The following is a 115,343-nucleotide window of genomic DNA, read 5'->3' as shown; positions in this document are numbered from 1 at the left end:
ATGTTGAGACGCTGTCATTGGCCGATATTGATCTGGACTCCGCAGCAACGACCACTACACCTGTGCTCACCACTTCGCAGCGTCCGGCACGCACTGCCGGCAAGAAGATCGTCGACGACGGAACCGCCGCTCAAGAGCTCGCCGAGTTCCTCGCTGACCGCAACCTGCTCTGATCCCAGGAGATGGACATGACAAACGTACTGGCACTAATCGAAACCTCATCCACAGGGGTCATCGCTAACACCGCCCCGGCACTTATTGCAGCGGCCGCCAAGCTCGGCACCCCCGTTGCTGTTGTAGCAACTCAACCAGGTGCCGGTGACAGCCTTGTCGAACAGCTCGGGATGTTGGGCGCCCAACAGGTTTACATCGCTGAGAGCACGCAGGTTGGAAGCCTGCTCGTGGGCCCTCAACTCGGAGCTCTAATATCCGCGACCCAGGCGTTGGAACCGTCAGCTGTCGTTGTCGCGAACTCGATCGAAAGCCGCGCGGCGGCTGGCATGTTTGCTGCCAGAACGCGCAGCGGGCTGCTGGCTGACGTAGTGGACGTCAAAACTGACGACGGAGGTGCAATCATCGGTGTGCACTCGGTTTTTGGCGGCGCCTACACCGTCGAAGCGACCGTGAGCTCCGCTATAGCGGTTATCACTCTGCGTCAGGGTGCCCTGGACGAGCGGGCGGTGGAAGCTACCCCTTCTGTCACAACCGTGTCCCTCGACGTCGAAAGCCGCACCTCCGCCAAGATTGAAAGAGTTCATGCTGCAGGTCCTGATTCCGGCAGGCCTGGGCTGCGAGGCGCAGTCACGGTGGTCTCCGGCGGACGAGGCCTGGGCTCCAAGGAGAACTTTGTGCTTGTGGAGCAGCTGGCTGATGCGCTGGGAGGAGCTGTCGGTGCGTCCCGGGCTGCCGTCGATGCCGGCTATATCGAGCAAGGCTCGCAGGTTGGCCAGACCGGCATCACCGTTTCACCGCAACTGTACGTCGCACTCGGGATCTCGGGAGCCATCCAGCACCGGGCTGGAATGCAGACAGCTAAGACCATCGTGGCAATCAACAAAGACGAAGACGCACCGATCTTTGACGTCGCGGACTTCGGCATTGTTGGCGACGTATTCACAGTCGTTCCCCAGCTGATCGCGGCCATAGGAACACGCTCCAACTAGCCACGGGCCCGCTTGGCTCAGCCATAGGCCTGAACAGCGGTGGGAGATTGCCGATTGCACCTGTGGTGTGACCGGATACTGCTCTCAGGAAAGGACAACTCGTCATGTCGACGAATACCAACAACACAGCAACCAAGCCCAGGAAGAAGTGGGCAAAGCTTGCCGTGGCGATCCTCGTAGCGGTGGGATGTCTGGGTGTGGTTGTGCTATTCGCCCAATGGATGCGGACACTCCCGGCCGTGCAGGATTTCCTGACCACTTACCCCGGGCACGTCGAGCTGCCAGCCACGGCTTCTGTCGGTCTGCCAGCATGGCTGGGGTGGCAGCACTTCCTCAATGCCTTCTTCATCTTGCTGATCATCCGTTCAGGCTGGTTCGTGCGAACAACGGCGAGGCCAAAGGAGCATTGGACCCGGAACAACAGCGGCCTGATTAGGACCCAGGGCAAACCCGCCAAGATCAGCCTGAATCTCTGGTTCCATCTCACCCTGGATGTCCTTTGGGTCCTCAACGGGATGATTTTCGTGATCCTGCTGGGCGTCACCGGACACTGGGTACGTATCGTGCCCACGAGCTGGGAAGTTTTCCCTAATGCCCTATCAACCGCCCTGCAGTATGCCTCAATGAACTGGCCCACGGAGAACGGCTGGGTTAACTACAACAGCCTGCAGGTGCTGGCCTACTTCACTACGGTCTTCATCGCCTCGCCGCTCGCTCTGATCACTGGCTTGCGGATGTCGGGGGCGTGGCCCAAGAACGCAGCGAACCTCAACAAGGCCTATCCGATCGAACTGGCGCGCGCGGTCCACTTCCCGGTGATGCTCTACTTCGTTTTCTTCATCGTCGTCCACGTTGCTCTGGTGTTGACCACAGGCATCCTACGCAACCTAAACCACATGTATGCCAGCAACGATGGCGCTGGCTGGACCGGGTTTTGGATCTTCGCCGCCTCACTGGCCGTTATGGTCGCCGCCTGGTTCTTGGCCAGGCCGCTATTCCTTCGGCCCCTCGCCTCGCTCACGGGCAAAGTCAGCAAGTAGCGCACCTACCTACCCATGTTTGTCGCTGAAAGGAGGAACCCATGAACTTACCGACGATAACCGTCACCGGCCACGCGCAAAAAGAAGCCTGGCAGAACAAGGTGCTGCCGCCTGTAGAGCAGCTCGGTGCGGACGTGTGGTCCATCCCTGTTCCGTTCCCGAATAATCCTATGCGCTACACCCTCAGCTATCTGCTTGTGGGGGACGGCGATGCCGTTCTGATCGATCCGGGCTGGGACAGCGAGGCGGGTCTGGACAAATTGACCGCAGGCATGCGCCTAGCCGGTCTCGGGCTCACAGACCTGACGGGCATTGTGGTCACCCATTTCCACTCGGACCATCTGGGAATGGCTTCCCGTCTGCGAGCGATAGCGGGAGCCTGGGTTGCCTTGGGCGAGCATGAAGTGCGCAAACTCACCGCCTCCGAGGATCTGGACCTGGTCCTGCGGACCCATCGCGAGGAGTTGGCGTTGTGGGGCGTTCCGGCGGACAAATTGACCGAAGTGGCCTTAGACCTCCACACCCTCACCCATCTGCAGAACCTTGCCGATCCGGACTTCCGGCTCACAGACAATAGCCTGGTGCCCGTTAAAGGCATGGACCTGCGAGTATTCACGACCCCTGGTCACTCACCAGGACACATCTGCCTGATCGACGAGCCGCACGGCCTGATATTTAGTGGGGACCACATTCTGCCGCGCATCTCTCCGCACATCGCCCTGGAGCTCCCTGGGCCGGCAAATCCGTTGGCGGACTATTACGAATCGCTGGAGCGCATCGCCTTCGAGGATGCTATGGAGGTATGCCCTGCGCATGAATACCGGTTTATAGGTATGCAGCGGCGGGTGGCGCAGCTAATCGAACACAACCGGGAACGTTCCGCAGAAGTTCTGCGTGTCCTGGACAAGCACCGTCCGGAAACTGTGTGGGACATTGCCCGCCACCTGACATGGTCCCGCGGCTGGGAATCCCTACAGGCCTTCTCGTTGCGCCTTGCCGTTTCCGAGACAGCCAGCCACGTGGTGTATCTGCAGTCACAGGGTCATGACATCGAAGTTCCGATCACAGAATCACAAGAGTCCGCGCGCCGATAGAGGGAACCATCCACGGCACGGACTAGTTGGCCAGACAAGACTGGGCCACCCAAAGGCTTGGCGCCGGAGGGTCGGACGAACACCCCAAGAGAAAGAGGAGCCTGCAATGTCCGACGAACGGCACACCGTAAAAATTGGCGCCTGGGCCAACCTCGGAGAGCCCCGCGCTGCCGTTGCCCTGGAGGAGTCTGGGGCAGATTGGGTCTGCCTTGATGCCCAACACGGCCACTTTGATGACAGATCTGTCCGCGAAACATTGGCTCTAAGGCAATCGGCAAAGGTGCCGATGCTTGTACGTCTGCTTTCCGACGACGGGGCAGGTATCGGCCGGGCATTGGACAGCGGGGCTGATGGAGTGATCGTACCCATGGTCGAATCGGCCCTGCAGGCTGCCAATGTGGTGCGCGCTTCCTTCCACCCGCCGCGCGGGAGCAGGAGCTTCGGGCCCATGACGGGCGTTAGCTACAACACGGCAGGCGGGTACCCGAAGAGAGGGCCACTACTGGCTGTCATGATCGAAACGGCCACGGGGCTGGAAAACCTGGAGGACATAGCTGCAACCACAGGGATTGACATGCTCTTTGTGGGCCCCTATGACCTGGCGCTTAGTTTGGGAACGGATGTGGATACCTTACTGGCCGACGCTGCCCCGAAGTCTCCCCTGAGCCGCGTCATTGACGCTTGTTCGGCAGCTGATCTGATTCCGGGAGCCTTCGGCGGCACGCCCATTCGCGCCCGCAGGCTGCTTGACCGAGGCTTCAGTTGGGTGTCCAATTGCGTCGATACCTCCTTGATGCAGGAAGGTTTCAAGGTTATGAAAGACTCCAGCCTGGGTGAGCGCGTATAGCGCTAGGTACCCCTTTGAGACATCCGAAGGCTTCAAAAAGCGTCCCTCTTCTCCGGCACGTCATATCCGCCCCTTAGCGAGGGTCCCGCGATGCATCTAGAATGGCTGTGAACGGGCGTGTTGTTACCTTCTAGAAGGATCCAATCCGCTTACAGGCCTTGAGGAGTCGAATGACCACCACTGTCGGAGTTGTTGATGCTCCGCTCCGCCCCGGTACGGATGTCGGGACGGTCCATGCGGACCTGCGGAGCATGATCCTGGAAGGCACACTTGAGCCGGGACGGCGGATCTCCCAAGCCGAGCTTTCCCGGCTCACTGGCGCGGGCCGCACACCGTTGCGTGAGGCCCTCCGGATGCTGCAACAAGAAGGCCTGGTGAAGTCCGAACTTAACAAGGGCATCACGATCGCGGCCTTGGACCTTGATGACCTGGACTGCACCTACGCATATCGGGTGTCGATGGAATCTACCGCCATACGCATCACTGTGCCTTTGCTGACCGACCGCGAGTTGCAGGATCTGGACACCACCATGACACAGATGGGTGCCGCGATCGAGCGGGGTGACCGTGACGGATTCAACGACCCGCACCGCCGCTTCCACCAGCTTCTATTGTCACGCGTACAGGAGGGCGCAAAGGCGCGGATGGAGGTCGACGCCGACCGGGCAGAACGAGTCCGGCGACTGTTGATTCAGGGTGACGAACACGCCTTTGCAAAAGCCCACGGCGAACATCGCGACATTCTCGCAGCTGCTCATACGCGTGACGGTGTGGCGGCAGGACGCCTGCTGGCAAGCCACTTGGCGCGGTCTGCGTTCTATGTCGCGGCACAGTTGGAACCCACCTACGACACCGTTCTCACCCGAACGGCGCTCCGCACAGTGCTCGGGGAGGATCTGGCCCAGACCCCCAAGAAAACTGCGGGGCGGGAACAAACCACTGCCGGCACCTGGCGCGAGAGGCGTGCAACAGCCTGACCATTCGACCGCTCGGCGTGGGCCAGTCCTGGACGTGCCGGTGGCCTCCATGCCCCTCTACGGTCTCCTAAAATTACAAGAGCACACGAAGGTCAGCAGATGGCATGTCAACGCCGGTTCCCATGCCCGTGAAAGACGCATCGTTTATGCCACCGCGTTCACGGACCTGAGCGGCCCAACGAGACAACGGCAAAACGTCCTTAAGCATCCCCTACATTTTCACAGGCATCGATCTGGGATTGCACGATCGAGCCGTAGTGGGCGACGAGCTCGTCAAAGTCCCATCCTTCAAATAAGCCCAAGGTGCGAACAGTCTCACCAAATCCGGTCATTAGCGCTATCACCGTCGACGCGAACCTCCCGTCCGGCGTGGTGTCGCCGATCAAGGCAGCTATGTTCTGCAAATACCTAGTGCGCGCCTCTACGCGGGCGGCTTCCGGATCCGGCGCATCTTGGATGGTGAATGGAATCATCGCCCAAGGCTCCGGCACTCCTCGCTCCCGCCGCATCAGCACACGAAAAACCAGGGCACTGCCCAGTTCGGCTCTGGGGACGGTTAGTTCGGCCAGCACTGTTTCATCCGGCCGAACTGCTGCAAACAGCTTTTCCTTGGATATGAACAACTTCATCACTAGAGCGGGGGAGACGCCCGCGCTTGCGGCGATGTCGCGGACTGTTACAGCCCGATAGCCGCGTTCCGCGAAGAGGCGTCCGGCCGCTTCGAGGATGGATGCACTGCTGGGCGACTTCAAATGATCACGGACTCCTTCCGGCCGGGCGAGGCGAGCCCAACCTCGAGGTCGGCACTCACGGAGCGGTTATCAACTGCCAACTTCCGGGCCGCAGCTTGATGCGTTACAGGATGAAGCATGGTCAAGATGTAGCGTCCAGGCATAGGCAAGGGAAACGCGTACCGGCCCAATTTATCCGATTGCGTCGTGGCGACATATTCACCACTGGCCTGAAGGAGCGCTATCACGGCCGCCGGGACTGGTGTGCCGCCAGCGGTTGCCGTGCCAGCGAGGCTCAGTCGGTCCTGGAGTCGGAAATCTTGCTTTAAGACTCGTCCATCGAACTCAAAGACCTCAGCGATGGGCGCCCAGCCGGCTGCATTTGCCACAAGTAGATATTTGCCGACCCCAGGAAGCGCCACGGAATAGTTACCTTCATTGTCCACACGACTCCAATCCACCGGTTCCCCTGAAGTATCCAAAACTGTTACGACAGCGGGAGCCATGGCTCGATGTTCGGCCAGGAGGACCCGACCTTGAACCACCAGTTCCGAGGTAACGCCCTCTTGAGTAATCGTCCGTGGCGCGGAGGCGGCCCGGGGAATGAAGGCTGCCGCCAGAACTGACGCTCCGGACGCAAGCGCAGCCAGCCAGAAGACGTCCCTGAACGCATCGAACGAGGGGACGGTGACTGCGCCGAAGGGCATATTTACTGACATGAGGAGCACGGCGACGGCGGCGCTTGAGGTTGAGGTTCCAATGGAACGGACAAGGCTGTTTAGGCCGTTCGCGGAGGCAGTGTGGGTGATGGGCACCGCACCCATGATTAGGGTCGGCATGGCTGCGTATGCGATCGCTGTGCCAATGCTGATGACGGTGGACCCGATGATCAACCATGGCACGGTGTCCCAAAGGAAGACTCGCCCCACGTACCCGACGATCATGACTGCGGATCCGGTGATGAGGGCCGCCTTGCCGCCGAATCGACGAATGATAGAGCCCGACACCGGCGCGAATATCACCATGGCCGCCCCCGATGGCACCATGCAAAGCCCGGCCGCGACGACGTCCAATTCGAAGCCGTAGCCGGTAGCCGTGGGTAGTTGGAGCTGCTGGGTGGTGAGCAGCATGTTGGCGAACATGGCGAAACCGATCAGTAGCGATGCGACGTTAGTCAGGAGAACTGGTCGGCGGGCGGACGTTCGCAGGTCCACCATCGGATGGCTGACCTTCAGTTCGTAGGGTACCCAGGCGGCTAGCAGGAGGGCTGCCGCAAGGAACAGCATCAACACCGTTTCGGAACCCCAGCCCCACGAGCCACCTTTCGAAATTGCCAGCAACAACGCCACCAGGGCCGCCGAGAGGATGACGGCGCCGGCGTAGTCAAACCGGCCGGGAGTCCGGAGCTTCGACTCAGGAACGACCACAGCTACGGACACCAGCAGCAGAGCGCCCGCTACAGCGGAAACCCAAAAAATCGATTGCCAGCCCAGCGCCTCAAAGACGAGCCCGGCCAACGGCAAACCCATCGCACTACCGATTCCGAGGGTCGCGCTCATCAGGGCAACGGCTGAGCCCATCCTCTCTTTCGGCAGTTCATCCCGCATGATGCTGATTCCCACAGGGATGAGCGACGACGAGAAACCCTGCAGCGCCCGGCCAATTATGATCCACAAAAATGATCCGCCCACCGCGGCGATTATCGAGCCCACGACCATAATGGCCAAGCAGATGACCATTATCTTCCGCTTGCCGTACATGTCCGCGCTGCGGGACATGATGGGCGTCGCCACAGCGCTCGTGAGTAGCGTAGCCGTTACAAGCCAGGACGCGTCGTCAGCTGTGACACCAAGGATGCGCGGAAAATCCGGTAGGAGGGGCACTACTATCGTCTGCATGAGCGCCACAACCGTGCCACTCAAGGCCAAGACGGTGGTGATCGCGGACGCTGACCGAGGCGTTTTCGGCGCTGACTTTGTATTCGCCATGAGGGCCTCGTTCTCAAGATTGATGGCTGAGGGGGATGAGTGGGGGGTGAACAGGTGTTCACACCCTTAGTTAACCATGGTTCCCTTCCTGCCTCAAAGAAGCTTTGGCGGTGAGCGGCGCCCACGAGCCGGTAACGGGAGTATCCAATAGCGTAATAACGCCACCGACACCGCTTGGCGCAAGACCTTAGTAGACCAGCGCTCCGACGACATTTTGAGTCACCATCCCCAAAAACTGGATCCAAAGTGGCGATCTTTAGAGGCAGGCTTCGGCTTAGCGTTCGGCATCGCAGGAGAGCCTGGTATGGAGTCACCGCACCCCGGGCCCGGAACGGGCGTCCCGCAAGGGACACAATGGCTACTTAGGAGAAGGACCTTGTGCTCTGCCGACGACGGCGAAGCTGTCCTCGGCCTGGCACCTGGACATGGGTTGGTTCAGTCAGACGGTCCTTGTTGATGTTGTCCCTGTGGAGCTCGTGTGGCATGTGGCGGGGTCAGCAATCGTACGGGGGCGCCGTCTAGCCAGGCCACGATGCCCTCGACACATTCACGGTACATATTTTGGTAGGCGTTCGAAGAAACATAGCCAATGTGTGGTGTGAGCAGAGCCCTGGGCGTCGATCGCCAGGGCGAATTTTGAGGCAGCGGTTCGATGTCGAAGACGTCAAGAGCCGCGCCGGCGATTGTACCTTCGCGCAGCGCACTGATGAGGGCGCCTTCGTCGACAATCGGTCCGCGCGAGGTATTGACTAGTCGCCCTCGGGGGCCCAATGCCGCGAGTTCGTCAACACCGACCAGTCCGCGGGACCGGTCGGAGAACCTCACATGGATGGAGACGATGTCGCTGCGTTTTAAAGAGTTCCTCTTTGTCGACCAATTCCGCACCGGCTTCTGCGGCGCGCTCGGCGGTGAGGTTCTGCGACCACGCGATGACACGCATGTCGAATGCCCGTGCATATCTGGCCATGTCTGTGCCAAGCCGACCCAGGCCGAGCAGTCCCAAGGTTGAACCGGCCAGTTCGATGCCAATGCGCTCCTGCCAACGGCCAGCCCGAATCGTCTGGTCTTCAGGCCCGAGATCACGGGCGACGGCCATGATCAGGGCCCAGCAGAACTCTCGTGTCGCCACCTCACCGTTGGCGTCGGTGCCGCACACTGTCACCCCTTGCGCGGCCGCCGCGGCCATGTCTATGGACGCGTTGCTCATCGCGGTGGTCACCAGCAGACGCAACTGCGGCAGTCGGGACAGAAGTTCTGCGGAAAATGGCGTGCGTTCGCGCATAAGAACGACGACGTCGAAGCTCGCCAATCGATTTACAAGATCGTCCGGATCGAACAGATGGTCGGTGAATGTAGTGACATCTGCTCGGCCGGTCAGCGACGTCCAATCTGCGATCCGTAGTGCGATGTCCTGATAGTCGTCGAGGATGGCTACCCGGACTATGTCGTTCGTCGTCATGTCCAAAGTATGCAGACAGAATATCCAAATGGCTGCATTTACGAGATTTGCGGTACCCAAGAAGCCAGTCTTGGACGTGTGTCTACGACCTCAAGGATAAGGCCATCCCGTGTGGGACCCGGCACTCGGCGGTCAAGGCTCCCGTGGGCGGGCCAGCGAGGCCTCGGCGATAAAGGATTCGAGTAAGGAAGACATGCGATGAGGGCTCCAGAGCAGCCCGAAATCCGCGCTAAGAGACGGGGTGAACCGGCGCACCACGACGCCCTTTGGACGCAGTTTAAGGGCGCGCTGGACATCAAAAACGCACACGCCCGCTCCAGCGGCGACCGCGGCCAGCAGGTGCTCTGGATCTGGTTCTGTAGTGCTGATGAGCGGCCCTTCATCACCCCACACCGTGGACAGAATGTGATCAAAATACCCGGGCGCCTGTTCGCGGGGGAAAGTAACTACAGGGATTCCACGCAGGTCGGCGGTCTGTAGGATGCGCTTTCGGGCGAGTGGAAGATCCGCCGGGATGGCTGCTGCAAGTTCGGTATGACCTAGCGTTAGCTGGCTAAGGTCGCCAACTTCCAACAATGGCATCCGAACGAATGCGGCGTCCACCTCGCCGGCACGGAGCATGGCAATGTTGCGCGTCGTCCACGCCGTCTCCACGATGATCTCGACCCTCGGGTTAGACATCCGGAAGCGCCTGACGATTTCATCTGGGACGTCGCCCGTCAAAGATCGCGAATGCACAACGCGAAGGATGCCTGCGATTCCTTTGCCCGCAGCGCGTACATGGGCCGCAACACTTTCCGCCTGCTGAAGAAGGTGGGCACCCTCTTTAAGAAGTACAAATCCCGGATCGGTTAGGACGACGCCTTGTGCGCTGCGTTCGAACAGAGAGACACCGAGGTCCTTTTCCAGGACTCGGATCTGTTGTGAGAGCCCAGGCTGGGAGATGTGCAGACGCTCCGCAGCGCGTCGGAAGTGGAGTTCCTCCGCCAACACCATAAAGTACTCGAGCCGCCGAAGATCCATAGGGAAACGATAACCCCTGGTTATCTGCCCGGCACCGCCGCCGCGGCGCCCCTTCAGCATGTGACGTGGTACTCATCGAATGGAGGGTTTCTACCGCACAGCGGCTGCGAACAAGCTGCGCAATAACTCAGGTCAATAAGCTTTGCTTATCAACTGAGTGAAACTAGGTATTGGACTGGGACAACGAGCACGGCGCAGACTCGATACAGCGGACCACGCGGAGGGATCTCCACGCTGGTCACCACGCAAGCTTATGGACCAACGCGTGGGACACAGGCCGCTTCTGAGCGGTGCTGCTCGACCCAGGTCCAGAGCACAGCTCGACACTTTAACCGCTCGACACTGACACTGGAGAATCAACGTGGCGACTCCTGAAACATCATTTGCGGAAGCGGCAACAGCCCTTCCGAAACAAGGAACACGGACCATCTTGGCCGCCTCGGCCGTAGGTACCGTGATCGAATACTTTGAGCTAACGGCGTACACATTTCTCCTCGTGTACTTCGCACCTCTATTCTTCCCCTCGGACAATGCGGCGGCATCGACCCTGTCCGCTGTGGCGACGCTCGGCGTCGCGTATGTGGTCAGGCCGTTCGCAGCTGTGATGTGGGGTTGGATCGCTGACAAGAAGGGACGACGCACCGTCTTGGTTGCAACCATCGTCCTGATGGGCATCGCGAGCCTGGGGATGGGACTTCTTCCCACTTTCTCCCAGATCGGTTTGGCTGCGCCAATTTTGCTGGTTTTGCTTCGAGCATGCCAGGGCATCTCTGCGGCTGGGGAAGGTACGACTGCCGCGGCGTACGTCATTGAGTCGTCGCCGCCAAAGCGCCGTGGGCGGTTCGGTTCGATTGTGCCGGCCTTCAGCCTCGTCGGATACGGCTTGGGTGCATTGGTAGCGGGGCTGTTGACCTTTACCCTGCCCCCTGCGCAGATGTCTGAGTTCGGTTGGCGCGTTCCATTCATCGTCTGCTCACTGCTTACGATCGTTGTCCTCTACATGCGTCGTCGCCTGGAGGAGTCTCCGGAGTTCACCGCGATTGAGTCAACCGACGACGTTGCGAAGTCGCCGTTCATGGAGACTATCCGGCTGCACTGGCGGGCCGTGCTCAAGGCGATGGCCATCACGGTCGGATCCTTTGCCCCCGTCTTCGTCCTCTTGATCTTCATCGTCGGGCTACTGATCCAGACGAGACAAATCCCGGCAACAGTAGTGTTCGTGATGATGGGACTGGGGCTCCTGTGGGGTGCCGTGACCGGAATAATCGGTGGCATCCTTGCTGATCGCTTCGGCCGCCGGCCAGTCGTCATCGTCACGACCATCGGTCTGATTGTGGGTGCCGTACCCATGCTTATGGTGCTGTCGCAAACCTCGTCATTGCCCGCAATCGCTGGAGCCCTGTTTGTGCTCTTCACTCTGCAAGGGCCGCTATACGGCGTAGCGTTCACTCTGCTCTCCGAGTGGTTCCCGGCGAAGGTCAGGGCGACCGGAACAGCACTGGGTGCGAACATTGGCGCTGCAATTGCCGGCGGCGTGGCCCCGGTGTTAACGCTGCAGGTCACCATCTGGACAGGGAGCAATACGTCGCCTGCGTTCTGGATCATCCTCACTAGTGCCGTCCTGCTTGTCGTCACTTGCTTCAGCCGGGAGACCCGCAACCTGCCGTTGCCGCGTTGAACGGGATGGAGAACCGCCAGGTACGTTGCATCCTTCCGCTGATTTGAGCGGACGCCAAGATGCGACTCGATCCATCAACGACAAGTGGACAAAGTAGAACAACGAACGGAGAACCAGACATGGCTCGAGTGCCATACATTAACCAGTCAGATCTTCCCGCGGAGTACCGTGACCTTCTGACTCGGCCAGCGAACGTCTTCCGGGCCCTGGCGAACAGCCCCGAGCTGCTACGGGCTTACCTGCAGTTCGGCATGTGGATACGGACGGAATGCGCTCTGGATGCAAGGTTGCGTGAACTGGCGATCCTTCAGGTCAGCTACATGATGAAGAATGAGTACGAGTACAGCCACCACGTCAAGATCGGGGGCGAGTACGGGGTTTCTAACGAGGACATCCGCGCTCTCATCGCTTCAAACGAGGGGAGGCCCAACGGGCTCGGTGAAGTAGAACGGCTCGTCCTGGACGCTTCCCGACAGATGACGGACGACGGTGCGATCTCGGACGACGTCTGGTTGGCGCTCTCAAGCCACCTGGACGCTGCCCGAATGGTTGAGCTGGTCATGATTGTGACCTTCTACGGTTGCAACGCCCGAGTGCTCTCGACCCTCCAGGTAGATGTCGAACCCGAATATGCCCACTATCTGACGGCCTTCCCGCTCGAACCCTCAAAAACGTCCATCGGGGGTGCGTCAGCAGAACGCGCCACTACCCGACAGAGCATTGAAGAGACGTAGATGTCGAGCCACCTCTTTGGACCCACCACCGGTCGCCCAACCACCTGGGGCCGCATCCATCCACCGGACCTCGAATGGCTGGCGCGGGGCCGGCTTGAAGAAGCCCTTGATCCCGCCGTGCCAATCGTGGACGCGCACCATCATCTCTTCGATTTCCCGGGCAACCGTTACCTGCTCGAAGAATTCACTGACGACCTCGCCGGGGGGCACCGGGTCGTCAGCACCGTCCACAACGAGTGTATGTCCATGTATTTGGCCGACGGTCCCGAACACTTGCGACCGGTCGGCGAGACAAAGTTCATAGCGGGCCTGGCGGCCAGGGCTGCCAGCGGAGAATTTGGCCCGACCCGGATCGGCGAAGGGATCGTCGGATTCGCCGATCTCACGCTGGGCAGCGGCGTCCGCGGTGTGCTCGAAACCCACCTTGAATTAGGCGGGGGCCGGTTCAAGGGCACACGGTTCGCCACAGGTTGGGACGACAGTCCGGACGTTCCTAACAATCACACAGCAAGCCGGCCGAATTTGCTCGCCGACCCCGACGTCCGCAGTGGCGCAGCGGTGCTGCGTGACATGGGATTGACCCTCGACGTCATGGTTTTTTTCCACCAACTCGATGAGGTGGCTGCTCTGGCTGATGCTCTTCCCGACCTTCGCATCGTGGTTAACCACTGTGGAGGGCCTATCGGACACGGCCGCTACTCGTACGACCGTGCGGAGCACTTCCAGGCCTGGGAACATGCGATTCGAGGTCTGGCTGAGCGCCCCAACATTGTCTGCAAAATCGGCGGAGTCATGGCCCGCGGCGCGGCGTTCGACTACCTTCACGCAGATGCGCCTCCCAGCTCCCTGATTCTCGAAGATCTCTGGCGCCCCTGGTTCCTGACCTGCATCGAGGCGTTCGGAGCCGATCGGTGCATGTTCGAAAGCAACTTTCCCGTGGACAAAATGGGTGTCAGCTACACCGTCCTTTGGAACGCATACAAACGCATCACTCGCAGTGCCTCCGACGATGAACGCAAGGCGTTATTCGCCGGCACAGCCGAAAAGACTTACCGCCTGTTGACCGCCGCCGACGAGTCGTAAATCGGATCGAAATCCCCGAGGGGCACATACCTCGTAGCAACTGACTAAGTAAAAGGACAATTCAATGACTCAGCGCTTGAAGGACAAAGTCGCCATCGTAGTAGGCGGTGGACAGACTCCCGGTCAGACGATCGGCAACGGTAGGGCCACGGCCATGCTCTTCGCCCGCGAGGGCGCCAAAGTCATGGTCGCAGACCGAGACCTTGCCGCAGCAGAAGACACCGTACGCGCGATCACGGAGGAGGGCGGCGAAGCCACGGCCGTCCGCGTGGAAGTAACCGCCGAGAGCGACATCGAGGCAATGATCGCCGCCTGCACAGATCGGTGGGGACGGCTGGACATCCTGCACAATAACGTAGGGATCAGCATTACAGGCGGCGACGCCCCCGTCATTGACATCGACGCGGAAGCTTTCGCTCACATCACTGCCGTCAACCTGACGGGCATGGTCCTCACCTGCAAGCACGCGCTGCGCGTCATGCGGCCACAAGGTGGTGGCGCCATCATCAACATCGCGTCACTCGCCGCCGTGATGCACCACCCCGGCATCGCGTACAGCACATCGAAGGCCGGCGTCCTGCGCATGACAGAACACGTGGCAATCACCAACGCCGAGTTCGGTATCCGAGCGAACGCCATCATTCCGGGCATCATGGACACTCCGATGGCTGTCGAAAACCGGATCGGTTTGGGCGGCGCCACCCGTGAGGACGTCGTACGATCCCGTGCTGCTCGAGTCCCACTACGCCACACGATGGGGACGGCATGGGACGTCGCGCGAGCTGCAGTGTTTCTGGCCTCCGACGACGCCTCCTTCATCACGGGTGCGGCACTGCCCGTCGATGGAGGCAGCAGCATCACTGTCAATGCCTGACATAACCAGCCGGCGTCGCTGTCGCTGCCTCAACGCCGAAAGCACGGTCTGGGATGACGACGCTGCCCCGCGTTACGGGGGCACACGCTTCTTCTCCGTATCGGCTACGTCCGATACACACACGCACAACGAGATCTACTCCAACTTTTGGAGAAACCAGGAGGAATACCCATGAGTACTGTCGCTGACGTCATCGCGGCGGCCTTGAGCCGTCACGGTGTAAAAGCCATCTTCGGTCAGAGCAATCCGACGGCCTTGCTGCTGGCAGCCGAAAAGATCGGCATCCGGCAAATCTTTTACCGGACCGAGAACGCCGCGGGAGTCATGTCCGACGGCTTCTCCCGCATTTCAGGGCAAATCGGAGTGGTGGCCGCCCAGAACGGTCCGGCAGCCACGCTTTTCGTCGCACCAATGGCCGAGGCGCTAAAGGCCTCCATCCCTATGCTCGTTCTCGTTCAGGAAGTCCCCTCATCGGTTCGCGATCGGAACGCGTTCCAGGAACTCGACCACGAGGCGTTGTTTGCCGGTGTCTCGAAATGGACCCGTCGCATTGATGACCCGTCCCGCGCCGAAGATTACGTCGACCTCGCTATGACCATCGCCAACAGTGGCCGACCCGGCCCAGTCGTTTTGTTGCTTCCCAAGGACGTCCTTGGCCTCAAATCGGTGCCGAGCAAATTCCGGCGTACCCAAAACCTTGGCCAATTCCCGCTGGATCGCCCGCGGCCAGCTGCGGACGCAGTCGCTCGCGCGGCAGAGCTTATCGCGAATGCACAGTCGCCTCTGATCATCGCCGGCGGCGGAGTTCATGTCTCGGATGCCGTTGAAGAACTCGCGCAGCTTCAGGAGCGCGCATACCTCCCGGTGGCTACTACCAACATGGGCAAGGGTGCGGTGGATGAGACCGCTCCGCTCTCGCTTGGCGTCGCGGCAAACATCACCGGCAAGAACGGTCCCGCGCACTTCCACCTGCCCCTCATCTCGAATGCCGACGTCGTCGTACTTATCGGCACGCGCACGAATGAGAACGGTACCGACAACTGGACGCTGACCTCGCCGGACGCAACGTACATCCACATAGACGTTGATGGTCTCGAGATCGGCCGGAACTACGAATCAATTCGTCTACTCGGGGACGCTCGAGCGGCGATCGAAGACCTCACTGCAGCGCTGGATAAGCTCGACCTGACAAAGCGCGAGGCTGCGTTAGCCGGCCTTGTTGCCACGATTGAGGACGGGCGTCGCCAGCACAAAGCCGCGATAGCGGAACTCTTGGCTTCGGACTCCTCGCCTGTCGCACCCGAGCGGATCCTGGCAGAATTGGACGCACTCCTCGAACCCACCGACATCGTTGTCGCCGACGCTAGCTACTCTTCGATCTGGGTTACTAGCTACCTCACGTCGCGCCGCCCCGGGCAGCGTTTCCTTGTTCCACGCGGCCTGGCCGGGCTCGGCTGGGGCCTTCCGCTGGGAATGGGCGCCAAACTGGCCAGCCCAGCCTCCCGAGTGGTGGCAATCGTGGGCGACGGCGGGTTCGCGCACGTCTGGTCCGAACTCGAGACAGCAGTTCGCGAAAACATCCCGGTAGTGGTCATCGTTTTGAACAATGCCCTGCTCGGATACCAGCGTCACGCCGAGAACTTCTTCTTCGACCAGACAACGACCGCCATCGCTTTTGCACCGGTCGACCATGCCGCGATGGCACGGTCTACGGGAGCAGCCGGCGTGCTCGTGGACAAGGCCGAGGACCTGCGTGCCGCACTGGCAGACGCACTCGCGTCCAGCAACACCACCGTTATCGATGTCATCACGGACCCGGATGCCTACGCGCCCGTGCGTGCCTGGGATGCCGGCGAGGAGCGAATCAATGCTTACGCAACGTCCTGACGCTGAGGCCGCACTGCTGGCCTCTGTTCCGACCGGCCTGCTGATCGGTGGTGAGTGGCGGCGTGCCGCTTCCGGGAAGACGTTCGACGTCGAGGATCCCGCCACGGGCAAGGTGCTGTTGAGCATCGCTGACGCCGGTCCCGTGGACGGCCGCGCGGCCCTGGACGCCGCGGTTGCCGCGCAGGAGTCGTGGGCGAAGGTCCCGCCGCGTGAACGCGGCGAGATCCTGCGCCGTGCCTTTGAGATGGTTATGGCGCGGGCCGAGGACTTCGCGTTGCTCATGACCATGGAAATGGGCAAGCCGCTCGCCGAGGCCCGCGGCGAAGTCACTTACGGTGCCGAGTTCCTGCGCTGGTTCTCTGAGGAAGCCGTCCGCGCGTTCGGCCGCTATTCGGTCTCCCCGGACGGGAAGTCCCGCCTGCTGGTGACGAAGAAGCCCGTCGGTCCGTGCCTTTTGATCACGCCGTGGAACTTCCCGCTGGCCATGGCCACCCGCAAGATCGCTCCTGCTGTCGCGGCCGGCTGCACCATGGTGCTGAAGTCCGCCAACCTGACTCCGCTGACCTCGCAGCTGTTCGCCGCGGTCATGCAGGAAGCCGGCCTGCCCGCCGGAGTCCTGAACGTCATCCCCACGTCCACGGCAGGGGCCACAACCGGCCCGCTGATCAAGGACCAGCGCCTGCGCAAACTCTCGTTCACCGGCTCCACCGAGGTGGGCCGCCGGCTGCTCGCCGACGCGTCCGAGACCGTCCTGCGGACGTCGATGGAGCTCGGCGGGAACGCCCCGTTCGTGGTCTTCGGGGACGCCGACCTGGACGCCGCCGTCGCCGGGGCGATGCTGGCGAAGCTGCGGAACATGGGCGAGGCCTGCACCGCGGCGAACCGGTTCATCGTGCACGAATCCGTTGCCGACGAATTCGCGGCGAAGTTCGCCGCGAAAATGGCGGACATGACCACCGCCCGCGGCACCGAACCGGAGTCCAAGGTCGGCCCGCTGATCGATGCCGAGAGCCGGGACAAAGTCCACGAACTCGTCACCGACGCCGTGGCCTCCGGCGCCAAGGCTGTCCTGGGCGGCGCCCCGGCCGAGGGCCCGGGCTACTTCTACCAGCCCACCATCCTCACCGGCGTCACCGAAGGCACGCGGATACTGTCCGAGGAAATCTTCGGCCCCGTCGCCCCGATCATCACCTTCGGCACCGAGGACGAAGCCGTTCGCCTGGCCAACAACACCGAGTACGGGCTGGTGGCGTACGTCTTCACGCGCGACCTGAACCGCGGCATCCGGATGGGCGAACGGCTCGAGACCGGCATGCTGGGCCTGAACGCCGGCGTCATCTCCAACGCCGCCGCCCCCTTCGGCGGCGTCAAGCAATCCGGACTCGGACGTGAAGGCGGCCTCGAAGGCATCGAGGAATACCTCTACACCCAATACATCGGCATCGCCGACCCCTACGCCAGTTGACAACAGGCAGGAACGGAAAGCGCTCATGACGCCGATCGGTGCTTCGTGACGCAATATACAAACGGGATGGGTAACAGAAGCGCGTCCGTGACCGCTCCTCGAGCGATCGGTCAGCGGAGCAGTCAGCAACGACGCCTTGGATACCGGAGCAGTACGCTTGCGCCACATAGCCCGAGAGGTCTTTCCCGTGGAACTCGGGAAAGACCTCTCGGGCATGATTCATGATCTTTTCGATGGGGAGGACCCTGTCGGTGGACGGTGCCAAAGCCGGCCAAAATGAGGCATGCCGCGGATAGGTGGCAGAACGAGGAGGTGCGAATGGGCATCGAAGTTGTGCGGGCCGAGATCCTGCACTCGTGGAACAGAATCGAAAGCACCGGGCTGAGCCGCGATGCGGAGGTTCGGGCCACAGTCAACGACGGCATTGACTTCTCTGGCTTTCTTGCGCGAGCGGCTGAACCGGTCATCGAGGATCTCGCGCACCAGTTACGCGAAACCGACTGCGCACTGCTTCTGGCCGACCGGAATCAACGAATCATTACGCGTCGTTGTGGGGAACGAAGAGTTGCCCGTGAGCTCGATCGTGTATTCGCGGTGCCCGGGGCAACCTACTCGGAGGAAAACACTGGAACAAACGCCCTTTCGACGGTCTTCGAAACACGGACGGGAGTTTTTGTTTCCGGGGAAGAGCACTATCTTGCCCAGCTGCACGGATTTAACTGCTACGGACATCCGATCGTCCACCCAATTACTGGAGTGATGGAAGGAGTATTGGACATTACCGGCCTGTCTTCGGAGTCCAAGAGCCTCATGCGGGCACTCATCGTCTCAACCGCCCGTGCGATCGAGGGGCGGCTGCTGCTGGCAAGCCCTTCTAGCCACATAAGGCTCTTGGGCGCCTATCAAGCACGGGTCGCCCGCTCCAAGGGCCCTGTAATTGCTTTCGGCCGGGATGTGACACTCATGAACGACGCCGCTACACAGCAAGTGGAAGAGGAATCGCTTTTGGAGCTACGTTCCGTCTTCAGCAGCCTGGAGCAGTCTGAGCGGGAGCACATCGTGCCGCTCCAGAGCCGTGGTCGCGGACTCGGACCGAGCGCTTTGGTCATTCCGGTGGACGGCGCCCCAGGCTCTTTCGTCGTGGAAATCCCCGGCTGGGAACAGGCTCGCCGCCGTTCACGGACCGAGGGTGTTTCTGGTCGGTTCGACCTGGAACTCAAGAGGATCCGTGAACGAAAGCTACGGGCATTGCTAATGGGTGAGCCCGGGACGGGACGAACCACGAAGGCCCGACAAATTGGTGAAGGAAAGCGTATTGCCTCGATTTCCCCCGCTACCAATCCGCCCGAAGCGCTGAAGCTCATAGCTGAAACGGACGATTCAACACTTCTGTTGGTAGACGACTTCGATCGCTACGATCCGAAGCTTGCCGAGGTTGTGGCCAGAGGATTGGGGCAGTCCTCCGTCTGGGCGGTCGGGACCGCAGGCTTTGAAGGGCTTCAGACCGCGCGGCTGGCAACTTTCCCCACACGCGTCGAGCTTCCGCCCCTGCGGGGGCGGATGCAGGAGATCCCCAACCTCGCACGCAGCATTTTGCAGGGGCTCAGTCAGGAGTCCGGGATGACCGCCGCAGCGCTCCACCGCTTGACCAACTACTCATGGCCAGGCAACATCACGGAGCTCCGTGCAGTCCTGCACAACGCAGTCCAAACCGCTGACGGGGACACAATCGACGTCAGGCATTTGCCCGCAAGCCTCGCCTGGTCAACCTCACACCCGCTGGGCCCCTTGGAACAGGCAGAGCACAAGGTCCTTCTCCTAAGCCTTGAACGTCATCAGGGGAACAAGTCCCGTGTGGCGGAGGACCTTGGAATCAGTCGTAGCACGCTTTATCGCCGCTTGCGTGGGCTGGGTATGCCGGGGTGAGTTTCGAACTGTGCTAAAACGCTACAGTTTCGCCACCTTGTTGCCTCGTACCGTAGGTGGATGCTGGCAATGCCGCCGGTATCGCAACGAGGCGACAGATGGAGAATCAAATGACCATTACGGGAGTAGAGCGCACACCGGTTTCCTTTGAGGATGATTGGGCCCTGGTTATCGACGGGCAGGCTGTCAGCGCAATGTCAACCTTTGACGTGTTCAACCCCGCAACCGGCCAGGTCATCGCTAAAGCGCCGGACGCGTCCGTGGAACAGCTCGACGAGGCCGTGGCCGCGGCAGCGCGGGCGTTCCCTGCCTGGGCAGCTACGCCGATAGAGGAGCGTGCCGCTGTGCTTGCGGCGATCGGTGACCGTATCGAGGAACACTCCGAGCAGTTCATGGCTCTGCTCACCCGTGAGCAGGGCAAACCACGGGCTGGTGCGGAATGGGAGATCATGGGCTCTGCGATCTGGTGTCGGGAGATCGCGAAGCAGCGGCTCACCCCAGAGGTGCTCGTGGATGACGACAACCGGCGTGTCACCACCCGCTACACGCCCTTAGGAGTGATCGGGGCAATCGCGCCTTGGAACTTTCCTATCCTGCTGGCGATCTGGAAAATTGCGCCGGCAATCTTGGCGGGCAACACGATCGTCGTTAAGCCGAGCCCTTTTACGCCGTTGACCACCCTCAAACTTGCTGAGCTGGTGCAGGACCTTCTGCCCGCCGGTGTGTTCAACGTGGTCACCGGTGGAGACGATCTCGGAAAGCGGATGACCTCGCATCCGGGCATCGCCAAGATCGCCTTCACAGGCAGCACGGAGACCGGCCGCCACGTGATGGCCTCGGCGGCCAAATCGATCAAGCGCGTGACTTTGGAACTTGGGGGGAACGACCCTGCCATTGTCCTGCCTGACGTTGATCCGGCTACGGTAGCACCCCAGCTGTTCTGGGCGGCGTTCCAGAACAATGCCCAGTTCTGTAACGCAACCAAACGTCTTTACATTCACGAGGACGTCTACGACGTCGTCCGTGATGCCTTGGTTGAGTATGCGAAGACCGTCAAAGTGGGAAATGGTGCGGAACCGCACACGGACCTTGGCCCTATTCAAAACGCGCCGCAGTTCGAGAAGGTCAAAGAGTTCTTCGCCGACTGCAACGACCGCGGCTATGCCTTCGCCCTCGGCGGCCAGATCGACGAATCGCAGCCGGGTTGGTTTATTCCTGTTTCCTTTGTGGACAACCCGCCCGAAGATTCGAGAATCGTCCAAGAAGAACCTTTTGGACCGATTCTGCCCCTGCTGAAATGGCGCGACGAGGAAGACGTCATCTCCCGTGCGAACGATACGCAGTGGGGCCTGGGCGCCTCCGTCTGGGGCAAGGACGAGCAGGCGCTGGAGCGGATCGCGGCACGAATCGAGGCAGGTACGGTCTGGATCAATGAGGTGCATCAGTACGCACCCAATCAGGCATTCGGGGGCCACAAACAGTCGGGCCTCGGCTGTGAAAACTCCCTGCACGGGCTCGCCGAATACACCAACTGGCAAACGACCACCCTGAACAAAACAGCAGACGTATAACCGCTACGAACCATTGCCAAAACCCTGAAGCATGTAGCTATTGAGGCGTTCGCAGTACTTTGATCACGGGCTTCTAACTGCCCGGTGGAGCCTTGGCACCATCATCACCACCAACGCTCAATCGTTCCCACGGCGCGGCCTGAGAGTGATGCTCGTGACCACCGGTGATCCGCCACGCCGAAGCGGGGCTCACGAAAATGTTTGTCTAACGAGAATCAAACAAAACCCAGGCCCCAACTGACGACCGGGGAAGACAGTTGATTCCGCGATAGCATGCGCGGGCATCTGTCATGGTTCCCTGGGTCTCGTCATTCACCTCCAAAGAGTAAGGAAATCAACGTGGATCTCCCTCACACACAGGCCGTCACCGCGGCCGAACGAAAGGCAATCTCCCTCAAGGTAGCTTGGCGAATTCTGCCCTTCGTCTCCCTCATGTACTTCATCAACTATGTTGACCGCACTGCGATTGCCTTCGCCGCACCGAACGGAATGACCGAAGACCTCCAGCTCACAGCCACAATGTTCGGGTTGGCTTCAGGAATCTTCTTCATCGGCTACATCCTGCTCGAGGTGCCGAGCAACATCCTCATGGCAAAGTTCGGTGCGCGAGTGTGGTTCATGCGGATCATGGTCACGTGGGGCATCGTCGCGGCGCTGACTGCTTTTGTTCAGAACTTCGAAATGCTGCTCGTCATGAGATTCCTCCTTGGTGTGGCTGAGGCAGGATTCGCTCCGGCGATTGTGCTCTACCTCACCTACTGGTTCTCGAACCGTGATCGTGTGAAAGTCATCTCCATCTACTTATTGGGGATCCCACTGTCGTCTGTCGTGGCCCGTAGTTACCTGGCTGATTCACGTAGGCGACGGGGCGTGGGGACTTGAGGGCTGGCGATTTATGATCCTGATGACGGGCCTTCCAGCGGTGGTCGTTGGCGTGATCGCGTACTTCTATATCACCGACACGCCCGACAAAGCTCGTTGGCTAACGCCGGCGCAGGCTTCGGCCATTTCGGCGGAGATCGAGGCTGAGACTGACCCGCAAGCCAAAAAGCACTCAAGTATGAAGGGCGCATTCAACAATCCCAAGTTGTGGCTTCTCGCCTTCGCCTCCATGGGAATCATTTACGGCCTTTACGGTGTCGGCTTCTTCCTGCCGACCATGATCGCTGGATTCGGCAAGCAGTTCGGCACCAACTTTTCGGGGATGGAAACGTCGCTGCTGATCTCTGTCCCGTACGCATTTGCTGCAGTTGGCATGATCCTTTGGGCTCGAAGCAGTGCCCGTCGCGGTGACTTCGGATGGCACATCATGATCATGATGATGGTCGGCGCTTTTGGCATCCTGCTGTCGGCCTACTCTTCCACCCCATGGATGACCATGATCGGCGTTACTCTTTGCGCGGTCGGGGTGATCTCGTCGATGCCCCTCGTCTGGGGGCTGCCGATGCGGATTCTCTCTGGTACCGCGGCCGCGGCCGGACTTGCGCTCATTAACACGCTCGCAAACTTCGGGGGATTCGCAGGCCCTATGTTGACCGGTTGGCTGCGCGAGTTGTCCGGCGGACCGCAACTGCCGTTCACCGCGATGGCAATCATTTTGCTCCTCTCTGGCGCTACTTTCGTCTATGTGCAGCGCGTCTATCGTGCTGAGAAGGCCACGGATATTGCTGCCGCAAAGGAGAGCGTCGAGGCAAGGTAGACAAGGCAAGTCGACAGGAAACCCTTGTGGCTACAAAACGACACCAGAACCTGGGCTGCCCCAGAACTCGCGGAAATTTACAAGCAGATTAGCGAAATCATCAAACAATACCTAGCGGTACCTTCGCACAGCGAACGACAATAAGGAGAAACCATTGAAAGGCATCACCACTGTCCTGAGGGGTCCCCATGAAGTGGAACAGCGGGAATATAACTTGCCCGACCCCGTTTCCGGCGGACTCCTAATGAAAATGATTCGGGCAAATGTCTGTGGTTCGGATGTGCATATTCTGCGGGGGCACCACCCACTGGTGAAGGCCGGTGGCGCGCTCGGCCATGAAGGAGTAGGCAGGATTGAACGCTTGGGGGCAGGGGTTACCCGGGACTTCGCCGGCAATGACTTGAAGGAAGGCGACCGGGTCGTTTCCACGTACTTTCAGGTCTGTCGACGTTGCCCTGCATGCAACGCCGGGCAGGGAAACTTATGCCGGAATGCCACACCAGGAGGGTCCACCCAGGCTGACGTGGCTCCGCACTTCCACGGAACATTTGGTACCCACTATGCTGTTAGTTCGGATCAATTCGTTTACAAGGTGCCGGATAGCATTTCCAGCAAGGCCGTTTCCTCGGCCAACTGCGCACTCTCTCAGGTCTATGCCGGCTGCGAAACCGGAGAGATCAAACGCGGCCAGAAAGTCCTCGTGCTCGGCGCCGGTGGCCTTGGCGTGTGCGCTGCTGCGATTGCGAGTCAGATGGGAGCCGAGGTATTCGTGGCTGAAATGGCCACAAACCGGCTGACCAAGGCCATCGAATTCGGTGCTCATCATGCAATCGACATTTCTGAGGCCGACGGCGGAGCCGGCCGTGTCGAGCTAATGCGGGAGAGCACCGATGGTGGGGCCGATGTAGTGATTGATGTGACTGGTGTCCCGGAAGCGTTCTCGGAGGCTGTCAAGTCTGTCCGACCCGGAGGCATCATGGTCTCCATCGGCAACGTCACGCCCAACAAATTCACGCAGTTCGACCCGGGACTTTTCACCCGGTCCGGCGTGCAGATCCGCGCGTCCTACCGCTATCAGGCTGACGTCTTGGGCAAATCCGTCTCCTTCATCGAATCCACCCCACAGTTTCCTTGGGAGGACCTCGTTGACACCGACTTTGCCCTGACAGACGTCCGCGCCGCCCTACAGGCTGCCGAAGCGCGCCAGGTCACCCGAGCGGGCCTGGTTATCGATGAGAACTAACCCTGCGGGCCGCTCAACCCGACCAATCTAAGGAAGACATGGCAGAGAAATTTAACCGTTGGACAGACAACTGGCCTGTTACGCCCTGCCCGTGATTCCAACCGCATGAGGGTGCATGATGCTCACGGCGGCCAAGGGGCTTCGGCAATCTACCCGTGCGGCTTGGTCCCCATTCGTGGGCGCGAGCTTTGGCCGGGGTGGAAGAAAGCAATCAGACTCACCATGAAGGTACGCCGCCCCGGGCCCCGCTCTCGAGTCAATCGGTTCCAGGTTGACGTCGTCAGGGTATCACCCTCAGCTGGGCAGTTGGAGGAGTGAACCCTTACGCGGTGGAGACCGCTTTGCTCGCTGGCAGCTTGATGGTGAGGGGCCAACCGTGCGTGCGGCCTACAACGGCGAGATGATGGGCGGTTTGAGTTGCTGGGGGAGGCCCGACATCGACATGCAGGTTAACACCGACACCGGTGTGCAGGTGACCGATGAAACCGGTCACCTGCACACCGCGACTAGGACCACCCTTGATCATCGGGGATCACGAAGCTGTACCGCTACGGCGCACGTGGGCCCCCGGAGATCCCAGCCTTTCTCGGTTAGGCAAAGTCTCGCGGAATATAATCCTCGTCAATCTCGCCTTTCTTGCGCGGATCGGCGTGGAGGTTCTTAGCAAGGTGGTGGCTGCCGGCGCATCGAGTTCGTCAGCGGAGTGATGCTAGCGCCCAAGCTGCATGCAGTCCTGCACAACGCAGTCCAAACCGCTGACGGGGACACAATCGACGTCAGGCATTTGCCCGCAAGCCTCGCCTGGTCAACCTCACACCCGCTGGGCCCCTTGGAACAGGCAGAGCACAAGGTCCTTCTCCTAAGCCTTGAACGTCATCAGGGGAACAAGTCCCGTGTGGCGGAGGACCTTGGAATCAGTCGTAGCACGCTTTATCGCCGCTTGCGTGGGCTGGGTATGCCGGGGTGAGTTTCGAACTGTGCTAAAACGCTACAGTTTCGCCACCTTGTTGCCTCGTACCGTAGGTGGATGCTGGCAATGCCGCCGGTATCGCAACGAGGCGACAGATGGAGAATCAAATGACCATTACGGGAGTAGAGCGCACACCGGTTTCCTTTGAGGATGATTGGGCCCTGGTTATCGACGGGCAGGCTGTCAGCGCAATGTCAACCTTTGACGTGTTCAACCCCGCAACCGGCCAGGTCATCGCTAAAGCGCCGGACGCGTCCGTGGAACAGCTCGACGAGGCCGTGGCCGCGGCAGCGCGGGCGTTCCCTGCCTGGGCAGCTACGCCGATAGAGGAGCGTGCCGCTGTGCTTGCGGCGATCGGTGACCGTATCGAGGAACACTCCGAGCAGTTCATGGCTCTGCTCACCCGTGAGCAGGGCAAACCACGGGCTGGTGCGGAATGGGAGATCATGGGCTCTGCGATCTGGTGTCGGGAGATCGCGAAGCAGCGGCTCACCCCAGAGGTGCTCGTGGATGACGACAACCGGCGTGTCACCACCCGCTACACGCCCTTAGGAGTGATCGGGGCAATCGCGCCTTGGAACTTTCCTATCCTGCTGGCGATCTGGAAAATTGCGCCGGCAATCTTGGCGGGCAACACGATCGTCGTTAAGCCGAGCCCTTTTACGCCGTTGACCACCCTCAAACTTGCTGAGCTGGTGCAGGACCTTCTGCCCGCCGGTGTGTTCAACGTGGTCACCGGTGGAGACGACCTCGGAAAGCGGATGACCTCGCATCCGGGCATCGCCAAGATCGCCTTCACAGGCAGCACGGAGACCGGCCGCCACGTGATGGCCTCGGCGGCCAAATCGATCAAGCGCGTGACTTTGGAACTTGGGGGGAACGACCCTGCCATTGTCCTGCCTGACGTTGATCCGGCTACGGTAGCACCCCAGCTGTTCTGGGCGGCGTTCCAGAACAATGCCCAGTTCTGTAACGCAACCAAACGTCTTTACATTCACGAGGACGTCTACGACGTCGTCCGTGATGCCTTGGTTGAGTATGCGAAGACCGTCAAAGTGGGAAATGGTGCGGAACCGCACACGGACCTTGGCCCTATTCAAAACGCGCCGCAGTTCGAGAAGGTCAAAGAGTTCTTCGCCGACTGCAACGACCGCGGCTATGCCTTCGCCCTCGGCGGCCAGATCGACGAATCGCAGCCGGGTTGGTTTATTCCTGTTTCCTTTGTGGACAACCCGCCCGAAGATTCGAGAATCGTCCAAGAAGAACCTTTTGGACCGATTCTGCCCCTGCTGAAATGGCGCGACGAGGAAGACGTCATCTCCCGTGCGAACGATACGCAGTGGGGCCTGGGCGCCTCCGTCTGGGGCAAGGACGAGCAGGCGCTGGAGCGGATCGCGGCACGAATCGAGGCAGGTACGGTCTGGATCAATGAGGTGCATCAGTACGCACCCAATCAGGCATTCGGGGGCCACAAACAGTCGGGCCTCGGCTGTGAAAACTCCCTGCACGGGCTCGCCGAATACACCAACTGGCAAACGACCACCCTGAACAAAACAGCAGACGTATAACCGCTACGAACCATTGCCAACGCCCCGAAACTACCTGCATTGACAGACTAGAACCAGAGGGACGGTCGGTAGTTGTTGGAGCGTTAGCCGTTGTTCATTACGGTGTCTTACTGCCTGTTGGCGGTGGCACCGGCATCACGGTCAACGCGTAACAGTCCACTGGGCGTGGCTTGACGATTTTCAACTTGTTATTTCTGTCCCGAACTATGCCCTGATGCATCTGGTCTCGGGGCAACATGGCAGCCCTGCAGAGTTTACCTATCCTATGCAAGGCGAGTACTCACCTAGGAGGTCAATGTGGCAAATCCAAATATCGTGAACGATGTCTCGGTTCCGATTATCCCGAAGTCTGGCAGAAAGACAATTATTACCGGCGCTGCGCTCGGCAGTGTCATTGAATATTTCGACATCACCATGTATACATTTTTGCTCGTGTATTTCGCGCCCCTGTTCTTTCCCTCCACAAACGCCACCGCCTCAACGTTGGCAGCAGTCGCTACCTTGGGGGTCGCTTATGTTGTAAGACCGTTCGGTGCGGTGATGTGGGGATGGCTAGGTGACAAGAAGGGGCGGCGATTCGTTCTTACCGCAACCGTCGTTCTGATGGGGATTGCGACCCTCGGGATGGGCCTGCTCCCTACTTACGAGACCATTGGCTTCGCAGCACCTGTGCTGCTCGTGCTGCTGAGATTGTTCCAGGGGCTATCAGCGGCGGGTGAAGGAGTTAGTGCGTCTACTTTCGTCGTCGAGTCGGCACCGGCTCACCGGCGCGGGACCTTCGGCGGGATCGTGCCAGGGTCCGTCATATTCGGCCAAGCGCTTGGTGCGCTTACTGCTGCCGGGTTCGCTTTTTCTTTGACTACTGAGCAGATGTCCGAGTTTGGGTGGCGCATCCCCTTCCTGATTAGCGCCCCATTGACCCTTGTCGTGATCTACCTCCGCAAACGTATGGAGGATTCGCCTGAGTTCCTGGCAATCGAGAAATCCCACGATGTGGCGCCCTCCCCGATTTCGGAGATGCTTCGCTTTCACTGGCGGCCGTTCCTAAAGCTCGTCACTGTGACCGTCGCGGTCAATGCGCCCTCGTTTGTTGCTATGGCATTTGTAGTCGGGTACCTCATTACGACCCGGCATATTCCGAGCGCAGATGTCTACTTAATCTTGGGGATTGCAATGCTCTGCGCTGCATTGCTAGCACTCATAGCGGGAAGCCTCGCCGACCGGTACGGGCGGCGACCGGTGGCCATCTTTGGCATAGTTGGGCTCATTGTCACCGCCGTGCCCATCCTGGTGATCGTGCGGGATTCAGAATCGCTTGTCCTGATCGCTGTGGCTATGATCGCGCTGCTCGGTTTTTACGCCATACCGGGCAGCATCGTTTACGTGCTTATGGCGGAATGGTTCCCGACAAAGGTTCGTATGACTGGTTCGGCCGTTGGCCTCAATGTTGGTGTAGCGATTTCGGGCGGGTTGGCTCCCTACATCACATTGCAAACCACCATTTGGACCGGTAGTGACATCGCGCCGGCGTACTGGATTGTCGCGGCCAGCGTCGCCGCGCTTGCCATCCTCCTGTTCAGCCGCGAGACAAAGAACACACTCTTGGCCCGCTAGACAACACAATCTTCACCTCGCGCACGGGGAGGTCGTCAGGCAGTCTCAGACCACATCTGCATCAGCGTGATGGGCTCTGGAGACTGCCTGACTCCTACCAATGTGGACTGATAGTGGACTTCCACCAAGACCAGTTGCTGACAGAAACGGCGGCAACTGGGCATCGACAAGCGATGACTCCACCGATTGCGTGGACATTCCCTCAAACTGCTTTCCCGCATACAGCTCTAGGAGATTTTGCATGAAGATAGTTTCGTTTCGTCAGAACGGTTGGGCCGCCATTCTGCGACCTGTCCTCTCAGCGGAGGGTCGAGACACATGACAAATTCGCCCCTCGCTGCGGGACGAGGACCATACGACCTCCAAGGGGCCATCGACCTGCACGTCCACACAGCGCCGTGCCTATTTGCCAGGCTCGGTGACGATATCGAGACCGCCCGACTCTGCGCCGGCGCCGGGCTACGCGCCATAGCCATCAAGAGTCATCACGAAAGCACTGTGTCCCGAGCCCGGCTTTCCAGTCAAGCGGTCCCAGGGATTGACGTAGTCGGCGGCATTACCCTCAACTGGACAGTTGGAGGGGTGAACCCATACGCGGTGGAGGCCGCATTGCTCACCGGTGGCCGGATAGTGTGGGGACCATCAGGGCACGCCGCTTACCACGGCGAGATCATGGGCGGTCTGGGTTCGTGGGGTCGGCCCGGCATGGCCATGCCGGGCAGCCCGGACGCCGGTGTGCAGGTGACCGATGAAACCGGCCAACTCACATCCGCAGCCAGGAACGTCCTTGATCTCATCGGGGACCACGACGCCGTGTTCGCTACGTCGCATCTGGGTCCTCACGAGATACTAGCCGTTCTTGCCTATGCAAAGCCGCGCGGAATCAAAGTGCTCGTCAACCACGTCTTTTACTTGCCGCGGGTCGACGAGGAGTTTCTGGGTAAGGTGGTTGCTGCCGGCGGGCTTATCGAAATTGTCAGCGGGGTGATGCTGGTGCCGAAGCTGCAAAAGGACCTTGACTACACATACTCACGTTTGGTGGCGACCATTCAGCGATTCGGCGCAGAAAGCTTCATCTTGGCATCGGACGGGGGCAGCGTGGACCTGGCTTTGTGGCCTTATGAGCAACTGCGGATGTTCGCACGGTTGCTGCTCAATGCGGGCCTCAAGGAACCCGAGCTAGACCTGACACTCCGGACCAATCCCGCCCGCCTCATTGGACTGCCCGTGTAAGCACCAAGACGGAGCATCCGTACATCATCGGCCCTGCCCTACCGCAAGACAAGTCCAGCGAGACGCACATATCTAAATGCTCCAGTGAAACCCCAATGAAAGGGATAAGAAATGTTACTTCCGGAACAGTGCCGGGCGGCGGTGGTCGTCGAGTTCGGCGCGCCGATGCAAATCCTCCCAGTGAAGATCCCTTTTCCTCTGGAGCAGGGCGCCATCCTCACGCGAAACTTGGTTGCGACGGTCTGCGCTACCGACGTACATCTTCTGGCCAACGCGCTTCCGCCAGGTTATATGGGGGAGCTGCCGCTGGTCCTCGGCCATGAAGTCGTTGGGCAGGTCGCGGAGATGAACGGCATTGATACCGACGCCGTCGGTCAAGATCTCCGCGTAGGTGACCGAGTCGTCTGGACACACGGGTACTGTGGTCGCTGCCGTTATTGTGTTGTGGACCACATGCCTACTCTTTGCGCCAACCGGCGATCCTCAATGGCCGGGCAGAAGGACGAGTTTCCATTTCTCGGCGGTGGCTTCGCAGAATACGGGTACGTCTTTCCCACGGGCGGTGCAATTCGTGTCCCGGAGGAGATCCCTGACGCGGTAGCCTCTGCAGCATCTTGCGCGATGCAAACCGTAGTGCACGCCTACGAAAGATCCGGCGGGGTGGATGAGGGCACCGTTGTTGTCGTTCAGGGCACCGGTCCGCTCGGTCTATTCTCGGTAGCGCGGTACGTCGCCGCTGGTGCGAAGGTCATAGTCGTCGGTGGACCTGCCCAAAGGCTTGAGCTGGCGCGCGCGTGGGGAGCAGAGAAGATTCTCGACATTGACGACATGCCGAGTGCGTCCGAACGCGTCGCGTGGGTTAGGGATATGACAGGAGGGCGGGGCGGCGACATCGTTGTCGAAGCCTCGGGCGTTCCGGCAGCGTTTGCGGAGGGCGTGGAGATGGTTGCCGAGGGCGGCCGATACGTTGTCGTTGGCCAGGGTCACAACGTCGAGGTGAAGTTCAACCCGTCCGTGCTGAACGTCAGAAATATTATGATAACCGGCGTGCGGGCAGCAGCCCCGCACCACACGTGGCGGGCAATGGAGTTTCTCCGGCGCCATCGGGCGACTTTCAATTGGGAGAGCATGATCACCAGTATCCAGGGACTAGATCAAATCAACGAGGCTTTCGGACGAATGGACACCTGGAATGAGATCAAACCCGCCATCAAACTACTCGAGCGAGCCTGACCCTGATATCCGTCCCGCGGCAATTACTGGCGCGCTTGGGCGCCTATTGACCGAGGAGTTTGCTTTGCCGCAATTGCCTCTGACGGGCCACTCCCGCCGCCATCGTTAAACCGAATTTCGTCGACGCGGGCGTCAAGAAGTGTCTTCACCCTTTGTGGCAGTCCAGGCGTTCGACTCCCAGGCGCGTGCGGGGAACGGTACGATCATGGGGTCGTAGTGCGGCGATACCTCCAGGTTCTCGGTGAGCGAGCTGTCCACCCTAACGCCTGGCCCGGCAGGTTCCCGGGTCTCGAGCAGACGTCCGATCGTGGGCATGAAGCCATGAGCCGGATCTTCCGCGGGGACGCGCGTTTCGATCGCGTGTCCTTCGAGCACGACGTCGGACTGCGAGACGGTGAGGACCTCACCGGCGGCGAGGCGGACCTGGCCATTCGACCAGGTCCAGCCGCTTGCCTTGAACGCGGACGACCTCTTCGGTGACGGGGTGTTCCACTTGGAGTCGGGTGTTCATTTCCATGAAGAAGAACTCCTCGGGGGCCTCGTCCAATAGCGTGTGGACAGTGTCCACACTTTTGGGTTCGGATCGGGTCGTACTGGGGCCGGATCGGGTCCGATTCCGCATGTTTCCTCGGGAGCCCAGTGTTTGCAAGGGCTGGAATGCAGTTCGAGTCCCACCTTGGGCACGCATTACCCCTCGTCAGAGGGGTTCTTGCTTTTAATGTGTTGACATTGACCCTCCGCGGGTCCCTCTGACTGTGGCCGCGTCTGTGCCTGGTGCCGCAGTGGCCTGTGAAGATGTGTTGGTGGCGGGTCAGGGTCTTGGCTGGTTGGCCCTCCGCTTGCTGAGATGTGGCGATATACGTCCTCTAATCTGGCTTGTTCGTGCGGCCGTTGTTGGCCATCACTCATTCATAGCTATGAGTAGTGTTGACGACATGACCAAGGCGAAATTTCTTCCCGGTTTCCATCCATCAGGTGCTCCCCGCGCTCTGGCAGGGCGGCTGGCTGCGTGTTTGTCGGGCCAAACACGTGTTGACAGTGTCAACACCTGTCAACGGGCCCGCCTGTAGAGCTGCGCGCCGGTGAATCGGAGTTCATGCATGCCGTGTTTTCTTTCGGTTTGTGCAGCCGGCCTTTCGTGCTGCCCCATATCCATGCAATCGGCAGATGATGCCGACATGACCGCCCGCCAGGATTTCCGCGAAGCTCGCTGAGAGGAGACAATATTGGGCGGCGGGCGGATAAGCGTATCTTTGTGCCGGCGGCGGCTGGCCGGAGGAGTCTGCGCAGCCCACGGGCTCCGCAGGCACAAACCCAAAACCGGTGAGAACTGAAGGTGTGTGGGACCGTAGACCACCTACCGACCCGGTGTTGTCACAGGTTAGAGGCGTTTCAGGCTAAGCCTGTGGACAAAACTTCCGGTGAGTGTGGACACGCGCACGACTTCCCAGCCCGGTGCAGCGTCGGATTTAGCCGGACCGGGGGAGTTCCATCATTAAGACCAGCCGGGCAGTCGGCCGGACCGGATCGTGACCATTTTGGAACGCCGAGCACTTAATGAGGGGTGGGGCGGGGCAACTTGCAAGCTGGGAGCCGACAGCACAGCCGTAAGTCCAGGAGAGTCGAGCAAAGAACCGGGCCCTCACCCTGACCAAGGCAGACGCTTAGTACCCGATGCTCCTGGACTGTGCGGACGGGCTGCCAGCAAAGGCCAGCCGCGGGCGAACATCTGTCAGCCGGAATCTAAGACTCTTGGCCAAAGGGAGTGAAGAAGCGCCTTCCGGATCCTATTCTGACGGTATTTGAGTGAAGCCTGACGTCAGGTTGAGGTGTACTCCATCTGCACGGAGGGCGAGGTTGCAAAAGGGCGGACATAACCACGCCGTACTCGCCCTGAAAGTTGCCGTAAGTGCATTCCCGCTCGTCTTCCACGTGTTCGCAGCCCATGCCGAATTTGAGTGGGGTCTGATCCGTGACCGGACTAATGCAGGCCTTCAGGCCGCACGGGCACGCGGTCGTTTCCAAGGGCCGACCCCGCTGAATGCGCTTGGTCTCAGCAGTATCCATTGGATTATCCCTTTGCTGCTTCGAGTTCTGGTGCGCTGGCCGCTTGGGCGCCGTCCATGTCAAGGACACCGGTTCGGAGGTGTGCGGCTCGATGGTTGCGACGATTTTGGCGGCTTTGACCGGGTCGCCGGCCTTGAGGCTTGGCCGGACGATGCCGGAGATTGGGGCGTCAGACAAGGTGAGGCCCCTGCATGAGCTCGGAGCACTTCAAATGGCGAGGATTATCGGACACCCGTCCGTGGGCAGCGGCTCAAACTTGGGCTAAGTCTGCCTTGGGCGGCAGAAGCCGTGGGATCGGCGGTCAGTCCCCTATGCGATATCGAAACTGGGCAAAAAACGCCAGCCTCCAGGTTGTAGTCCAGTTTTGCAGGGCCCTGTCCCTCCTGTGGAAGAGGTAGCGGACATACACCCGGCGAAGTTGGGCTTGAGTGCTGCGCCCGCTTGCCACGGAACCATCTCGGCGCGACCGATTACGTCGCCTGTGGCGAGCCGGGCGTAAGTGGCGATGACCTCGTCCATCGATACGGTCTCCGTGTGCACTTCGCGATGACCTTGCTCGGCGAGTCGGATGACTTCGAGGAGTTCGGTGCTGCCCACGCGGCTGCTGGCGAAGGCCACATCGAGCGGAGAACCGAGGAATCCGAAGGGCGGAGCCGCGGCGTCCTCGAGGACCGAGGCGCTGTCCTCATTCCCGCCGTCGTCCAGCATCCCCTCAACACATGTCGGGGCCGAATTTCGTAGAGGGCTTGCGCACCTAGTGCCACAATGCTTTACTGATAGCGCACTCCAAATGGAGTCTACTATCAAATGGCGGCATCAAACGGTGAACCGCGATCTCTTCAAATCACAACGAGGTGAGGAATTCCATGATGAAAGCTACCCCCAAAGGTCCTGCGAGGAAACGGCGATCCCGGTTGAACACCGGCAGAGCAGCTATCGCGGTGGCCGCGGTTAGCCTGATCGCACTCACGGGATGCATTTCAGGTAAGGGCGGGGGATCAGGGGCCGCCAACTATCCTGATGGTGCGCTGAACTACATCATCCCCTACAGCCCAGGCGGTTCTTCAGACCCGGCTGGCCGTGAGTTCTCACGAATGCTTGCCGAGGAGTTGGGCACGACCGTCGTGAACCAGAACCTTCCCGGTGGGGACGAAACCATCGGCACTTCAGCAATCCTGTCCGCAGAACCGGACGGGATGACCCTGGGCTTCGCCGCCCCCAGTGGCCTCATCATTCAGCCGATGCTAAAGGACCTTGCCTACGAGGACAAAGGTTATACGCCGATCTCCAAGTTGGCTTTCGTGCCGAATGCTTTGTTGGTCGGTAAAGACTCGCCATATCGGACTCTTGACGAGTTCATCGCGGCCGCAAAAGACAAGCCAGGTGAGTTGACCATAGGCACGACCAGCAACACCTCATCCAACACTTTCACCGCCTATGCGCTGGAGCAACAAGCGGACATCGCTGTCACCATGGTGCCGTTCACCGGAGGGGCTGGCGAAGCCGTGCTCGCCGCCATAAGCGGCGAGATCGACGCAGTCGTTGCTGCAACTTCTGCCCAGCTCGGCTTGATTGAGGCCGGAGACCTTGTGGCACTTGCGCACACCGCAACGCCCGAGTACAACAAGGTCCTGCCCGGTGCCGTTTCATTCGAAGAGGCTGGCCTCGACATCCCCCTGGGTGGACATTACTTGACCGTTGCGCCGGCCGGGTTGGACGAAGGCGTGGAACAAAAACTCGTCCAAGCATCAAAAAAAGTCGTTGAGAGCGCCGCATGGGCCAAGTGGTGCGAGAATAATGGCTTTTTGCCCGACCCGATGGCCGGTACTGAGCTCGATGAATGGCTTGCGCAACAGACCAAACTCAGTGCCGACATGCTCGAACGGGCTAAGTCACGCACAAACTGACCGTTGGATACGCGCTCATCTCGTGCGCTCCGACGACTCCCCTTCGGAACCAGTCCGAGTTGACTCTCTAGCTATGGAAACAGGATCCCAATGATGGAAAACAAGTTGCAATTGGATCAGAAACGGATGGGACGGCTGGTCTTTGGCTGCCTGGGATTCCTTCTTGCGGCCGGCTACCTGATCGCTGCACTAAATATGCCGCAAGGCAGTCCGGCAGCCCCTGGGCCGGGAATTTTCCCAGCAGGGGTAGGAATCGCCGCCGTGGTCGTCACACTGATCGTCATAGTGGAGGCACTCATGTTTTCAGAAGTCAGTGAGTCTCTTGAGCTACCGCAGGGCCGGCAGCGTCGGCTCCTGGTCCAGTTCGTTGGGAGCCTCGTAGCGTTTGTTGTTCTCCTACCCTTTTTAGGGCAATACCTCGCCTCATCCCTTTATGTCCTCGCAGTTCTCCGAACTCTGAGCACGCTGGGTTGGGTGCGCTCAGGTGTCTACAGCGTGCTCATCGGCGGCGGACTGTCATGGACATTCATGGAATTACTGTCGATCCGCTTGCCTGGGGGAATCTGGTGAGCCTTCCAAAGGACGTAAGTAGTATGGATTCACTTGAGGGGCTCCTCTACGGCCTCAGTCTGGCACTTACGCCAGAGTTAATGCTCGCAGCCCTTGTTGGCGCTCTTGCGGGAACGGTCATCGGGGTGCTGCCCGGTCTTGGGCCGGTAGCCGGCGCTGCACTGATCCTGCCGCTGACCTTCACATATGAACCGGCTGTGGGCCTCATTATGATAGCCGGTGTCTATCTCGGCGCTCAGTATGGGGGATCCATCACCTCCATTCTTCTCAATATCCCTGGTGATGCATCGGCCATCGTCGCCACCTTCGACGGCTACGAGATGACGAAGAGGGGCCGCGGAGGAGCTGCCCTTTCTATTACGGCTTTGGGCTCGTTCATAGCCGGGACTCTTGCCCTCATGATTTTGCTTTTCACTATTCCGTTCGTCATGGGAATAGCACTGAGCTTCGGCGCGGCAGAGTTTTTCGCACTAACAGCCGGCGGGTTGCTGGTTCTCGCTCGGATTTCTGGGGGCAGCCTCGGTTCGGGGCTATTTCCCATGGTTCTTGGGGTCGGGCTAGCAACAATTGGGACCGAGCCAACCCAAAGCTTTCAACGCTTCACGTTTGGAAACTTGGATCTATCCCTCGGCGTGGCACTGGCTTCGGTCGCTGTGGGACTGTACGGGATTTCTGAGATCATGTACATGCTCGAAGGCAAATCGGGCATCGTGAAAGCAAAACGAGTAGGTTTTCGAGAACTTATTCCGACCCGCGAAGAACTGAAACGGGCAGTTTTTCCGTGGGTTCGAGGTTCCTTCCTCGGATTCTTATTCGGCTTGCTTCCAGGGCCGTCTGCCACTCTTTCTACGTTCACCTCCTACAAGCTGGAAAAAACTCTCTCGAAGCGTCGCGAAGAATTTGGAGCTGGGGCGGTAGAGGGCCTGTCCGGTCCTGAGGCAGCGAACAACTCTGCCGCGATTGGCGGAATGGTTCCGCTCATGCTTTTAGGCTTGCCATTCTCAGCCACGCTGGCACTGATGATTTCCGCCATGCAGGTTCAGGGGATACAACCGGGACCGTTGCTGATGACGCATCACCCGGAAGTGTTCTGGGCCGTAATCGCCGCAATGTTCGTTGCCAACATCATGCTGCTCATCTTGAACCTGCCATTGGTAGGAGTCTGGGTTCGCGTTCTGGGAACCCCCATGCACATCCTCATTCCCATCATTGTCGTGCTGGCAGCCATTGGCTCCTACAGCCTCAACAACAACTTGATCGACGTTCACATAATGCTGATCATGGGCATGATCGGTTACGTGATGCGCAAGCTGGACTTCAGCCTTGCCTCCCTTTTAGTCGGTCTGGTTCTGGGCCCGCTCATCGAGAAATATTTCATCCAGGGCATGTATCAATCCCGAGGTGACCTGGCCTTCATCGTTTCGTCACCGATTTCCATCGGTATATGGAGTCTGGCGGCGGTCGTCCTGCTCGCCGGATTCATCACGCCTTCGATCCGCCGCAAGAGCAAGACGCTGGATACGGTCGCAGCTCTGCGAGAGGATGACTAGCGCGGTGCGCCGCTGTTGGAACGCCGGTGACCAATCAGATGGGGCGTTAAGTGCGGCCTGGTGACCCACAACGGCTGAGATTAGCAACTACCGTCCTCGATGGCTACCAAACATTGCGCTGGTGTTCGCAGATTGGACACCCGTGTGATCCCCGCGCCGAGTCGAGGGGATGCCTCAACCGATCCCCTCGGCTCCGTATCGAAATCCTTGGCCCCGCTCTGGGTCTCAACACCTTGACTGCACGAACTGAAACTGCTTTAATGATAGTGTCCTCCAATCGGAGGATGCTATCGTTGAATCAACGGATTACCCGGCTCGAGGTACACGCTTCTAGCGGTAGGAGGGCGCAACTTGCGAGGTTCAACAGTCAATCTGGTGCCGCACTCTGGTTGCAGGTCTCTCGGTTGGATGCTAGGACTAATAGCAGACTCCGATCGGAGAAGACTATCAATGGAGAGTAGGGACCATGGGCTTGCAAAATACTGCGCCTAAGACGGATCAAGAGCCGACGCTACGCGAGCGTGGCAGGGCGAAGCGGATTGCGCGCATTCGTAGCGCTGCCGAAGAGTTGTTTGCGGCCCGGGGCTACGACGATGTGTCCATGAGCGAAGTTGCGCGTCTGGCGGAGGTGGGCGAGGCCACCCTTTTTCGGTACGTCAACTCGAAGTCCGATCTGCTCTTGATGATGATCGGAGAGCGTGTTGCGGCGTTGCTCGACGATATCGAACGAGCCGACGCCCTCGCCCCAAGTGGGAGCGGCCGCGACTACCTCGATCGGATCTACCGCATCTATGAATCCCGCGCGTCTATGTACGTCTCGGATCCCATGAACATTTCGGCATTCATGATGGTCGGTCTGGACGATGCTTCCAGCCTGAGTGCCCAGGCGATCTCCATGGGGGACCGCACCCTGGCCCTCGTCACTCGCATTCTTGAGGAGGGGCAGCAGGCTGGATACATTTCGGACGCAGCGCATGCCCGCACCGTCGCGTTGAACTGCAACGGGGCGCACCTTCATGAAATAAGCCGGTCGCCCGTCCGCAAGCTTTCACCTGAAACCTTTCCCACACGTCTCCGAGAGCGTCTCGCCGCGCAGCTTGAGCCCCTCCTGGTGGTGAAGGCGCGGCCCAAGGGATAACCACCGCCGAAATTCGACGGGACGAACTTCCCGTATTAGTACTGCACGTTTTTGTTCTGCACCTTCATCTCTGAGCCACTGCCATACCCGGTCCACCCAATTAACGTTCAAAGGAGAACACCATGCGTCGGAAAGCCATCACCGCAGCAGTCATCGTTGGAGCCCTCGCGCTCACTGGTTGCGCCGGACAGGCAACGAGTTCGAGTCCGGAGGGGGGCGCCAGCTTCCCGACAAAGAAGATCACGGTGGTTCTCGGTTTTGCCGCGGGGTCGCCCACAGACGTGACCGGTCGCATTTTGAGCAGCTGTGTTGAAGAAGAGCTGGGCCAGCCGGTGGTTGTCGAAAATAGGGAGGGCGCGTCGAGTGCACTGGCCACTTCGCAGGTTGCGAGGTCCAAGCCGGACGGCTACACCCTCACGCTCGGCGGCACATCAAGTTTCGTGCTGGTTCCTCACTTCAACCCAGACGCGGGTTACGACCTCAATGATCTCGGCACCGTGGCGAGCACCAAGGTATCGCCCGAGATTGTGATGGTGCCCAAAGACAGCCCGTACAAGTCTCTCGGGGACCTCCTCAAGAGCACGACCCCCGTAATTGTCGCCGTCGCCGGCGAACAATCCGGTAGCGGAATTATCGCGAGCAACTGGATCAAGCAGGGTCACAAGATCCAGACGGTTGTTCAGCCCGCCGTCGGCGAGGTCAAGCGCGGACTTGATACAGGGGACTATGACGCAGCTATCGGCTACCTGGGCACGGACACGATGAAGTGGCTCACCGACGGTGAACTCGTTGGTTTGGGCCTGCAGTCCGACAAGCGCGTAGAACTCCTACCCAAGGTCCCTACCTTCGAGGAAGCTGGACATTCCGAGGGCCAACTGCCGGCACCGAGCAACCTCGTAACGTGGGCCGGGCCGGCTGGTATGCCGGACGAGGTCGTTTCTGTCCTATCCGGTGCCTTCGAAAAGTGTGTCGCGAAGCCGGAAATTGTGGAGCGCTTGGGAACGGTGGGCATCACGTTCATCGATGCGCAGGAGAGCACGCGTCGTCTTAAAGCACTCGAGACAGCCGTAGCCGGACTCTAAACCATGATCCCGTCAGAAGAGAAACCCATGTCGGCACAAGCGCGGACAACGAAATCGCGCCTCGCCAGGAAACGGTACCCCCTGTATGCCGCTGCGCTCGTCAGCAGCCTAGGGGCGGTCTACAGCGCTCAGCTGGGGATTTACGACGACGGCAAGATTGGACCGGGGGCTTGGCCAACCGCGGTACTGGTTTTCTTGGCTGTGCTCTTGGTGATTCAATCCCGGCTTGAGGTCATTGGCGAAGAAGGAGAGGGCAAGCTTGACCGAGCGGGCGTGGTACGCGTCTCCGCGGCAATCGGCCTCCTTGCCTTGTTTGCAGTACTGCTGGTCTACGTCGGCCTCGTGACGGCTTGTCTCGTGTTCGGCACTCTGTGGATGGTGGTCTTCTCCGACCGACCCGATCAACCACGTGGATGGATTCGCCTCACCGTGCGCGGATTCGTGATCAGTGTATGTGTCGCGGCCGTTATCTACTTCGTCATATACCGCTTGCTGGGTGCTCCTATCCCGGTCGAATCATTTCTGGCAGGAGGCTAAGAATGGACACATGGACTGGCCTTCTGCAGGGGCTCAGCACGGCACTGACGCCTGGGAATCTCTTGGCAGTAACTATCGGTGTGCTCGTAGGCATGGTGATTGGTGTCCTGCCAGGTTTGGGACCCACGGCCACCATGGCCATGCTGCTTCCGGTTACCTTCACCATGGAACCGACGACTGCGGTCATTATGCTCGCCGGAATCTATTACGGAAGCATGTACGGCGGTACCATTACGACCATTCTGGTGAACGTTCCCGGTGAGGTGGCTTCGGTCGTCACAGCTCTCGACGGGTATGCGCTGGCGCGTCAGGGGCGTGCTGGCCCTGCGCTTGGAATCGCGGCGGTCGGTTCCTTCATCGGCGGCGTGGTAGCGGTACTGGCACTAGTGGTGCTCGCAACGCCCCTCATTGAGTTGTCGCGAAACTTCGGGCCTCCTGAGATCTTCCTCATTGCACTGATCGGCCTTGCGCTGGTGGTGGCTATCGCGAGTGGACGACCGGTAAGGGCGATGATTGCCGCGTGTGTCGGTTTGGTCGTCGCGACGGTGGGTCAGGACCCGTTGACCGGTGTAGGCCGATTCACGTTCGGGTCCCTGGAGTTGAATTCCGGCATCGACATCGTCGCCGTCGCCATGGGTTTGTTCGGGATCGGCGAGATCGTCTACCGCATGAAGGGAGCGGAGACCCCGGTAAAAGTCCCGCGCGGGCTCAGGGGCGCCTATCCGACCCGGGGGGACTTGGTAGCTTCGGCTCCAGCGATCGCGCGTGGCTCCGTTATTGGTTCGCTCATCGGACTACTGCCAGGTGGAGGAGGGGTCCTGTCATCAATGACCTCGTACGCAGTCGAGAAGCGACTCGCTAAAAAGCCTGAGAGGTTTGGGAAGGGAGCCATAGAGGGGGTCGCCGGCCCGGAAACGGCCAACAATGCCGGATCCCAGACTGGCTTCCTACCGCTTCTTACCTTGGGTCTTCCAACCAGCGCAGTGATGGCACTGGTCTATGGCGCTCTCCAAATTCAGGGAATCACGCCGGGACCAAAGTTTGTGCAGGATAGCCCGGAGATCTTCTGGGGGATCATCGCCAGCATGCTGATCGGGAACGCTATCTTGCTGTTCCTGAATGTGCCCCTCATGGGCGCATTCGCTCAGCTCTTGCGTGTGCCGATGGTCGTCATCGGCGTCGTCACCATCATGATCTCGCTCGTGGGCGTTTACGCACTCAACAACGAACCATTCGACGTCCTGGTCGCGATATGTGCCGGCGTCATCGGGTACTTCATGAGGCGGTGGGGGTATGAGGCCGGACCTGTTGTCCTCGCTGGAATCATCGGCGTGCTACTCGAGGTGAACCTGCGACGAATGATGTCGATGTCCACCAATGGACTGGGCATCCTTCTGGAACGGCCGTTGACCATCGGGCTCCTCATCATCTTCGGGGCCGCCATCGTGCTCAGCATCCTCGCCGTCCGCCGCGGGCGCAAGGGTTTCGACATCAATGAGGGCGCTGATTAACCTCCCCGAGATCCCTGCGCCGTCAGCGCAGGTTTTGTGAGGGGTCCGACGCGCGAAATTAAATCCAGAATAGCAAGGGAGAGTTCAATGGCCAGAGTGCCGTATGTCCGACGCGAGGATCTTCCCGCAGAGTACCAAGACCTACTAACCCGACCCATCAATGTTTTCGCTGCAATGGCCAACGCTCCGAGCGCGATGAAGGCGTTTTCACCTGTCGGAAAATGGATTCGCAACGAATCGTCGGTGGACGGGCGTCTTCGCGAGATGGCCATTATCCAAGTTGGATACTCGACCGGCGGAGCGTACGAGTTCAGCCACCACGTCAAGATCGGCAGGGACTTCGGAGTCACAGACGACGATGTTCGCGCCATCGTTGCAGAGAGTGCAGGGGAAGAGACGTCACTGTCGCCGCTAGATAAGTCGGTGTTGAGGGCAGCCCGGGATCTCACTCTCAAGCTTGAAATTTCGGACCAAGACTGGAAGGTCATCGAGGAATCGCTTGGTCGCGAGCACGCGACTCAGCTCATCATGATTACCAGCTACTACAACTACGTTGTCCGCGTTTTGCTCGCGCTCCAAGTCGATGTTGAAGACGAATGGTCACAGCCCCTCAAAGACTATGGACCGCCTGAAATGTACTCCGCATGGCGCTAGACCTCCCAACTCCAGGAAAGGCTTAACTATGGTCGCCGTCGAGACCGCTCTGGGTCCGATCGATCCTTCACAACTCGGATTCACGCTCAGCCACGAACATGTGATGACGAGCGCAGGTGAAGACACAAAACACTATCCGTGGATGTTCGACCGTGAACGTTCGCTTGAGCGTGCTATCTCGAGTTTGCGCGAGGTCAAGCAGGCAGGCGTCGACACCATGATTGACCTCACGACACCCGATCTCGGTCGGGACGTGAAGTTCATCCAGGAAGTGTCCCGCGCTGCTGGGATTCAGGTGGTCGTGGCGACCGGAATCTGGCTGGATCCTCCGCGCTCCTTCTTGACTCGGAGCGTTGCAGCCAGCGCAGATATCTTCGTGCGTGAGATCGAGGAAGGCATCGATAACACTTCCATCAAGGCCGGAGTGATCAAGGTGGCCACAGACGTGGCGGGCATTACGCCGGTTCACGAGAACGTCTTGCGCGCCGCCGGCCGTGCTGCTGCCCGTACCGGACGTCCGATCAGTTCTCATCATCACGCTGAGGCAGAACAAGGGCGGGACCAGCTGCGCATACTTCTGGAGGAGGGCACCCCCGTGGATCGCATTTGCATCGGTCACAGCGCTGACACGACCGATGTCGATTACCTGCTGTTACTGCTGGATCAAGGTGTCTGGCTCTCAATGGACCGGTATCCTGGCCGTCCGGGTAGGCCCAACTGGCAGCAGCGGAATGCAACCGTTAAGGCTCTGGTGGACCGCGGGTGGGCGCACCGGATCATGCTCGGTCACGACTTCGGCGCTACTCGCCCAGTACCAGCCGGCATGACTGAGCCACCCGCCGATGACTACAACCCCGACGGACTGCTTTTTCTCTCCCGAATCGGGTTACCTGCTCTTATCAGCAGCGGGGTATCGAGCACGGACGTGGACCTGATGATGCGGGAAGTACCACGGAGATTCCTCACGGGCGAATAAGGCCCGCTTAGGGCGGGAGCCCATGACAATGCAAACGTCTCGAAAGGACAGTTCAATGGCTGGAAAGCTGGCAAATCAAGTTGCCATCGTAGTAGGAGCAGGGCAGGCGCCGGGCGCGGCCGTCGGCAACGGACGGGCGGTCGCAGTCACCTACGCACGAGAAGGGGCCAAAGTCTTCGTTGTCGACCGAGATCTGGACTCAGCCAAGGAGACCGCAACGCTCATTACGAATGATGGGGGAGATGCGCAAGCCTTCGCCGCCGACGTAACTGATGAATCATCTGTCGTCGCTATGGTTGCTGCGTGTAAGCAGCTATGGGGCCGTGTGGACATTCTCCACAACAACGTCGGTATCAGTCACATGGGCGGGGACGGTCCGGTGACCGAGATCACCGAAGAAGCCTGGGATTTTCTGATGAACGTCAACCTAAAGAGCGTCCTCTTTGCTTGCAAGCACGTGCTTCCCATCATGCGGGAGCAGTCGTCCGGCAAAATAATCAACATCGCGTCTATGGCTGCGCTCACCGCGAACCCGCTCGCTGGATATAAGACGTCGAAGACGGGGGTCATCGCTCTTACGGAGAACATCGCAGCTGCTAACGCCGAATTCGGGATCCGAGTCAATGTCATCCTCCCAGGGATCATTGACACCCCAATGGCGGTCGAGTCTCGAGCGTCCAAGCTCGGCAAGTCACGAGAGGAAGTCGTCGCGATGAGGCAACTTCGAGTGCCCTTGGCAAACCGTGTGGGTACCGCCTGGGACGTTGCCAACGCTGCCCTCTTCCTTGTTTCGGATGACGCGGGCTACATCACAGGGATGAGCATGATCGTCGACGGCGGTCTCAACTTGGTCAGGGGTTGACGGAGCCGAGGGACCTGGAAGAACACTTATGAGTCCCAATGCTGCCGTTGTATTCCTGCATCCTGTAGGCCTCAACGCAGCCGGGGCCACCTGGATCGACGTCCCGGGGATAGAGGGCCGCAGCCTCCTGGGCCATGGTGGCAGGGTCGCGGTCGCGAGCGTCACCATGGCGGAGTTTGCAGATGACATTGCGGCCGGCCTTGCAGGCCCGACTCACCTGGTCGGCTGCTCGCTGGGCGCGATGGTCGCAATGCATCTGGTGGTCCGCCGGCCCGAACTGGTTGCATCCCTCTTTCTCGCGTGCGGCTCCGCGAGGCCCCCAGATCGGACCGTATTACGAAAGCGGGCGGATGAGTTCGACCAAAACGGCCCTGCGGGCATGTTGAGTTCAACGATCTCGCGATGGTTCACACCGGAATACCTATCGGGGGAGGACCCGCTCGGCGCAGTCAGGTACGCGACAGATGCACTGCTCTCAACCCCTCGCGTTACCTCCGCCGCCACTTGGTGCGCGATTGCTGAGCATGACGTCCTGGACCGCATTGCGGGCATCCGCGTGCCAGTGACTGTGTTAGCAGCCACGGACGACAAGGCAACGAGCCCGGCGGCAATGCGCGCCATCAATGAGGCAGTTTCCGGGTCCCGATATGTCGAGATCGCAGGCCCACATATGGCATTTCTTGAGAACCCTCGTGACTTCTCATCCCGAGTACGGGAACACCTCCAGAAGACCCGCTGACGCTTCAGGCACGGCGAGCTCTTAGAGGTCGCAGTCTATTGATTGATTACTCCGATCGGAGTACACTATCAATATTGGCCTCGTAGCTTCAGTCGCGCGACCTTTGTTCCGCGCTCGAAGCGACGGTAGAACCACGCATCATCTCTGCCGGCGGCGGACGCGGCCCTGAGCCATCCATTCCATATTGATAGGAGAACCTGCACATGACCGTTCACGCGCCGTATGCCGATGACCTCATTCTCGGGATTCCTTTGCAGGCTGCCCCTTCAATAACCATTGACAGTGGTGTCGCAGCTACGTACCAGGCAATTACAGGTGACGCTTTGCGCCTCCCATTGAGCCAACCCGACTCGCTCGCCGTAGCGGGCGGCGATCGCCGTCTCGCTAATCCCGCGCTTGTCCTGCAGATCGCGATTGGGCAGTCGACCGTTGCCACGGCCCGGGTGATCGCAAATCTCTTTTACCGATCCGTCGCGCTGCGCCGACAGGTTCGCCTGGGCGATACCCTATCGACCCAGGTCACTCCCACTGCACTGGAACTGACTAAGTCCGAGGTTGCGCCGCGCCGGGCAAAGGTGCTGTTGCGAATACAGACCACAGATGATCGCGGCGAACGAGTGGCCGACTTCGAACGTCTAGCACTGCTCCCTTGTCGCGACGCCGAAACCGTCATGGAGGGCGGACAAATCGGAGCCGCCGACCAGAACACTCCACTGACGGAATACTTGCCCTTCATTCCAGAGTGGAACTTTCAAAAGTTCCCTACGGAAAATAGGGGAGCTGCAGGCGTATTGGCGGATCCACTTTCGGACACAGTAAGCAATGCGCTGGAACTTGTCCGCCTCACACAAAATCTCGCCGCGGCCCATCGGGACCCTGCACGAGGGATTGGGGGACGCCGCCTGGTGTACGGGGGCCACGCTATCGGCATGGCTCAGGCGTCCCTGGCCCGGATGGTGCCTGGCCTTATGACGGTCCTTGGCTGGCGGAGCTGCTCCCACACCGCCCCAGTGTTCGAGGGCGACGTCCTGGACTTCGAGCATGAAGTAACTGACCGTCATGTCGTTGGCGGTGGAGTCGAACTCTTCGGGTTAAAGGTCACGGTTCGAGCCCGCCGCCACGACTCCCACAGCTCACGCGCCGAACGCACCGAAGTTCTTGACTGGAGGCCGGTTGCCCTCGTCAAGACGGCCAACAACATCGAGATTGGAGAAACAAAATGAGCGGACTCACACTCCTTGACGGGGTAAAGGTGGTGTCTCTTGAACAGTTCATCGCCGGCCCCCACTGCACGGCAATTCTGCGTGATGCCGGCGCGGAGGTAATCAAAGTCGAGCGGCCCAGGTCGGGGGACCCTCGGCGCGCATACCAGCCGCGGATGGGGCCCGCTGACGACTACGTGAGCGGAGGCTTTGCCTCCTACAACCGTGGGAAGCGTTCCGTCGAACTGGATCTGGCCGATGCCGAGGACGTCGCTGCCTTGATGGTGCTGCTCGCTGAAGCAGACGTTTTCGTATGCAACAGTCGGCCGGGCTCCCTCGCGCGGCTCGGACTGGGCGCCGACGTGCTCCGTGCCAAGTTTCCGCAGCTTATTGTCTGTGAAATCAGCGGCTTTGGCGTTTCCGGAGGCCCGTATGGGGACTGGCCCGCATTCGACTCTGTCATCCAGGCAATGAGCGGTCTGAGTAGCCTGATCGGACAGACCGCTGACAGCCCTCCTGGCCTGGCGCCGATGGGCACGTTTGATCTTCTCTCCGGTGTTTACGCCGCATTAGGCATCCTGGCAGCCCTCGTGCAGCGGGCTCGCACTGGTCTGGGTTCGCACGTCGATGCAGCGATGTACGACATCGCCGCATCGTTCCTCGAAAGACCTCTTACCCTCCATGAATTCACGGGCGAGGTGCCCACACGCGGCATCGATCTGTTCAGTCCCGTCGGCGCATTTGTCGCCGGGGATGGAGGCTGGATCTCTATCGTTATTCCCACCGACGAGATGTGGGCGCGGTGCTGCAGCGCCATGGGTAGGCCGGAATTGCAGAGCGCCCCGGAACTAGACAGTGTATTGAAACGGGCCAACCGCATGAACGACATGGTCGTTCCTGCATTGGAGGCCTGGGCTGCTGGCCTGACCACCGAACAGGCGGTAGCAAAATTGCGTGACGCTGGCCAGCCCGCAGGCGCCGTCCAAACCATTGAAGACGTCCGCAACTGTCCTCAGCTGGCCCACCGGGGCCTCTTCACACCAGTGCAGGATGAGCGACTCAAACGCGCCGACGGTACGTATCTACGTCTTCCGCGCTTGCCTCTGCTCTTCGACGGAGACGGAGCAGAACTGGGATCAGTGCCGCGCCTGGGCGGCGACAACGACCTTCTCTCTACGATACGAAATGGGTAGCAACATGTTCAGCGCAACTGACCTGTACATCGGGGGCCAATGGGTTCCCAGTTCATCGGGAAAGCGATTCGATGTTGAGAATCCGGCAACACGTGAAGTGCTGGCAACCGTGGCCGACGCGGGCATTGCTGACGCTCGAGCGGCGGCCGCAGCCGCAGCCGAAGCGGCAGCAGGTTGGCGTTCCACACCGCCTCGGGTGCGCGCAGAGCTTCTCCGCGCCATGTTCGAGGAGATGATCTCGACGGCCGACGAGATCGCGGAGTTGATCGTAGCCGAAAACGGCAAGCCGTTCGGTGACGCGATGAGTGAGGTTGAGTATGCCGCCGACTTCTTCCGCTGGTACAGCGAGGAAGCAGTCAGAGTCCCCGGTTTCCTTTCAGAATCCCCAAGTGGTGCTCGTCGAATCATGGAGACATCTCAGCCAGTAGGTGTCGCCCTCCTGATCACGCCCTGGAATCTGCCGGCGGCCATGATCACCCGTAAAATCGCGCCCGCTCTCGCTGCGGGGTGCACCGTCGTGGTCAAACCTTCTTCTCAGACGCCGCTGACCGCACTGCATCTTGCATTAATAGCGGAAAAGGTCGGCATACCGGCAGGCGTCATCAATGTCATTCCCACCACTACCGACGTCGAAGTGGTTGGTGACCTGATTGCGGAAGGGCCAGTCCGTGCCCTCTCTTTCACCGGGTCCACCCGAGTAGGCAGTCAGCTGCTCGCCCAGGCCAGCGCGCGGGTCCTCAAATGCTCAATGGAGCTCGGGGGCAACGCGCCTTTTATCATCTTTGACGACGCCGACCTCGACGAGGCAACCGCGGGCGCCGTGGTGGCGAAACTGCGCCACAACGCCGAAGCATGCACTGCCGCCAACCGGTTCCTAGTCCACCGAGACGTGTATGACGCGTTTATTGACCGGCTCACCTCCGCATTCTCGAGGATGGTGATCGGCCCCGGCACAGACCACGGCGCCCAGATTGGCCCACTGGCCAGCCGGTCAGCCCTGGACTCCGTCAACGACGCAGTCGCAGCCGCAGTTAGTCATGGCGCCCGAGCGGTGGTTTGCGGGTCGGGACCCGCAAATGGATACTATTTCGCACCGACGATCCTCCTGGATGTACTTCCGGGGGCGGCTGTTCTGCAACACGAGATGTTTGCTCCAGTCGCCACAGTCGTCGCGTTCGATACGGAGGAGGAAGCGGTTGCTCTCGCGAACGCCACCGACATGGGCCTGGCCTCCTACGTATTCAGCGCTGACCTCTCCCGCGCCCTTCGCGTCGCGGATCAGCTCGAGGCCGGAATGGTGGGAATCAATACCGGAGTAATCTCGGATCCAGCTGCACCCTTCGGGGGGATGAAGCACAGCGGAATTGGCAGGGAAGGCGGACGTCACGGCCTCAGCGAATTCCTCGAAACAAAGTACATAGCCGTCAAATGGTGACAGCCAACGTGCCCATGGATGCGTTCCACTCTTCGGTAGCTTCTGCCCGGACGTTTTTGTTCGTCCCGGGAAACAGGCCGGAACGGTTCCCCAAGGCAGCGGCGAGTGCTGCAGACCTGGTGGTGATAGATCTCGAGGACGCTGTACCTGATGATGAGAAGGAGGCCGCTAGGGTGGCGGCATCCACGTGGCTGGCGGCTGGGATGTCGGCCGCAGTTCGAATTAATGGGATCGGCACCGAGCACTGTTCAAACGATATCGCTGCGATGTCCGGCCTGAATGGGCTGAGCGCAGTCGTTATTCCTATGGCGGCAGATTCGAGGACGATAGCCGGCGTTTACCAGATGCTCGGCGAGAACGTAGAGATCGTAGCTCTGATTGAGACAGCTGCCGGTGTCCTCAATGCTCGGGAGATCGCGGCTGCCCCCGGAGTGGCCAGACTCGCTTTCGGCCACTTGGATTTCGCCGCGGACATACAGTCCTCAGTCGAGAGCGATGCCATGCTCTACGCACGGTCGACCCTGGTAATGGCGTCTAGAGCCGCAGGGCTCCCAGGACCGGTCGATGGCGTAACTACACAACTCGACGACTATTTGGTTGCTGCAAACGATGCCACGAGATCCCGGAAATTGGGGTTCACGGGCAAATTGTGCATTCACCCTGGCCAGGCGGAGGGTGTGAACGCCGCGTTTATGCCCACCGATGATGAGCGCACGTGGGCACTTCGCGTCCTATCGGCTTCGGCATCAGGTGGCGCAGTACGGGTAGGGGGAGAAATGGTCGACGCGCCCATCGTCCTCAGAGCTCAAGACATTCTCCGGAAGTCACAGGCGGGCGAATCGAGATAGCCGACAGCCACCCTGACCGATCAGGGGTCGGTCCGCCGAATAGGGTGTGTCTCCTTATCGTAGCCAGGTGACGACGGCAGAGTGGATGACGCCCGCGCGGTAGGGCAGCCGCGCCATCATTCATTCTTTGAGTCGAAGTTCGACGGTCGCCCACCGCACGTTCCGCGCGGTTTTGCGGTGTCCGATCTGGCCGGCAATACGATAGCCACCGTGGACACGGCCACCTGGCGCGAACGCAACCCCGTTTCATTCGCGGGACGGATTTAGGGCTCACATGTCGTCGAGCCCGACACCAAGCTGATCACCACGGCCGAGGCGGCGAAGGCATCAGGGCCGGAGAACAGCGACGGTGCGGTCGCTCGCCGCGAACACTTCAATCACCGGCGACCACATCCAAATCCTGGCAGTCTCGCCTACGACGCCTATGGCGGCGGCCATCGCCGCGAGAGGGTACACGACAGTGATCAAGCCCTGGCCAGTGCCGCCGGCCGTGATCGGTGGTATCACCCGTGATGCCTGACCGTCGATGAGGCCGCAAAAACAGTCATCTGTCCGAACTACATACCGGGACAGTCAGTACCAAAACGCCCGTCACGTTCGGTGCCGCCTGCACCGGCTGCCCGCTTTGGACTCGCTGCACCCAACTCGTCGCGGGTACGGAAGCTGAACATTGACTGGCTGCACCCGTGGATCTCGAACTGAACCTGCGTGGACTCCTTAACCTCGGGCTCCGGAGATTTATGGCAACTGGGAGCCGGCTAGCGCCCCGGCTTGTAATTCAGCGGACTCCAAGCTGGCTACAGGTCGTGTGTCAAGTGTGTCCATGGCGGGGGTGGTGGACGCCCTGTGTAAGCGGAGGCGTGTGGAGGCTGGCGGTTTGTTGGCTGGACCGGGGGCACGGTTTCGGTTAGGGCGCCCACGCTGACTTATCGACCTCGGATAATTTACCCGGATCATCAGGAGTCGTTCGGGCTGCGGCCGGGAGCCAAGAGCCGGGCGCCATGCTAGACGCGGCGTAACGCCTGAGCGTCCGCCATAGCTGTTTCGGCGTCTGGTCCGGCCCTTCGTCGGTTCCAGCGTCTCATCGCCGGTCAGAGTTGCGAAGAGGGCTTACGGGGCACCTCCTTTGAACCGGCGGCAGCCGGCGGCGGTTTCCCGGACTGGACCGAATTGTGTGCCGCGGCTAGTCGCTGTCCACGTCGTTCGTCCTCGCGGCGCTGCGGGCGCTCCACGTCGACAGGATTCTTGCGCCGGCGGCGGGGACCGGCCGGAGCGCCCGGCAAAGCCGGACTTGTGCTCACTCCGGTGGGCAGGGTCGTAGGTGGCCTGGTCCCGGACCATGGCAGAGGCGGTACGGGTGGCGCGGTGGGACATCGCGCAGCGATCACCCCGCCCTTCTTGCCGCGCCTTGAGCGGAGCTGCGTAGGCCCGGCTGGGCGGGTCGTTGAACCACAGTCCCATGCAGAGATCGATCAGGGCCTGGCGCAGCGCCACGCTTCCCTTTCTGCTTATGGAACCGTCGCGGCGTATTCATGCCGACACACACTGGGCCGGAGACAACCCCGATGCCCGGTAGATCTGTGCCGGCTCGGGCCAGTGGTTCGGGTCACCCCAGGCCCCTACATAGTTGCCGACGCGGACCACGCCCCAGCCCGGGGTCGTGGTGAGCGTCGCGAACGGGCTCAGCGGCAGAAACCGGGCAAATTCGGCCTCGGCGGTGGCGATCTGCGCGGGCATCTCCGTCAGCGGCGACAGGTCGGCGACCAGAACCTGCCGCCCGACCGTAGCCTCGGCGGTGGTCTGCGCGTCCCGGGGCGGCCTCCACCAGCCGCTCGGTCCTGCAGTCACCGCAACCTGAACAGACATAACAAACAACCTCCGAAGGTGCCAGGAAGACCCACAGGACCCAACCCAGGTCCTCAACGGAATCTAATGCATCCGTCCTGACATCCCCGGGGGTTGTTTGGGAAGGACTAACTTAACTCGGATCAGCTGTCGTGGCTGGCTACCTCTTCGTGGCTACCAGCAGCCATATCGGTCTTGATGGTGAGGAATGACTCCGAGAGACCTGTCTTCACGATCAAGACCGTCGTACCTGTCATCTCTCGAGCTTTGGCGATGCCAGCAATCAGTTCCTGTTCCGACGTAGCCGTTATCGCGGTGCACCCGATGGCTGCGGCAATTCCCCCAAGGTCGAACGGGGCAAAGTCTACAAGGAAGGGCCTCGCCCCCTGACCGTGCTTAATCCACCCCAGGGATTGATTGTCCATCACCACGACAAGCATCTTCCGCTTGTTCTCGACGGCCGTCATTAATCCGTGCAGGCTCATGGCGTAACCGCCGTCGCCTGTCACCGCTACTGCCAACTGCTTCGGGTTTGAGTACGTGGCCGCAAGAGCTGCCGGAACCGCGTAGCCCATGCCGCCACCGCCGTTGGGTTGCAACATGATGCCGCCATCGCGCGTTTGAAAATCGTGCAAGATGAAGATGCGGTTTTCGCCAGCGTCGCACGTCACGATCGCGTTGGCGGGAAGCTGTTCGCTGAGAATCCGCGAGAGGCGCCGCGGGTTGACGGTCCAGTCCTCCGGAATGGAGTCATTCAGTTCTGGGAAGTAATCGGTCGTCTCCCGCACTGTTGCAACGCGCGACCGCCCCGCAGCAGAGAGGTCGGCGAGCGCCGAGTCAAGGCGTGGCAGCACGTCGGTCACGAGCCCCAACAGCCCATGTGCGACGGGCCGGGTCCAGCCAATGTTCAGGGCCTCTACGTCAATCTGAACGATCGTTTGCCTGGCGGCGGACACGAGCGACGGATTCTCATCGATTGTGTCTGTGGACCCGAGCTTTGTGCCGACTGCGATGATCAAGTCGGATTCGCCGACGAGCGTGTTGGCGGTGTTGTGGCCGTACGATCCGATCACCCCGGCGGCAAGCGGGTGGTCTTCGGGGAAAGTGCTCTTGCCGCCCTGCGTGGTGGCGACGGGAATATCGTGTGCCTCCGCGAAGGTGAGCAGGGCCGACTTGGATGCCGCACCGCGTGCACCATTGCCGGCGATGATGATCGGGCGCTCGGAGTCACGGATAGCAGCTGCAGCGGCTGAAATCGCCGATTCCGGCGTAGTTGCGATCGGTGAACTGTAGTCGCCATCGAAAAACAGCCGGGGGAGATCTTCCGCTGAGAACTTGTTCAAGAGGGCTCGGCTGTGGAAAATCACAGCAACGGGTCCGGGCTCACCTTCAAGCGCGTGTTTGGCGGCGAGTTGTGTCATCTGTACTGCTTGGACGGGGTCGGTTGCCACGAAAGTTCGCTTGGTAATGGCAGACATAGCGGCAGGCAGGTCGTAGGCTCCGTAGCCGCCAAACCCTGACTGATACGGGCCGTGGTGGGAATAGGTGCCCCCCTCCGTCGCGTCGATAAGGATGACCATGGGCGACGCACCAAGGTGGGCCTCCATGATGCCTCTGCCGCCAGCGCCTAGGACCCACGCGCCCTGCGCCATCACGACGGCAGTTCGGCCGGTGAGTCGACCATAGGACTCTGCCATGACTGTCGCGATCGACTCTTCGCGCACGAGCACGCACTCAACGGAGTCTTGGTGGTCGTACAAGGCGTCAAAGATCTGGATAGTATGTCCGCCAGGCATCCCGAAAACGATGGGCCGATCGAAGGCGGCGACAGCTTTGCCGACTCCTTGCGCGCCGGTGGAGGACGTGGTGATGAGTGTCATTTGGGGGCTTCCCTCTGTCGGTCGTGGTCGTGGTGTCGTTAGATTGGTGGTCATTGATTGTGATGGCCGGTGTGAGTCGGCCCAGGATCCGAGAGCTTCCGCCTCGCAAGCCGTCCTGTACGGGGCAGGATCACCCGGTTTGAAGGAGTTGGATGGCTGGCTTGATCTCCTCCCAAGAACGCATTCTGTCGAAAGCCTCATTGATGTGGTCGAGGCTCTGAAAGCTCGTAATCATGCTGTCCCAGTTGAAAGTGGACTTGTGGCGGTTGAGGAATTCCATCGCACGCCACGTGTGCTCAGCGCCGGCGGCCCTGACTCCGCCAATCGAAATATTTCGCGAGGTCAAGACTGAGGGGTCGAATATTACTGGGGCGTCGTGGCCCTGTCCGATGATGAGGTAGTAGCCGCCGTTCGCGATCATCTCGACGCCTTCCGTGAATGCCGCCGACATTCCGGACGCCTGCACGACGATGTTTCCGCCACGACCGTGAGTGAGGTCCTTGATTAGTTTGATTCGGTCTGAAGCGCTAGGCACCTCCTCGATATTCACCACGTCGGTTGCGCCCCAGGCTTTGGCGAGCTCGAGGCGTTGAGCAGGCCCGCCAATCAGAATGACTCTTGCGCCTGCCGCCACGTAGCGGGCAACTGAGAAGAGACCGAGCGGCCCTGCCCCCTGAATGATTACGACCGTGGCCTCGTTAACTGGCGGAGAACTCTCAAACGCGTGTACTACCGTCTGCAGGCCGCACGAAGCGGCGGATGCGACAGCGTCGGTGATGCCGTCGGGGACCCGAACCGCGCCGCCGGTTGGGTAGACGTACCCGTACTCCGCGAAGCCGCCCGCAAGGTAGGGGAATTTGTCGATTGACCCTCCCATTGACGGCCGACGGTTGATGCAGAGGGAAGGTTTGCGTTCCACCACGCAATAACGACAACGGCCACAGTGTCCGTGCGTCCAGACGATGCGGTCACCGATTCGCAACGGCTGGCCAATTGCGTCGGTTTCAACAGCGTTCGCGAATTCGACCCTGCCTACTACTTCGTGGCCAAGGATGAACGGCGGGTCATTTGGGAAGGCGGCCGGTGTAGATCCGCCGGCAATATGAACATCTGTGGCGCAGACTGTCGCCACCAGATTTCGGGTGAGTATGGCGCCCGGTTCTAATTCGCGAGGAATTTCAACGGCTAGGATCTCCATCGGCCGTCCAAACTCGACAACAACTGCCGCGCGGGATTCTCGTGGCAGTGCCTGCATCCGTACACATCCTTTTATCGTCACTGATAGCTTCCTCCGATTGGAGTGTTCTATCAGTAAAGCAGCTTGGACTGGATTGGCACAAGTCTTAATTCGGACTAGGCCAGATTCCGGCTGCCACCTGCGCCCCTCAGGGTCGCGCCGTCGTCACAGGGCCGTAGGGCGGAGCTGCTGCTTGACGCAAAGCCGGCCGACTGTCCGGCCTTGAGCCTGAGGCAGTAGCGAAGATTCTTTCCTTGCGCCGCTCTACTTATTGTGTCTTACTGATAGAACACTCCATTTGGGGTGTGGCTATCAAAAGCTCAGGGACAAGTTCAAACCGCTCCATTCGAGCTTGAGGCGGGGGAAGCCCCAAGTCACGCCCGCGGGTAAGACGGAGCCCGTTGCTCACAGGAGATTTCAATGAGGAAAAAGCCATTTTTGCCAGCATTGGCGCTGGGTGTCATCGCTGTAGGTGCTTTTACGGTCACGGGTTGCTCAGCTCCAGCTACATCTGGCGGTTCCTTCCCCACCAAAAAGATCACCGTGATCGTTCCGTTCGCGCCCGGCTCTGGATCGGACGTCTCGGCTCGGGTGTTCGCTTCGTGCATGGAGGACGGGCTCGGACAGCCGTTGGTCGTAGAAAACAAGGAGGGGGCCTCGGGGGCTCTGGGCATGGCTCAGGTGCTGAAAGCGAACGCCGACGGGTACACGATCACCTATTCCGGTACCTCCCCGCTGGTTCTGGCACCGCATTTTTCTGCCTCAGCCGGATACTCACTGGAAGATTTCGACATGCTCGGGACGGTCAAGGTAGTGCCGGAGACTTTGATGGTGCCCGCCGACAGTCCATACAAGACGCTGAATGATCTCCTGTCTAGCAAGGAACCCGTCGTAGTCGCTGTGCCGGGCGAACAAGCCGGAAGCGGGCTTATCGTGAATGCATGGCGCGCGCAGGGACTGAACGTTCAGACTCTCGTCCAGCCAGCAATCGGTGAGCAGAAACGTGGCCTGGACGTCGGTGATTACGACGCGGCCATCATGTACCCCGGAAAGGAGACAGAGGGTTGGATAGCCTCCGGAGAACTGCGTGGTCTTGGAATTCACTCTGACGAGCGGGTTTCCTACTGGCCGAACATCCCCACTTTCAAAGAAGCTGGTTTCGCCGAGGGGCTACTGCCTGCGCCTAGCAACTTCTCCCTCTTCGCGGCGCCCGCTGGTCTGCCCTCTGCCGCCGTGAGTGCACTGTCGGACGCGGTCGAAAGCTGCACTTCGAATGAAGAACTTCGTAAGAGCCTCGGCAACGGGACCGAGTGGATGTCACCAGAGGAAACCAAGGCCGCACTGACAGGGATCAAAGACTTCCTTAAGTGACGGCTCCGCTTTTGATCGCCTTGGTCGATGATGCGTGAGGATATGAAAATGCAGTTTGACGTGTTAACAACGGACATCGGGTTTGCTGAAGGGCCTGTGTTTGCTCAAGACGGACGGATCGTCGTCACATCGATTGATCAGGGGTACGTCTACCAGATAGTAAATGGTGTCAAGACTGTGCTGGGAGCAACTGGAGGTGGCCCGAACGGGGCGGCTGAAGGGTCGGGCGGTGACATCTACGTTGCGCAGAACGGAGGATGGCGACCCACTGCTCCCGGCCCTGGAGGTGCGTTGGTCACTCGCTGGCCTGGCATCACCGGCGGTCTTCAGGCCATTTCACCGAGAGGACTCGTTCGCTCGGTGAGCGCTGACCCGATTTACCCAAACGACCTCTGCTTCGGCCCGGACGGACTCATCTATCTGACCGATCCGAGTCGCCAACCATCACGCGACGACGGTCGGCTCTGGAGGATCGATGCCGAAACCGGGGATTCCGAGCTACTCACCTCCGTCGGTTGGTACCCGAACGGAATCGGTTTCGGAATCGAGGACGACGCCGTCTACGTGGCCCGATCAGGCGAAGGCCAAATAGTGCGATTCCCACTCGGAAATGACGGGAAGTTAGGGACACCTGAGACCTTCATTCAGCTCGATCACGGTCGTCCGGACGGATTTGCGTGGGACGCTCACGGCCACCTCGTGGTTTGCTGCATCACCGGCACGCAGCCCGGGGACCTGCAGGTATACGACTCCAACGGATCCCTGGTCGAGGTGATCAATCCGGGCGCCGCTACTAAGTACACGAACGTGGCAATCTCGACGGCCGGCCAGCTCATCATCACCGACGCAGATGAGGGAAACGTACTCACAGCTCAGTGGCCATATCCGGGCTTGCCTCTTCATCCGTTCCGGTAGCGGCCGGATTCTACTGCGCCACGGCGACGTCCACGGAATTCAGGATCACCGTCCAGGTTGAATTTACGTGGACGGCGTGGACGCCATCTTCGTAGGCCCGTTCGACCGCGCCGGCTCCATGGGCCTTTTGGGCGAGCAGGAGCACCTCAGGTGCGCGCCGCCGTCGCATTCTGCCTGACAACCCGAAAGGCGCAGGCACGCCCGCCGGGTCAGACGCCGTCAATCCCGACAGCGTCTGCCACTACTGGAACAAAGCCGCTAAGTTCATCCTGGTCGTGGCCACCGTCACTCTCCTGGCCCGCGGCTCCGATGCCCGCTCAATACATCAATCCGTCCGACAGCGGCACACCCGCCAGCTACTGACAACTTCTAAGGACTCTCCTCATTGAATGTTTCATCAGCACAGCTCACCCCGGTCTTACGCACCCTGGTTTCTGCCGAGAGTGAAGCAGCGTTGCTCGCCTCCCTCCCCACCGGCCTGCTGATCGGCGGGCAGTGGGTGGAGGCGTCCGACGGCGGCACGTTTGACGTCCACGATCCCGCCACGGGGGAGGTGCTCGCCACCCTGGCCTCGGCCACGAGCGAAGACGCCGTCGCCGCCCTCGACGCCGCGGACAAAGTCCAGGCCTCCTGGGCACGCACGGCACCGCGGGAACGTGCCGAAATCCTGCGCCGGGCCTTTGAACTGGTCACCGAACGCGCCGAGGACTTCGCGTTGCTGATGACCCTGGAAATGGGCAAACCGCTGGCCGAAGCCCGCGGCGAAGTCACCTACGGAGCAGAGTTCCTGCGCTGGTTCTCCGAAGAAACAGTCCGCGACTACGGCCGCTACCTCACCACCCCCGAGGGCAAAAACAAGATCCTCGTCCAGCACAAACCCGTCGGACCCTGCCTGCTGATCACGCCGTGGAACTTCCCCCTGGCCATGGCCACCCGCAAAGTAGCACCCGCAATCGCCGCCGGCTGCACCATGGTCCTCAAACCCGCCAAACTCACCCCGCTTACCGCCCAGTACTTCGCCCAAACGATGCTCGACGCCGGCCTGCCAGCCGGGGTCCTGAACGTGGTGTCCTCCTCGTCGGCTTCCGGAATTTCCGGGCCGCTGATGAAAGATTCCCGGCTGCGGAAGGTCTCCTTCACCGGCTCCACCCCGGTGGGCAAGCGACTCATCGCCGACGCGGCGCAGAACGTGCTGCGCACTTCGATGGAACTTGGCGGCAACGCGCCGTTCATCGTGTTCGAGGACGCCGACCTGGACAAAGCCGTCGAAGGTGCCATGGCCGCCAAAATGCGGAACATGGGCGAGGCCTGCACCGCCGCCAACCGCTTCCTCGTCCAGGAATCCGTCGCGGCGGAATTCACCCGGAGGTTCGCGGCTGCTATGGGCTCCCTGGCCACCGGCCGCGGCACTGAACCCGGCACCCAGGTAGGCCCGCTGATCGATGCCGGTGCCCGGGATGACGTGCACGCGCTGGTGAGCGCCGCCGTCGAGGCCGGAGCAACCGCCGTCACCGGCGGTTCACCTCTTGACGGTCCGGGCTACTTCTATCCGCCCACCGTGCTCGGGAATGTGCCGAACGACGCCGCGATCCTCCGCCAGGAGATCTTCGGCCCCGTCGCCCCGGTCACCACTTTCAGCACTGAAGAGGACGCGATCCGGCTGGCCAACGCAAGCGAATACGGCCTCGCGTCCTATATCTACAGCCGTGACTTCAACCGGCTCTTGCGGGTGGCCGAGCAGATCGAGTTCGGCATGGTCGGGTTCAACGCCGGCGTGATCTCCAACGCCGCGGCGCCGTTCGGCGGAGTCAAGCAGTCAGGCCTCGGCCGCGAAGGCGGGTCCGAGGGCATCGCCGAGTACACGACCACCCAATACATCGGCATCGCCGACCCCTACGCAGGCTGACCGTTTCACTCCTGGGGAAGGGCCCCTCGTTCGCCATTTGATCGGGGATGCCCGGGCGGTAGGAGAGGCTCGGACGGTACATGGAGTTATTCGGCCATCTCTCCGTCGCGCCGCGACCCTGCACCTAGAGCAACCAGCGAGGCCATGTTTTGGGGAGATTCTTCTCGCTCCGCCGGCAACGACTGCATCTGCCGCAACCCCACGGGCCCGAGACCGCGACGGGCTGACCGACGTCCCACCCTTGAACTCCAGCGCCGAGCTTGTGCACCCAGACAGCGTTCTCGTGGCCAAGGGTGAACGGCGGCTCGAAGGGGACCGAGCCGGTCTCAAAGTTGTGCATGAAGTGCAGATCGGTGTGGCACAACCGGCGCCGCCCACCTTGATGACGACTTCACCGGGACCGGGCTCAGGATCCGGGACATCGACACCACGGGTTCCGACTTCCATGAGTTTATGCGGACTGCACGCACGTCCTTTCCTCCGACTTTCTGGCTGTTCGCCAGCTCGGCACCGAGGAGCACGAAGACCACCCAGGCACGTTGTGACGATTGATTCTCCACTTGTGTTTGGTGCCGTTCTGGATGATCACTGACCCCTTACGAGGGACGTCGTTGCACCGTCATCCAGCTCAAGCTCAACGGTGCCTTCAAGCACGATGCCGATGTCGACGGTCTGTGAGGTGTGCATTCCGGCGTGTTCGGGGTCGAATGAATCCAGGAGGCCAGGGAATTTGAGGGCAGCTTCTTCAAAGTGGCCCAGGCACAAAGCGACGAAGACGGTAGCTTCCTGGCCTCGCTAGTCCACGAAGCCTTGGGCGATGCCCGCTGCCTACTGATCTTTGACGACGCGTGGCTTCCCAAAGACGCTCTGATTTTCTCCGCGGTTCCAGGAAACGTTTGAAACGGGTTGCACCCAAAGCCGCGGCCGAGGTCACGAATCGCGGCCCGGTTCAGGCTGGACTGCCGGCGTCCCGGAAGTGGTGGTTGATTGCCGGGCTGGTGGCCATGGTCGCGGCCGGGGTAGGCGTGTGGCGCTCTTTGAGGACGGCCGCTGAGGAGCCCATGTCCTCGACACCTGTGCAGGACCCAGGCGGTGCGGATTTCGAGGGTGACGCGGACCTTACCGCCGGCCGTATGTAGTCGCTAGCACCCATCTTCGTTGCCTCATCATGATTTTCTTCCGTCCGACTTTGTCAGAGAGCTTGGAGAAGATCGGGATGGTGATGCTGTTGACGACCATGGCAATCATGACGGAGTACAGGACGGTGTTTCGGTCCATGCCCAGCTGCTGGGTGCTGTAGCTGAGTGAAAAGACTGAAAATACGTAGAAGATTCCGAAGAAGAGAACTACTGATTCCGTTGCGAGGATCATCTCTTTCCAGTAGTTCTTGAGGGCGACGGCTATGGGCAGACGAACTGCTTTCTGCTTCTCGGCGACGTCCTCGAAGACCGGGGATTCTTCCAGCTGGAGTCGGATGTAGAGGCCGATTCCGACGAGCAGGATGCTCAGAAGGAACGGTACCCGCCACCCCCAGGCGGGCAGCTGCTCCTGGGACATCAGGGACGAGACGAGAATGAAGACCCCTGTTGAGGCGAGGAACCCGACGACGGGGCCGACGTTGTTCAGGCTTCCGCAGAAGCCGCACTTTTCCTTGGGTGCTTTCTCGACGATCATCAGGACTGCGCCGAGGTTCCCTCCGGCTTCGATTCCGGCAGGTGGCTGGCTCGTCAGCGGCCCACATAGGAGAGCACCGCGCTGAGCGCGGCCGCCGTGCCGTGCACGAGGGCGGCCTCGGGGTCCGGAGCGAAGGCCGGGTGGTGGTTGCCCGCGGGAGCCTTCCCGTCCTCGAACTCTGCTGCCAGGAACCCGCCGAAGGCCCAGAAGACCACGGGAGCGCCTATCGCGTCGCCGAGCCAGCCGGCGTCCTCCGAGCCCATGCCGAGCGGCGCGTTGATGATCGACTCCTCGCCGAAGGCCTCGCGGAACGCAGCCGCCACTCGCTCTGTGTGCTCGGCGTCGTTGAAGAGGCGAGGGAAGCGGGAGATTTCTACAATGTCCGGCTCACCGATTCCGGACGCGGCGGCCTCGGCGTTGACGATCCGACGGACCGCTTCGAGGACTTTTGTGCGGGTCTCCTCGTCCGGCGTACGGATGTTGAGGCTCAACTCGGCGGTCTCCGGGATGATGTTTTCCTTCAGGCCCGCGTGGAACGTCCCCACCGTGACTACGGCCGCTGTCGTGGGCGGGAGCTCGCGCGAGACGATGGTCTGCAGGCGCAGGACTATCGCCGAGGCCGCGACGATCGGATCGATCGACTTTTCCGGCTGCGAGCCGTGCGCTTGGCGTCCACGCACCGTGATGCGCCACGAGTCGGCGAGGCTCGCCATGTGCCCCGGGCGGAGCGTGAAAGTGCCGGACGGCTGGGGCATGACGTGCTGGGCCAACACAACCTCCGGGCGCGGAGCGCGGTCCCACAGCCCGTCGTCGACCATGGCTTTAGCCCCGGCCGCGGTCTCCTCTGCGGGCTGGAAGAGGAAGACGACCGTTCCGGACCAGGCCTCGCGGTTCGCCGTCAGGTACGCGGCGACGGCGAGTGCGTTGGTGATGTGGGTGTCGTGGCCACAGCCATGCATGGTCGGGGCGGTGCTGCCATCCGGGAGCGTCCCCGTCGTGGTGCTCGCGTAGTCAAGCCCTGTCTCCTCGGCGATCGGCAGGCCGTCGGTGTCGGCGCGGGGGGCGATGACCGGCCCCTCACCGTTGCGCAGGAGGCCGACGACGCCGGTCCCGCCGCTGTGGAAGTGTTCGATGCCGAGCTCGTCGAGACGCGCCTCGATGGCCGCGGCGGTCCTGTGCTCGTGGGACGAGAGCTCCGGGTCCCGGTGGAACGCCTTGTACATCTCGATGTGCTCGGTGACGAAGTCCGGGGAGACCTTGATTCCGGGCGCGAGGGTGACGCTGGCGGCAGCCTGTGTCATGGGAGACCTTTCGTGGATCTTCTGCGGGGAGTCAGTGACCGGCGGATGAGGGTGCTGCGGGCGGACCATCGGTGCGCTTCCGGACGATCCACGCGACGACAATCGAGATGATGACAGCCATCGCAGTGGCAAAGTTCGCCAGGGCCGGGACGAGCGGGACGACGAGGAACACGAGGGCCGCGGCGACGACGGTCGCGATCACCGTGATACGCACGTTCTTCATAGTGACGATGGCCTGGACTGTCACGGCGCCGAACACTGCCGGGAGGATGTAAAGCCTCGCGACGGCGATGAGGTCCGGCGGGAGGCTCCCCACGAGCAACGTGCCGAGTATGCCCACGAGGACCACGAGCGTGATGAGATGGATGAACACGGCGCCGACGATGGCGGCGCCTGCTATGAGCTCCGCGCGGCGGGTGCCTGGTTTCTCGCCCAGGTCGGTCTGGGCGATGAGGGCCGCCGGGAGCAGCTTGTTCGCGATATTGCCGATCATGAACGCCTGGTACATCGCGGAGCGCCCGAGGATGGGATAGTACGCGATCGGCTCGACGACCGCGATGATGCCGAACGTCGCGATGACGATGCCGACGGCGCCCCAAAGCTCCGTGGCGGTGATCCCGAGCCCGGTACCGAAGGCGGCGAAGAGGGCCGCCGCGAGGGAGACGAGGAAGCCTAGAGCCAGGGTGACAGGGCCCCAGACGGACGTGGTGCGGTCGAATTGGGCGAGCCCGGTGAGGGGCGCTTTGCTGGTCTGCGAGGACCTGGCAGTCTCCTTGGGCCCTCTCACTTGGCAGTCATGAGGTAGGCGACGGCGAGGGCCACGAGGATCGCGATCCCGAGCCCCCACTCGTGCAGCCAGGACTTCTTTAGGTATTTGGCCCCGAGCAGGCACAGGCTCATCGTGGCGGCAGAGACGATCAGGGTAATCAGGTGGACCGGCGACTTCGTGGTCTCGGTGAAGGCGAGCGTGAAGAACGCCGCGAGCAGGGCCGCGACGGGCACGACGGTCATGACCGCCGGATTGACCTTGCGCAACGCCTGGTCGCCCTTGGACAAGATCGGGGTGAGGACGAGCGCCGTGATCATCCACACCAGTCCACCGAGCGTCATCGCGGCGAACCCGATAGCGAAGACCTTCTGCGTGTAGGTGGGCCCGCCGAGCTGGGCGCCCTGGGTGCCTGCGGCGAGGCCCGCGGCCGCGACGTCGAACGCAGCGGAGCCCACCAGCCCGATGCGCGTCAGGACGGCCGGGGTGGCGAACAGCGGCAGGAGGGAGATCGCCACGAGCGCGACGGCGAGCGACGGCCCGATGGCCGCTACGGCGCCTGCACGGACGGCTCGCCTCACCTGCCCCTCGGACAGGTCGGCCGACGCGCCGGCTTTGCGGATGGCCCGGAGGTAGATGACCGATTGCAGGATGATGATGGCGAAAACACCCGCCGCAGCGACCCACAGGACGGGATGGAAGGCCACTGGCAGGATCTCAGTCGACTTCGGGTCTATGTCGGTAGGATGCATGGCGCTCCTTGGGATGTAGGACTAGAAGGGCGACTGTGATCCGGACCATTTCCGGATGTATCAATGGAGCGCCCAGAATGTCCGAAGGTCAACACTCCTCCGTAATTTTTGGTCGGTGGTCTTCCCGCCGGTGTCCGTCCATCAGGCGTCTACGGACTCGGCTGCTGCCGAACACTGTTGTGAGCCAGAGGCTCAGGGCCTGACGGGGCCTCCCGCCGTACTTGAATCCGGGAGTCAGTTCGGCGGGCAAAGCCGCGCTCCTGTATAAGTCCGAGAGGAACGTCAGCTGGCAATGCCACGGAAAATGGCCAAAATCGTGGCGGTCACGAGAACTCTCAGGTTCCGTCGAAGTAGGAGTCGCTGAGAGCTGCCTCTACCGCGGCATCCAGGTTCTCGTCCAAATCGGCTTTGTCTTTGACGCGGAACTCGGGGCCAGGGTGCCTTTTCTTTCGCTTCCTCTCAAAGTTCGAACTTGAGCTGTTGAAGCTGCATAGACGGGTCTAGCAGCCTAACTGCCCGGGCAGGGGCACCGTACGAGTAGGAGCGCCAGCTTGGAAACGTTCAGTTAGTTCGGTAAAGGAGCGGCGATGCCGATGTCGCCATCATGTTCGCCTCCGCGCCCCAGCATCGTTGCTCGAAACAGTGCCCTGGATGGGCGGCAAGCACGGCGCCCAGATACGGCATCCATCGCAGCCCGTGATCCTCCAACGCCGCACTGCTGCTGCCACGGTACCGGTGAATCCTTGGGTTGCCGGGGGGTCCTCAACGGCCGGGCCGGGGGATGCGACCTGGGTGAGTGGGGTCCAACAGCTTTGGACCATTCAGGGGTGATCCGGGCCGGCCGGAACGCAGGCGGGATGCGGGCAGGAGCAAATCCCTGCTTCCACTCCACCATCACGTAGCCTGCAGAATGTACTAACTGGCCGTCATGACTAGTCGACAAGGCGGGGTATCTGCATCGGAACTAGGTGTGTAGGACACGTCGAATAACCGACCCGTCACCGTCGTGGATGAGGATCCTCTCGAAACGCTGGTCTAGGTAGATCCAGAAAATGGTTGCGTCTTCGTTGATGTCGTCGATAAAGCCAGTGCTTGGAAATCGGCTTTTCCGCTCTAGGACTACTCGCTCGCCAATGACAAGTGATGTCCAGTCATCGCTGCTGAGGGGAGCGGATGCTCTGATTCTTTTCATCATGATTTGGCCTTCCAGCGGGGCGCCAAGCCCATCTGGAGCATTATTCTCAAGACCCCATTGGGCATAACCAAGGACGTTCCTGCTTGGTCCAGGGGGGAACAGCCTGGCCTGGGAGCACGTGTTGTTTTGGGAATCCGGATTTACTCATGGCCGACGCTCCGGACGGAGGCTGGCTGTGTAGGTATTAGGACCGATCCGCGTTACTAGGACGCTTTCCCTGGGAACGCCTCCCGTGATTGCGAATTCCCCGACCGCTGCCTCGAGCGCCGTGTCTACCTCCGAGCGGTCCCATATCTTCAGTGAGATGGAGTGTGCGGGTTCAGAATTCATGCCGTTGCTTTCGTCCTGGAATGGGTTGAGCCTGATTTTGCTCCCGGGTACGGGAGCACTTTGCCAGGCGGTCTGACAGACAGAACTGGCGACGCCTGAATTCTCTAAAGAAACCTGTCAGGCTGTCACGACTGTTGAGTCAATTCTGGAGGGTGTGGGGGATGCTCTGGACTGCTTGGGTCTGTCGTGGACCTGATGCTCCGCGTACCGCTCTTAGCGAGCGGTACGCGGAGCATCAGCGGGTGCTGTTGGTTACTAGTCAGCACTTGTACCGTAGTCAGCCCATGCACCCGACCTTCGGGGTTCCTGTTGCGATGGATAGCTGGGATCTGACTAACGCTTGTACTACGCCCTGGCAAGCTCTTCCGCTGTTGCCTTTTCGCGGGCTTCGGTGAGGTAGCGGGCGTAGGCGGGGAGGGTCAGGAAGGAGGGGAAGTCCTGGCCGAGGGTGACTTCCTCGAAGATGTCGCGGGAGTCTTCGAAGCGGTCGCCGTCGAAGCGTTCCAGGCGTGCGAACTCTTCGTCGAGCAGTTCCTCGATCCAGTGGTGGGTGATGATTTCGCCTTGGTCGGTGATGGCGGACGCGAACATCCACTGCCAGAGCTGTGAGCGGGAGATTTCCGCGGTGGCGGCGTCTTCCATGAGGTTGTGGATGGTCACGGCGCCGTTGCCGCGAAGCCAGGATTCGAGGTAGCGGATGCCCACTTCGATGTTGTTCCGGATGCCCTTTTCGGTGATGGTGCCTTCGGTGGCGGCCACGTCGATGAGGGCACGGTCGTCCGGGGTAACGTCCTTGCGGCTGCGGTCAAGCTGGTTGGGACGCTCGCCCAGGATGGAGTCGAACACTTCGCGGCAGACCGGCACCAGGTCCGGGTGGGCAACCCAGGAGCCGTCGAAACCGTCGTTGGCCTCGCGGAGTTTGTCGGCACGGGTCTTCAACAAAGCTTCAGCATTTACTGCTGAGTCTCTCCTGCTGGGTACGAATGCGGCAGGGCCGCCGATGGCCATGGCGCCGCGCTTGTGGCAGGCACGGACGAGCTGTTCGGTGTAGGCGCGCATGAAGGGTTGGGTCATGGTCACCTGGGCGCGGTCGGGCAGGACGAAGCGGGGGCCGCGGGTGCGGAAGTTCTTGATCAGGGAGAAGATGTAGTCCCAGCGGCCGGCGTTCAGGCCCGAGGCGTGATCACGCAGTTCGTAGAGGATTTCCTCCATTTCGAACGCGGCGGTGATGGTCTCGATCAGCACGGTGGCCCGGATGGTGCCCTGCGGGATGCCGAGCAGGTCCTGGGCGAGGATGAAGATGTCATTCCACAGCCGTGCTTCGAGGTGGTTCTCGATCTTGGGCAGGTAGAAGTACGGGCCCTTGCCCTGGGCCAGGAGGCGGCGGGCGTTGTGGAAGAAGTACAGGCCGAAGTCCACGATGCCGCCGGCCACGGGGGCGCCGTCGATGATCATGTGCTTCTCGGGCAGGTGCCAGCCGCGGGGGCGGACCACGATGGTGGGCAGTTCCCCGGCCGGGCGGAGCTTGTATTCCTTGCCCTCTGGGCTCGTGAAGTCGATGCGGCGTTCGAGCGCGTCGGTGAGGTTCAGCTGGCCCTTGATAACGTTCCGCCACGTGGGGGTGGAGGAGTCCTCCATGTCAGCGAGCCACACCTTCGCGCCGGAGTTCAGCGCGTTGATGGTCATTTTCTTATCCACCGGACCAGTGATTTCCACCCGGCGGTCCTCCAGGCCCGGGGCCGGGGGAGCGACGCGCCAGGACGGGTCGTTGCGGATGTCCTCGGTTTCGCGGAGGAACCTGGGGTCCTGGCCGGCGGCGATCTCAGCCCGGCGGGTCCGGCGTGCCTGCAGCAGCTCCTGCCGCCGCTCGGCCGTGGCCCGGTGCAGCTTGGCGACAAACTCCAAAGCATCCGGAGTAAGAACCTCGTCCTGCCGCAAAATGGGCTGCGCAGTCAAAGTGATCCCGTTGATAGTGAAGTTGTCAGTGAAGGTGTTCATTTCAAATCTCCTGGTGCTGTGCCCAAACTGGGTAGCAGTAAGTGTCGTTTCGAGCCTCCAAAACGACACTTACTGCTACTCACTTGGGGAAATTTAGTGGAACTGGCCTTCTTCGGTGGATCCCACCAGTGCCAGGGTTGACGCGTTCGGGTTGAGCGCGGTGGCGATGTCGTCGAAGTAGCCGGTGCCGACTTCGCGCTGGTGCTTGGTCGCGGTGTAGCCGCGGGACTCGGAGGCGAATTCCTTCTCCTGCAACTCGACGTAGGCGCTCATGCCTTCACGGGCGTAACCGTGGGCGAGATCGAACATCGAGTAGTTCAGGGCGTGGAAGCCGGCCAGGGTGATGAACTGGAACGTGAAGCCCATGGCGCCGAGTTCACGCTGGAACTTCGCGATCGTGGCGTCGTCCAGGTGCTTGCGCCAGTTGAACGACGGCGAGCAGTTGTAGGAGAGCATCTGGTCCGGGAAGTCAGCCTTGACGGCCTCGGCGAACTTGCGTGCCAGCTCCAGGTCCGGGGTGCCCGTCTCCATCCAGATGAGGTCGGAATACGGGGCGTAGGCCTTGGCACGGGCGATGCAGGGTTCGATGCCGTTGCGGACCTTGTAGAAGCCCTCCGGGGTCCGCTCACCGGTGACGAATTCCTGGTCACGGGGATCGACGTCGGAGGTGATCAGGGTCGCTGCCTCGGCGTCGGTGCGGGCGATGACCACCGAGGGGGTGCCGGCGACGTCGGCCGCGAGGCGGGCCGCGTTCAGGGTCCGGACGTGCTGCTGGGTGGGGATCAGGACCTTGCCGCCGAGGTGGCCGCACTTCTTCTCCGAGGCGAGCTGGTCTTCCCAGTGCACACCCGACGCGCCGGCCTGGATCATGGATTTCATGAGCTCGTAGGCGTTCAGCGGGCCGCCGAAGCCGGCCTCGGCGTCGGCAACGATCGGGACCATCCAGTCCTCAACGGTCTGGATGCCTTCGGAGAATTCGATCTGGTCTGCACGGAGGAGGGCGTTGTTGATGCGGCGAACCACGGTCGGAACCGAGTTGGCCGGGTACAGCGACTGGTCCGGGTAGGTGTGGCCGGAATTGTTGGCGTCGGCGGCCACCTGCCAGCCGGAGAGGTAGATGGCGCGGAGGCCGGCCTTGACCTGCTGCACGGCCTGGTTGCCGGTCAGGGCGCCCAGGGCGTTGGTGTACCCGCCGGTCTTGTGCTCTTCGGTGAGCTGCTTCCAGAGCTTCTCGGCACCCCGGCGGGCCAGTGTGTGTTCTTCGGAGACCCGGCCGCGGAGCTTGACGACGTCCGATGCCTTGTAGTCACGGGTCACACCTTCCCAGCGGGGATTGGCGGCCCACTCAAGCTCCAAGGCGGCGGCCTGCTCTGCGGGCGTCTGCTGGGTGGGCTCAAATGCTGCAGTCATCGTTGTCTCCTTGATTGAGCTCCGGGTGGTTAGCTGCCGGCCGGAGCTGCTTCGTTGCAGTTCCGGCCAGCTACCCCGGTGCGGTGCTTCTTTCCGTGATCACTACTTTTCAGCACTTCCAAGCCTTGCAATAGGGTAAAAGGGTGGAAAGAAATGCACTTCTTCCCGAAATCACAAGGAATTGACGTCTTGCTTCCGGAATCAAGGTGACTGCTACCTTGCTTCCGAGCTACGGCCAAGTGCCGGGTCTTCCCGACAACGTCAATCGAGCGCTGAGGCTTGGGAGAAGCGGCGCGCTTCGCTCGGCGGGATCACAAATGGCCAATCAGCGACGCTGCAAGGGATGTTATGTCAATCGATTGATTGACACAACGAGCGTTGATAGTGTCTTCTGGGCTAGGTAAACCAATCGATCGATTGGGACGAAGCACCGAGGAGAACCGAAACTATGTCCACCCTTTCTTTCGACTTCAGCGGCAGGACAGTCCTCGTGACGGGGGCCGCCAGGGGCATCGGCCTCGAAGTGGCCCGGTCCTTCAGCCAGTGGGGTGCCACTGTCTACGTCGTAGACTTCGACAAAGCCGCCCTGGACGAGGCTGGCCGCGATGCCGGAGTCCGTACCATTCAGGCGGATGTCACCAACACCGAGCAGGTCAATGAAGCCGTCGAACGAGTCGTTTCGGAAACCGGGTCGATCGACGTGCTGGTCAACAATGCAGGCATCCTGCGCGACAAGGTGCTGTGGAAGCTCGAGGACTCCGACTGGGAGGCCGTGATGGCTACCCACGCCGGTGGTACCTTCAAGTTCACTCGGGCGGTAGTGCCGCACATGCGTGCCGCCGGCAGGGGCCGCGTCATTAACGTCACGTCGTACTCGGGATTGCACGGCAACCCCGGCCAGGCCAACTATTCGACCGCGAAGGCCGGCATTATCGGCTTCACCCGGACGGCTGCCCGCGAACTGGCACGTTTCGGTATCACCGTCAATGCCATCTCGCCCAATGCCGCAACCCGCATGGTGGAGTCCATCCCGGAGGACCGGCGTGCCGAGATCGTGAGCGGCATTCCACTGGGCCGGTTCGCCGAACCGTCGGAAATCGCGCCCGCCATCGCTTTCCTCTCCTCGGACGAGGCGGGCTACATCACCGGAGTTGTTCTCCCCGTCGACGGAGGCCTGTCCATATGAGTACCAGGGACGCAGTTGTTGTTCTAGCCAAACGTTCCGCCGTGGGGCTGGGAAGGCCTGAGAAGGGCGTATTCTCCGGCATGCATTCGGTCGACCTGTCGGCCCAGGTGCTGCGCGCTGTCGTCGACGAATCGGGCATCGATCCGGTCCTGATCGATGATGTCCACTGGGGCTGCGTGTCCCAGGTCGGCGAGCAGTCCTTCAATGTGGGACGCAATGCCGTCCTCGCCGCGGGGCTGCCGGAATCCGTTCCGGGCACCACCGTGGACCGCCAATGTGGCTCCTCACAGCAGACGATCCATAATGCCGCGGCCCAGATCATGGCTGGCCATGCCGACATCGTCATCGCAGGCGGCGTCGAAGTGATGTCGCGAACCCCGATGTTCTCCAATACCCAGGGCGGGGCCGGCCCTTTTGGCCCGATGATGAAGCAGCGCTACCCGAAGCTGGTAAACCAGGGCATCAGTGCCGAGATGATCGCTGAGAAGTGGGGACTCAGCCGGACCTACCTCGACGAGATGGCCGTCGAGTCCCATCGTCGCGCGGCCGAAGCGACCGCAAAGGGCCTCTTCGAGCGTGAAATCGTCCCCATCGAAACGGCTTCGGGAACGGTGACCACGGACCAGGGCATCCGCCCCGGAAGCACCGTGGAGAAGCTGGCTGGCCTACCCAACCCCTTCAAAGAGGGCGGTGTCGTGACGGCCGGTAACGCCTCCCAGCTTTCCGATGGCTCCGCGGCACTCATGCTTATGAGCAGTGAAAAGGCACGCGAGCTGGGACTCAAGCCCATCGCACGCGTCCACAGCGTCTCCGTCATAGGGGATGACCCGATCATGATGCTGACTGCGCCGATCCCGGCTACCGCCAAGGTGCTCAAACGGGCGGGCCTTTCCATCGAAGACATCGGCGTGATCGAAATCAACGAGGCCTTCGCCTCGGTGGTCGGCGCGTGGCTCAGCGAGACCGGAGCGGACCCACAGAAGGTAAACCCCCGCGGCGGCGCCATGGCACTGGGGCACCCCCTCGGCGGTTCCGGGGCCCGCCTCGCGACGACCTTGCTGCACATCATGCAGGACACTGGCGCCCAGTACGGATTGCAGACCATGTGCGAAGGCGGCGGCATGGCCAACGCAACGATCTTCGAACTGCTTTGAGAGTCAACACCATGACAGGGTAGACGCGCACGGCTGCAGGGTTCAGGACGGGGTGGGCACCATTCTTCTCCGGCGGCCGCCCTCAAACATCCTCAATGGCCGAGAAACAGCGCCAGATCCTGGCCGCAGCCCACCGGGATGTCCGCGCCGTGGTGATCGTGGCGGCGACGGTCTCTGGCCGCCGGGGCGGACATCTCGGAAATGGCCGCCACGGATTTGGCACCCATCGAGAGGTACTCCAGGCTCCTGTACGGATTCACAACGGCGATTGCGGCCATCGCCAAGCCTCCGGTGGCAGCCATTACCGGACATGCCTTGGGCATGGGCCTGGACATCGCACTGGTCGTCACCATTCGGTTCGCGTCCGAAACGGCGAGGGTCGGCCCGCCCGTGATGTTGGGGATTATGCCCCGGGCGGGCATCACCCAGCGCCTGGCGCGGCTCATGGGGCAGCCAAAGCAAAAACCTGCTCTTCACAGGGTGCGGGGTCTGAGGAGGATCGATACGGAAATTCCCGCTAAGGGGGTCGGTGGCTGTTGAATTGGTTGCGTGGCGGCCGTTTTTCTAAGTGATGAGCAAGCCGCCGGGTTCGGCCGGTTCCCTGATGATGTATCGGTAGAGGACCTGGAACGCTTTTGCTGGCTGGACGATGCCGATCTGTCGGTAGCTGGCCGCCGGCGTGGAATGCATAATCGTCTGGGTTCGCTGTGTAACTGGCTACGGTGCGGGTTGTGGGCATGTTTTCGGCGGATCCGTTGGCTGTTCCGTGGCCGGTGGTGGATCCCTGCCGGGGCAGCTGGACATTGCGGATGCTTCCGTTCTCAAACCGTACGCGCAGCGGGCACAGACCGGTTATGAGCATGCTGCAGAGATTTCTGTCGTGTACGGGTACGTGGACTTCGCTGATCCGATCAAGCATGAGGAGCTGAGGCTGTTCCTGTCGGCTCGGGCGTGGACGTGGTCGGAGGGCCCGGTGCGCCTGTTCGAACGGGCGGCGGTCTGGTTGCGGGAGCGCAAGGTCCTTCTTCCGGGCGTCTCCACGTTGACGCGCCTGGTTGCTGAGGTCCGTGCCGGCGCGAATGAGCTGCTCTATGCTGCGCCGATTGACGCGGCCGGCCCCGCGATGATCCGGGAGTTGGAGGGCTTGCTCCGAACGGCTCGAGGCTGACCGCGTGGGAGCGGCTGAGGACGGGCCCTTCGAGGGTATCGGTGCCGGAACTGCTGCGGCAGCTGGACCGGCTGGCACGCCTGCGGGTTCTGAGTGCGGGGAATATTGATGTGGAGACGATCCCTGCGGCCGGATGAATGCCCTGGCCCGTTACGGTTTGGCGGGCAAGGCATCGGCGCTTCAGGGGCTGTCGGGCCAGCGCCGGGGTGCAACCCTGCTGTGGGCCGTGCGGGCCTTGACGGCCGAGGTCACCGATGATTTGTGTGACGTCCTGGATATGATCGTCGCTGAACGGGTGGTCCGCAAGGCGGCCCGGGAATCCACTGCGGCCCGGTTTAAATCCCTGCCCCGCCTGTCGAAGGCATCGCTGCAGCTGGCAGAGGCTGCCAAGACCCTGGTTGAGGTCCTGGGCAACACGGAATTGTCCGGGGCGGAGGCCGTCTCGGTGCTGGCCGACCAGACGTCGCTGACCGAGTTGCGCGCTGCGGTGGACGTGGTGACAGACTTGGTGCATCGGGACGGCAGCGAGGGGTGGCGGCGATGGACGCCATCCACAAGGCGCTGGGGCGCAGGGACATTTCCGTTGTGGGCGGGCGCCGTTGGGGTGTTCATTCCTGGACGGGTTCCTGTCGGAATTCAGCCACGTTTCGGAGGCTTCCGCACGGATGGGCCAGCTCGGCGTTTGCCGATCGCGGCCTGCCGGGCAGCACCTGGCCAACGAGCACAGCGTCGACCGCGTCGGCGTAGACGCCGCCCTGCTCGAGTACACCGCGAATCGCAATGCTACCGAGCTGCGCAGCCGTGAGCGGGCGAGCTGCCCCTTCAAACGCCCCTGGGGCGTGCGGGCCGCGGCAACGATGACGATGTCGGTCTGGTTCATGATCCTTCCGCCTCAAGAGCATTGGAGAGAATGAGCGGGGGGTTCGGTGGCGGCGACGGCGTCTTCGACCGAGACGCCTGGGGCGAGCTCGACGAGTTTCAGCCCGTCGGGCGTGATGTCGATGACGGCGAGGTCGGTGATGATGCGGTGCCGCGGCCCGGCCGTGAGGGGCAGCGAGCACTCGTTCACGATCTTCGCCGAGCCGTCCTTCGCGACGTGCTCCATCAGCACGATCACCCGCTGTGCGCCGTGCACGAGGTCCAGCGCGCCGCCCGGACCCTTCACCATCTTTCCCGGGATCATCCAGTTCGCCAGGTCGCCGGTGACCGAGACCTGCATGGCGCCGAGGATGGCGGCGTCGATCTTGCCGCCGCGGATCATGCCGAAGCTCGTGGCTGAGTCGAAGTACGCCGCTCCGGGAAGCACCGTGACGGTCTCCTTGCCGGCGTTGATGAGGTCGGAGTCGATGTCTGCCTCGGTCGGTAGGGGCCGACGCCGAGGATGCCGTTCTCAGACTGCAGCACGACGGTCACCCCGTCGGGCACGTAGTTCGGCACGAGTGTTGGCAGTCCGATGCCGAGGTTGACGTACGACCCGTCGCCGAGTTCCTCCGCCGCCCGGGCCGCCATCTCGAGTCTGGTGAGCGCCATGTCAGTTCCCTTCCCGCACGGTGCGGCGTTCGATGCGCTTCTCGATGTCGGGTCCGACGACGACGATGCGGGCCACGTAAATCCCGAGCAGGTGCACCGCATCGGGGTCGAGCTCGCCGGCGTCGACGATCTCCTCGACCTGGGCGATGCAGACCCGTCCGGCATTTGCGGCCAGCGGCGAGAAAGTTGCGTGCCGACCTGTCGAACACGAGGTTGCCGTGCCGATCTCCCTTGAGGGCGTGCACGAGGGCGAAGTGGGTCGTGATCGCCTCGTCGAGCACGAACTCGCGCGGCTCGCCGCGCACCGAGAACGTCGGTACGGGCTTCACCGGGCTTGCCACCGCGATCGACCCGTCGGCGTGGTAGCGAGGCGGCAGCCCGCCCTCGGCGACCTGCGTCCCGACGCCCGTCTGGGTGAAGAACGCGGCGGTGCCGCTGCCACCGGCCCGGAGCTTCTCAGCGAGCGTGCCCTGCGGGGTCAGCTCGAGCTCGAGCTCGCCCGAGAGGTACTGCCGTTCGAACTCCTTGTTCTCGCCGACGTACGACGAGGTCATCTTCGCGATGCGCTGGTCGGCGAGCAGCACCCCGAGACCCCAGTCGTCGACACCGCAGTTGTTCGACAAGACCGACAGTCCATCGACCCCTGCGTCGTGCAGCGCCTGGATCAGCACCATCGGGATGCCGCACAGACCGAACCCGCCGACGGCGAGACTGGCCCCCGCGGGGATGTCGGCGACCGCCTCCCGGGCGGATGGCGGTTACTTGTCGATCATCAACAATCACTCCTCGTTCGCTTCGCTTCCCCTCGCAGCGAGGGCGCTCAAATCGCCCCTCGCCGCAATGTTCACTGACTTCGGTCCGCACGCACCCACAGCCGTCACCCGTTCTACTAGGCTGCGATTCGCGTGTTGCCTCGACCTTTGAGGTGTAAGAGGTCGCGAACTTCGGTGGGCGTTGCCGCTCGAACACCGAGCTGGGCCATGATCGCCACGATCTTCGAGACCTGGCTGGCATTGTCGGGGGCAAGCTCGCCAGGACCGATGAAGAGATTGTCTTCCAACCCGACTCTGACGTTCCCACCTAGCAGAAGCGACTGCGTCGCCATCGGGATCTGCTTCCGCCCAGCTCCAAACGCAGAAAGATAGTAGTCGGTGCCGAACAATCGATCCGCTGTGCGTACTAGGTGGAGCAGATGATCCGCCTCCGCACCAATTCCGCCCTGAACGCCCATAACCATCTGGATCAAGAAGGGAGGCTTAACGACGCCTCGCTTCGCAAAGTGATCCAGAGTATATAGGTGACCGACGTCATAACACTCGAACTCAAACCTCGTGCCGCAGCCGTCGCCGAGGGTCTTGATAGTGGACTCGATCTGGCGATAGGTGTTCGAGAAGATCGCATCCTCACTGGAAAGCAAGTAGTCGCGCTCCCAATCGAACTTCCACTCGCGATCTCGTTTCGCAGGCGCCGAGAATACAAAATTAATGGACCCGAGGTTCAGGCTCGCGAGCTCAGGCTCGAAATGGACGGCGGCAGCCAGGCGTTCCTCAAGCGTCATGCTTGTGCTGCCACCCGTCGTGATATTGATGATCGCGTCCGTCTCATCGTGAAGAGCGGGCACAAACCCTTCGTAGGTGGAGGGTCGTGGGTCGGGGCGCCCGTCGATGGGGTTGCGGGCGTGAACGTGCAGCACGGCTGCACCTGCCGCGACGGCGTCCTTTCCCTGTCGGATCATGTCATCGGCACTGATGGGTAGCGCTGGACTCATGCTTGGGGTGTGAACTCCGCCGGTTAGGGCGCAGGTAACCACTGACACAGACTCATAACGCACGGTCGACCTCCTTGTCTCCCGCCTGCGCATCCTCCTGGGATCCGCGAGCCAATGGTGACTCAGCGGCGGTTTCTTTGCACCGTAATCTACCGTACGGAAGGTTGAAAATGAACCATTGACATCGTCTTCCAAGCCTGTTGTAATCGAACTTCCGGAAGGTAGGGAAAATGAACGAAACGAGGACTGCGTCTCCACGGATGCCACAGGAAACGCCGAGCGCCCGTCGACGCCAAATTGTCGACACAGCGATCGAACTCTTCGGCAAGTGGGGATTTACAGGCACGTCGGTGGATCAGATCGCTGCAGCGGTCGGCATGAAGAAGGGCAGCTTGTATTACCACTTTGAGAGCAAGCAAGAGATCCTCGATGCCATCCATGCCGAAGTGCTGGAGGCGCTCTTCACCCAAGCAGGTTTTGCTGCCGGAGTAATCACTCAGGCAGGTCTGGACCCCTGCGAGCAACTCCGCCAAGTGATCGAGAATCATGTTGAGTATCAGTGGCGCAACGTCCGCTACCTGGTTGTGTATGACCGCGAACGGCACCTCCTGCCGGCGAGTGCTCGGCGGAAGGCGCATGAGCAAGAGACGGAGTATACGGAGGCCGTCGTCGAGATACTACGTCGCTGTCAGGAGTCGGGTTGCGTCGACGCAACCCTCGACCTCGAAGTACTCACCTATGCCCTCTTCGGTGCGTTGACGACACTGCGCCGATGGAAGAAGGCTCGGCTCGCGAGTCGAGCCCGTCGCCACGAAATCGCGACAAACCTCCACGCACTCTTCACAATCGACCACGTTCACCCGCAGTCGCCTGGCTGAGTGCGGCGTTAGCCGAGCGCGCCCGCGCTCGTGCCCATTAGAACGGAAGGAACAGAAATGGTGTCTCTAGCAATGGCGCGGGGCCGCTTGGCCTTGGGAAGTATCGGAGTGGCTGTGACAGCAGCCCTCGTCCTGTCGGGATGTACTGCCGCACAGGTAAGCAATGCGCAGGGGGCAGAACGGCCATCATCGTCCGATCCCATTCGCATCGGAGTGGCCGTTCCACTGTCTGGCCCGGCAGCACGGACCGGGGCGCTGATGAAGAACGGCGCGGAACTCCGTGCAGCAGAGATCAATGAAGCCGGTGGTGTGGATGGTCGAATGATCGAGCTCTTTGTTGAGGACGACGCAAACAACCCGAATGAAGCGGTTACCCTGGTCAACCTGATGGACGAACGCGGTGTCCTCGGACTGATCGGTGCGGCATCGTCTCCGGTTGCGCTCGCTCAGGCCGGTCCTGTGGAGGCCTCGGGGATCCCAGAGATGGTCGTCGCCGCGAGCGACGCGATCAGCAGTCCGTTCCAATACCAGATCAATCCTCCGGACTCAGAGCAGATCTTGGGCTTGATCGCTTTCGCGGAGGACCGTGGGTTCTCCCGAATTGCAATTATGACGGATACTGGCGCTTACGGCACGGGCTCGAAGGCGGCGCTGGACCGTATGCTCCCCGAGGCCGGGCTTGAGATTGTTGGCGACGCAACCTTTGAGCCTGGGGCGTCCAACTTGACTCCCCAACTCTCGAAGCTTCGGGATAGCGATCCGGATCTTATTGCGATGTTCACGTTCGGGTCTCCGTATGCGGCAGCGATGCAGGGGTTGCAGCAGATCCAGTGGTCAGTTCCGGTGTTCGGGAACGTCTCAAGTTCAGATCCCTCGGTAGGCGTGGTCGCAGGCGCGGCTGCCGACGGACTGTTCTTCCAACAAGGCCTCGATGACGAGAAGCCCGAGGCGCAAGCATTCATCGACGTATGGAGTGCCAAACATCCGGACGAAGATCCCGACTTTGTTGCAGCGATGGCTTACGACGCGGTGAGTGTGTTTGCAATGGCGGTTGAGGCAGGAGCTACCACTCGCGAGCAAGTTCAGGCATGGCTGTTGAAGAACGTCGTTCCCGGCCTTGCTACAGGAAGAGTGGACAGCGCGTGGGATCTGCCATCCCACAGGGCTCTAAAGGGCGCGGACCTTTCCTACTTCGTCTGGACAGACGGAGTCCCAGAACGCGTCGCGGAGTAATCATGACCGAACTCCTGTATTTCACTTTGGTCGGATTATGCATCGGAGCCGCTTATGCGCTCGTCGGCTCCGGCATCTCCGCATTGTTTAGCGGTACGGGAGTACTGAACTTCGGCCAGGGCGAGTTCGTCATGATCGCTGCCCTGTTTGTCGCAGTTCAGACCCAGAGAGGCGAGAACTTCATCCTCGCCTCTCTGGGCGCATCCCTCATCGTCCTCGCCGTCTCTTTTGTCGTTGGCCTGCTATTCATGCGGAGCGCCAAGTCCCGGAGACGAGACATCGATCTCATCATTCTGGCTACCGTCGGACTCTCGATTCTTCTCGCCAATCTAACTGGGGTGTTGCTCGGAGATCAGACGTACTCCGTCGTGAGCCCGATGTTTGGAGAAGGAATTGCGATTGGCGAATTCCATCTGAGTTATGACTACGTCGCAATAGTCGTGGTGGCCGCAGTCGTTTTCATCCTGCTCGCAGCCTTCTACCGGCATACAAACGTGGGGATTCAGATGCAGGCGATGTCATTCGACGTCGAAGCTGCGCGGCTTAGTGGGGTTGCAGTAGGACGGCTCACCGTAGTCAGTTGGCTCCTCGCTGGTGTCGTCGCCGCGATAGGCGGCTGTCTGTTGGGCAGTGTGATATTGGTCCATTCAACGATGGGGCTCGCGTTGACGATAAGCGGCTTCGCTGCGGCCATGATCGGCGGGCTGAGACGCCCAATGGGGGCGATCCTTGGCGGCATAATTTTGGGGCTGGCCGAGACCTACGCCGCCCGATACTTGGGCACATCCGCGCGACAACTCATTGCGCCGCTCGTCATCATCATCGTCATCGTGCTCCTGCCGGCTGGCATCCTGTCGGCTCGCTCAGTGGCAACCCGAAAGGTTTGATCAGATGCCATTACAGCTGCGGTATTTGTCCGAGGGGATCGGCCTCTTCGTGGTCATCCTGGTTAGTTCCTACTTTTTAGGCTCGTTCCAGCAACAAGTGCTTGGGTTGACAACTATTTTCGCACTGGCGGGAATCGGTTTGAACGTTCTCGTTGGCTACAGCGGGTTGGTGTCGCTGGGGCATGTGACGTTCTTCGCGATCGGGGCATACGGTTGGGCCAGGTTAGCGCCGGTGGCGCCAGGACCAGTGGTCGTTCTCCTGCCGATTGTGCTTTCTGTAATCGTTGCGATCTTGATTGCGCTGGTGACGCTGCGAATCGCCGGATACTACTTCGCGATAGTGACTCTCGCGGTCGCGATGATCTCTACAGTGGTCATCGTCACTGCGACCGAACTCACTGGCGGGTATTCGGGTATATCGGGGATCCTCCGGAGTGGTCTTCCCGGGTTTGAGGGCGCGCAACAAGTGATCGTCACGGCAGCGCTAGTGCTTGTCATCGCATACTTCTTCCAGGCGACGCTCCGGGATTCTCCCTTAGGCCACGCACTGCTGGCAACCTCATACGACCCGGTCGCTGCGCAGTCGTTTGGACTCTCGATTGGTTCCATTCGAATGATCGTCTTGGCGATTAGCTCGATTCCAGTGACGATCGCCGGGATGTTTGCGGTCCAATTGGTCCGTTACGCCGGTCCTGATCAGTTCTCTTTAGCTGTAGCTATTCAACTGATTGCGATACCGATCATTGGTGGCCGTGGCTGGCGGTTCGCCCCGATCCTCGGATCGGTCGTGGTCATAGCTCTCCCCGAACTTTTCCGCGGATTCGCTGACTACCGGCTGGTGTTCTACGGTGCTGTGCTCATGCTGGTTGGTCTCTTCCTCCCGGGCGGCCTACGGCAACTAAACCCATTCAGTTACCTGAGAAGAGATAGGGCGACGCCTCGAGAGGAGCTCGTGCGCTTATGAGCGACACCATTCAACTTAGAGCGCGCGGCGTTAGCGTCAACTTCGGGGGCAATGTTGCTGTCGAAGGCATCGACTTGGATGTCGATTCGGGACAAATCATCGCTGTCATCGGTCCCAACGGTGCCGGGAAAAGCACGTTGATCAACGCCCTAACGGGCTTCGTGCCGCTCTCATCCGGGTCAATCGAGTTGCAGTCTCGTGGGTCCGTGACTGACCTCACACGGCTACCCTCGCGTCGAAGGGTATCAGTGGGCATCAGTCGAACCTTTCAGACGCCGCGCCTCGTGCCGGAGTTAACGGTGGCCGAGAACGTGTGCCTTGGATCACTGTGGCAACTGGTCTACAAACGTTGGTTCGAAGCCTTCGGGGGTCCTGCGCAACAGAAGGGGTCTCGCGATCGATTTGCGCGTGCATGCGAGGCGCTCGAGGAGGTCGGGGTAAGAGCGTCTCCTGGAACGCCTGCGAGTTCCCTCAGCCTTGGCGAGCAGAGATTGGTCGAGGTCGCGCGCGTGATCTACTCCGGTAGCGCAATCGCCTTGCTCGACGAGCCCTTTGCTGGCTTGTCGGCTGTTGAACAAGAGGTGCTCGCAGTCGAGATCGCGCGGTTGCGCGACTCCGGAACAGCCGTGCTGCTTGTCGAGCATCAGCTCGATCAAGTGCGCGCACTCGCTGATCGCGTGCTCGCGATGGATATGGGACGTCCGCTCCTCGAAGGCACTTCATACGAAGTGCTTGGCGCGAGTGTGGTCCGAGAACGATATTTGGGGGAGTGATGGAATCTTTAGTGCGCGAGCAGATCAAGTCTCATGAAGCACTGGCGGTCGACCGCATGTCCGCGTACTACGGACAGGCGGTGGCTGTGAGGGATGTTTCCTTCTCCGTACCTGTTGGTGCAAGCGTAGGGATCCTTGGACCGAACGGCGCCGGAAAGACCACCCTCCTTCTGGCATTAGCGGGTCACCTGCCAATCACCGGTTCGTACTCATTCAACGGTGTGAAACGACGCCAGCACCGCCCATCGACGCTTCGCAGACGCGGTGTCGCGCTGGTACCGCAAACTCACGCAGTCATCGCCGAAATGACCATCGAACGGAACCTTCGCGCGGCATGGTCTACAGGGACGAAGGACACGTCCTTCGCGAATGCGATGGGCGAGGTGCTGGAGTTATTTCCCGCACTCAGGGGCCGTGCTGCTGAACTCGCTGGAAACCTTTCTGGGGGACAGCGCCAGATGCTCGCGGTTGGCCGAGGGCTCATATCCCGTCCTCGAGTGCTCATGCTGGATGAACCAACGGCGGGGTTGTCCCCGAAGTTGGTCAATGAACTAGTCGAAGCGCTTATCACCCTCCGCGGCAGCGGTCTGACTGTTCTCCTAGTTGAGCAAAACTTCTCCGCGGCTCAACGCGCATGTGATCGGCTCCATGTTCTCCGCGATGGCACTATCCGATGGTCGGGGGCAGCAGAGGATCTCGATCGTCAGACCGCTGGCGTTCTCTACACCGGCGAGCCGAACAATGAAAGGAAATAGACACTTGAGTATCGACTTGACCGTCTCAGACGACGGCATCGCCACCATCGTGATGAATCGTCCGGAACGAATGAATGCTTTCGACGCAGAAGCATACAAGCAGTTGTCGGAAGTATGGATCCGTGTCCGTGATGATCATGCGATTCGAGTTGCTGTAATAACAGGGGCCGGCGAAAAGGCATTTTCTGCTGGTGCGGACCTGAAGGACCTGGTTCCCGCGCCACCCGAACTGCATGACTTATGGCTTACCCAAAAGGATCAGCTGCTGAACCGCGGACTGGAGATATGGAAGCCAGTTATTGCCGCCGTTAATGGCTACTGTCTTGGCGGGGGACTGACGATGCTATTTGCGACTGACATCCGGATAGCCTGCCACGATGCGACGTTCGGGCTCAGCGAGGTGAAGCGTGGTGTTCTACCGGGTAATGGGGCGACACAGCGGGTAATCGACAACGTGTCCTACCCCAGAGCAATGGAGATGCTTCTCACTGGCGAGCCCATAGATGCGTCAAAGGCTCTCGAATGGGGGCTGATCAATGAGGTTGTTGACAGGGCCCGACTAATGGAGAGAAGCCTTGAGATCGCTCGACAGATTGCTGCGAATGCACCCTTGGCTGTCCAGGCCACAAAGGAGCTAGCAGTTAGGTCACGGTCAATGGACCTGGCTTCCGGGTTGCGTCTGGAACAGGTGCTGCAACGGATACTCCAGACTTCGGAAGATGCAGTTGAGGGGCCTAAGGCGTTCGCCGAACGTCGGCCCGCAGTGTTTGGCGGAAGGTAGAGAAAATGCCGGAACTTCCATTACAAGGTGTTCGTGTGCTCGATATGGGACAGATCTATAATGCGCCGTATGCCACTCTACTTATGGCGTTGAGCGGCGCCGAAGTCATCAAGATCGAACCCATCGGTGGCGAGCACCTCCGTGCTCGCGGAGAGGTATCCCGCTCGCATGGCGTTCCATTCGCAATGCTGAATTCCAATAAGAAGAGCCTAGCGATCGACGTGCGAACGCCCGCGGGACGCGAGATCGTCGTTCGACTTACGGCGGACGTGGATGTATTCGTTGAAAACTTTCGACCTGGTGCCGCGGAGCGTCTTGGGCTTGGCGCACGAGCGATGAGAGAAAAGTACCCCCGCCTCGTGTATGCGTCAGGTAGTGGGTTCGGGCAGGTAAGTGCATTGTCTGACGTTCCCGCAATGGACCTGACTATTCAAGCCATGTCAGGCGTTATGTCGATTACTGGTTTTCCCGATCGCCCACCCGTCAAGGCGGGACCCGCTGTAGCTGACTTCTCTGGCGGAATTCACCTTTATGCGGCTATTATCACGGCGCTACTCCGCCAGCGGCGAACGGGGGACGGCGCACACCTTGATATCGCGATGCTTGATTCAGTGATTCCTTCGATGGCCTCGAACATCGGAATGCTGTATGACGAAGTGCAACTACCATCGCCGCGCACGGCAAATCGTCATGGGGGTCTCGCTGTGAGCCCTTACAACGTCTACACGACAACTGATGGTTTCGTCGCGATCATCGTCGTGGCGGAGCGGCATTGGGTTTCGATGTGTGAACTTATGGGCATGCCCGAGCTCTGCCAGGACCCGCGTTTCGCCACAGCCGCCGCGCGTATCGACCACATGGACGAAGTCGACGAGCTAGTTGAGTCATGGACTCGCACCAGGACCAGAGATGAAGTCTTTGAGAAGTTGAGGAGAAGCGGTGTTCCTTCCGGTCCTGTGCGCGAACTCTCCGATGTGCTTGCAGATCCGAGTCTTCGTGCCAGAGGGGCACTCCAGGACTTGCAACACCCGATCTACGGCGACGTAGTTGTCCCGCACTCGCCGCTTCGCTTCGAGGGAGAGGAGCGGGTACCGATTGAAGCCAGCCATGCGCTTGGGGCGGACACTCGCCAGGTGTTGAGTGCTTCTCTCGGGATGACCGCGTCAGAAATTGATCAGCTGATGGCCGATGGGATAATCCGATGAGCGCGACAATTATCGGCGCAGCGATGACACCTTCGGGTAACCTCCAGGGCGCGACTCCACTTTCGCTCTGCACAGATGCGATCGCCGGGGCGGTTGCGGATGCCGGCATTGACCCACGGTCCATTGATGGAGTCTTTGCAAAGTTGCCAAGTTCAGCTCCGTCCAGCATGTTCAGTCAGGCAGTTAGCGAGTCAATCGGGGTGGCGCCCCGGGTCGCGATGTCTGTGGACCAGGGCGGCGCGTCGATGGTCAGCATGATCGGCATGGCGGCGCTTGCGATCGACGCAGGGATGTGCAGCATTGCCGTTGTCGTGATGGGCGACATTCCGCGGTCAGGTAAAAGACCGTACGACCGCGAATGGGGAGACTCTTCCAGGTTTGGTTGGTCTGGGATCGCTGCTGGCTATGCGATGGTCGCCCGAAGGCACATGGAGTTGTGGGGCACCACGAGCGCTCAGCTTGGCGCGATTGCCGCCGTAACTCGCAAGTACGGTGCCAGCAATCCCGGGGCCCAGCTTCGGAAGCTTCTTACTGTAGAGGAGCATCAGGCCGAGGGATTCATCGTCGATCCTCTACGGCGGAGTGATTGTTGCCTCATCTCGGATGCGGGCGCTGCGGTTATCGTGACTGCACGCGCCACTGCCGTACAGCTCGGTGCGCGCAAACCGGTGCCTGTTCTCGGTTTCGGGCAAGCACACACGTCGTGGAGTATCGAGCAACGGCCCGAGCTGACCGACACGCTGGCCGCAAAATCTGCGGCCGCGGCGTTTGAGATGGCAGGAGTCGCGCCCGCGGACATTAGTCTCGCGCAGATCTATGACTGCTTCTCCATCACTTCGCTGATGACCCTTGAAAGCTATGGCTTCTGCGAACGCGGGTCGGGCGGTCCATTTGCGGCTAGTGGAGCGTTGGACCTGGACGGGACGCTTCCAATGAACACGAGCGGCGGGTTGTTGTCGGAATCAGGGATGCCTGGCGGGCAACTCGTAGTGGAAGGAGTGCGCCAGATGCGCGGCGAGTCCTGGTCACAGGTGGAAAACCCCTCCACGGTAATCGTAAGTGGCCAGGGCGGCGTGATGCACACCCATTCAACACTGATCTTGGAGGCATCATGTTCGTAGGTCTCGAAACCGCGAGTGGCGTCGATGTCGTCTTTGCAGACTACCTCCGCAACGGCGAGCTACGATTTCAACGCTGCATGCTCTGTGCTCACGTTTGGCTTCCGCCCCGCCATCGATGCCCAGAGTGCCTTGGGCAAGACTACGCATGGGAACTCGCGTCTGGGGCTGCGAGCCTCATCAGTTGGGTGACCTACCATCGTTCGACCATCCCCGAATTCAGCGACAAGGTCCCCTACAACGTCTCCATCGTGGAGTTGGTGGAGGGACCCCGGCTTATCTCCAGGGTCGTGAATTGGCGAGCAGTCAATCTTGCGCTGGGGCTCCCGTTGCAGCTCCAGATTGACCCGCAGGACGGCGAGCCGATCACCGAGTTTATTGCCCCGGCTGGATTGAGGAAAGAACGATGAACGCAAAAAGCAGCATCATGACGGCAGCAGGACCGATTGCCAGTGACGCAATCGGAGCGACGCTCATGCACGAGCACATATTCACTATGAATGCCGAGCACTACGCAGAGCACCCAGAAACATTCAACGAGGAGGCGGAACTAGAACACGCCGTCGAACTACTTGATCGTTTGAGTGACCTTGGGTTCTCGACTCTGGTCGATTGCACCGTGCTAGGGCTCGGACGCAACGTGTACCGCATCGCCAAACTAGCCCGCCGCACGAAGATAAACATCGTTGTGTCCACCGGTGTCTATGCAATGCATGAAGTGCCGCGGTACTTCGCACTCCGAGGTCCCGGGACCCTGTTGGGTGGAGACGACCCGATCACGGCGATGATGATCGAAGACATCGTGAACGGCGTCGGAGACTCTGGCGTGCGGGCAGGGATGATCAAGATGGTTGTCGAGAGTGACAACCCGGCGACGCAGCGGATCGCCCGAGCGGTCGCTGACGCTCACCAACAAACCGGTGCTCCAATCACGGTTCACACGAACGGCACCGCAGACGCGGGTCGAATCGCCGTCAGGATGCTGCTAGAGGGCGGCGTTGACCTCACGCGCGTCGTGCTTGGACACGCAGGAGAATCTGACGACCTGGATTACCTGAAATGGGCCTGTGATCTGGGGGCGTTCGTAGGGTTCGATCGAATCGGCGCGGACGTCGTCCGCAAGTATGAGGACTATACGTCGACGTTGAAGCACATGCTAACTGCCGGCTACGCAACTCAGGTCGTTGTCAGCCACGATGCGGCGTGCTCGATGCAACATTTCCGCGACGATTATGGACGTCGAGCGTACGAGAAACTGACGCCCCATTGGAACTATGAGCTGATTCCGACAAGAGTCATCCCGGAGTTGCGTGCCGCCGGCCACGGAGACGACACGATTCGGACGATCTTTGTCGACAACCCGAATCGGATCCTCTGTGGTGGGGCCGTCGTCGGCCCTGAGACGAATGGCGGCTGAGTCGCAGCACAACACCGGATCCGGCCCAGGGCAGTCGTGTGCATCAGCTACGCCTGAGCACGTTACCGGACAGCAGGCGAAGCACCAGGAGGCGCGGAAGGCATTCCAATGAGACGTTCAGACAATACCCGAGTCACGCGGCGCGGGGGTCGAGGGATTATCAGCATGACCCCTACCAGCAATAACGATGAGGCGATCGTTGGCGCCAAACTCACCGCCATGGGACGGCCAGCCGGACAGCCGTGTACCCGCTGGCATCCATCAAAAGGCATTCCAGCGGGACGCTGATATGTAGGTCCGGTTGTCAAGAGGCAGCGGTGAGCGGCTCCTGGATTTTGGTTTCCTGGGGGCCGCTCATCGTGTGCCGGCCGGTCGTGGTGAAGGTGTTGGCGAGTCTTATTTCGACTGGGCAGTGTCAGGTTGATATTCGCGGGTTGGTACCGCATGACGATGTGTTCGGCTGGAGCGTTATCGGTGTCTAGAATCGAGCGTCGACGGGTGTGATGCGTCTGCTCATAGCGTCATCTCGAGTTAGCTCCGCGTGCTGCCATCGCATGTTCACCACGTCCCGGAGGCACGTTCGGGGTCAGGCCGCGTTCATGCGTTCTCCTTGCTGGAGCGGGGCGGCCAGAGACCAGCACCAGCCGGTGAGCTCGCGGGCGATCGCGGTGTTGGCCTTGACTGACATTTTGTGCCAGTCATCGAAGACTACCCACTTGTGGTGGAGCCGGTGGTTTCCTTCCAGGGCGCGGATCCGCGTTGCCGGGGCGACGAGGTCGAGCTGGCGCAGCAGCCGTTCCCCGGGCCGGGCGTAGGGGCGCCGGTGCTGCCAGGCCGCTTCGATGAGAAGTTTTCGGGCATAGGTGTTCCCGGCCTTCGTGATCGGACCCTGATGCCGGGACTGGCCCGAGGAGTCCTCACTGGGGACCAGCCCCAAGTAGGAACCGATGGACGAACCCGTGAAGCGGGTCCAGTCCCCGATCTCCACGGCCAGCCCGAACCCGGTCGTGATCTGGATGCCCCGCAGGCACATCAACGCGTCGATCACCGGGCCGTACAGGCACGCCGCGGCCGTCACGGTCACCTGTTTGTCGATCCGTTTCAGGTGCACTGCGAGCATCTCGGCCTGCTCTACATCGGCTTCGTAAGTGAACTGCAGCGCCGGTTCCTCAAAGCGCTGGCGGCGCAGCCACAGCCCGTGTTACCGCGTCCATCTGCTGTCCTTGGGGTAGCGGATGCCGTGGCGCAGCAGGATGGCGTTCACGTGCTGGCGGGCGTGGGCGAGGTCCTTGGCCGTGCCCGAACGAAGCCGGGACAGGTCCCGCAGCGCTTCTTCCTCGGGGTCCGGGATCCGCACCTCGGTGACCGAGCCGACCGCGAGCATCTCAGCCAGCACCCGGGCGTCCCGCCGGTCGGTTTTGATCCGGTCCCCGGGGGCCCGCAACAGTTTCGAGGACGCCGTGATCACGCAATCGATGCCCGCAGCGCGGAGGTAGCGGGCCAGGACGAACCCGGTCGGGCCCGATTCGTAGACGGCCTTGACGGGCGCCCCGAACCGGCGGACCCACTCCAACACCACGGCCGGGTCAGAAGCCATCGTGTGGCTGCTGATTTCCCCGGTGGCCGGGTTCAGTGCATGGCCCACAACGTTCACCGCGTGAACATCCAGCCCGATGAAAGTATGCTCAAACATAGCCGGGACCTCCCAAACTTCACATGTGGCACTACCATTGCACCCCGACGAGCCGTCAGGCCAAGGGAGCCGTCAATGGCAACCCACGGACCCTGTGAAACAGAAGGCCCCGGCCCCCCAAGACGCTTTTTGCCGTTACCTGGCCCCGTCCGGATAAAGGACATCACCGCCGGGGATGAGGCTCCGCAGCGCCGCCTGCCACAGACGGCCACGGATTACACCCAAGCCGGCGCTGCCGGGACCGGCCCGGCGATAATGGCCGGGCCCAGACGGGCGGAGAACGTGGCCATCCCTCACTTCATATCTCTAATAGGTAGTGACCAGCCCGAGGTTGGTTGGCAGACTGCTTTCCGGGACCGCCGGGCGTGACTCCCTTCATATCTGACCCGCCCTGCGGTGTCTTATAGACGACCTGTCCGCCCGAAGGTCCCGGGAGCAGCCGGCCCACTCCGATGGCTTGATAGAAGGCTGTCCGCTTCACCCCGGTGGTGCTGCGTGACTCGTTAGAGATTTGCCTCGGCGTGATCCTCCTGGCTGGTTCCGACCGGACCTCTTCGGACAGGAGCAAGCAAATGACCATAGTCGCAGACCAGTACGCACACGTCGTCGGCGTGGACACACATGCCAGGACCCACACATTCTCAGTGCTCGCCGCCAGCACGGGCGCGGTGATCGGGACCAGCACGTTTCCCACCACTGGGGCAGGCATGAGCCGGGCTGTGGAATGGATACGGCGCCGCACTCCGACCGGGGACGTCCTGGTCGCGGTTGAGGGGACGAGCTCCTATGGGGCAAGGCTGACGCGTCTGCTCGAGGTGGAGCGCTTCGCTGTCTGCGAAGCCAGGCCGCCTCGACGGCAATCCCGCCGCGCCCATGGCAAATCCGACGCAATCGACGACGTCGCCGCCGCCCGGACCGTCTTGGGAACGGCCACGACCGAACTCGTCAGACCCAGGGCCGAGGGCCTCAGGGAAGCGCTTCGAATCCTTCTGGCAGCGCGGCGCTCGATGGACACCCAGCGAACCGGTGCGCGCAACGCTCTGACCGCCCTGCTGCGGACCATCGATCTGGGAATCGACGCACGCTCCCCGCTGACCGCTGCTCAAGTCAGGACGGTCCAGGGCTGGCGGGCAAGACAGGGCGACGGAGCTGCCGCCGCCGTCGCACGGGCCGAGGCACGGCGCCTCGCCTCCGCCGTCACCACCCTCGGCACGGAGCTGGAGGATAACCAGCGGGCCCTTGCTGAACATGTCCAGCTCATGGCCCCGGGAATCCTGGACATCTCAGGCGTAGGCCCGGTGACCGCGGCGATCATCCTCGCCTCGTACTCGCACCACGCAGGGTCCGCTCGGAAGCGGCCTTCGCAGCCTTAGCCGGCGCCAGTCCCATCCCGGCGTCCTCTGGCAACACGAATCGGCACCGGCTCAACCGCTACGGTGACCGGCAGCTCAACCGCGCACTGGACGTCATAGCCCGGACCAGAAGCGTCACAGACCCCGCCACCCCGCTCTTACATCGAGCGTCGCACCGCGGAAGGAAAGAGCCTGCGGGAAATCCGCCGCTGCCTCAAGCTCTTCATCGCCAGACAGATCTTCCGCCAACTTCAGACACTCATGGCTTGACACCCACCATAGAAGGGTCGTCTAGCCGACCCGGCAGATATTGCGTCAGCGATCGAATCACTGGCAAGAAAGCAGTCACATCACAGGAGTGATACAGGTAGTTCGACATGAGCACGAACGATGCAGTGATCGTGGCAGCCAGACGCACGGCTGTCGGAGTGGGCAAGCCCGACCGCGGAGTGTTCGGCGGAATCCCCGGCTAAAGCTGGCAGAGATGCTCGCGTTCGTCATGGCCAGCCACGCATGGAAAGGCACCCTGCCCCGCTGAACCCGATCAGAACACGGTCACCGACACCCAACCGCCCGACCGGGATAGGACTCAGAGCGATAGGTTCCGTTCCCGTTTGCGTTGCGGCCGTACTCATTCATCGGTGTAGTCGTGGTCAGTAAAATTTGCCGAAGTCTCCTGTGCGCCATCAAGCCGGCAGAGTACGTGCGCCGAACCGTCCATGCTCATGGCAGGCTACACAATTTTACGGATCCGTCCCCGATCACTTGTGGAACATCCAGCTATACGCGAGACTACAACATGACCGCATAGTCATATTTGGGAGTGTTTTCATGCTGCTCACGTCAGAACATCACGCATTTAGGTCGACGATCGCCTCGTTCGTCGAGAAGGAAGTTCAGCCCTACGTGGACGAATGGGAGGCAAAGGGTTGCTTCCCCGCGCACGAACTCTTCCGCAAACTCGGCGACCTCGGCGTGTTCGGGTTGGCCTACGACCCGCAGTACGGGGGCGACGGGGCGGACCATAGCTACCTGCTGATCGCCGCCGAGGAACTGGGTCGCATCCGCTCCGCCGGGGTGTCAATGGGAATCGGGGTGCACATGATGATGTCCACGCCGTCCCTGCACGAGTTCGGAACTGAAGAGCTCAAGCGTAAGTACCTGGTCCCAGCCCTACGAGGTGAGACGGTCTCGGCCATCGGCGTCACCGAGCCCGACGCCGGCTCCGACGTGGCCGGATTGCGCACCAAAGCCACCATCGACGGCGACGAGTGGGTCATCAACGGACTGAAGACCTACATCACAAACGGAACGCAGGCCGACTGGATCTGCCTGCTGGCCCGCACTACGGATGAGGGCGGATACCGCGGCATGTCGCAGATAATCGTGGACATGGATACACCCGGCGTGTCGATCTCCAGATCACTCGAAAAATTGGGTAATCGCTCCTCCGACACCGCAGAAATCAAGTTCGAAAACGTCCGAGTTCCGATCTCGAATACGATCGGCGAGGCAGGACGTGGGTTTCAGCAACAGATGAGCCAATTCGTCGTAGAACGCATGTTCGCATGCTATTCCAGGCCGGGCGCCCTCCAGGATGCACTGGACCGCACCGCCGAATATCTGCAGCAACGTACCGTCTTCGGCCGTCCTCTGGCCGCCAACCAGTACATCTCCTTCACCCTGGCCGAGCTTTCAGCCCGGCTCGATGTTATGCGCTTCTATAACTGGTCGATGGTCGAAGCATTCGAGGCCGGTGAGGACACAACCCGAATGGCTACGATCGGGAAGCTGCTCGTCGGCCGACTCTCTCGCGAAATCGCCGACGCATGCCTGCAGTTTCACGGCGGACTGGGCTACATGGAAGAGCATTGGACGGCGAGGTTCTTACGTGATCATCGTCTTATGTCCATCGGTGGTGGAGCCGACGAGGTCATGCTTCAGGTCTTGTCCAAAATGGACGGTTTTTCGGCCGACTAAACACCGGATCGGCTTACACGGGGACTCGAACATCCTCGACGATCGGCCCGGTCCGCACGTACCTCGACCTATACTGCCGGACGGACCTCGTCATTTCCGACTCTCCGGTCATGTTTCCGGTTCCGCTTGGTAGTACCTGCGACGTCACGGTGTGCGATTGCACCACGGTTTGTTGAACTGCGAAGAGGTTGCCTCCTCTGGCTATCGGGCACAGTCCGGTTTGGCACGACCATTGTCGCGGACCGCATTGGTGCCCGATTGGCCGAAGAAGGCGCGCCCCACGCTGTGGTCGATCTGGTTGCGCATTGCATGGCCGGCAGGGGAGCGGGCTACGGATCAATTAGTGCCAGTTCCAATTAGTACTCGTCAAATAAATCAGTTGCCGGAATCATGCAACAAGAAAGTAAGGAAGAAATGTCTGAACTGTCAGAAGACTATGAGGACCTGCGCCGCAGCGTGCAGGATTTTGCCCAGACTGTCGTCGCTCCCGTGTCGGCCAAGCACGACGAGGCGCACAGCTTCCCCTATGAGGTGGTGGAACAGATGGCCGGGATGGGCCTGTTCGGCCTGCCGTTCCCGGAGGAACACGGCGGCATGGGAGGCGACTACTTTGCCCTGGCCCTCGCGCTGGAAGAACTGGGCAAGGTCGACCAGTCCGTGGCGATCACGCTGGAAGCCGGCGTAGGGCTCGGAGCCATGCCAATCTTCCGTTTCGGTACCGAGGAACAGAAGGCCGAATGGCTCCCGGACCTGGCCGCCGGACGCGCACTTGCCGGTTTTGGCCTGACTGAACCCGGCGCAGGGACGGACGCCGGGGGCACCGCCACCACCGCCAGGCTTGAGGACGGCTGCTGGGTCATCAACGGCACCAAGCAGTTCATCACCAACTCCGGCACCGACATCACCTCCCTCGTCACCGTCACCGCCGTCACCGGCGTTGCCGAAAACGGCAAGAAGGAAATTTCCACGATCATCGTCCCGTCCGGCACCGAGGGATTCGTCGTCCAACCGGCCTACAACAAGGTGGGCTGGAACGCCTCCGATACCCACCCGCTCTCCTTCACCGATGTCCGGGTGCCGGAAGGAAATCTGCTCGGTGAACGGGGACGCGGATACGCAAACTTCCTGAGCATCCTGGACGAAGGGCGGATTGCAATCGCTGCTCTCGCAACGGGGGCGGCCCAGGGATGCGTCGATGAAAGCGTGAAGTACGCCAAGGAACGGGCCGCATTCGGCCAGAACATCGGATCCTTCCAAGCGATTTCCTTCAAGATCGCCCGTATGGAGGCCCGCGCCCACGTTGCCCGAGCGGCTTACTACGGGGCGGCCCGGAGAATGCTCTCCGGTAAGCCCTTCAAAAAGGAAGCGGCCATCGCGAAGATGATCGGCTCCGAGGCCGCCATGGACAACGCACGGGATGCCACCCAAATCCACGGCGGCTACGGCTTCATGAACGAATACCCCGTCTCCCGACACTACCGGGACTCGAAAATCCTTGAAATCGGCGAGGGCACCACCGAGGTGCAGCTCATGCTGATCGCCCGCGAACTGGGCCTGCCGTGACCCACTAGGAAGCCGGGCCCGCCCGCACTGAAGTGATGCGGCGGGCCCCGGTTCGAGTAATTCGACGAAGAAGCACCGGCCCTTCGGACAGGTCGCCGGCGAACCGGGCCGCTCCGGCTGTAGCCGGCACCGGCAGGACCGCGGCCGTGTTCACGGTGGCCTTAGCGAGCATCGAGGGAATCTTGGTACGGCGAGGACGTCCCCGTCCAGGGCCTCTTGAACCCACCCGTACTGCCTGACCTGCCCGGACAGACGGATCCGCTGGGCGTAGATCCCGGTATGGGGTCCGTATCCGGCGCACGCCAGCCAGCTGATGTGCCCCAAAGCGTAGGCGCTCTCCATCGCTGGGAAGTTGCCCGGGTCGGTGGACCGGAACCTGGCCAGGTGGTGGCGTGGTTTCGATTCGCTGCCCGCGATGGTAGACCTTCACCAGCTGCGCATCGGCGCGGATGCCCACACCCTGGCCGATGTAGTCCCCGGGCCTTCTCGGCAAGGCGCGCCGGGTGGTCCCACGACTGTCTACGAGGTGGTCCGATAATGGTCCCGTGCTCGTGACGGCGCCATAGGAGTCGGGCCCAGTCGGAGACAATGAGAGTATCTACCTCGTTGATTCCGGTTGCTGCGCGCTAGGTACGGTCCGCAGGCCACCAGAAGTTGGGCGCGCGCATCCGAGGGGCGGGTTGTGTGCGGCGGACCGTATTGCAGTGACGACCTGGTGAATCCTTTTCAGGAGCCCGATGCTCGTGGATCTTCTTGCGGGGACCGACGAATCACGTCATGCGGCCAGGGAATCGCCACCGGTGGCCTGTCTGAATCCTCACACGTTCGGAGGGTTTCAGCCCAGGCTGACCCCAGCCCCGATCATTTCGGTGGATGATCGGGGCTGCGCATTGTCTTGCTGAAAAATGCCGTGAGCGCGTGCTGGCACGCTGCTGATCAGAAACGAGTGGGACGACGTCCACTCCCGGAGGGCCCCGCAAATGTTTGAGCAATGTCCAACCATCGATTTACGTCCGGACCGTTGAACGCCAGGTCGAGATCGTCGCGATGGCGACGGCGGGTGACCAGCATTGAGAACTCCAGTGCCGACCCCAGTACCTTTTGCTCAGCGTCTTCCGGTCCCCAACTCCAGATCTGTCCGTCCGGCCCGCGCAGCTCTACCCGGAACTCCGCAGTGGGAGCCTCGAGACCCTGCCTTCTAAACGAATAGTCTCGAGTACGTACGCCGAGATGACAGACATGGCGCAAGCCGCCCAACCCGCCCGGCGGGAGTTCGAGCGTGTCAGTGATGTCAAGACCGTGCGCGAAGGTTTCCATGATCCGCGCCGTCGCCATCGATGTGGGCTTCATAGGCGGCCCGAACCATGGCACCAGCTCGTTGGGCGAGGCCGTCGCAAGGGCTACTGCGAGGACCTCGCGGCCAGATCGCCAACGCATCATAAGACCTTCGCCAGCGTCCGCGACGCCCTCAGCAGCACCTGTTTCTACAAAACCATGTGGATCGGCGAGTGCCGCCGTAACTGCACCATCGAACTCATCGTGGTTCGTCAGGGCCATAATGGACATTCTGTCGGTCCAAGCGAGGTGACCAATTTGGTGGGCTATTGTCCACCCGGCCGCGGGGGTAGGTTTATTCCAATCCCTGGGGGACAAGCGGTTGAGCGCCTCCTCAAGCTCACCGCCCATCTGCTCAAGGTCGGTCAGGAGCTCGTCGAGGACTCCATTTGCTCGCACAACTTCGGGCATGATGCCTCCCAAGGCTTTCGGTCTTCGCTGTCATTGGATTGTTGGATTCAAAAGTGACTTGATAGTCATACAAAAAATGGCCGCTTCTAGCGGTTGTTTGGCTTCCGTTGAAGGGTCACGTTCGAGGTATAGTCAATTATCGCGCACGGTAGGGTATTAGAGTGTTCTACCCGGAGAGGAGAGTTTCGATGACCCGAAAAGTACGACCTGGAGCATCCGTTCCGACGACGACACGAGGCAAGCGGACAAAGGCGGCTCTTGCACAGGCTGGACGCGAGTTGCTGGAGGAACGGGGCTTCCCGGAGACGGGTGTCGACGAAGTCTCACGACGGGCTGGGGTCTCCCATGGAACCTTTTACACGCACTTCGAGTCGAAAGAAGCCTTGCTGCGTGAAGTCGCGCATACGGTCGTCGGAGAAATGCTCGCAGCAATTCTTCTTGGCCCCGGGATCTCGTCCGATCCATACGAACGGATTTACGCTACTAACCGTCAGTACTTGGCGAGCTGGCGACGCTGCTCCAGGATCATCCGCATGGTTGACCAGATGTCAGGTGCCGGCGAAGAATACCGTCAGTTGATGATCGAGATGCGCGAGGTGTTCGTCTCACGCGGCGCAGAAGGCATCAGAAAACTGCAAGACGCGCGGCTGGCCGATCCAGCTTTGAATCCCCGACTCACCGCGGTCGCGCTCGGTGCAATGGTCGAACAGGTCGCACACGTGTGGTTGGACCTTGGGGAAGAATTTGCCGAGGAGGAAGTCGTCGATCACCTGACGAGGCTATGGGCGGGGGCGATCGGGCTGAAAGTCCCAAGCAACCACTCAGTTTCGGAGTGAGGCCCCCTCCGGCGATTCCTATCCTGCGGGTATCCACGAGGGGGTCCTCTTCTCTGAAAACGCCCTCACGCCTTCCTGGCCCTCGGAAGAGGAGAAGTACGCCTTAGAGACGGCCTGCATTGTCTTCAGGCTCTCAAGTAGCGAAGGTGCGGACGCGTGTAGTAGTTCCTTCGTCCTCGCGAGTGCTCCCGGAGCGCCAAGAATCAGGTCGTCAGTAAGGCGACGTACCTCGGCGTCGAGATTCTCGCCTGAGACGGCAGCGGTCAAAAGTCCGATTTCAACTGCGCGTCGGGCATCGAATGTTTCACCGGTCAGGAAGTACCTGTGCAGGGCGTGTGGAATCACCCGGGCTTGCAGCGGCACAGAAATTACTGCTGGCACAACTCCGATGCGTACCTCCGTAAATGCAAAGGTTGTGCTGTCGGTAGCGACTGCGAAGTCGCATGCGGCCATCAGGCCGAGTCCACCCGCACGCGCGGGCCCTGACAACCGGGCAACCACGGGCTTGCCGGACTGCCACAGTGCGTCGAGCACTGCAAGGAAATCATCGGTTGAGCCTTTCTGGCCGCCGGGCTGGCGAGCCTCCTTAAGATCGGCTCCGGCGCAGAACACCGGCCCCGTATGGGTGAGTACGATCACGCGGACGGCATCGTCGTTCAGCGCTTCTTGCAGGCGCTCCCACAACTCGCTTCGTAGTTGGGCCGACAGGGCATTGCGGTTTTGTGGGGAATCGAGTGTCAGCGTTGCAACCCCGCGCTCTTTTTCCAAATGTACGAGTTCGGTGCTAGTGATCACTGATTTTCCTCCTGGTATTGGGGTAGCAGGGAGAGGGGAATATCCATGTGTTTGGCGCGTAGATATTCGCCGAGCCCCTTGGCCTGAGCGTCGAGAGCGGGGTTGGCAGCGACGCCGGCGCCGAGCAGGCCGACCACTGTGACCCCGCAAGCCCTGATCAGCGGCAGTTCCCACATCCGGAGCTCCAGGGATTCTGCCTCTGGAAGGAGCTTGCGTATCGTCTCGGCCGACCACCACGATCGCAGCCAGTCATAGGCTGGATCATCACGTGCCCAGACTCCGAGGGTGGCGTTTCCGGCCTTGTCGCCGGAACGTGCACCAATGATGGTGCCGAGCGGTGCGGAGACGGACTGTTCGCCGGGGCCAGCGGACCAGGGAGCGGTTTGGGACCGGATACCGCCGGGGGAGGTGATGTCCCTCGGTGGTATTGCTGTGGCAGCCGCCCCAATAGGGTTGACAGTCCACGTCCGCTCACCGAGCGTTACGCGTTGTGTAAACTCTTCAGCTGGCAACAGAGTGGGCCAGAACACCATGAAGGCACCGGCCGGGCTAGGGGGCGAGGTGAGATGGAGACCCGGATAGCTTGCCAGACCGATCTCCACGGCAGAGCGGGAAAAGGCGCCGACCAGTGCCCTGTCTTTGCCGGTGACGGTGACGGTCAGCAGAGCCACTGCCTCGCTCACGGTTTGGGGGTCAGGCTTGTCCGCCCTCAGGAGCCGCACGGTCACGCTGTCGAAGACCTTCTGGCCGCCCGGTATGGCCGCCCAGAGAGCCTGTTGTGTGACTTCGGCTTTAGCCTCAATGTCCAGCCCGGTCAGCACAAAGGTGGTCTCGTTGCGCCATCCGCCGGGAGCCACGGCGCCGACTTTGATCTGGGTGGGCGCCGGCTCCCCGCGGACACCGGACATAAGAACGCGGTCGGCCGCTATCTGCTTGAGTTCGACGGTATCGAGACGGGTGACCACATCTGGGTTGAGGTAGCGCGGTCCGTCAATTTCGTACAGAAGTTGCGCGGTGACAGTTTCGACCGTCACCGCGCCGCCTGTTCCAGGGTGCTTGGTGATCACTGCTGAACCGTCAGCATTGATCTCGGCGATCGGAAAGCCGACGCGGGCCATATTCTCGTTCTCTGTGAAGAAGGAGTAGTTACCGCCGGTCGCCTGGGCGCCGCACTCGATCACGTGCCCGGCGGTAATGCTGCCTGCCAGAGCATCCCAGTCATCGCGTGCCCATCCGAAATGCCAGGCCGCTGGGCCTAGGATGACAGCAGCATCGGTCACCCGGCCGGTAACCACCACGTCTGCTCCGGCCGAAAGAGCCTCCGCAATGCCCCATCCGCCAAGGTACGCGCTGACTATCTCGGGCTCCACACCCAACGACGAAAAGGGCGCCCCGGTGTCCAGGTGCGGTGCGTCCCATCCCCGATTGCGTGCTGCGTCGAAGGCCGCTGTCGCATCGTCACCATCGACGACGGCGACGCGCACACTCCGTCCGAGCCGCTCGGCGATCGCCGAGACTTGCGCGGCGCATCCGTGTGGGTTGAGCCCCCCGGCGTTGGTGACGATTTTTATTCCCCGGTCGATGCAGTCCGCGAGTACATCGTCGAGCTGGGTGATGAAGGTTCGCGCGAACCCCGTTTCAGGGTTCTTGGCCCGCTGCTTTGCCAGCACCCCCATTGTCAGTTCTGCCAGCCAGTCCCCGGTCAGCACGTCGATAGGGCCGCCGTCGACCATTTCGCGTGCGGCAGACAGACGGTCCCCGAAGAACCCGCTGCAGTTGGCGATTCGTAAGGGTGTTTTCATGATTCGACCTCCGAGACTATAGAAACGACCGGCATCGCCGCTTCGACGTATTGCCCCAACTTCACGTGAACCGCATCGATGATGCCTTCAGCCGCTGCGAGTACTGCGTGTTCCATCTTCATTGACTCCAGCACTACCAGGGGCGCTCCGGCCGAGACTTTGTCTCCGACCTTTACCCGGACTGCAACCACCGTGCCCGACATTTCCGACGCGGGACCGCCAAGCGCAGTGTCGCTTAGGGGCTCAGGCAACCTCGGCTGCGGCATCCATCCGCGCTGGCCGCTGGAATCATTGACCCAGATTGAGCCATCTGCGTGGAGGGCAACCGAGCAGGCATGCTCCAGGTCGTTCGTGCGTACTCGGACGCCGTCGGGAGATAGATCGAGCAGCGTGAATTTATGGTTCACGCCGTCGATGGTCAACTTCAGTTCCGCCTCGCCCGACGAAGCGCTGAGCTTGTAGGCGAGGTCCCTTTCGCCGTCGCCGCCGATAGTCGACCAGCGTGTGTGGGCGGGGGGGTGGCCGTGAAGCATGCGGAACCCGGGCGGAGCGAACCTTGTGAGCCGATCGGTCAGCCGACGGCGGGCGACGGTGACGGCGATTGCTGCGGCAAGATGGACGGGCTCGGGAGTTGCTGGACCCGCGAAGCACAGATCCGGGTGCAGGTCAATGAAGTCCGTATGGGTATCGCCTGCCAGGAAGTCCGGTGCCGCCAGCGCGGCTGCGAGGAAATCGCGGTTGGTGGTTGTTCCGTGAATCTGCATACCGGCCAGAGCACGTGACAACCGTAGGGCGGCTTCGGTTCGCGTTGGTGCGTGTGCGATGACTTTGGCGAGCATCGGGTCATAGAACGGCGAGACTTCTCCGGCGGGGGCGATGCCGTCTTCATAGCGGATTTCGGGTACGGAGGCGTGGCGGTAACGGTGCAGCCGGCCAGGGGTGGGCAAGAAGTTGCGGCGGGTGTCCTCTGCATAGAGTCGCACTTCCACCGCATGGCCCACGGGTTTGATGTCGTCCTGGGTAAGCCCGAGAGGGTGTCCTGCTGCGACTTGCAGTTGCAGTCGTACGAGGTCGATCCCGGTTATCTCCTCGGTGACCGGATGCTCGACTTGCAGCCGTGTATTCATTTCGAGGAAGTAGAAGTGAGGCTCCGCCTCCGAGTCGTCCAGCAGGTATTCCACAGTGCCGGCTCCGAGGTAGCCGAGTTTGCGGACAAGCGACACGGCAGTCTCGCCCATACGGTTCCGCAGGGCTGAGTTGACGGCCGGCGACGGGGCTTCCTCGATAACCTTCTGGTGCCGGCGCTGCACGGAACACTCCCGTTCGAGCAGGTGTACAGCATTTCCGTGAGAATCGCCGAATACCTGGATCTCTATGTGGCGAGGGGAGGCAAGCAGGCGCTCCAGGAACACGGTGGGGTTGCCGAAGGAGCTAGACGCCTCCCGACGGGCGCCGTCGATAGCATCAATAAGCTCCGTCGGCCCATCGACCCGCCTCATACCCTTTCCGCCGCCTCCTGCAGTCGCTTTGACCAGGAGGGGAAAGCCCACCAATTCAGCTGCGGCTTGCCAGGAACTGTGGTCGTCGTCTGTGATGACGGCGTCCGGTAGGACCGGAACTCCGGCTGCGCGGGCTACATCTTTGGCGCGATCCTTCAGACCCATAGTTTCGATGGAATCCGGTGCGGGCCCGACGAAGATTAGTCCGGCCTCGACACAGGCGCGTGCGAATTCGGCGTTCTCCGAGAGGAAACCGTACCCGGGGTGGACTGCGTCGGCCCCAGCGCTGCGCGCTGCTGCAAGGATCTTGCCAGCGTCCAGGTAGGATTCCGTGGCGCTGGAGCCGCCGAGGGAAACGGCCATATCGGCGTCGGTGACGTGCGGGGCGTTTCGGTCGATATCAGAATAGACGGCGACGGTCCGGATACCCATGGTACGAGCTGTCCGAATAACACGGCGTGCAATTTCGCCGCGGTTGGCAATCAACAATGTTGTTATCAAGGGTCGCTACCTCACATTCGGAAGGGCGCGAAGTGAGTCGCACCCTCAATTGGTCCGGAGTGCACAGCGGACAGGGCAAGCCCGAGAACGGTCCGGGTGTGCCGGGGGTCTATTACTCCGTCATCCCATAACCGTCCGGTGGCGTAGACCGCACTGGACTGTTCATCAATCATTTGCTCAGTCCTCTGGCGTATCTGGAGGTCCATGTCCTCGTCATAGGGGCGGTTGGCCCGCTCGGCGGCCCTCCGCGAAATGATCGACATGACGCCGGCCAGCTGAGGTCCGCCCATTACTGCGATCCGATGGTTGGGCCAGGTGAAGACAAAGCGTGGATCGTAAGAGCGACCGGACATTCCGTAGTTTCCGGCCCCGTAGGATGCGCCAACCATCAACGTCAAGTGAGGCACTTTGGAGTTGGATACCGCATTTATCAGCTTGGCACCGTCCTTGATGATTCCACCCCGTTCCGCGGCACTGCCGACCATGAAACCGGTGATGTTCTGTACGAACAACAGAGGAATGTTTCGAGCGTTGGCGAGCTGAATGAAGTGGGACGCTTTCTGCGACTCGGCGGAGAACAAGATGCCGTTGTTCGCAAGTACGCCGACTGGATAGCCGGCCAGCGAACCCCAGCCGCAGACCAGCTGGCGGCCGTAGAGAGGTTTGAATTCATTGAACCGGGAACCGTCGAGGACTCTAGCCAGGACTTCGCGCACGTCCATTGGCCTCTTGGGATCCGATGAGGCAACACCCAGCAACTCGTCTGCAGGCAAAACTGGCATGTCAGGAGAAAGCGTGGGCTCGGGCCCGGCCTTGTGCCATCCGAGGTCGGCGACGATCTGTCGGCCGATACGCAGTGCGTCCCTCTCGTCCACAGCTAAATAGTCGGCAAGCCCGGAAACCCGGGCATGCATGTCGGCTCCACCGAGGGCTTCATCATCGATATCCTCGCCCGTGGCCATTTTGACCAAAGGAGGGCCGCCCAGGTACACCGCAGCAGCGCCTTCTACGAACACGGTGTATTCGCTCATCCCTGGTATATAGGCGCCGCCGGCGGTGGAGCTACCGAAGACCAACGCTATGGTTGGAATACCTGCAGCTGAGAGCCTCGTCAGCTCCCGGAATGTTCGTCCGCCCGGAACGAAGATGTCGGCCTGCTGTGGCAAGTCGGCGCCGCCGGACTCGACCAGACTCACCACCGGTAGGCGGTTACGTTCTGCGATGTCCAACGCCCGCAACTGTTTTGCTACCGCGCTCGGGCTCAGCGAGCCACCCTTCACGGTGGACTCGTTGGCGATGATCACGCACTCGACTCCGCTGACCTGGCCGATTCCGGTGATCAACCGGGCGCCAGGATGTTCTTCGCTTTCATGGGCGCCGGCGAAACTCGAGAGCTCCAATAGCGGCGTGTCCTCGTCCAGCAATAGGTCGACGCGCTCACGGGCCAGAAGTTTGCCGCGATCCCGGTGACGGGATACGGCCTTGTCGCTGCCCGCGGCGACGACCGTCCGGGACAGGTCGGCCAGGCCGGCCAGTGCGCCGAGCATGCTCTCGCGATCCGCCAGATACTGCGGGGTGGATGTATCCAGTTTCGATGCCAGCACACTCATGCGCAGAACCTCACAATCGGAATTTTATAGTTGACTACCGAGTCATTTTTGACTAGAAGGAAGGAGGACGGAATCCCGGATGGGTGCGCTACGGTATGAGACGAGCACATTTGTTCACAGCCCGATCCGCTTGGCGATCACGTCGTTCATGATTTCGTTCGTGCCGCCCCCGATTCCCATAACGCGGATATCACGGTAGTGACGCTCGACCTCGCACTCGCGCATAAAGCCCATACCGCCGTGCAACTGAACAGCCTCGTGGGCTACGTATTCAACCGCATACACAGCGGTGTTTTTCGCCATTGCAACCTCAGTGCTGACGTCCTCGCCAGCTGCCCACCGCGTCGCGGTGGACCACACGTAGTTGCTCGCAACGTCAGTCTGACGGGCCATTTCCGCAATTTTGTGGCGTACAACCTGTCGGCTTGACAGCGGTTCACCAAAGGTATGCCTGTTGCGGACCCACTCGATGGTGAGGTCCAGGCAGCGCCGTGCGACAGCGGTGCATTCGACCGCCATCGTGAGCCGCTCGGACTGCAACTGTTCCATGAGCTGGCGGAATCCACCATTCTCCTGGCCGATAAGGTTCGATGCCGGGACCCGCACGTCGACGAAGGAGAGTTCGGCGGTGTCCGAGCTCAGCCATCCCATTTTTTCGAGCTTCCGCGACACGGTGAAGCCAGGAGTGTCCGCATCAACCACGAACAACGAAATGCCCTTGTTTCCGGAGGCTCCCGTCCTTGCCGCGACAGTGACGAAGTCCGCGCGCACCCCCGAGGTGATGAAGGTCTTGGACCCATTGATCACATAATGATCGCCATCACGTACAGCCTTGGTCCGCAATGCCGCGACGTCGGAACCGCCGCCCGGCTCCGTGAGCCCTAGCGCGCCGATCATCTCCCCCTCCAGCGTCGGAATCACGTACCGTCGATGAAGATCCTCGGAGCCATGCTTAACAAGCGAGGGCAACGCGATCGTGTGGGAAAAAAGTGATGCGAGAACCCCAGTGGGCACACCGCTGTGGATCATCTGTTCGAACACAGTCATTAAATCCAACTGAGTTCCGCCGCCGCCGAGGGCGTCGGGGAAACCCAGTCCCAGCAAGCCGGCAGCACCAGCCGCCTTGTGGAGCGAACGCGGCAGCTCACCGCTCCGCTCCCACTCGTCAATGTTGTCCAGCACTTCCCGGCGCGCGAATTGTTCAGCAAGCTCTGCGAGAGCCTTGCGATCGGCAGCAACATCATCTACGGGGAGATTCATGGCAATCACTTTCCTTCTTGTAGCTTTCATCACATCTTTCGTCTAACATGACTGAACATGACCTTAGAGTCAAGTCTTGAGGCCGAACTGGCCGATACAAAGGTGAACATGACCTTGGAGCCAAGTCTTGAAGGCCATACTGGCCGATACAAAGGAGTATTTGATGGACACAGGTATCGGGTCGTGGATTGCAGGCCGAGCATTCCGCGATCCTGACAGGATCGCCCTGGTGGACGGAGACACCGGTCGTCGACGCAGCTACGGGGAGCTTCATGAACGCACCAACGCGCTGGCGGATGCCCTGACACGTCTCGGCGTGCGCAGAGGCGATCGAATCGCTTTGTTGGCGATGAACAGCCCGGAATTTCTTGAAGTGATGCTCGCTGGCGCCAAGATGGGTGCGATCACCGTTCCCATCAATTTCAGGCTTTCGGCCGACGAAGTTCGCTACGTGCTGGAGGACTCGGGGGCGACAGTGTTCGTGCACTCTGCTCAATTGGCCGAAGTAGCTTCCGCCGCCTCCAGGGGGCTGATGCTTCGATTCGTGCTGGAGATTCCCTCTTCCGTCGAACGCGCAGCTCAGGCCAGCTCCGCCTATGAAGAGTTCCTGTCCACGGGATCCACCGAAACGCTCGAACGAGATGTCGCGGAAGAGGACGTCACGCTGATCATGTACACCTCTGGGACCACGGGGGTGCCCAAGGGTGCAATGATCACGCACCGCAACCTCTTGTGGCAGACCCTCCACATGATCACTCTCGCTAAAGGGCTCAACAGCTACGACGTGACCGTTACTGCGGCGCCGCTGTTCCACATCGGTGGCCTCGCGACACACACTCTGCCTTTGCTGTATCTGGGCGGAACGACGGTAATAGTCGAATCCTTTGACCCGGCACAGACCGTTGAGCTGATGGAGCGCGAGAAGGTAACCGTCATGTTCCTTGTGGCCTCGATGTGGACGGCCGTAAGCCTCCTGCCTGACCTGGACACGAAAGACCTCAGCGCAGTGAAGTATGCGATTTCAGGGGGAGCACCACTTCCACTACCAACCCTGGAGTTTTTCGACGAACGTGGTTGGGTCTTCACCGAAGGCTACGGACTCACCGAATCAACCTGCGCTTCTTGCTTTTTGGCCCCGGAGTACGTGGTTTCCAAAGCCGGTTCAGTTGGCCACCCGGTCACCCACCAGCGGATGCGGCTGGTTGACGACACGGACCGCGACGTAGCGGTTGGAGAGGTTGGGGAGATCCTACTTCAGGGACCCAACATCTTCGCAGGATATTGGGGCCGTCCTCGCGAAACCGCAGATGCCTTCCGCGGCGGCTGGTTCCATACCGGCGATCTGGCACGCGCCGACAGCCAGGGATTCCTCACCCTGGTTGACCGCAAGAAGGACATGGTGATCACGGGCGGTGAAAACGTATATCCCATCGAAGTGGAACAGGTTCTTTTTCGCCACCCCGAAGTGCTCGAGGCGGCGGTCATTGGACTTCCCGACAACAAATGGGGCGAATCCGTGACCGCAATTGTGGTTCGGACCCCGGAGTCAACACTCACGGAAGAAGAGTTGATCGCCTGGACCCGCGAACGGCTCGCGCACTTCAAGTGCCCACGCCGCATCGAATTTGTCGAGGAGCTCCCACGCAACGCCACCGGAAAACTCCTCAAGCGCGACCTACGTCGTGCCCGGACAGGCAGTGCGGAGTCTGTCAGCCGATGAACCTTCCTACACACGGGCAACCTCGAAGACATTCCGTGTTTCCAGCCGACAGAAAAGAAAGTGTAAGCGCATGACCGAGTCAAGATTGAACCCCGTCTTAGGGGGCTGGTCCTTCCTCGAAGGGATCAGATGGCATGACGGCCGCCTCTGGGTGTCCGATTTCTATACGCGCACCGTCATCTGCTCGAACGCCTCGGGAACCCAGCTTGAGACCACGTTGATACCGGATCAGCCCTCCGGACTCGGCTGGCTCCCGGACGGAAGACTTCTGGTCGCCGGACAACTCGAGCGAAAGATATTCCGGGTCGAACCGACTGGAAAGGTGGTCGTTCACGCTGACCTCTCCGACCTGGTTTCTGGCCACCTGAACGACATGTTCGTCGACCAGTCAGGTCGGGCATACGTCGGAGAGTTTGGCTTCGACCTGCACCGTGGAGAAACACCACGTCCCGGAAATCTCATCCGTGTCGATACTGACGGCCAAGCCACGGTGGCCGCCAGCGACCTGTGGTTCCCGAATGGGATTGTCGCTGCTGACAGCGGGAACACTCTGATTGTCGCCGAATCCATGGCCAATCGGCTGACCGCTTTTGCCGTCGGTGAGGACGGCTCACTCAATGGCCGGTCTACGTGGGCAAGCTATGGGCCGCCGCCCCCCACCGGCGACGTCGCCACGTTGCTAGCCACGACAGATGTCGCTCCCGATGGAATTGCCGTCGATGCGGAGGGCGCTGTCTGGGCGGCCGACCCATCACACAACAGGGTGGTCCGGATATCACGCGGGGGCCAAATCACCGATGAGATCTCCACCGGTGATCTCGGGCCCTACTCCTGCGTCCTGGGCGGCGCCGATGGACGAACTCTGTACATTTGCGCTTCCCCGTCCTTTCTCGAACACGAATGCCGCGATACACGCAACGCAGTCGTCTTAGCTACTGAAGTGGAGGTCGCCGGATGGTGACAAACAATTTAACAGGTCTCACGCACGACAGTCGTGCTACCGGCGCTTCCCGGAGTGATCCGGGTTCGCTATTCGACCTTCGGGACCGAGTCATAGTCGTCACCGGAGCCAGCTCCGGGATCGGGTCGATGCTGGCCGAGGGTCTGGCCAGGGAAGGTGCCTTCGTGGCCATCGCGGCACGACGGACTGACAAACTCGAGCGGCTGGCCAGTACCTATGGTGACAGAATGCTGCCGATCTCAGCCGACGTGAGTATCGACGAGGACCGCAGCAGAATCATCGAGGAGACCGTGGCCAGGTTCGGACGCATCGACGGTCTGGTCAACAACGCGGGTATCGAACACGCAGGGCCGGCACTCAAGGAATCGCGAGAGACATTCGAACGTCTCCTCGAGGTCAATTTGACCGCGCCAGTGGAACTTGCAAAAAAATGCGTGCACCACATGAAGGCATCCGGGGGTGGCTCGATCGTGAACATCACTTCGGTAGCAGCAGTCCGGACCCTGGGAAATTACGTACCTCAGGCTGCATACGTCGCTTCAAAGGGCGGTCTGGCCACGGTCTCCCGGGAACTGGCGGTTCAGTGGGGCCGATACGGGATACGCGTGAATGCCCTCGCCCCGGGATTCTTTAAGACTGAAATGACCGCTGACCTTGGCCAAGCGGACGGCAACCCACCGCAATGGCTCGGCGACCGCCTGCCTATCCGGCGGTCTGGCCGGGCATCCGACATCCTAGGCACCGTCCAATATCTACTCTCTGATGCATCGAGTTACGTTACCGGACAGCACATCCCGGTTGACGGCGGATACACACTCACCTGAGGCCAAACACGGCCCGTAAACACGTAAGGATCTAGACATGACTGAAGCAGTTATCGTTTCCATTGCCCGTTCGCCGATCGGTCGCGCCATGAAGGGGTCGTTAGTGGACATGCGCCCCGACGACCTCGCAGCACAAATGGTCAGGGCGGCACTGGACAAGGTGCCCGCGCTCGACCCCACCGACATCAACGATCTCCTCCTCGGCTGCGGACTTCCAGGCGGTGAGCAGGGCTACAACATGGGCCGCAACGTCGCGGTCCAGCTGGGCTACGACTTCATGCCCGGCACCACCATCACCCGGTACTGTTCATCGTCGCTGCAGACAACCCGGATGGCACTGCACGCCATCAAGGCCGGGGAGGGAGATGTTTTCATATCCGCGGGCGTCGAGACCGTCTCGCGGTTCGTCAAAGGCAACTCCGATTCTCTGCCCGACACCCACAACCCGCTTTACGCCGACGCGCAGACGCGCACCGAGAAGCTCGCGCAGGGCGGTCAGACCTGGGAAGACCCGCGGAAGGTGGGCCTTGTTGCCGACACGTACATCGCAATGGGGCAGACGGCTGAGAACGTGGCACAGATGACTGGGATCTCGCGTGAAGAGCAGGACCGCTGGGCGGTGCGCAGCCAGAACCGCGCCGAAAAGGCCATAATCAACGGCTTCTACGAGCGGGAGATCACGCCGGTGACGCTGCCCGACGGCACCGTCGTGTCCACGGACGACGGCCCACGCGCCGGCACCACCTACGAGGCTGTCAGCCAGCTGAAGCCGATTTTTCGCCCCGACGGTACCGTCACTGCCGGTAACGCGTGCCCGCTCAACGACGGCGCCGCGGCGCTGGTGATCATGTCCGACACCAAGGCCAAGGAGCTGGGTCTGACCCCAATCGCGCGGATCGTCTCCACCGGCGTCTCGGGACTCTCGCCGGAGATCATGGGCCTCGGCCCGATCGAGGCGTCCAAGCGGGCCCTCGCCATCGCCGGAATGGGTATCGGTGACATCGATCTGTTCGAGATCAACGAGGCCTTCGCGGTCCAGGTGCTCGGCTCCGCACGTGAGTTGGGAATCGACGAGGACAAGCTGAACGTCTCCGGCGGCGGCATCGCCCTCGGCCACCCGTTCGGCATGACCGGCGCCCGCATCACCGCGACCCTGCTGAACAACCTGCAGACCTACGACAAGCAGTTCGGCCTCGAAACCATGTGCGTCGGTGGCGGACAGGGCATGGCCATGGTCCTCGAACGACTGTCCTGACCCGAATCCCGCATGAGAAAGGAATCTCCGATGAGCAGTAACCCCATCCGCACGGCCATCGTCACCGGCGCCGCCCGCGGCATCGGTGCCGCCGTCGCACGCCGGCTCTCACGAGACGGCTTTGCAGTGGCAGTACTCGACTTGGACAAGAGTGCCTGCGAACCCCTGGTATCCGAAATCGAGAGTGCCGGTGGTCGTGCACTCGCCGTAGGTGCTGACGTCTCGGATGAACGATCGGTGGCCCAGGCGGTCGAGCAGGTCGCGGAACAGCTCGGCGCTCCCCTTGTCCTCGTCAATAATGCCGGTGTCACGCGCGACAATCTGCTGTTCAAGATGACCACAGCGGACTGGGACACCGTCATGAACGTTCATCTGCGCGGCTCCTTCCTGATGAGCCGCGCCGCTCAGGTACATATGACTGATGCGGGGTGGGGTCGCATCGTGAACCTCTCGAGCATCTCGGCGCTCGGCAATCGAGGTCAAGCCAACTATTCCGCAGCCAAGGCAGGGCTACAAGGGTTCACCAAGACCCTTGCCATCGAGCTGGGCAGATACGGCGTGACGGTAAACGCGATTGCTCCTGGCTTCATCGAAACGGACATGACTGCTGCAACAGCAAAACGTGTCGGCGTGCCTTTTGAAGAATATAAAGCCGCTGCAGCGAGAGAAATTGCCGTTCAGCGGGTTGGGCAACCAAGCGACATCGCCAGCGCTGTGTCATTCTTCGCTCGAGACGATGCATCGTTCGTCTCCGGGCAAGTTATCTACGTCGCGGGTGGACCAAAGGCCTGAAACCCTGAAAGCGTGGCCTGCCGTTTCCCGCCGGCGCCCCGCTTGAGCATGATCGCAGCGACCGCAGGCTAGGTCGCCGCTCCTAATCCCGCCCGATGTGTCCCCGTCAAAGTTCGGCGGGCACATGTTGCCCCCTCACTTCCACCCGTCCCACCGACCGCCGGGTCAACTTTGGGCTGCCGAAAAATGCCCTTCGGAAAACGCTCTGGAAAGTGCGTTGTGATCGGATACCAACGCCTGCCGCTGAACCCTAGGCTATTGACCGGCCACGTGGCATGTGTCACACTTTGGTTCAATATGACTTCAAAGTCATGTTCATCGGAGGTGTGTGGGGCCGCCTTCGTGGGCTGCAACCAGCAACCCGACAACTTCGGCACCCGTTTCCTACGGTTCCGACAAAAAACTCGATTACGGAGTCCAATTGTGTCGAATACAACGGAGTACACTCACGACTCATGGCGCTTAAGCGCACGACTGAACCGAATACCAGTTGTAACCCGCAGCCACATCAAATGGGCAGCACTGCTCACTACCCTGCTGTTCTTCGATATGGCCGACCTAAACGCACTGGCCTATGCGTTGCCGGCTATCCGCGCCGAGTGGGGCCTATCTCTTGGTGAAGTCGGGATAGCGACTTCAGCAACATTTCTGGGAATGTTCTGTGGATCCATAATCGGCGGTCGACTAGCCGATCGCTTCGGCCGAAAACGGGTCATCATCGGCGCCACGGCGTTCTTTAGCCTGTTCAGCATGCTAACCGCGACTGCGACCACTGTCACCGAACTGTCGATCTACCGACTGCTCACCGGCGCCGGGCTGCAAGCGCTCGTAGTCGTACTGCTCACCTATGCCGCCGAGATGTTCCCAAGGCAGTTCCGGGGCCGGGTTCAGGCACTCATGCTGGGGGTCAGCCTCTTGGGAGTGCCGGCGCTGGCGTTCTTTTCACGCTGGGTCGTCCCGCTGGGCACTGGTTCCTGGCGCTTTGTCTTTATTGCAGGGTCGGCCGGCGTGCTTGTTGTCATCCTCGCCTGGTTGTGGCTACCGGAATCTCCTCGGTGGCTGGAAGGCAAGGGTCGCATCGAGGAAGCGGAGAAAACGGTACTCCTGCTCGAACGGGAAGCCGAAGCAAAATGGGGTGGGCCGCTACCCGAAGTTGACACCGTGCCCGCACCGATCCCTGCATCGAAACCATCCGACCTAATCCGTCAGGGCCTCCTGCGGCGAACGGCCGTTCTCGCGATCGGTTACGGATTTGGTTTGATCGGATACTACGGCTTCAACGCGTGGCTTCCGCTGTTGCTGACAGAGACAGGGCTCACCACCGCCGAAAGCCTCACATATACGTCGATTCTCTCGCTCGCAGCCGTTCCGGGTGCCCTCATTGCCCTGCTCTTCATCGATAAGATCGAGCGTAAATGGGCAGTCATGATGCTGTTCGTCGGGATGGGATTGTTCATGCTCATGTTCGGGTTCGGCAGTGGAGCTCCAATGCTGCTGACGTCCGGTCTACTCATCACCTTCCTGGCTTTTGCTTCGACAACCTGCATCTATACCTACATGCCGGAAATCTTTCCCACGCATCTGCGTGCATTGGGCACAGGAACAGCCAACGGCATCGCCCGCTTAATGGCCTTCGGAAGCACCTTTATTCTGGCGGCGATCCTCGGTTCCCTGGGCTTCACGGCAGTGATGCTGTTCCTTGCCATCGCGATGATTCTCGCTGGGATTGTTATTGGATTGCTCGGGGAACGCACGAATAACCGGGCGCTGGAGGCGATCTCAAGCCTCAAGAGTCAGGAACCGACGAAAGTTCCGGCAAACGCAACCGCAACAACCCGCGTTGGTGAAGAAAGGATCTAGCCAGCCTCACCCTCCGGCGGTCCCCTAAGGACCAGTACTCATGGCCGGCGTTCAGCTTCGGCGGATGAAGGCGCCTCGTTTGGCTCCCAACCTGTTTACGGCAAATCGCTTCAGGTTCGTCAACGCTCTTCCGCAAAACCCCGGCAGGCAAGATCAAGCGCCGAAGCTGCCCACGCCCACAGCAAGACCCCGCACGAACGCAAACCGACTCCACACTTCGGAGACCAGTACGACCACAACGACCATTTGATCTAGCTGCAGCAGAAGGAAAGTCCCGTGAAAATCATTGTTTTGGTGAAGCAGGTGCCCGACACGGAGGAAGAGCGCAGGCTCGACTCCGTGACGGGTGTGCTGGACCGCGACGCGAGTGAGAGCGTCGCGGACGAAATCAACGAGCGTGCCCTCGAGGTGGCGCTGCGCCATAAGGATGCGAACAAGGGGAGCGAGGTCGTGGTGCTGACCATGGGTCCGGCCTCCGCCACTCAGGCCCTGCGCAAGGCGTTGTCCATGGGGGCGGATTCCGCGGTGCACGTGGAGGATGACCGCCTGGAAGGCGCCGACATCGCTACGACGGCGGCCGTACTGGCCGCGGCCGTGCAGCGGACCGGCTTCGACCTGGTCGTCGCCGGAAACGAGTCGACCGACGGCCGCGGCGGTGTAGTACCGGCCATGATGGCCGAGCACCTCGGGCTGCCGCTGCTTTCCTCCTTGAACACCCTGGAGCTCACCGGGGGCACGGTTGCCGGAGAGGTCACCGTGGAGTCCGGGAGCCTGGCGGTGAGCGCGGCACTGCCGGCCATTGTGTCGGTGACCGAGCGGTCCGCCGAGGCCCGCTTCCCGAACTTCAAGGGCATCATGACCGCCAAGCGCAAGCCCCTGGCCACCCTGTCCCTGACAGACCTGGGCCTGGACGCCGGTGTGACCGGCGGCACTTCAACCGTGCTCACCATTTCCGAGCGACCGGCACGCACTGCCGGCAAGAAAATCGTCGACGACGGAACCGCGGCCCGGGAGCTCGCCGAGTTCCTGGTCGCCGGCCGCCTGATCTGACCCGAGGATACTGACATGACCAACGTACTGGCACTGATTGAAATTACATCCGCGGGGGCCCTCGCCACCAGCGCACCGGCGGTGATTGCCGCGGCCGCCAAGCTCGGCACGCCCGTGGCCGTCGTGGCCACGCAGCCCGGAGAGGGCGCCGCCCTGGTGGCGCAGCTCGGGGTTCTCGGCGCGCAGCAGGTATACATCGCGGAGAGCGCGCAGGTGGGCCGGCTGCTGGCGACAGCCCAGGTAGAAGCACTCACTTCCGCTGCCCGGGCGCTGGGACCGTCAGCCGTGATTGTGGCGAACTCGGTTGAAAGCCGTGAGGCCGCGGCGCGGTTCGCGGTCCGCGCCGGGGGCGGGCTGCTGGCCGACGTCGTGGACGTCAGGGTCGCCGAGGACGGGACCGCCGTCGGCGTCCACTCGGTCTTCGGCGGCGCCTACACCGTTGAAGCAACGGTGCAGTCGGGCCCGGCGGTCATCACCTTGCGCCAGGGTGCCCTGGATGAGCGCGCCGCCGCGGCAACCCCTTCGGTTACGACCGTCGCACTGGATATCGAGGCCGGGAACTCCGCAAGGATCGATACGGTGCACGCCACAGGTCCGGGCTCGGGACGGCCGGCGCTGCGCGGGGCGACCAGTGTGGTCTCCGGTGGGCGCGGCCTGGGCTCGAAGGAGAACTTCTTGCTCGTCGAACAGCTCGCCGACGCGCTCGGCGCCGCCGTCGGCGCCTCCCGGGCCGCCGTTGACGCCGGCTACATCGAACAAAGCTCCCAGGTCGGGCAGACCGGCATCACCGTGTCCCCCCAGCTGTACGTGGCGCTGGGGATCTCCGGCGCCATCCAGCACCGGGCCGGCATGCAGACCGCAAAGACCATCGTGGCCATCAACAAGGACGAAGACGCCCCCATCTTCGACGTCGCCGACTTCGGCATCGTCGGTGACGTGTTCACCGTAGTTCCACAACTGATCGAAGCCATCCAGGCCCGCTCCAACTAGCCGCTCCCGGCCGGCCCTGCCACCGGCCGGGACAGCAGCCGGGCCCCCGCCCTAAGGAAAGGACAACCCGTCATCTCTACGACAACCAGCAAAACGCCAACGAAGCCCGGGAACAAACGGGCCAGACTGGCCGTGGCGATCACCATAGCCGTGGTAGCTCTGGCGGCTGTCGTGCTCTTCGCCCAGTGGATGCGGACACTCCCTGCCGTCCAGGACTTCCTGACCACCTACCCGGGACAGGTCGAACTGCCCGGGACGGCCCCGGTGGGCCTGCCGGCCTGGCTGGGCTGGCAGCACTTCCTCAACGCGTTCTTCATCGTGCTGATCATCCGTTCCGGCTGGTTAGTGCGCACCACAGCCAGGCCCAAGGAACACTGGACCCGGAACAACACCGGGCCGATCCGAACCAAGGGGAAGCCGACGAAGATCAGCCTGAACCTCTGGTTCCACCTGAGCCTGGACGCGCTGTGGGTGCTCAACGGCATCATCTTCGTCGTGTTGCTCTTTATCACGGGCCAGTGGATGCGGATCGTCCCGACCAGCTGGGACGTCGTACCCAACGCCCTGTCCGCGGCCCTCCAGTACGCCTCGTTGAACTGGCCCACCGAAAACGGGTGGGTGAACTACAACTCGCTGCAGGTGCTGGCCTACTTCTCCATCGTCTTCCTTGCCGCGCCGCTGGCCCTGGCCACCGGCCTTCGCATGAGTGGGGCATGGCCGAAGAACGCCACGACACTGAACCGGATCTACCCGGTCGAGGCGGCCCGGGCCATCCACTTCCCGGTCATGCTCTACTTCATCTGCTTCGTCATCGTGCACGTGGCCCTCGTGTTCACCACCGGCGCGCTCCACAACCTGAACCACATGTACGCCTCCACCGACGGCGCCGGGTGGACCGGGTTCTGGATCTTCGCCGCCTCCCTTGCCGTCATGGTCGCCGCCTGGTTCCTGGCAAGGCCCCTTTTCTTGCGGCCCCTCGCCTCCCTCACCGGAAAAGTCAGCAAGTAACGTCCGCACCCATGTTTGGCCTTGAAAGAAGGAACTGATGAGCCTGCCGCCGATTACCCTCACCGGCCACGCCCAGAAGGAAGCGTGGCGGAACAAGGTGCTGCCGCCCGTGGAGCAGCTCGGCACGGAGGTGTGGTCCATCCCCGTCCCGTTCCCGGACAATCCCATGCGCTATACCCTCAGCTACCTGCTCCTGGGCGACAGTGACGCGGTACTGATCGATCCGGGCTGGGACAGCGACGCCGGCCTGGAGCATCTGGCCGCCGGTCTGCGGCAGGCCGGCCTTGGCCTGACTGACCTGACGGGTATTGTGGCTACTCATTTCCACTCGGACCATCTGGGGATGGCCGCCCGCCTGCGGACGGCCACAGGGGCGTGGGTTGCCCTGGGTGACCGGGAAGTGCGCCGGCTTACCGCCGGTGAGGACCATGACGTTGTTCTGAACAACGACCGCGAGGAGCTGACGCTCTGGGGCGTGCCGGCGGACCGGCTGGCCGAAGCGGCCCTGGACCGCCCCCACCTCACCCATCTGCAGAACCTCGCCGATCCGGACCTTCGGCTCACCGACGGCAGCCTCGTGCCCGCCCAAGGGCTCAACCTGCAGGTGGTCACCACCCCCGGGCACTCACCCGGCCATATCTGCCTGGTCGATGAGCCCCACGGCCTGATCTTCAGCGGGGACCACGTCCTGCCGCGCATCTCCCCGCACATAGCCCTGGAACTGCCCGGGCCGGCAAACCCGCTGGCGGACTACTACAAATCCCTGGATCTGATCGCGTTCGAGGACCAGATGGAGGTCTGCCCGGCCCACGAGTACCGGTTCCGCGGCATGCAGCGCCGAGTCGCACAGCTGGTCGACCACAACCGCGAACGCTCCGCCGAGGTTCTCCGGGTGATGGAGACGCACCGGCCACAAAGCGTCTGGGACATCGCCCGCCACCTGACCTGGTCCCGCGGCTGGGAATCCCTGCAGGCCTTCTCGCTGCGCCTGGCCGTCTCCGAAACAGCCAGCCACGTCGTGTACCTGCGCTCCCAGGGACACGACATCAATGTGCCCGTCACGGAACCACGCCCGGCCGTGCGTCGACCACGGCAGCCTAGCAACGGAAATCGCTTCGCAGTGCGACCAGGGCAAGCTTTGGTACCCGGAACATACTGGAAGGAGACTGGATCGGATAGCCCTTCCCTAAGCTCGGCCGGGGCCCCGGTTGAGCACAACTACTCTAATGAGAGGCACAACATGACAACTTCGCAGCGACTTTCTCCCATCAACAGCATCCCGAGCGGTCTCGTCGCCAACCTCGTCCGCCGATCATGCATCGGTGACCTCCCGACTCGGGGGGCCGAGCATTTCGGAAGTCGCGCCGCCCTCGTGGACGGCGACACGACCATCACGTACCGCGAGCTCGAGGACTACGCGAATTCTGTCGCGCGAGGACTCCTCGCTACCGGATTGGCCCGGGGAGATCGACTCGCGATCGCTGCCTCAAACAGCTGGCAGTTCGTTGTCACGTTCTTGGCGTGCGCTAAGACGGGTATTGTCTGCATGCCTATCAACTATTCGCTCTCGGCGGAGGAAATAGAGTTTCAACTCTCGGATGCGTCGGTGGGAACCGTGGTGGTGGCTGATGAACACCTGCGAAAGATCGCCCAGGCTTCGGCCCGCATGTTGGTGCCGGCGCAGATAGTCGTGATCGGCTTGGACGAAGGTCGATCGAAGGCCGGGGGCGCGGTGCCATGGGAGACGCTGCTGGAACACAATTCCGCGCCGGTCGAGGTCATCGTCGAGGACACCGACCCCCTTCATTGCCTCTATACCTCAGGCACCACTTCGAGTCCCAAAGGTGTGCTTGCTAGCCATAGTTCGGTCCTCATCGCGACGTTGAGCAACACGATCCAGATGCGTCATCAGCGCGATACTGCGGGGTCCGTGATGCCGATCGTGCTTCCAATGTTCCATTGCGCCGGACTCGATGGCTCGTTGTTGCCGCTGCTCGCGACCGGTGGCACGGCGCTGCTGTACCGATCATTTGACCCGGACCTCATTGCCGGCGCGATAGCACGGTTTGAAGTCACCCATCTGATTCTCCTGCCGGTGATGTGGGAGGCGTTACTCGAGATCGTGAGACAGCAGGGAACCGTCACGGAATCGGTCCGCCTCGGTATCTATTCGATGGCGTACATGACACTGGACCGAGTCGATGCACTGCGGGCGGCATTCCCCAATGCAGATATTGTCATGGCATCCGGTCAAACTGAGACGATACCGGCGAACGAGCTTCAATGGCCGGGCCATCAGCGGACCAAGCACGGCGCTTGGGGTTCGCCGGCCATCACCACGGACGTCCGAATTATGGATAAAAATGGAGTCCTCGTCGATCGTGGCGTAGAGGGTGAAATCGTGTGTCGCACACCGCAGTTGATGATTGGTTACTGGAATAACGCGGATGCGAACAGTGCAGCGTTTGCCCACGGCTGGTTCCACAGCGGCGATATCGGCTACATCGATGACGAAGGCGTCGTCTGGTTCACCGATCGGCTGAAGGACATCGTCAAGTCCGGAGGCGAGAACGTCTCATCACGCGAAGTGGAAGAGGTGATCCTGGCCCATCCCAGTGTGCGCGAGTGTGCGGTCGTCGGTCGCCCACACGAACGATGGGGTGAAGCGGTGACGGCCATCATCGTCGTCGAGGAAGGGCTCGAGGTGAGCGAGTCCGACATCGTGGGCTTCTGCAAGGAGCACCTCGCGGGATATAAGGTCCCCAAGGAAGTGGTCCCTGTCGAATCCCTCCCCAGGACGGCGACGGGAAAGATAGAGAAACACAAACTGCGTACCCGTTGAGAGGCAATTGTTTCTGTGGTGATCCCGTTCGAGCAAGGAAGAATCATGTTTACCGGCAACACCTCAGTGACGTTGTATGGCGAACTCGCGCGAGCTGCGGCAGACAACGGCGACCAGGTGTTCCTGCGTGACAGCGGCACACTCACGTTCGCGGAGTTGCGGGAACGGGCCGATTCGGTCGCCGGGGCACTTGCCGCCAGGGGAGTCGGCGCGGGTGATCGCATCGCTGTTGCGACGACCAACCGCCGGGAATGGGTCGAGTTGCTGTTCGCGTCTGCCCGCCTCGGGGCAATCATGGTGTCATTGAACGTGCGTTACCGCGACACAGAGCTGACGTACATGCTCACCCAGTCCGGCGCGAAGATCGTAGTCACGGAACGCTCGGACGGCGACGTGGACTTCACAGATCTCTACGCGCGGGTCATCCCGCTCGTTCCTTCGCTCGGCCATGTAGTGTATCTCGACACGTCGATACGCCTCGAGGAGGCCATCGTTCACGACGCGTCGGTAGCATCGATACCAGCCTCGAATCCAGTCGATGATCCCGCCTCCACGGCTGTCATCCTCTACACCTCGGGCACGACGGGATCGCCGAAGGGTGCGGTTCTCACACACCGGAGCCTTCTGGCCGCCGCA

At 61.2% G+C, this 115,343-nt stretch carries 99 protein-coding genes and 5 pseudogenes (2 of these 104 cut by a window edge); 71 read left to right on the top strand and 33 right to left on the bottom strand.

Annotated features, from left to right (window positions below; translation table 11 throughout):
- The 6 genes from AU252_RS01245 to AU252_RS01220 all read left to right on the top strand — a co-directional run.
- A protein-coding gene (locus tag AU252_RS01245; protein ID WP_058929173.1) for an electron transfer flavoprotein subunit beta/FixA family protein crosses the window boundary here: on the top strand, nucleotides 1-173 show its 3' end. The gene continues 598 nt to the left of window position 1, outside the view; 173 of the gene's 771 nt are visible here — the last part of the coding sequence; its start codon lies off the left edge, out of view; its stop codon occupies nucleotides 171-173.
- A gap of 15 nt (nucleotides 174-188) precedes the next feature.
- The gene (locus AU252_RS01240; protein WP_058929172.1) at nucleotides 189-1,163 is read left to right on the top strand and encodes an electron transfer flavoprotein subunit alpha/FixB family protein; all 975 of its coding nucleotides are present in this window, start codon (nucleotides 189-191) and stop codon (nucleotides 1,161-1,163) included.
- A gap of 104 nt (nucleotides 1,164-1,267) precedes the next feature.
- A complete protein-coding gene (locus AU252_RS01235; RefSeq protein ID WP_058929171.1) occupies nucleotides 1,268-2,203 on the top strand; it encodes a cytochrome b/b6 domain-containing protein in 936 nt (311 codons plus the stop codon).
- A gap of 41 nt (nucleotides 2,204-2,244) precedes the next feature.
- On the top strand, nucleotides 2,245-3,297 hold the full coding sequence (locus AU252_RS01230) for an MBL fold metallo-hydrolase (RefSeq protein ID WP_058929170.1): 1,053 nt from the start codon (nucleotides 2,245-2,247) through the stop codon (nucleotides 3,295-3,297).
- Nucleotides 3,298-3,403: 106 nt separating this feature from the next.
- Nucleotides 3,404-4,144, top strand: coding sequence for an HpcH/HpaI aldolase family protein (locus tag AU252_RS01225; protein WP_058929169.1), 741 nt, complete (start codon nucleotides 3,404-3,406; stop codon nucleotides 4,142-4,144).
- A gap of 170 nt (nucleotides 4,145-4,314) precedes the next feature.
- Nucleotides 4,315-5,121 carry a GntR family transcriptional regulator gene (locus tag AU252_RS01220; protein WP_058929168.1) on the top strand — a complete coding sequence of 269 codons (807 nt, stop codon included), beginning with the start codon at nucleotides 4,315-4,317 and terminating at the stop codon, nucleotides 5,119-5,121.
- A 200-nt stretch (nucleotides 5,122-5,321) separates the two neighbouring features.
- Here the strand turns inward: AU252_RS01220 and AU252_RS01215 are convergent, their stop codons facing one another.
- The 5 genes from AU252_RS01215 to AU252_RS01200 form a co-directional block, all read right to left on the bottom strand.
- A complete protein-coding gene (locus AU252_RS01215) occupies nucleotides 5,322-5,873 on the bottom strand; it encodes a TetR/AcrR family transcriptional regulator (RefSeq protein ID WP_058929167.1) in 552 nt (183 codons plus the stop codon).
- A complete protein-coding gene (locus AU252_RS01210) occupies nucleotides 5,870-7,750 on the bottom strand; it encodes an MFS transporter (protein WP_240484430.1) in 1,881 nt (626 codons plus the stop codon). Before AU252_RS01210 ends, AU252_RS01215 begins: the two co-directional genes overlap by 4 nt.
- A gap of 525 nt (nucleotides 7,751-8,275) precedes the next feature.
- The gene (locus AU252_RS24860) at nucleotides 8,276-8,665 is read right to left on the bottom strand and encodes an NAD(P)-dependent oxidoreductase (RefSeq protein WP_346425591.1); all 390 of its coding nucleotides are present in this window, start codon (nucleotides 8,663-8,665) and stop codon (nucleotides 8,276-8,278) included.
- Entirely contained in the window at nucleotides 8,625-9,299 is a 675-nt protein-coding gene (locus AU252_RS01205; RefSeq protein ID WP_346425590.1) for an NAD(P)-dependent oxidoreductase, read from the bottom strand. Before AU252_RS01205 ends, AU252_RS24860 begins: the two co-directional genes overlap by 41 nt.
- 132 nt (nucleotides 9,300-9,431) lie before the next feature.
- Nucleotides 9,432-10,322: a LysR family transcriptional regulator gene (locus AU252_RS01200; protein WP_167349811.1), complete on the bottom strand. Its 891-nt coding sequence runs from the start codon at nucleotides 10,320-10,322 to the stop codon at nucleotides 9,432-9,434.
- 361 nt (nucleotides 10,323-10,683) lie between these two features.
- Here AU252_RS01200 and AU252_RS01195 point away from each other — a divergent pair, with 361 nt between their 5' ends.
- The 16 genes from AU252_RS01195 (at nucleotide 10,684) to AU252_RS01120 (ending at nucleotide 31,100) form a co-directional block, all read left to right on the top strand.
- Nucleotides 10,684-12,000: an MFS transporter gene (locus AU252_RS01195; protein WP_157768910.1), complete on the top strand. Its 1,317-nt coding sequence runs from the start codon at nucleotides 10,684-10,686 to the stop codon at nucleotides 11,998-12,000.
- Between the two features lie 119 nt (nucleotides 12,001-12,119).
- Entirely contained in the window at nucleotides 12,120-12,734 is a 615-nt protein-coding gene (locus AU252_RS01190; protein ID WP_083510198.1) for a carboxymuconolactone decarboxylase family protein, read from the top strand.
- The gene (locus tag AU252_RS01185; RefSeq protein WP_058929163.1) at nucleotides 12,735-13,817 is read left to right on the top strand and encodes an amidohydrolase family protein; all 1,083 of its coding nucleotides are present in this window, start codon (nucleotides 12,735-12,737) and stop codon (nucleotides 13,815-13,817) included.
- 64 nt (nucleotides 13,818-13,881) lie between these two features.
- Nucleotides 13,882-14,691: an SDR family NAD(P)-dependent oxidoreductase gene (locus AU252_RS01180; protein WP_058929162.1), complete on the top strand. Its 810-nt coding sequence runs from the start codon at nucleotides 13,882-13,884 to the stop codon at nucleotides 14,689-14,691.
- A gap of 171 nt (nucleotides 14,692-14,862) precedes the next feature.
- On the top strand, nucleotides 14,863-16,578 hold the full coding sequence (locus AU252_RS01175; RefSeq protein ID WP_058929161.1) for an acetolactate synthase catalytic subunit: 1,716 nt from the start codon (nucleotides 14,863-14,865) through the stop codon (nucleotides 16,576-16,578).
- Nucleotides 16,559-18,043, top strand: a complete 1,485-nt coding sequence (locus AU252_RS01170) for an NAD-dependent succinate-semialdehyde dehydrogenase (protein ID WP_058929160.1) — start codon at nucleotides 16,559-16,561, stop codon at nucleotides 18,041-18,043. Before AU252_RS01175 ends, AU252_RS01170 begins: the two co-directional genes overlap by 20 nt.
- A gap of 318 nt (nucleotides 18,044-18,361) precedes the next feature.
- Nucleotides 18,362-19,969, top strand: coding sequence for a sigma-54-dependent Fis family transcriptional regulator (locus AU252_RS01165; RefSeq protein ID WP_058929159.1), 1,608 nt, complete (start codon nucleotides 18,362-18,364; stop codon nucleotides 19,967-19,969).
- 110 nt (nucleotides 19,970-20,079) lie between these two features.
- A complete protein-coding gene (locus tag AU252_RS01160; protein ID WP_058929155.1) occupies nucleotides 20,080-21,540 on the top strand; it encodes an aldehyde dehydrogenase family protein in 1,461 nt (486 codons plus the stop codon).
- A gap of 339 nt (nucleotides 21,541-21,879) precedes the next feature.
- Nucleotides 21,880-22,422 carry an MFS transporter gene (locus AU252_RS24760; protein ID WP_058929158.1) on the top strand — a complete coding sequence of 181 codons (543 nt, stop codon included), beginning with the start codon at nucleotides 21,880-21,882 and terminating at the stop codon, nucleotides 22,420-22,422.
- Between the two features lie 13 nt (nucleotides 22,423-22,435).
- Nucleotides 22,436-23,239, top strand: a complete 804-nt coding sequence (locus AU252_RS24755; RefSeq protein ID WP_058929157.1) for an MFS transporter — start codon at nucleotides 22,436-22,438, stop codon at nucleotides 23,237-23,239.
- A 154-nt stretch (nucleotides 23,240-23,393) separates the two neighbouring features.
- Entirely contained in the window at nucleotides 23,394-24,482 is a 1,089-nt protein-coding gene (locus AU252_RS01145) for a zinc-binding dehydrogenase (RefSeq protein WP_083510195.1), read from the top strand.
- A gap of 706 nt (nucleotides 24,483-25,188) precedes the next feature.
- Nucleotides 25,189-25,449: a helix-turn-helix domain-containing protein gene (locus AU252_RS24940; RefSeq protein WP_083510194.1), complete on the top strand. Its 261-nt coding sequence runs from the start codon at nucleotides 25,189-25,191 to the stop codon at nucleotides 25,447-25,449.
- A 110-nt stretch (nucleotides 25,450-25,559) separates the two neighbouring features.
- Complete coding sequence (locus AU252_RS01140) at nucleotides 25,560-27,020, top strand: aldehyde dehydrogenase family protein (protein ID WP_058929155.1); 1,461 nt, start codon at nucleotides 25,560-25,562, stop codon at nucleotides 27,018-27,020.
- Nucleotides 27,021-27,317: 297 nt separating this feature from the next.
- Entirely contained in the window at nucleotides 27,318-28,634 is a 1,317-nt protein-coding gene (locus AU252_RS01135; RefSeq protein ID WP_157768908.1) for an MFS transporter, read from the top strand.
- A 318-nt stretch (nucleotides 28,635-28,952) separates the two neighbouring features.
- Entirely contained in the window at nucleotides 28,953-29,867 is a 915-nt protein-coding gene (locus AU252_RS01130; RefSeq protein ID WP_240484291.1) for a DUF6282 family protein, read from the top strand.
- Between the two features lie 111 nt (nucleotides 29,868-29,978).
- Complete coding sequence (locus AU252_RS01120) at nucleotides 29,979-31,100, top strand: zinc-binding dehydrogenase (RefSeq protein ID WP_083510193.1); 1,122 nt, start codon at nucleotides 29,979-29,981, stop codon at nucleotides 31,098-31,100.
- Between the two features lie 201 nt (nucleotides 31,101-31,301).
- Here AU252_RS01120 and AU252_RS24400 read toward each other — a convergent pair.
- Together AU252_RS24400 and AU252_RS01115 are read right to left on the bottom strand one after the other, a co-directional pair.
- Nucleotides 31,302-31,644: pseudogene (locus AU252_RS24400) on the bottom strand (acetyl/propionyl-CoA carboxylase subunit alpha); the annotation flags it as partial.
- Nucleotides 31,645-33,476: 1,832 nt separating this feature from the next.
- Nucleotides 33,477-33,875, bottom strand: coding sequence for a hypothetical protein (locus AU252_RS01115; RefSeq protein WP_058929150.1), 399 nt, complete (start codon nucleotides 33,873-33,875; stop codon nucleotides 33,477-33,479).
- Nucleotides 33,876-34,033: 158 nt separating this feature from the next.
- On the opposite strand from AU252_RS01115, the gene AU252_RS01110 reads away from it, so the two are divergent.
- From AU252_RS01110 to AU252_RS01040, 15 genes are all read left to right on the top strand, one after another.
- On the top strand, nucleotides 34,034-35,074 hold the full coding sequence (locus tag AU252_RS01110) for a Bug family tripartite tricarboxylate transporter substrate binding protein (protein WP_083510191.1): 1,041 nt from the start codon (nucleotides 34,034-34,036) through the stop codon (nucleotides 35,072-35,074).
- 90 nt (nucleotides 35,075-35,164) lie between these two features.
- The gene (locus AU252_RS01105; protein WP_058929148.1) at nucleotides 35,165-35,644 is read left to right on the top strand and encodes a tripartite tricarboxylate transporter TctB family protein; all 480 of its coding nucleotides are present in this window, start codon (nucleotides 35,165-35,167) and stop codon (nucleotides 35,642-35,644) included.
- A gap of 23 nt (nucleotides 35,645-35,667) precedes the next feature.
- Nucleotides 35,668-37,194 carry a tripartite tricarboxylate transporter permease gene (locus tag AU252_RS01100; protein ID WP_058929147.1) on the top strand — a complete coding sequence of 509 codons (1,527 nt, stop codon included), beginning with the start codon at nucleotides 35,668-35,670 and terminating at the stop codon, nucleotides 37,192-37,194.
- Between the two features lie 466 nt (nucleotides 37,195-37,660).
- Nucleotides 37,661-38,332 (top strand): TetR/AcrR family transcriptional regulator, encoded by a 672-nt coding sequence (locus AU252_RS01095; RefSeq protein WP_058929146.1) that lies wholly within the window; start codon nucleotides 37,661-37,663, stop codon nucleotides 38,330-38,332.
- A gap of 122 nt (nucleotides 38,333-38,454) precedes the next feature.
- Nucleotides 38,455-39,414 (top strand): Bug family tripartite tricarboxylate transporter substrate binding protein, encoded by a 960-nt coding sequence (locus tag AU252_RS01090; RefSeq protein ID WP_058929145.1) that lies wholly within the window; start codon nucleotides 38,455-38,457, stop codon nucleotides 39,412-39,414.
- A 3-nt stretch (nucleotides 39,415-39,417) separates the two neighbouring features.
- Nucleotides 39,418-39,951: a tripartite tricarboxylate transporter TctB family protein gene (locus tag AU252_RS01085; RefSeq protein WP_083510190.1), complete on the top strand. Its 534-nt coding sequence runs from the start codon at nucleotides 39,418-39,420 to the stop codon at nucleotides 39,949-39,951.
- 2 nt (nucleotides 39,952-39,953) lie between these two features.
- Complete coding sequence (locus AU252_RS01080) at nucleotides 39,954-41,462, top strand: tripartite tricarboxylate transporter permease (protein ID WP_058929143.1); 1,509 nt, start codon at nucleotides 39,954-39,956, stop codon at nucleotides 41,460-41,462.
- Between the two features lie 87 nt (nucleotides 41,463-41,549).
- Nucleotides 41,550-42,116: a carboxymuconolactone decarboxylase family protein gene (locus AU252_RS01075; RefSeq protein ID WP_058929142.1), complete on the top strand. Its 567-nt coding sequence runs from the start codon at nucleotides 41,550-41,552 to the stop codon at nucleotides 42,114-42,116.
- 28 nt (nucleotides 42,117-42,144) lie between these two features.
- The gene (locus tag AU252_RS01070; protein ID WP_058929141.1) at nucleotides 42,145-43,092 is read left to right on the top strand and encodes a phosphotriesterase family protein; all 948 of its coding nucleotides are present in this window, start codon (nucleotides 42,145-42,147) and stop codon (nucleotides 43,090-43,092) included.
- A gap of 55 nt (nucleotides 43,093-43,147) precedes the next feature.
- Nucleotides 43,148-43,954, top strand: a complete 807-nt coding sequence (locus tag AU252_RS01065; RefSeq protein ID WP_058929140.1) for an SDR family NAD(P)-dependent oxidoreductase — start codon at nucleotides 43,148-43,150, stop codon at nucleotides 43,952-43,954.
- 28 nt (nucleotides 43,955-43,982) lie between these two features.
- Nucleotides 43,983-44,693, top strand: coding sequence for an alpha/beta fold hydrolase (locus AU252_RS01060; RefSeq protein WP_058929139.1), 711 nt, complete (start codon nucleotides 43,983-43,985; stop codon nucleotides 44,691-44,693).
- Between the two features lie 203 nt (nucleotides 44,694-44,896).
- Complete coding sequence (locus tag AU252_RS01055) at nucleotides 44,897-45,916, top strand: hypothetical protein (protein ID WP_058929138.1); 1,020 nt, start codon at nucleotides 44,897-44,899, stop codon at nucleotides 45,914-45,916.
- Nucleotides 45,913-47,088, top strand: coding sequence for a CaiB/BaiF CoA transferase family protein (locus tag AU252_RS01050; protein ID WP_058929137.1), 1,176 nt, complete (start codon nucleotides 45,913-45,915; stop codon nucleotides 47,086-47,088). Before AU252_RS01055 ends, AU252_RS01050 begins: the two co-directional genes overlap by 4 nt.
- A 4-nt stretch (nucleotides 47,089-47,092) precedes the next feature.
- The gene (locus AU252_RS01045; RefSeq protein WP_240484290.1) at nucleotides 47,093-48,523 is read left to right on the top strand and encodes an NAD-dependent succinate-semialdehyde dehydrogenase; all 1,431 of its coding nucleotides are present in this window, start codon (nucleotides 47,093-47,095) and stop codon (nucleotides 48,521-48,523) included.
- The gene (locus tag AU252_RS01040; protein WP_205630618.1) at nucleotides 48,517-49,371 is read left to right on the top strand and encodes an HpcH/HpaI aldolase/citrate lyase family protein; all 855 of its coding nucleotides are present in this window, start codon (nucleotides 48,517-48,519) and stop codon (nucleotides 49,369-49,371) included. The genes AU252_RS01045 and AU252_RS01040 overlap by 7 nt, the downstream gene beginning before the upstream one ends.
- 1,530 nt (nucleotides 49,372-50,901) lie before the next feature.
- Here AU252_RS01040 and AU252_RS01030 read toward each other — a convergent pair.
- The 3 genes from AU252_RS01030 to AU252_RS01020 form a co-directional block, all read right to left on the bottom strand.
- Nucleotides 50,902-51,237, bottom strand: a complete 336-nt coding sequence (locus tag AU252_RS01030) for a hypothetical protein (protein ID WP_058929134.1) — start codon at nucleotides 51,235-51,237, stop codon at nucleotides 50,902-50,904.
- A 122-nt stretch (nucleotides 51,238-51,359) separates the two neighbouring features.
- Complete coding sequence (locus AU252_RS01025; RefSeq protein ID WP_058929133.1) at nucleotides 51,360-53,096, bottom strand: thiamine pyrophosphate-binding protein; 1,737 nt, start codon at nucleotides 53,094-53,096, stop codon at nucleotides 51,360-51,362.
- 130 nt (nucleotides 53,097-53,226) lie between these two features.
- Nucleotides 53,227-54,351 carry a zinc-binding dehydrogenase gene (locus AU252_RS01020; RefSeq protein WP_083510187.1) on the bottom strand — a complete coding sequence of 375 codons (1,125 nt, stop codon included), beginning with the start codon at nucleotides 54,349-54,351 and terminating at the stop codon, nucleotides 53,227-53,229.
- A gap of 402 nt (nucleotides 54,352-54,753) precedes the next feature.
- Here AU252_RS01020 and AU252_RS01015 point away from each other — a divergent pair, with 402 nt between their 5' ends.
- Both AU252_RS01015 and AU252_RS01010 read left to right on the top strand, forming a co-directional pair.
- A complete protein-coding gene (locus AU252_RS01015) occupies nucleotides 54,754-55,704 on the top strand; it encodes a tripartite tricarboxylate transporter substrate binding protein (RefSeq protein ID WP_083510186.1) in 951 nt (316 codons plus the stop codon).
- 48 nt (nucleotides 55,705-55,752) lie between these two features.
- Nucleotides 55,753-56,619, top strand: a complete 867-nt coding sequence (locus AU252_RS01010) for an SMP-30/gluconolactonase/LRE family protein (protein WP_058929130.1) — start codon at nucleotides 55,753-55,755, stop codon at nucleotides 56,617-56,619.
- Between the two features lie 10 nt (nucleotides 56,620-56,629).
- Here the strand turns inward: AU252_RS01010 and AU252_RS23710 are convergent, their stop codons facing one another.
- On the bottom strand, nucleotides 56,630-56,788 hold the full coding sequence (locus tag AU252_RS23710; protein WP_157768906.1) for a hypothetical protein: 159 nt from the start codon (nucleotides 56,786-56,788) through the stop codon (nucleotides 56,630-56,632).
- Between the two features lie 216 nt (nucleotides 56,789-57,004).
- Between AU252_RS23710 and AU252_RS01005 the strand changes: the two genes are divergently transcribed.
- Nucleotides 57,005-58,525 carry an NAD-dependent succinate-semialdehyde dehydrogenase gene (locus tag AU252_RS01005; protein ID WP_240484289.1) on the top strand — a complete coding sequence of 507 codons (1,521 nt, stop codon included), beginning with the start codon at nucleotides 57,005-57,007 and terminating at the stop codon, nucleotides 58,523-58,525.
- A 124-nt stretch (nucleotides 58,526-58,649) separates the two neighbouring features.
- Here AU252_RS01005 and AU252_RS24935 read toward each other — a convergent pair whose 3' ends face one another.
- The 7 genes from AU252_RS24935 to aceA all read right to left on the bottom strand — a co-directional run bounded on the left by AU252_RS24935 (nucleotide 58,650) and on the right by aceA (nucleotide 67,951).
- On the bottom strand, nucleotides 58,650-58,889 hold the full coding sequence (locus AU252_RS24935) for an alcohol dehydrogenase catalytic domain-containing protein (RefSeq protein WP_083510185.1): 240 nt from the start codon (nucleotides 58,887-58,889) through the stop codon (nucleotides 58,650-58,652).
- A gap of 755 nt (nucleotides 58,890-59,644) precedes the next feature.
- Nucleotides 59,645-60,232 carry an MFS transporter gene (locus AU252_RS00990; protein WP_276203751.1) on the bottom strand — a complete coding sequence of 196 codons (588 nt, stop codon included), beginning with the start codon at nucleotides 60,230-60,232 and terminating at the stop codon, nucleotides 59,645-59,647.
- A gap of 20 nt (nucleotides 60,233-60,252) precedes the next feature.
- Complete coding sequence (locus AU252_RS00985; protein ID WP_058932681.1) at nucleotides 60,253-61,500, bottom strand: amidohydrolase; 1,248 nt, start codon at nucleotides 61,498-61,500, stop codon at nucleotides 60,253-60,255.
- A gap of 31 nt (nucleotides 61,501-61,531) precedes the next feature.
- Entirely contained in the window at nucleotides 61,532-62,287 is a 756-nt protein-coding gene (locus AU252_RS00980; protein WP_058929126.1) for a hypothetical protein, read from the bottom strand.
- Nucleotides 62,284-63,018, bottom strand: a complete 735-nt coding sequence (locus AU252_RS00975; RefSeq protein ID WP_058929125.1) for a DUF5058 family protein — start codon at nucleotides 63,016-63,018, stop codon at nucleotides 62,284-62,286. The genes AU252_RS00980 and AU252_RS00975 overlap by 4 nt, the downstream gene beginning before the upstream one ends.
- 1,870 nt (nucleotides 63,019-64,888) lie before the next feature.
- Nucleotides 64,889-66,541: a malate synthase A gene (gene aceB, locus AU252_RS00965; RefSeq protein WP_058929123.1), complete on the bottom strand. Its 1,653-nt coding sequence runs from the start codon at nucleotides 66,539-66,541 to the stop codon at nucleotides 64,889-64,891.
- Between the two features lie 93 nt (nucleotides 66,542-66,634).
- On the bottom strand, nucleotides 66,635-67,951 hold the full coding sequence (gene aceA / locus AU252_RS00960; RefSeq protein WP_058929122.1) for an isocitrate lyase: 1,317 nt from the start codon (nucleotides 67,949-67,951) through the stop codon (nucleotides 66,635-66,637).
- 448 nt (nucleotides 67,952-68,399) lie between these two features.
- Here aceA and fabG (AU252_RS00955) point away from each other — a divergent pair, with 448 nt between their 5' ends.
- Together fabG (AU252_RS00955) and AU252_RS00950 are read left to right on the top strand one after the other, a co-directional pair.
- Nucleotides 68,400-69,137 (top strand): 3-oxoacyl-ACP reductase FabG, encoded by a 738-nt coding sequence (gene fabG, locus AU252_RS00955; RefSeq protein ID WP_058929121.1) that lies wholly within the window; start codon nucleotides 68,400-68,402, stop codon nucleotides 69,135-69,137.
- Nucleotides 69,134-70,291 (top strand): thiolase family protein, encoded by a 1,158-nt coding sequence (locus tag AU252_RS00950; protein WP_058929120.1) that lies wholly within the window; start codon nucleotides 69,134-69,136, stop codon nucleotides 70,289-70,291. Before fabG (AU252_RS00955) ends, AU252_RS00950 begins: the two co-directional genes overlap by 4 nt.
- A 92-nt stretch (nucleotides 70,292-70,383) precedes the next feature.
- Here the strand turns inward: AU252_RS00950 and AU252_RS24075 are convergent, their stop codons facing one another.
- On the bottom strand, nucleotides 70,384-70,593 hold the full coding sequence (locus AU252_RS24075; RefSeq protein ID WP_058929119.1) for a hypothetical protein: 210 nt from the start codon (nucleotides 70,591-70,593) through the stop codon (nucleotides 70,384-70,386).
- Here AU252_RS24075 and AU252_RS24930 point away from each other — a divergent pair.
- The 3 genes from AU252_RS24930 to AU252_RS24745 are packed head-to-tail and all read left to right on the top strand — an operon-like array spanning nucleotide 70,493 to nucleotide 71,459.
- The gene (locus AU252_RS24930; RefSeq protein ID WP_083510184.1) at nucleotides 70,493-70,831 is read left to right on the top strand and encodes an enoyl-CoA hydratase/isomerase family protein; all 339 of its coding nucleotides are present in this window, start codon (nucleotides 70,493-70,495) and stop codon (nucleotides 70,829-70,831) included. The genes AU252_RS24075 and AU252_RS24930 overlap by 101 nt on opposite strands.
- Before the next feature lie 9 nt (nucleotides 70,832-70,840).
- Nucleotides 70,841-71,149, top strand: coding sequence for a DUF4158 domain-containing protein (locus tag AU252_RS24750; RefSeq protein ID WP_276203734.1), 309 nt, complete (start codon nucleotides 70,841-70,843; stop codon nucleotides 71,147-71,149).
- Nucleotides 71,058-71,459 carry a DUF4158 domain-containing protein gene (locus AU252_RS24745; RefSeq protein WP_276203733.1) on the top strand — a complete coding sequence of 134 codons (402 nt, stop codon included), beginning with the start codon at nucleotides 71,058-71,060 and terminating at the stop codon, nucleotides 71,457-71,459. Before AU252_RS24750 ends, AU252_RS24745 begins: the two co-directional genes overlap by 92 nt.
- A gap of 180 nt (nucleotides 71,460-71,639) precedes the next feature.
- Here the strand turns inward: AU252_RS24745 and AU252_RS24385 are convergent, their stop codons facing one another.
- The 5 genes and pseudogenes from AU252_RS24385 to AU252_RS00920 all read right to left on the bottom strand — a co-directional run bounded on the left by AU252_RS24385 (nucleotide 71,640) and on the right by AU252_RS00920 (nucleotide 74,850).
- Nucleotides 71,640-72,071, bottom strand: coding sequence for a hypothetical protein (locus tag AU252_RS24385; protein ID WP_240484288.1), 432 nt, complete (start codon nucleotides 72,069-72,071; stop codon nucleotides 71,640-71,642).
- Nucleotides 72,072-72,160: 89 nt separating this feature from the next.
- A pseudogene (locus AU252_RS24380) lies at nucleotides 72,161-72,339 on the bottom strand (acetyl-CoA C-acyltransferase); the annotation flags it as partial.
- A 12-nt stretch (nucleotides 72,340-72,351) separates the two neighbouring features.
- Nucleotides 72,352-72,989: pseudogene (locus AU252_RS00930) on the bottom strand (3-oxoacid CoA-transferase subunit B).
- 1 nt (nucleotide 72,990) lies between these two features.
- Nucleotides 72,991-73,717: pseudogene (locus AU252_RS00925) on the bottom strand (CoA transferase subunit A).
- 161 nt (nucleotides 73,718-73,878) lie between these two features.
- Complete coding sequence (locus AU252_RS00920) at nucleotides 73,879-74,850, bottom strand: 3-keto-5-aminohexanoate cleavage protein (RefSeq protein WP_058929117.1); 972 nt, start codon at nucleotides 74,848-74,850, stop codon at nucleotides 73,879-73,881.
- A gap of 137 nt (nucleotides 74,851-74,987) precedes the next feature.
- On the opposite strand from AU252_RS00920, the gene AU252_RS00915 reads away from it, so the two are divergent.
- The 11 genes from AU252_RS00915 to AU252_RS00865 all read left to right on the top strand — a co-directional run bounded on the left by AU252_RS00915 (nucleotide 74,988) and on the right by AU252_RS00865 (nucleotide 84,768).
- Complete coding sequence (locus tag AU252_RS00915; protein ID WP_083510183.1) at nucleotides 74,988-75,635, top strand: TetR/AcrR family transcriptional regulator; 648 nt, start codon at nucleotides 74,988-74,990, stop codon at nucleotides 75,633-75,635.
- 114 nt (nucleotides 75,636-75,749) lie between these two features.
- Nucleotides 75,750-76,868: an ABC transporter substrate-binding protein gene (locus AU252_RS00910; RefSeq protein ID WP_157768905.1), complete on the top strand. Its 1,119-nt coding sequence runs from the start codon at nucleotides 75,750-75,752 to the stop codon at nucleotides 76,866-76,868.
- A gap of 2 nt (nucleotides 76,869-76,870) precedes the next feature.
- The gene (locus tag AU252_RS00905) at nucleotides 76,871-77,755 is read left to right on the top strand and encodes a branched-chain amino acid ABC transporter permease (RefSeq protein WP_058929114.1); all 885 of its coding nucleotides are present in this window, start codon (nucleotides 76,871-76,873) and stop codon (nucleotides 77,753-77,755) included.
- Between the two features lie 4 nt (nucleotides 77,756-77,759).
- Nucleotides 77,760-78,719 (top strand): branched-chain amino acid ABC transporter permease, encoded by a 960-nt coding sequence (locus AU252_RS00900; RefSeq protein ID WP_058929113.1) that lies wholly within the window; start codon nucleotides 77,760-77,762, stop codon nucleotides 78,717-78,719.
- Nucleotides 78,716-79,492 carry an ABC transporter ATP-binding protein gene (locus tag AU252_RS00895; RefSeq protein WP_058929112.1) on the top strand — a complete coding sequence of 259 codons (777 nt, stop codon included), beginning with the start codon at nucleotides 78,716-78,718 and terminating at the stop codon, nucleotides 79,490-79,492. The genes AU252_RS00900 and AU252_RS00895 overlap by 4 nt, the downstream gene beginning before the upstream one ends.
- Before the next feature lie 11 nt (nucleotides 79,493-79,503).
- The gene (locus AU252_RS00890; RefSeq protein WP_058929111.1) at nucleotides 79,504-80,247 is read left to right on the top strand and encodes an ABC transporter ATP-binding protein; all 744 of its coding nucleotides are present in this window, start codon (nucleotides 79,504-79,506) and stop codon (nucleotides 80,245-80,247) included.
- Nucleotides 80,248-80,251: 4 nt separating this feature from the next.
- Nucleotides 80,252-81,028: an enoyl-CoA hydratase/isomerase family protein gene (locus AU252_RS00885; RefSeq protein WP_058929110.1), complete on the top strand. Its 777-nt coding sequence runs from the start codon at nucleotides 80,252-80,254 to the stop codon at nucleotides 81,026-81,028.
- 5 nt (nucleotides 81,029-81,033) lie between these two features.
- Nucleotides 81,034-82,233 carry a CaiB/BaiF CoA transferase family protein gene (locus AU252_RS00880; RefSeq protein ID WP_058929109.1) on the top strand — a complete coding sequence of 400 codons (1,200 nt, stop codon included), beginning with the start codon at nucleotides 81,034-81,036 and terminating at the stop codon, nucleotides 82,231-82,233.
- The gene (locus AU252_RS00875) at nucleotides 82,230-83,354 is read left to right on the top strand and encodes a thiolase family protein (protein ID WP_157768904.1); all 1,125 of its coding nucleotides are present in this window, start codon (nucleotides 82,230-82,232) and stop codon (nucleotides 83,352-83,354) included. Before AU252_RS00880 ends, AU252_RS00875 begins: the two co-directional genes overlap by 4 nt.
- On the top strand, nucleotides 83,345-83,761 hold the full coding sequence (locus AU252_RS24375; RefSeq protein ID WP_058929107.1) for a Zn-ribbon domain-containing OB-fold protein: 417 nt from the start codon (nucleotides 83,345-83,347) through the stop codon (nucleotides 83,759-83,761). The genes AU252_RS00875 and AU252_RS24375 overlap by 10 nt, the downstream gene beginning before the upstream one ends.
- Nucleotides 83,758-84,768 carry a phosphotriesterase family protein gene (locus AU252_RS00865; protein WP_058929106.1) on the top strand — a complete coding sequence of 337 codons (1,011 nt, stop codon included), beginning with the start codon at nucleotides 83,758-83,760 and terminating at the stop codon, nucleotides 84,766-84,768. The genes AU252_RS24375 and AU252_RS00865 overlap by 4 nt, the downstream gene beginning before the upstream one ends.
- 586 nt (nucleotides 84,769-85,354) lie before the next feature.
- Here AU252_RS00865 and AU252_RS24370 read toward each other — a convergent pair.
- Both AU252_RS24370 and AU252_RS24365 read right to left on the bottom strand, forming a co-directional pair.
- Nucleotides 85,355-85,888: a transposase gene (locus tag AU252_RS24370; protein WP_240484285.1), complete on the bottom strand. Its 534-nt coding sequence runs from the start codon at nucleotides 85,886-85,888 to the stop codon at nucleotides 85,355-85,357.
- An 81-nt stretch (nucleotides 85,889-85,969) separates the two neighbouring features.
- Nucleotides 85,970-86,461 carry an IS110 family transposase gene (locus AU252_RS24365; protein ID WP_240484284.1) on the bottom strand — a complete coding sequence of 164 codons (492 nt, stop codon included), beginning with the start codon at nucleotides 86,459-86,461 and terminating at the stop codon, nucleotides 85,970-85,972.
- 572 nt (nucleotides 86,462-87,033) lie between these two features.
- Here AU252_RS24365 and AU252_RS00850 point away from each other — a divergent pair.
- The 3 genes and pseudogenes from AU252_RS00850 to AU252_RS00840 all read left to right on the top strand — a co-directional run bounded on the left by AU252_RS00850 (nucleotide 87,034) and on the right by AU252_RS00840 (nucleotide 91,356).
- Nucleotides 87,034-88,083: pseudogene (locus AU252_RS00850) on the top strand (IS110 family transposase).
- Between the two features lie 561 nt (nucleotides 88,084-88,644).
- The gene (locus AU252_RS00845) at nucleotides 88,645-89,793 is read left to right on the top strand and encodes an acyl-CoA dehydrogenase family protein (protein ID WP_058929104.1); all 1,149 of its coding nucleotides are present in this window, start codon (nucleotides 88,645-88,647) and stop codon (nucleotides 89,791-89,793) included.
- Between the two features lie 414 nt (nucleotides 89,794-90,207).
- A complete protein-coding gene (locus AU252_RS00840) occupies nucleotides 90,208-91,356 on the top strand; it encodes an acyl-CoA dehydrogenase family protein (RefSeq protein ID WP_058929103.1) in 1,149 nt (382 codons plus the stop codon).
- Between the two features lie 4 nt (nucleotides 91,357-91,360).
- On the opposite strand, the gene AU252_RS23705 is transcribed toward AU252_RS00840, so the two are convergent.
- Nucleotides 91,361-91,528 (bottom strand): hypothetical protein, encoded by a 168-nt coding sequence (locus AU252_RS23705; protein WP_157768903.1) that lies wholly within the window; start codon nucleotides 91,526-91,528, stop codon nucleotides 91,361-91,363.
- Between the two features lie 764 nt (nucleotides 91,529-92,292).
- On the bottom strand, nucleotides 92,293-93,102 hold the full coding sequence (locus AU252_RS00835) for a TIGR03084 family metal-binding protein (protein ID WP_058929102.1): 810 nt from the start codon (nucleotides 93,100-93,102) through the stop codon (nucleotides 92,293-92,295).
- A 188-nt stretch (nucleotides 93,103-93,290) separates the two neighbouring features.
- Here AU252_RS00835 and AU252_RS00830 point away from each other — a divergent pair, with 188 nt between their 5' ends.
- Nucleotides 93,291-93,938 carry a TetR/AcrR family transcriptional regulator gene (locus AU252_RS00830; RefSeq protein WP_083510179.1) on the top strand — a complete coding sequence of 216 codons (648 nt, stop codon included), beginning with the start codon at nucleotides 93,291-93,293 and terminating at the stop codon, nucleotides 93,936-93,938.
- A gap of 18 nt (nucleotides 93,939-93,956) precedes the next feature.
- Here AU252_RS00830 and AU252_RS00825 read toward each other — a convergent pair whose 3' ends face one another.
- From AU252_RS00825 to AU252_RS00805, 5 genes are all read right to left on the bottom strand, one after another.
- The gene (locus AU252_RS00825; protein ID WP_083510178.1) at nucleotides 93,957-94,733 is read right to left on the bottom strand and encodes an enoyl-CoA hydratase-related protein; all 777 of its coding nucleotides are present in this window, start codon (nucleotides 94,731-94,733) and stop codon (nucleotides 93,957-93,959) included.
- The gene (locus AU252_RS00820; RefSeq protein WP_058929100.1) at nucleotides 94,730-96,535 is read right to left on the bottom strand and encodes an acyclic terpene utilization AtuA family protein; all 1,806 of its coding nucleotides are present in this window, start codon (nucleotides 96,533-96,535) and stop codon (nucleotides 94,730-94,732) included. The genes AU252_RS00825 and AU252_RS00820 overlap by 4 nt, the downstream gene beginning before the upstream one ends.
- Nucleotides 96,532-98,520: an acetyl/propionyl/methylcrotonyl-CoA carboxylase subunit alpha gene (locus tag AU252_RS00815; RefSeq protein ID WP_240484429.1), complete on the bottom strand. Its 1,989-nt coding sequence runs from the start codon at nucleotides 98,518-98,520 to the stop codon at nucleotides 96,532-96,534. The genes AU252_RS00820 and AU252_RS00815 overlap by 4 nt, the downstream gene beginning before the upstream one ends.
- 26 nt (nucleotides 98,521-98,546) lie before the next feature.
- Nucleotides 98,547-100,145, bottom strand: coding sequence for an acyl-CoA carboxylase subunit beta (locus tag AU252_RS00810; RefSeq protein ID WP_058929098.1), 1,599 nt, complete (start codon nucleotides 100,143-100,145; stop codon nucleotides 98,547-98,549).
- 114 nt (nucleotides 100,146-100,259) lie between these two features.
- A complete protein-coding gene (locus tag AU252_RS00805) occupies nucleotides 100,260-101,405 on the bottom strand; it encodes an acyl-CoA dehydrogenase family protein (protein WP_058929097.1) in 1,146 nt (381 codons plus the stop codon).
- Nucleotides 101,406-101,568: 163 nt separating this feature from the next.
- Between AU252_RS00805 and AU252_RS00800 the strand changes: the two genes are divergently transcribed.
- The 11 genes from AU252_RS00800 to AU252_RS00750 form a co-directional block, all read left to right on the top strand.
- Nucleotides 101,569-103,125 (top strand): acyl-CoA synthetase, encoded by a 1,557-nt coding sequence (locus AU252_RS00800; RefSeq protein ID WP_058929096.1) that lies wholly within the window; start codon nucleotides 101,569-101,571, stop codon nucleotides 103,123-103,125.
- 70 nt (nucleotides 103,126-103,195) lie between these two features.
- Nucleotides 103,196-104,086, top strand: a complete 891-nt coding sequence (locus AU252_RS00795) for an SMP-30/gluconolactonase/LRE family protein (protein ID WP_058929095.1) — start codon at nucleotides 103,196-103,198, stop codon at nucleotides 104,084-104,086.
- Nucleotides 104,080-104,910, top strand: coding sequence for an SDR family NAD(P)-dependent oxidoreductase (locus tag AU252_RS00790; RefSeq protein ID WP_083510177.1), 831 nt, complete (start codon nucleotides 104,080-104,082; stop codon nucleotides 104,908-104,910). Before AU252_RS00795 ends, AU252_RS00790 begins: the two co-directional genes overlap by 7 nt.
- 37 nt (nucleotides 104,911-104,947) lie before the next feature.
- The gene (locus AU252_RS00785; protein WP_058929093.1) at nucleotides 104,948-106,165 is read left to right on the top strand and encodes an acetyl-CoA C-acetyltransferase; all 1,218 of its coding nucleotides are present in this window, start codon (nucleotides 104,948-104,950) and stop codon (nucleotides 106,163-106,165) included.
- 30 nt (nucleotides 106,166-106,195) lie between these two features.
- Entirely contained in the window at nucleotides 106,196-106,957 is a 762-nt protein-coding gene (gene fabG / locus AU252_RS00780; protein WP_058929092.1) for a 3-oxoacyl-ACP reductase FabG, read from the top strand.
- 423 nt (nucleotides 106,958-107,380) lie between these two features.
- A complete protein-coding gene (locus AU252_RS00775; protein ID WP_205630616.1) occupies nucleotides 107,381-108,817 on the top strand; it encodes an MFS transporter in 1,437 nt (478 codons plus the stop codon).
- 276 nt (nucleotides 108,818-109,093) lie between these two features.
- Nucleotides 109,094-109,867 carry an electron transfer flavoprotein subunit beta/FixA family protein gene (locus AU252_RS00770; protein WP_058929091.1) on the top strand — a complete coding sequence of 258 codons (774 nt, stop codon included), beginning with the start codon at nucleotides 109,094-109,096 and terminating at the stop codon, nucleotides 109,865-109,867.
- A 15-nt stretch (nucleotides 109,868-109,882) separates the two neighbouring features.
- Nucleotides 109,883-110,857, top strand: coding sequence for an electron transfer flavoprotein subunit alpha/FixB family protein (locus tag AU252_RS00765; protein ID WP_058929090.1), 975 nt, complete (start codon nucleotides 109,883-109,885; stop codon nucleotides 110,855-110,857).
- 189 nt (nucleotides 110,858-111,046) lie between these two features.
- Nucleotides 111,047-111,865: a cytochrome b/b6 domain-containing protein gene (locus AU252_RS00760; protein WP_083510536.1), complete on the top strand. Its 819-nt coding sequence runs from the start codon at nucleotides 111,047-111,049 to the stop codon at nucleotides 111,863-111,865.
- 37 nt (nucleotides 111,866-111,902) lie between these two features.
- Nucleotides 111,903-114,707 carry an AMP-binding protein gene (locus AU252_RS24260; protein WP_205630615.1) on the top strand — a complete coding sequence of 935 codons (2,805 nt, stop codon included), beginning with the start codon at nucleotides 111,903-111,905 and terminating at the stop codon, nucleotides 114,705-114,707.
- A gap of 45 nt (nucleotides 114,708-114,752) precedes the next feature.
- Nucleotides 114,753-115,343, top strand: partial view of a class I adenylate-forming enzyme family protein gene (locus tag AU252_RS00750; RefSeq protein WP_058929088.1) — the beginning only. It continues 981 nt past the right edge of the window; the window shows 591 of its 1,572 coding nt (coding positions 1-591); its start codon is at nucleotides 114,753-114,755; the stop codon falls past the right edge of the window.

The organism is Pseudarthrobacter sulfonivorans (assembly GCF_001484605.1).
Taxonomy (GTDB): Bacteria; Actinomycetota; Actinomycetes; order Actinomycetales; family Micrococcaceae; genus Arthrobacter; species Arthrobacter sulfonivorans_A.
This window is presented reverse-complemented; position numbering and strand designations above follow the sequence as displayed.

Coding starts and splice junctions, on each gene's coding strand:
- AU252_RS01240 (WP_058929172.1), top strand. CDS start 189: ATGACAAACGTACTGGCACTAATCGAAACCTCATCCACAGGGGTCATC.
- AU252_RS01235 (WP_058929171.1), top strand. CDS start 1,268: ATGTCGACGAATACCAACAACACAGCAACCAAGCCCAGGAAGAAGTGG.
- AU252_RS01230 (WP_058929170.1), top strand. CDS start 2,245: ATGAACTTACCGACGATAACCGTCACCGGCCACGCGCAAAAAGAAGCC.
- AU252_RS01225 (WP_058929169.1), top strand. CDS start 3,404: ATGTCCGACGAACGGCACACCGTAAAAATTGGCGCCTGGGCCAACCTC.
- AU252_RS01220 (WP_058929168.1), top strand. CDS start 4,315: ATGACCACCACTGTCGGAGTTGTTGATGCTCCGCTCCGCCCCGGTACG.
- AU252_RS01210 (WP_240484430.1), bottom strand. CDS start 7,750: ATGCAGACGATAGTAGTGCCCCTCCTACCGGATTTTCCGCGCATCCTT.
- AU252_RS01205 (WP_346425590.1), bottom strand. CDS start 9,299: ATGACGACGAACGACATAGTCCGGGTAGCCATCCTCGACGACTATCAG.
- AU252_RS01200 (WP_167349811.1), bottom strand. CDS start 10,322: ATGGATCTTCGGCGGCTCGAGTACTTTATGGTGTTGGCGGAGGAACTC.
- AU252_RS01190 (WP_083510198.1), top strand. CDS start 12,120: ATGGCTCGAGTGCCATACATTAACCAGTCAGATCTTCCCGCGGAGTAC.
- AU252_RS01185 (WP_058929163.1), top strand. CDS start 12,735: ATGTCGAGCCACCTCTTTGGACCCACCACCGGTCGCCCAACCACCTGG.
- AU252_RS01180 (WP_058929162.1), top strand. CDS start 13,882: ATGACTCAGCGCTTGAAGGACAAAGTCGCCATCGTAGTAGGCGGTGGA.
- AU252_RS01175 (WP_058929161.1), top strand. CDS start 14,863: ATGAGTACTGTCGCTGACGTCATCGCGGCGGCCTTGAGCCGTCACGGT.
- AU252_RS01170 (WP_058929160.1), top strand. CDS start 16,559: ATGCTTACGCAACGTCCTGACGCTGAGGCCGCACTGCTGGCCTCTGTT.
- AU252_RS01165 (WP_058929159.1), top strand. CDS start 18,362: ATGGGCATCGAAGTTGTGCGGGCCGAGATCCTGCACTCGTGGAACAGA.
- AU252_RS01160 (WP_058929155.1), top strand. CDS start 20,080: ATGACCATTACGGGAGTAGAGCGCACACCGGTTTCCTTTGAGGATGAT.
- AU252_RS24755 (WP_058929157.1), top strand. CDS start 22,436: ATGATCCTGATGACGGGCCTTCCAGCGGTGGTCGTTGGCGTGATCGCG.
- AU252_RS24940 (WP_083510194.1), top strand. CDS start 25,189: ATGCTAGCGCCCAAGCTGCATGCAGTCCTGCACAACGCAGTCCAAACC.
- AU252_RS01140 (WP_058929155.1), top strand. CDS start 25,560: ATGACCATTACGGGAGTAGAGCGCACACCGGTTTCCTTTGAGGATGAT.
- AU252_RS01130 (WP_240484291.1), top strand. CDS start 28,953: ATGACAAATTCGCCCCTCGCTGCGGGACGAGGACCATACGACCTCCAA.
- AU252_RS01120 (WP_083510193.1), top strand. CDS start 29,979: ATGTTACTTCCGGAACAGTGCCGGGCGGCGGTGGTCGTCGAGTTCGGC.
- AU252_RS01115 (WP_058929150.1), bottom strand. CDS start 33,875: ATGCTGGACGACGGCGGGAATGAGGACAGCGCCTCGGTCCTCGAGGAC.
- AU252_RS01110 (WP_083510191.1), top strand. CDS start 34,034: ATGATGAAAGCTACCCCCAAAGGTCCTGCGAGGAAACGGCGATCCCGG.
- AU252_RS01105 (WP_058929148.1), top strand. CDS start 35,165: ATGATGGAAAACAAGTTGCAATTGGATCAGAAACGGATGGGACGGCTG.
- AU252_RS01100 (WP_058929147.1), top strand. CDS start 35,668: ATGGATTCACTTGAGGGGCTCCTCTACGGCCTCAGTCTGGCACTTACG.
- AU252_RS01095 (WP_058929146.1), top strand. CDS start 37,661: ATGGGCTTGCAAAATACTGCGCCTAAGACGGATCAAGAGCCGACGCTA.
- AU252_RS01090 (WP_058929145.1), top strand. CDS start 38,455: ATGCGTCGGAAAGCCATCACCGCAGCAGTCATCGTTGGAGCCCTCGCG.
- AU252_RS01085 (WP_083510190.1), top strand. CDS start 39,418: ATGATCCCGTCAGAAGAGAAACCCATGTCGGCACAAGCGCGGACAACG.
- AU252_RS01080 (WP_058929143.1), top strand. CDS start 39,954: ATGGACACATGGACTGGCCTTCTGCAGGGGCTCAGCACGGCACTGACG.
- AU252_RS01075 (WP_058929142.1), top strand. CDS start 41,550: ATGGCCAGAGTGCCGTATGTCCGACGCGAGGATCTTCCCGCAGAGTAC.
- AU252_RS01070 (WP_058929141.1), top strand. CDS start 42,145: ATGGTCGCCGTCGAGACCGCTCTGGGTCCGATCGATCCTTCACAACTC.
- AU252_RS01065 (WP_058929140.1), top strand. CDS start 43,148: ATGGCTGGAAAGCTGGCAAATCAAGTTGCCATCGTAGTAGGAGCAGGG.
- AU252_RS01060 (WP_058929139.1), top strand. CDS start 43,983: ATGAGTCCCAATGCTGCCGTTGTATTCCTGCATCCTGTAGGCCTCAAC.
- AU252_RS01055 (WP_058929138.1), top strand. CDS start 44,897: ATGACCGTTCACGCGCCGTATGCCGATGACCTCATTCTCGGGATTCCT.
- AU252_RS01050 (WP_058929137.1), top strand. CDS start 45,913: ATGAGCGGACTCACACTCCTTGACGGGGTAAAGGTGGTGTCTCTTGAA.
- AU252_RS01045 (WP_240484290.1), top strand. CDS start 47,093: ATGTTCAGCGCAACTGACCTGTACATCGGGGGCCAATGGGTTCCCAGT.
- AU252_RS01040 (WP_205630618.1), top strand. CDS start 48,517: ATGGTGACAGCCAACGTGCCCATGGATGCGTTCCACTCTTCGGTAGCT.
- AU252_RS01030 (WP_058929134.1), bottom strand. CDS start 51,237: ATGTCTGTTCAGGTTGCGGTGACTGCAGGACCGAGCGGCTGGTGGAGG.
- AU252_RS01025 (WP_058929133.1), bottom strand. CDS start 53,096: ATGACACTCATCACCACGTCCTCCACCGGCGCGCAAGGAGTCGGCAAA.
- AU252_RS01020 (WP_083510187.1), bottom strand. CDS start 54,351: ATGCAGGCACTGCCACGAGAATCCCGCGCGGCAGTTGTTGTCGAGTTT.
- AU252_RS01015 (WP_083510186.1), top strand. CDS start 54,754: ATGAGGAAAAAGCCATTTTTGCCAGCATTGGCGCTGGGTGTCATCGCT.
- AU252_RS01010 (WP_058929130.1), top strand. CDS start 55,753: ATGCAGTTTGACGTGTTAACAACGGACATCGGGTTTGCTGAAGGGCCT.
- AU252_RS23710 (WP_157768906.1), bottom strand. CDS start 56,788: ATGCGACGGCGGCGCGCACCTGAGGTGCTCCTGCTCGCCCAAAAGGCC.
- AU252_RS00985 (WP_058932681.1), bottom strand. CDS start 61,500: ATGACACAGGCTGCCGCCAGCGTCACCCTCGCGCCCGGAATCAAGGTC.
- AU252_RS00975 (WP_058929125.1), bottom strand. CDS start 63,018: ATGCATCCTACCGACATAGACCCGAAGTCGACTGAGATCCTGCCAGTG.
- aceB (WP_058929123.1), bottom strand. CDS start 66,541: ATGAACACCTTCACTGACAACTTCACTATCAACGGGATCACTTTGACT.
- aceA (WP_058929122.1), bottom strand. CDS start 67,951: ATGACTGCAGCATTTGAGCCCACCCAGCAGACGCCCGCAGAGCAGGCC.
- fabG (WP_058929121.1), top strand. CDS start 68,400: ATGTCCACCCTTTCTTTCGACTTCAGCGGCAGGACAGTCCTCGTGACG.
- AU252_RS00950 (WP_058929120.1), top strand. CDS start 69,134: ATGAGTACCAGGGACGCAGTTGTTGTTCTAGCCAAACGTTCCGCCGTG.
- AU252_RS24930 (WP_083510184.1), top strand. CDS start 70,493: ATGGCCGCCACGGATTTGGCACCCATCGAGAGGTACTCCAGGCTCCTG.
- AU252_RS24075 (WP_058929119.1), bottom strand. CDS start 70,593: ATGGCTGCCACCGGAGGCTTGGCGATGGCCGCAATCGCCGTTGTGAAT.
- AU252_RS24385 (WP_240484288.1), bottom strand. CDS start 72,071: ATGAACACCCCAACGGCGCCCGCCCACAACGGAAATGTCCCTGCGCCC.
- AU252_RS00920 (WP_058929117.1), bottom strand. CDS start 74,850: ATGCGCAGGCGGGAGACAAGGAGGTCGACCGTGCGTTATGAGTCTGTG.
- AU252_RS00915 (WP_083510183.1), top strand. CDS start 74,988: ATGAACGAAACGAGGACTGCGTCTCCACGGATGCCACAGGAAACGCCG.
- AU252_RS00905 (WP_058929114.1), top strand. CDS start 76,871: ATGACCGAACTCCTGTATTTCACTTTGGTCGGATTATGCATCGGAGCC.
- AU252_RS00900 (WP_058929113.1), top strand. CDS start 77,760: ATGCCATTACAGCTGCGGTATTTGTCCGAGGGGATCGGCCTCTTCGTG.
- AU252_RS00895 (WP_058929112.1), top strand. CDS start 78,716: ATGAGCGACACCATTCAACTTAGAGCGCGCGGCGTTAGCGTCAACTTC.
- AU252_RS00880 (WP_058929109.1), top strand. CDS start 81,034: ATGCCGGAACTTCCATTACAAGGTGTTCGTGTGCTCGATATGGGACAG.
- AU252_RS00875 (WP_157768904.1), top strand. CDS start 82,230: ATGAGCGCGACAATTATCGGCGCAGCGATGACACCTTCGGGTAACCTC.
- AU252_RS24375 (WP_058929107.1), top strand. CDS start 83,345: ATGTTCGTAGGTCTCGAAACCGCGAGTGGCGTCGATGTCGTCTTTGCA.
- AU252_RS00865 (WP_058929106.1), top strand. CDS start 83,758: ATGAACGCAAAAAGCAGCATCATGACGGCAGCAGGACCGATTGCCAGT.
- AU252_RS24370 (WP_240484285.1), bottom strand. CDS start 85,888: ATGCTCGCAGTGCACCTGAAACGGATCGACAAACAGGTGACCGTGACG.
- AU252_RS24365 (WP_240484284.1), bottom strand. CDS start 86,461: ATGTTTGAGCATACTTTCATCGGGCTGGATGTTCACGCGGTGAACGTT.
- AU252_RS00845 (WP_058929104.1), top strand. CDS start 88,645: ATGCTGCTCACGTCAGAACATCACGCATTTAGGTCGACGATCGCCTCG.
- AU252_RS00840 (WP_058929103.1), top strand. CDS start 90,208: ATGTCTGAACTGTCAGAAGACTATGAGGACCTGCGCCGCAGCGTGCAG.
- AU252_RS23705 (WP_157768903.1), bottom strand. CDS start 91,528: ATGCTCGCTAAGGCCACCGTGAACACGGCCGCGGTCCTGCCGGTGCCG.
- AU252_RS00835 (WP_058929102.1), bottom strand. CDS start 93,102: ATGCCCGAAGTTGTGCGAGCAAATGGAGTCCTCGACGAGCTCCTGACC.
- AU252_RS00830 (WP_083510179.1), top strand. CDS start 93,291: ATGACCCGAAAAGTACGACCTGGAGCATCCGTTCCGACGACGACACGA.
- AU252_RS00820 (WP_058929100.1), bottom strand. CDS start 96,535: ATGAAAACACCCTTACGAATCGCCAACTGCAGCGGGTTCTTCGGGGAC.
- AU252_RS00810 (WP_058929098.1), bottom strand. CDS start 100,145: ATGAGTGTGCTGGCATCGAAACTGGATACATCCACCCCGCAGTATCTG.
- AU252_RS00805 (WP_058929097.1), bottom strand. CDS start 101,405: ATGAATCTCCCCGTAGATGATGTTGCTGCCGATCGCAAGGCTCTCGCA.
- AU252_RS00800 (WP_058929096.1), top strand. CDS start 101,569: ATGGACACAGGTATCGGGTCGTGGATTGCAGGCCGAGCATTCCGCGAT.
- AU252_RS00795 (WP_058929095.1), top strand. CDS start 103,196: ATGACCGAGTCAAGATTGAACCCCGTCTTAGGGGGCTGGTCCTTCCTC.
- AU252_RS00790 (WP_083510177.1), top strand. CDS start 104,080: ATGGTGACAAACAATTTAACAGGTCTCACGCACGACAGTCGTGCTACC.
- AU252_RS00785 (WP_058929093.1), top strand. CDS start 104,948: ATGACTGAAGCAGTTATCGTTTCCATTGCCCGTTCGCCGATCGGTCGC.
- fabG (WP_058929092.1), top strand. CDS start 106,196: ATGAGCAGTAACCCCATCCGCACGGCCATCGTCACCGGCGCCGCCCGC.
- AU252_RS00765 (WP_058929090.1), top strand. CDS start 109,883: ATGACCAACGTACTGGCACTGATTGAAATTACATCCGCGGGGGCCCTC.
- AU252_RS00760 (WP_083510536.1), top strand. CDS start 111,047: ATGCGGACACTCCCTGCCGTCCAGGACTTCCTGACCACCTACCCGGGA.
- AU252_RS24260 (WP_205630615.1), top strand. CDS start 111,903: ATGAGCCTGCCGCCGATTACCCTCACCGGCCACGCCCAGAAGGAAGCG.